The sequence below is a fragment of the Planococcus wigleyi genome (assembly GCF_014836985.1).
GTDB classification, from domain to species: Bacteria; Bacillota; Bacilli; order Bacillales_A; family Planococcaceae; genus Planococcus; species Planococcus notacanthi.
This window is the reverse complement of record NZ_JACSPU010000007.1, coordinates 1-109,837: the sequence shown is the minus strand read 5'-3', so window position 1 is coordinate 109,837 and position 109,837 is coordinate 1. Positions and strand designations below refer to the sequence as shown.

Below are 109,837 nucleotides of genomic sequence, written 5' to 3'. Positions count from 1 at the left end.
GCCGACATATGTAAGTGTGTCATCAATGATCGAGCTGATCGCGGATTGGGTTGCTACTACACCTTCTAAACCTTTTGACGATGTCATTTAAATCGCTCCTTCTTCAGTTTGATTCATCATTCCAAAAAAAAATGCAGAATGATGTCTCATCTGCGTTTATGAACTTCTGTTTTTATTCCCTTACTTAGCCATTATAATCAACTTTGTAGAATTTGTGAATGGAAACGCTTATAGAATTTAAATTTCCTTTCAAAATCCATGGAAATACCCGGTATTATCCAACGATAACCCGGGTATTTTTCATTTTTTTGTGGATTATTCGGTAAATGAATGGCTTATACATTTTCTGAGTGGGGCTGAAAAGCATCGTAAACCCGACTGCATCAGAAATGAAGCCCGGTGTCAGCAACAAAATACCGCCCACCAGAATGAATGCCGCATTCAATAATTGATCCCCAGGAGCTTGAAAACTATTCATGCCATCCTGGATATCCTTTAATGCTTTTAGACCTTGCTTTTTAGCAAGAAAAGCGCCAAGCAAGCCGGTCGCCACAATGATTGCCATTGTTGCAAAGAATCCGAGCTTGCCTCCAGCCCAAATCAGCAAAGCCAATTCCAAAGTCGGTACTATGATCAAGGCCAAGAAAATCCATTTCATCATGTTGACCGGCCTCCTTCTTCTTTACTTTCCTTTGATGCTTTAACGGAGAGCAAAACTCCCTGCTAACTGATTCTCTATTACTTAAAGGACACTCGCGTGGCCATGATAAACTATGCCGGTTTCCGCATCCATTGTAATATCATAGTTGTTCTTAATCAATGAAGTTGCTTCTTTGACACCAACGATTACCGGAATGCCAAGGCTCAAACCGACAACTGCGGCATGGCTCGTCAATCCGCCTTCTTCTGTAATGAGGCCAGCACATTTATTAATAGCCGGCATCATGTCGCGGTCGCTGCCGATCGTAACAATGATTTTGCCTTCTACATCGACTGCCAGCGCTTCTTCTGCGTTTTTGACCACAACAGTTTCACCGAAAGCGACTGTTTTGCCGATTCCCTGTCCTTTTGCAAGGATATCGCCGATTACATGCACTTTCATCAAGTTGGTCGTTCCGGCTTGCCCGACTGGAACGCCCGCCGTAATGACGACAAGATCACCGTGTTTGACATAGCCGTGTTTCAAACTTTCATCCACAGCTTTTTCCAGCAATTCATCCGTCGATTCAACAGACGACCCGACGATTGGCTGAACGCCCCAAACCAATGTTAACTTACGAGCAGGTATATCGGAAGACGTGACAGCAATGATAGGCGCTCCCGGACGGTATTTGGAAATCATTTTAGCAGTTGTTCCGCTTTCCGTCGGTGCAATGATTGCCTGAACTTTCAAGTTCAGTGCAGTGTAGGCAACTGCCTGTCCAATTGCTTCAGTCATATTCGACTCTTTTTCTTTTCTTCTGGTTGAGACAATTTGTTTATAATTCAGTGCCGCTTCCGTTGTTTCTGCGATGCGATGCATTGTTTCAACAGATTCGATTGGATACAGCCCGGCTGCCGTTTCACCTGACAACATAATAGCGTCTGTGCCATCAAAAATTGCATTGGCTACATCACTTGCTTCTGCACGTGTCGGGCGCGGGTTGCGCTGCATGGAATCGAGCATCTGTGTCGCTGTAATGACCGGTTTTCCAGCGCTGTTGCATTTATCGATCAATGACTTCTGAACCAATGGAACTTCTTCAGCTGGAATTTCCACACCAAGATCTCCACGCGCCACCATCAGGCCATCAGATACCATGATGATTTCATCAATGTTGTCGACGCCTTCCTGGTTTTCGATTTTCGGGATGATTTGGATATGAGCTCCGCCATTTTTCTCAAGAAGCCCTCTGATGTCTAAGACAGCCGCAGCGTTTCTGACAAAAGAAGCAGCTACAAAGTCGACTCCTTGTTCAATACCGAATAAAATATCCTGAGCATCTTTCTCAGTGATTCCTGGCAATTGAACTGAAACTCCTGGAACATTGACGCCTTTTTTGGTTTTCAAAGTTCCGGCATTTTCAACTACTGTATGAATAATGCCATTTTCTTTATCAAGGCTCTCCACACGCAGTTCAATCAGTCCATCATCAAGCAAAATGATAGATCCAGCATCTACATCTTCAATCAATTGATCATAAGTAATAGAGAATCTTTCAGGTGTTCCCAATACTTCCGTCATGGAGATTTCGATTTTTTGGCCAGTTACCAATTCGATTGAATCATTCTCCATTTGATGCGTACGGATTTCCGGCCCTTTTGTATCCAGCAGGATGCCGACAATTTTACCGGCTTTATCTGCCGCTTCACGGATCCGTTTGATACGCAATGCATGCTCTTCATGGTTGCCGTGTGAAAAGTTCAAACGGGCGACGTTCATGCCCGCTTCAATTAAACGTTCTAGTAGTTCAGGTGATTCACTTGCGGGTCCGATTGTGCAGACGATTTTCGTTTTTCTCAATAAACTCACTCCATTTACCATATTAAATTGCCAATTCTTTAGATAAGGTATATAAACTCATATCAGCATTATGCTCAGCAGTGAATGCTTCTGTCATATCATAGTCTACCACCTGATGATTTTTCATGCCAATAGCTCGCCCTCCAGCACCGGCAAGCAAAACTTCCACTGCCCGTGCGCCGAACAAACTGCCAAGAACACGGTCTCGGGCAGTCGGAGATCCACCGCGTTGAATATGGCCAAGCACCGAAACGCGTGTTTCAATATCCGCTTTTTCTTTAATGAGCTCAGCCAGTTCGTTGCCGCCCATGACCCCTTCAGCCACAATGATGATGCTATGGCGCTTGCCTCGGTTGCGGCCTTTTTGGAGACGATCGACCATGTCTTCGATATCATAAGTGTCTTCCGGAATGAGGATGGTTTCTGCACCACCGGCCAAACCGGCCCACAATGCCAAATCGCCGGCATCCCGCCCCATCACTTCAACGATGAATGTCCGTTCGTGGCTTGTAGCTGTGTCACGGATTTTATCAATCGCTTCAATGACGGTATTCAATGCCGTATCAAATCCAATGGTGTAGTCGGTTCCTGGGATATCATTGTCGATGGTTCCAGGAACGCCGACGCATGGGAAGCCTCTTTCGGTCAATGCCATTGCTCCGCGGTAAGAACCGTCACCGCCAATGACCACTAATCCTTCAAGACCTTCTTTGCGCATGTTTTCAATTGCTTTTAATTGGCCTTCTTCGGTGCGAAACTCATCGCAGCGTGCGGAATATAACTTTGTTCCGCCACGCTGGATAATGTCTCCCACATCTCCTGCTTCCAGCTTTTTGATGGTGCCTTCGATCAAGCCCTGATATCCGGAATAAACCCCAGCTACTTCAATGCCATGGAAAATCCCTTTACGGACAACTGCCCGAACAGCTGCATTCATGCCCGGCGAATCTCCTCCGCTTGTTAACACTCCAATTTTCTTCATTGTTATACCCCTCCTGCAGTCCATTTACTCTGTTTACCTTACCACGCCAAAGCGTCGCTGTCAGTCCTGAATAGCCTTCCGGCATGTTAAGATTTTGTTGCAAAAGCCAAATCTATTTTGAAAATCGGGTGAGCCGATTTTCCCGAAAACAAAAAGAACCGCCGAAGCGATTCTTCATCATTCACTGAAAACACCGATCGATTTGAACTTCCGGTAGCGCTGGTCAATCAGTTCTTCAGCGGTCATGCCATTCAATTCCGCAAGGGAACGACGGATCGCCTCTGAAATAATCGCTGCTTGCCGCTGCGGGTCATGATGTGCACCACCGCGCACTTCTGGAATCATGTGTTCAATTATCTTCATTTCCAACAAGTCGGGTGCAGTGATTTTCATGGCTTCGGCCGCTGTTTGTGCAAGGGCCGAGTCTTTCCATAAAATCGATGCCGCTCCTTCAGGCGAGATGACTGAGAAGGTCGAGTTTTCCAGCATCAAGATCTGGTTGCCGACGCCTAATGCCAATGCGCCACCGCTTCCGCCTTCACCGATGACAATAGACAGGACAGGAACTTCCAGCCCGGCCATTTCCACGAGGTTGCGCGCAATCGCTTCGCTTTGCCCCCGCTCTTCAGCTGCTTTGCCCGGATAGGCGCCTTTCGTGTCAATCAGGCAAATGATCGGACGCTTAAATTTTTCTGCCTGCTTCATCAGGCGCAAGGCTTTCCGGTAGCCTTCAGGATGCGGCATGCCGAAATTCCGTCTGACGTTCTCTTTCGTATCTTTGCCGCGCTGATGGCCGATAATCGTAACCGGCTGGCCGTGAAAAGAAGCGATTCCACTGACGATCGCTTCATCGTCCCCGTAAAGGCGATCGCCATGCAATTCGATAAAGTCATTAAAAATCAATGGGATATAGTCGAGAGTAGTCGGCCGTTCCGGATGGCGAGCCACTTGGACACGGTCCCAAGGTTTCATGTTTTCGTATATCTCTTCTTCAAGCTTGGAGAACCTGTCTTCCAGAGACTTGATTTCCGAACTCAAATCAACTTCGGCATTCGCTGTATACTCCTTCAGCTCTGAGATTTTTGTTCTCAGCTGAATAAGCGGTTCTTCAAAAGGCATTGTTTTTTTTCCGTTTTTCTTAGCCATTGGTCACGGCTCCTTTCGTGTGGAGACGCACAATCGTCGCCAGCGTATCTTTCATTGACGCCCGGTGAACGACTGCATCCAGTTGTCCGTGGGCCAGTAAAAATTCAGCAGTCTGAAAGTCTTCCGGCAATTTCTCGCGCACGGTCTGTTCAATAACCCGGCGTCCTGCAAAACCGATCAATGCTTTTGGTTCAGCGATATTGATATCCCCCACTGATGCAAAACTTGCGGAAACGCCGCCTGTTGTCGGATGCGTCAGAACTGAGACAAAAAGCAGGCCTTCGTTGCTGTGGCGTTTCAAAGCCACACTGGTTTTTGCCATCTGCATCAACGACAGAACGCCTTCTTGCATACGTGCTCCACCGCTCGCTGTAAAAATGATAAAAGGCAATTTGCGCTCAGTAGCTGCTTCAATGGCACGCGTAATCTTCTCTCCAACAACCGACCCCATAGAACCCATCCGGAAATGGGAATCCATAATCGCTACTACAATCGGATGGCCAAACAGCTGGCCGGTACCAGTCAAGACCGCTTCATTCAAACCGGTTTTTTCACTGTCTGCCTGGACTTTTTCTGTATAGCCAGGAAAGCCGAGTGGGTTTTCCGATTTTAAATGATCGTCCATCGATTCGAAGCTTCCGGCATCCAGCAAACTATTGACACGTTCATAAGCAGTCATCTTAAAATGATGGTCGCATTTTGGACAAACCTTATTATTTTTATCTAAATCCTTCGTCAATGTAATTTCTTTGCAGGAAGGACATTTAGTCATCAAGCCTTCTGGGACATCCTTTGCAGATTTCGTAGGTATGGTCGCCTCTTTGCTGTCTTTATTGCGTTTAAAAATATCACGAATCATTGCCATTGCGTATTCTCTCCTTTTGTAGCCATTCATCCCAGGCCCGAAACTCCCGAACGGCCGTCTCTGCATCTTGCTGCTCAATTGCAGTAAGTATATGGTTCATGTGTTCAATTTCATCAGAAGTGACAGTTCCATCATATGGATTTCCGCTGTATTGCTTTAATAGAAACCAGATTTTCAATGACAATCGATTGCCCGACAGCACCATCAGTTCACGGACAAAGTCTTCTCGCTGAAAGCTGTCGTGTTTAAGGTGCAGCCGAAAACTGTCCCAGACCTTCATTTGGCTGGCTGCTTCATTTTGGCAAATCGTCTGGATCGCAGCCACTTCATGGAGCAAGCGCGTTTCCCAGACATCTTTATGCGACTGATTGTCCTGCAGGACGAACGTCGACAACACCTCAACCAATGTATGGTTGCGATGGTCAGACAGAAATGTACCTTCACCTCTGCGCGTTTCGATCAACCCAAGCAATTCCAAACTGCGCAATGCTTCCCGCAGCGTTGAGCGACCTACTTGCATGGTTTCGGCCAATTCCCTTTCAGATGGAATGCGGTCACCCGGCTTGATTTTTTCCTGCCGGATCATATCACGAATGTCCCTGACTATATCCAAATACCGTTTAGTTTGATTCATGACAGTTCCTCAGTTCCCATTTTTTTGAAAGTGGTCTGACCACTCATATTCTATACCTTACAAAAAAAATATGGCTACGTAAAGAAAAAACTGCTTTTCTTTTAGAAAAGCAGTCAGGTTTCTATATTCTTGCAGATAATCGCTGTTTTATGGTTGCGGTTTTCGACTTGCCCCTGAATTTCGAGGATGGCATGGGACTCAAGAAGAAGGTTGTATTTGGCATATTCTACTGGAAACAATGTGACAGAAGCTGGACCAGTTTCATCCACTAAGGTCACAAATGCCATAGCATCTCCTTTTTTTGTCCGGATCCGTTTAATATCTTCCACCATTCCAAGTACCCTAACCGATTCACGGTCCCGTTTTGTATGAAGTGATTTCAGTTCATTATAGGATTTCTGCCTTTCTTCTTTTTCCCGTTCAACCGGATGCTTAGACAAATAAAAGCCCAGCACTTCTTTTTCGTAATCGAGTTTCAGACTTTCCGGGAGTTCCGTTGCTTTGGTGTATTTCGGTTTCATGAAGCTCGACCCCATATCATCAAATAGGCCGGGGTCTTCATTCGGCTTAACCAGTTCAGCATGTTTGATGGCGCTATCCAGCGATGCCAGCAAAACACTGCGGTCATACCCAAAGTCATCCAAAGCTCCTGCTTTGATCAAGGGTTCAAACGATTTCCTGTTGAAATGCAAGGCTGAAATCCGTTCGGCAATATTGAACAGGCTGCTGAACGGCCCATCTTCTCTTGCGGCTAGCAACGCTTTGATCGTTGTTCCCGGGACTCCTTTTACCGCATTCAACCCAATCCGGATCTTGCCGTCTTCTACAGAAAAGGAATGGCGGCTTTGCTGAACAGAAGGCGGCAGCAATGGAATTTTATTATCTTTGATTTCCTGCAGCAACTGTCTCGTTTTATCCGCATTCCCCGCGCTGTTGCCCAACAACCCGGTATAGAAATGAACCGGATAATGGGTCTTCACATAGCTCAGCTGATAGGAAATGATGCTGTAGGCGACGGCATGGCTTTTTGGAAAACCGTAATCCGCGAAACGGACAATCAAATCGTAGACTTCTGATGCTTCCGCTTCTGTAAAACCTTTCGCTTTGGCTCCACGGGCAAAATGCGCACGTTCTTGGTCTAAAATCTCGCGTTTCTTTTTGCTGACTGCACGCCGCAACAAGTCGGCTTCTCCCAAAGAAAAGCCGGCCATCTTCGCTGCAATGTGCATAATCTGTTCCTGATAAACGATGACGCCATAAGTTTCGCTTAAAATGGGTTCCAGAATCGGGTGGACATATTTCACAGTTTCCTGCTTGTGTTTCCGTCTCGCATATAACGGAATGAATTCCATTGGGCCTGGCCGGAACAAAGCATTTACTGCGACGATGTCACCGAATGCCGTGGGTTTAATTTGACGGAGCGCCCCGCGCATGCCCTCGGATTCCAATTGGAAGACACCGGTTGTATCGCCAGCAGCCAGCAGCTTGAACGTTTCAGCATCCGTCAGCGGAATATTCCGGTAGTCTAGCCGTTTTTTCGTATCCCAATAAATCAAGTTGCGGATTTGTTCCAGGATCGTTAAATTGCGCAGACCCAAAAAGTCCATTTTCAGTAAGCCGATCGCTTCCAGTTCCTGCATAGGCCATTGCGTCAAATAAATGCCTTCATGCCCTTTTTCAATCGGGACATGGTCAACCAGCGGCGATGGACTTAAAATCACTCCTGCTGCATGGGTTGAAGCATGGCGCGGCAGCCCTTCCAATTTCAGTGCTGTCTTGAACCAAGTTTTGCGCTCTTCCCGCTCCATGATCCAGCTCTCCAAAGTCTGCGATTCTTTGAGGGCCAACCGGAGCGTAGTGCCTGGACGATTCGGAATCATTTTCGAAATCGCATCCAGCTCTTCAGCTTCAAAACCGAACACGCGGGCTGTATCACGGGCAACGGCTTTTGCCGATAAGGTGCCGAATGTGATAATTTGGGCGGTTCGGACCGCTCCATATTTTTCCGCTACATATTCCACTACTTCGTGCCGTCTGTGATCCGCAAAATCAATATCGATATCGGGCAGCGTTACGCGTTCTGGATTCAAGAAGCGTTCAAACAGCAAGCCGTGTTCGAGAGGATCCACATCTGTGATTTTCAGTGAATACGCCACAAGCGAACTGGCCGAAGATCCACGCCCAGGGCCTGTCATGATGCCCTGGTCTTTTGCATATTTCATGAAATCCGAAACAATGAGGAAATAATCGATAAATCCCATCGTTCCAATCACAGACAACTCATAATCCAATCGGTCCTGATAGTCCCGTGAATAGCCGGGGACCCGTTCAGCCAATCCCGATTTGCACAACTCTGCAATAAAAGCCGCTTTGTCGGTTTCTTTCGGCAATGGGAAGACTGGCAGCAGTTGGCGGTTCATCGGAATCGTCAACTGGCAGCTTTTCAAGACATCCGCTGTTCGCTGGAACCATTCCGGACGGTCAGCGAACCAGGACTCGAACTCTTGTCGGCTCGGCACATAGGCATTGGTGTGCTCAGGTTTCTTTCTTTCCGGATCTTCCATCTTCAAGCTCTGGCCAATGGCCGATGCCACTTCATAGGCAAATGCATCTTGTTGGTGCAGGTAACGGCTTTCCTGTGAAGCGATAATCGGTAAGCCCATATTTTCGCAGATGCCGACAAATGCAGGTTCATGTTCCGATGTTATTCCGCCTGGCCGTTCAATGCTTCCAAAAGCTGCTGAGCCGAATAAATGCTTAACGTATTCAAATACCAGGCTGCGGTCGGTCAATAACCATTCTGTTTTATTGGGAATAACACAAATCAACCCTTCTCGATAGGCTTTGAGCCATTGCTCAGGGATGGCCTCTTTGTCTCTTGTCGACAAGGCACTGGAGATTTTCAGCAAATTGCCGTAGCCTTTATTCGATTGGGCATATAAAACGACCGGATAGGATTGCTCTTCGTATTCGATAGCCGCCGAAAGGCCGACCACCCCATGGATGCCGGCACGGCGGCATGCTTCCCAAAAAGGAAGAATACCATATAATTTGGTGTTGACGATTGCGGCTGAAGCGGCTCCTTGTTCCTTCAGATACGGGAAAAGTTCGTCAAGGCGTACCGTGCTTTTCAGCAAATCAGCCGATGTGCTTATATGCGGATAAACCATTGACAACCGACTCCCTCCTTAGTTTGCAGCAGCACAGATTTCGGCAAGGCGTGCGATAACCTGGTCAGCTTCCTGCCATGAATAAGCAGTTGCACCGGATGCCAACGGATGTCCTCCGCCTCCGAATTCCTTCGCTAGTGTATTGATGATCGGCCCTTTCGAGCGCAGGCGTACACGGATTTCAGTGTCTTCTTCAATCAAGATGACCCACGCTTTCATGCCTTTTACATTGCCGAGCGATCCGACCAGCAAAGAGGTGTCGGTTGCCGTTACGTCAAATTCCTTGAGAATATCCTTGGTGATTTTAACATGGGCCGCACCGTTTTCATCCATTTTGAAATTCTGGTACATATAGCCCTGCAAATGCAATAATTTGCGGTCCATTTCATACATGCCGTTATGCAATGCGTTGCGGTCAAAATCGTATTTGATAAGTTCGCCTGCAACCGCAAATGTTTTTTGTGTCGTACTTGGGAACAGGAAACGTCCCGTGTCTCCAATAATTCCTGCATACAGCAGACGGGCTGCTTTTGCCGTCATCGTCCAGCCCTCGTGGTCACGGCCATATGTAAATAACTCGTAGATCAATTCAGAAGCGGAACTTGCGGTCGTATCAACGGAAACAATGTCGCCGTAAGCATCATCATTCGGGTGGTGATCGATTTTAATGAGCTTGGCACCCGTCTTGTAGCGCTGATCGTCCACACGCTCCGTATTCGCCGTATCGGTCACGATCACCAATGCGCCTTCAAAATCCTGATCTTCTACCAGATCAGGAAAGTCCAGGAAGTCCATTGTGTAATCATGGGTGCCGGCAGCCAGGATGCGTTTGTCCGGATAATTGTATTCCAAAATATATTTCAGGCCAAGCTGTGACCCATAGGCATCCGGGTCTGGACGCACATGGCGGTGAATGATGATGGTACTGTATTGTTTAATTGTGTCGATGATTTGACTGTTCATTTCCGAGTTCCTCCATTTATAAGGAAATCCATTCGCAATTTTGCTCAATTCTCAGTACAATGAAAATGAGTTTTGGAATTCAGGAGGTCCCTATGTTAATATTCGTTGTTTTAATCATTGTATCATTTGTCGTTTATTTTTATAACAAAACCAAGCAATTCCGCACCCGCTCCGTTTTGCCGATACGCAAAAAATGGTACGCAGCACGCGCATCCATGGCTTTGGGCAGTTTTGTCACTTTATTCGGCATTAATCAGCTATTCGTTTTCCAGAGCACGGTCACCTACATCGTCTCAGCTATTTTCATCGTCCTTGGCTTAGCGCTTGTGTATTACAATTACAAAGCAGCACGCCATTACCAAACATTCCTGGAGGAAGAAGCGGACTTGAACCCGTAAGCCCTTTTTTCTCCTGAAGGATGTTCAGGCAGCAGATGCACTCGATCATCGAGTGTTCCTGCTGCCTTTTTTCATGGATGGAATTCACTTATCTCAACGGTCCAACAATTGGAAAGTCAAAATGGCTTTGCCGACGATTTCATTTTCCAGGGAAACTTCCACTTCTACTTTGGCCGATTTTCGGCTGATGTCGAGAATCTGGGGTTTGACGAATACCAAGGTATCCAATTGGACCGGCTTCAGGAAATAAACAGACATGTTTTCCAACACACTGTCTTTTCGGTTTTTGGTTTTCAGCGCCGCTCCTGCCGCTTCCGTCAAGATCATCGTATAGGCACCATGGGAAATCGAGCCATAAGCATTGGTCATTTGCGGCGTTACCCGGAATTCCAACATCAATTTATCGCCCGTCTGCTGATGCAGCTGGCTTTTGATGATGTCATCGATCGTTTCGCCTTGCTGCGGCTGGCGTTGGGCGGTTTGAATCGCTTTCAGGACATCCTGCCTGCTGATGACCCCTTTTAATTTGCCGTGGTCATCTGCGACCGGCAGTAAATCGATGCCTTCCCAAATCATACGGTGCCCAGCAGCGGCCACACTGGTTTGCATCGAAACTGTGATTGGATCTTTGGTCATCGCTTTTTCAACCAAATCCGTCGGCTGATGGCCGATAACATCTCTTGATGTGATGATTCCCACCAGTTTATTGGAATGATCGACGACCGGAAAACCGCCATGGGTCGTTTCTTCATTCAAATCATGGTAACGGCTGATCGGATCTTTTACATTCAAATGTGCCGTCACTTCCAACGGAATCAAAATATCTTCAATCAATAGAATTTCTTTTTTGATCAATTGATCGTAAATGGCACGGTTGATCATGGTCGCTACAGTAAAGGTATCATAGCTTGTCGAAATGACCGGCAGTTCAAATTCATCCGCCAGTTTTTTCACCCCTTCAGATGCTTCAAACCCGCCTGTCACAAGTACTGCCGCTCCGGCTCGCAATGCATATTCATGTGCTTTGTAACGATTTCCGACAATCAGCAGATTGCCGGCTTCGGTATAGCGCATCATGTCTTCCAGTTGCATAGCCCCAATAACGAATTTATTGAGGGATTTATGCAATCCGGCTCTGCCGCCCAATACTTGGCCATCGACAATATTGACGATTTCAGCATAGGTCAGCCGCTCAATGTTCTCTTTTTTCTTGCGTTCGATGCGAATGGTTCCGACACGTTCAATCGTCGACACCAATCGTTTCGTCTCCGCTTCTTTGATAGCCCGGTAAGCAGTACCTTCACTGACCTGCAGATCTTTCGCAATGCGCCGTACGGAAATTTTCTCCCCAACCGCTAAAGTCTCAATATAATCCAATATCTGTTCATGTTTAGTCGCCATGATTTCACCCATTCTTTCTACGTAGCTGTACATTATAGTGTAGCATAATTAAGAGAAAAGTGGAGACGGGCGTTCTGGTCTGACAGGCGTAAGACGATCTGGCTGAGCGGCGTTTTTCCAGCCGCACGGTCTGAGTGGCTTACGTCCCGAGGGCCAGCCCGTCGCAAATGTACAAATCGAAAAGTGGAGGTGATCATGTTAGCCCTGATCGGCATAAGACAGACCGGCGAAGCGGCGTCTCTTCAGCCGCACAGCTGGGCAGGCTTATGACCAGAAGGGCTGATCGCCGCAACTGGACAATAGAAAAGTGGACGGAGCCAATGCAAGAGAGGACGTAAGAAAAACCGCTCATAAAAACTGAAACCCGAAAAGCCTCCGCTCTTCGGGTTTCTAGATCGCTATAATTCGATGCTGCCACCTGGCTTCAGAATATTCACTTCTGCATCTTTTACCAGTGACTTGAAATGCTCCGGATCTTGTTTGATTGGCGGGAATGTATTGTAATGGATCGGCACCACTACTTTCGGTTTTAACAATTCAACCGCATACGCTGCATCTTCCGGTCCCATAGTGAAAAAATCGCCGATGGGCACAAACGCTACATCAATTTCATTGCGTTCCCCAAGAATTTTCATGTCACCGAAAACTTCGGTATCGCCTGCATGGTAAACTGTCTTGCCTTCAGCCTTAAAGAGGATTCCGGCTGGCATACCGCCGTATACCACTTCGCCTTCTTCAGTAGTATAGGAAGAACTATGAAATGCTTTTGTGAATTTCACTACGCCAAAATCAAATTCATGGGCGCCGCCCAGATTCATTCCAGCAGCATTCACTCCCTGGCTGCCCAAATAATTAGCCAACTCAACTGGCGCCACAACTTGTGCATTATTGCTTTTTGCCAATTCCACAGTATCTCCAACATGGTCGTTATGTGCATGCGTCAATAAAATCGCCGTGGGTTTTTCATCCCCTACTTTCAAGTCTGTCAATTCGTTGCCGTTGATGAACGGGTCGATTAAAATCGTGTGCTCACCCGTTTTGATTTTTACAATGGAATGTCCGTGATATGAGATGTTCATGAAATCCCTCCAAAAAGTTTTTAAATAATGATGGATATAAGAGCTGAACTGGTTCTTTCTGATAAAAGCTGACAAAATGTCTTCATCCTGTTTTCGGGCTGATTGAATGGTGAAGCGCTGGTTAATCCAACTCACATAGCTGTTTTATACCCTGATTTTTGATATGCTACACATATAGAGGAGGAATACATATGACCAAAATCAAGCAATTACAGAATTATTTAAAGGAACAATCAATCGATGCGGCGTTCATCACCGATCCTTACAACGTCTTTTACGTCAGCGGTTTCCAAAGCAACCCGCATGAACGCCTGCTGGGTGTCATGGTCTTCGCTGAAGCTGAGCCGTTTCTGATCTGTCCGAAAATGGAAATGCCCGACGCAAAAAATGCAGGATGGACGGGCGAAATCATCGGGCACGAAGATACACAGAACTCTATGGAAATCCTGTTCAACACCGTCCAATCGCGTGGAGTTGAAGTGAAGGCATTGGCAATCGAAAAAGCGCATATGACGGTTGACCGTTACGATGCCATTCTTTCATTATTCGGCTCACTCCAAATTGTCCAACTGGATGATCAGCTGAATGCTATGCGGGTCATCAAAGACAATGCAGAACTTCAGATTCTGCGTGAAGCGGCAGCCTTGGCTGATTATGCCATCGAAGTTGCGGCCAAAACAATTAAAGAAGGCATCACCGAAGTTGAAGTGATGACTGAAATTGAATTGGCTTTGAAAAAACGCGGCGTAACCCATATGTCTTTCGATACGACCGTGTTGGCTGGAGATAAGGCCGCGTCGCCTCACGGCAAAACCGGTGACCGGAAACTGCAGAATGGTGATTTGGTTTTATTCGACCTTGGCGTTGTCCATAAAGGCTATTGTTCGGACATCACCCGCACATTGGCACTTGGTGAACCAGGCGAAGAGCAGAAAAAAGTATATGAGATTGTCTTGAAAGCTGAAACGGCCGCACTCGAAGCCGTCAAGCCAGGTGTTACCGCAGCTGAACTCGACCAGATTTCACGCAAGGTCATTACGGACGCTGGGTATGGTGATTATTTCACGCACCGCCTGGGACATGGCCTCGGCATTTCGGTGCATGAATTCCCTTCTATCCACGGGGCGAACCCGATGAAGATGGAAAAAGGGATGGTCTTTACCTTGGAACCCGGCATTTACGTTCCGGGCACAGTCGGCGTTCGCATTGAAGATGATGTGGCGGTCACAGAAGACGGCTATGAAGTATTAACGAAATACCCGAAAGAACTTCAGATCATTACAAATTAATTATAAAAAGGGCAACGGATTTCTCCGATGCCCTTTTTTATTGTCCCAATACATCGTCGACTGACTTATATTCCAGCCCCTGATCAGCAGCCACTGCCTGATACGTAACATGGCCTGCTAGTGTATTGACTCCTTTTTTCAAAGCTTCGTTTTCGAGGATTGCCTGTGCAAATCCTTTATTCGCAATCTGCACCGCGTAGGGTACTGTGACGTTCGTCAAACCAATTGTCGAAGTTCTGGGAACAGCACCGGGCATATTCGCGACTGCATAATGAACGACTCCATGTTTCACATAGGTCGGTTCATCGTGGGTCGTGATGCGATCACTGGTTTCAAAAATTCCGCCTTGGTCAATCGCGATATCAACAACCACGGAACCTGGGTTCATGGATTTGATCATGTCTTCTGTCACCAATTTAGGTGCTTTCGCCCCCGGAATCAAAACAGCTCCAATAACCAAATCCGCCTTTTTCACGGATTCTGCAATATTCAGCGGATTGGACATCAAGGTCTGTACATCCTGACCGAACTGGTCATCCAATTGACGCAAGCGATCGGGATTCAAATCCAGGATCGTCACATTCGCCCCCATTCCAACGGCTACTTTTGCAGCGTTGGTTCCCGCTACACCTGCACCGATTATGGCAACATTCCCTCGGCCGACGCCGGGAATACCGCCTAGCAGAATCCCTGCACCGCCGTGTATCTTCTCGAGGAACTGAGCTCCGATCTGCGTGGACATCCGGCCTGCCACTTCACTCATTGGTGTCAGCAACGGCAAGGAATTGTTGGGCAACTGCACCGTTTCGTACGCAATGCCTGTCACTTTAGCTTCCAGCAATGCCTGAGTCAACTCTTTTTCAGGCGCTAGATGCAGATAGGTGAACAGAATCAGTCCTTCCCGGAAATAACGGTACTCTTCCTGGACGGGTTCTTTTACTTTCATGACCATTTCCTGTGCCCAGGCTTCGTCCGCTGTTTCAACAATTTTCGCACCAGCTGCACTGTAATCTTCATCGGTAAAACCGGAACCCAGACCAGCGCCCGACTGAATAAATACATCATGCCCATGAACTTCAAGATTGACTACGCCGGCCGGTGTCATGGCTATTCTGTTTTCATTGTTCTTTACTTCTTTCGGTACACCAATTCGCATTTCGAAACCCTCCATCATTTTAAGTAGTTTAATCCGGTACAATAGATTGTTTATTCTGATATCTACTTTATTCTATCAGACTTCACTTGTTTCCGCTGTCATATCAGCTGCCCTCCTTTCTGATGCTTTTACCAGAAGGACTCATCACCGTCTTTAATTTGACAAATATCAGTAAAATTAACTTCAATTTAGAAGGAACTCTTGCAGTTATAGCGAATGGTATAAGTAGAGACAAAGGAGGAATGTAGGATGACATTAAAGTATAGTCAGATTCTTGTAGCAGTAGACGGGTCAAAAGAAGCGGAATGGGCATTCAAAAAATCGGTCGGCATAGCTGAGCGGAACAATGCCACATTAAATTTGGTGAACGTAATCGACACCCGCTCATTTGCAGCAATTGAAGCATATGACCGCTCCATCGCCGACCGCGCCCAAAAATTCGCCGAAGACCTGCTGGAAGATTATAAGAAAGAAGCTTTAGCAGGCGGGGTTCAAAAAGTGAATATTGTTGTTGATTATGGTTCTCCAAAAACAATGATTTCAAGAGAGTTGGCTCAAAAAGTGGAAGCAGACCTTATCGTCTGTGGTGCTACCGGATTAAATGCAGTTGAACGTTTCTTAATCGGAAGCGTATCTGAACACATTGTCCGTTCTGCAAAATGCGATGTTTTGGTCGTCCGTACAGAAGAAGCCCAAAACGATGCTCCCGATGAATATTATTCAGAAGACAAATCAGGTAAACCTGAAAACTTCTAAAATAACAGACGAAAAAAGCCTCTCACATAATTTTGTGAGAGGCTCTTTCGTTTTATTAAGCTTTTATTTTGATGATTATTTTTCCTCTGGCATGATGAGATTCACTTAACTCATGTGCATCTTGCAAACCTCGTTCAGTAAATTCAAATACTTCACCGATTGTAGGCTTCAATTCGCCAGATACATAAAGGTTTGCTAACTTTTTTAATTGCTCTCCACTCGGTTCCAGCCAAAAGTCACTGGCCTTCACTTCGTGTTGCTCCGCTTTTTCAGCAGAAGGCTGTCCAGCAATGGAGATCAATTTCCCACCTTTTTTCAGGACCTTAAAGCTTTTATCGAGAACTTCGCCGCCCATCGTATCCAATACTGCGTCGAAATCTTCCAGCAGCTCGCTGAAATCTTCTTCACGGTAGTTGATGACCCGATTGGCTCCCAAAGATTTAACCAATTCATCGTTTTTATCGCTGGCCGTTGTCGCCACATAAGCACCGATGCTGTTGGCAATTTGAATGGCCATACTGCCGACACCGCCGGCTCCCGCATGGATCAGCACTTTGTCGCCTTTTTTCACTTCTGCAAAGTCCACAAGACATTGGTAAGCTGTCAATCCCGTCAACGGAATTGCGGCCCCCTCTTCGAATGTCATACTTTCCGGCATATGCGCAAGCAAGTCTTCATCCACAGGCACATATTCTGCATAGGTTCCTTGACGCGTAGTTGCAGGTCTTGCGAAAACACGGTCGCCCACTTTAAAGTGCTTTACGTCTTTGCCAACTTCAGCAATGGTGCCTGCTGCATCCCAACCTAAAATAATTGGAAACTCCCAAGGCAGCATCTCTTTCAAATATCCTTCACGCAATTTCCAGTCAATCGGGTTGATGGAAGTAGCATGGATCTCCACCAGAACCTGATTGTCCGTAATTGCCGGTTTATCCACTTGCTGTTCCTTTAATTGTTCTTTGCCGCCGTAACTGTCAATGACGATTGCTTTCATCTCACATCTCTCCTTCCGTTATTATCAAATATACCCTTATACAGAAAAATTACTCATAAAAAACTTGGTGATATTTGGTGGTAAAGCGTCTTACCAGGTTTCGTGCAGAATGGTATCCCATCCGGATTCAGGGTCACATTCCCGCAGAACATATATCGCTTCAGTTTCGGAAGTCAGAATCAGGATTGATTCGCATTGTCTGATGACAACTTCTTCAGAACTGAACTGATCTTCTCTATTATTTTCTACGGACTCAATTTTGTTGCCATCAAAATGCAGATCATGATAGATGGGATCACCTTCTGTCGTGTAGCTGATCACTCTTACGGCATCTTCTTCTCCATTTTCCGTGTGTTCATAAAACTCATACAGGCGCTCCCCGTTCGTGATTTCGCCTTGAGCATCTTCGATGATATCTCCTTCTTCAAACGATTCCCGGTTGCAGGCAACTGCTGTTGCTGCTATCAACACCAGTAAAGCGATTCGTTTCATCTCTACACCTCCCATTGCAGATTAGACGCATTGCGTATTGAAAAATTACAGGTCTCTTCATTGGCCGGTTTTCTGATACACATTTCTCTGGTAACTACGCAAGCTTTCTGTCAATTGTTTCCTTTAGTGCACAATATGGTATCATTAAAACTGTTCGTTCAAAGAGGTTCGCAAACTCCCTCTCTAAAAAACTAAGGAGTGTTACAGATGAAAAATGAAAAAGCAGTCGTTGTTTTCAGCGGCGGCCAGGACAGCACCACTTGTCTGTTTTGGGCCATCAAGAATTTTAAGGAAGTGGCCACGGTCACATTCGATTATGGCCAGCGCCATTCAGCTGAAATTGAATGTGCACGAAAAATCGCAGAAGAACTCGGCGTCTCTTTCAAAGTATTGGATATGACTTTGATCAATCAATTATCCGCGAATGCATTGACGCGTGATGATATTGAAGTCACCGATGAAGAAGGGCAACTGCCTTCCACTTTTGTGCCAGGCAGAAACCACTTATTCCTGTCGTTTGCAGCGGTTTATGCAGATGCCATCGGTTCACGGCATTTGATCACCGGTGTCAGCCAAACGGATTTCAGCGGCTATCCCGATTGCCGCGATACTTTTATCCGTTCGTTGAATGTCACATTGAATTTGGCCATGGACAAGCAATTCATTATCCACACGCCGTTGATGTGGCTGGATAAGTCCGAAGTCTGGGAGCTCTCCGATACACTTGATGCATTTGAGTTTGTCCAGGAGAAAACACTGACCTGCTATAACGGCATTCCGAGCACCGGCTGCGGAGATTGCCCTGCCTGTCAATTGCGCAACGAAGGGCTCGCCCGTTATCAAACGAAAAAATCGGCAGGTACAATCGTATGATGCAGCAATTTTATCCGACAGCTACGCATAACTTTCAATTCGAACTCAATAAAGACCTGCATTTCTCTGCAGCACATTTTATTCCCAGCGAAGATGCCGGAAAATGCCGGATGATGCACGGCCATACTTACCACCTGAACATTACCATTGCCGGCAATGAGCTTGACGCTACCGGTTTCCTGATTGACTTTAAATTACTGAAAGAATTGATTCATAAAAAATACGACCACAGTGTCTTGAATGATCATCCTGAATTTGCAACTAAATTTCCCACTACTGAATTGCTTGCCCAGCAGGTTTGGCAGTCCATTCAGCATGTGCTGAAAACGAAAAGCAACCGGCCCGACTGCCTGCAGGTCATTGTCCGCGAAACGCCGACAAGCTATGTGGTCTACCGGCCGCGCAAGGAGGACCTGTCATGAGAATTCCCGTCATGGAAATCTTTGGTCCGACTATACAGGGAGAAGGCATGGTCATGGGGCAAAAAACCATGTTCGTGCGCACCGCTGGATGCGACTATTCCTGCTCTTGGTGTGATTCAAAATTCACTTGGGATGGCACAGGCACCAGCACTTCCAAGCAGCCTGGAGAAATTATTGAAGAATTGATCCGCATAGGCGGCAAGGCATTTTCACACGTCACCATTTCCGGAGGCAATCCTGCACTCCACAAGGGCATAGCTGAATTGGTCGATCTTTGCCACCAGCAGGGCTGGAAAGTTGCTGTTGAGACACAGGCCTCTATTTGGCAAGACTGGCTGGCAGCAATCGATGACATCACATTATCACCTAAACCACCCAGCTCAGGCATGTCGACGGATTTTGCCAAATTGGATTTCTTTATCGACAAACTGCAAAACGCCAATGTCAGTTTGAAAGTCGTTGTATTCGACCAGGATGATTTTGCCTATGCAGAAAATCTTCATCAGCGTTATCCAGCTGTTCCGTTCTTTCTTCAGACCGGCAATGAAGACACAGCGACAACGGATGACACGCAGCTGGTCGCCGATTTGCTGCAGCGGTACGAGCAATTGATCGATTACCATGTACGCTCTTCCGTTATGAACGACGTGAAGGTATTGCCTCAATTGCACACGTTGGTTTGGGGCAATAAACGCGGCGTATGACAGTTGGCCGAGTAGAATATCTGTTAGTTTCTTTATAATCGAAAGACCCCGTGCAAACTTTTCGCTAAGTTTGCACGGGGTCTTTTCACGTTACGCTTTTTTGACGAATTCCGATTTCAGCTTCATTGCGCCAAAACCATCAATTTTGCAATCGATGTTATGGTCGCCTTCTACCAAACGGATACTCTTTACTTTAGTGCCAATCTTCAAAGTAGAAGAACTGCCTTTGACTTTCAAATCTTTGATGACAGTAACCGCGTCTCCATCTTTCAGAAGCGTGCCATTGGCATCTTTAACAAGCTGTTCTGCTTCCGCGTTTTCAGCCTCAGCTACAAGGCTCCACTCGTGAGCGCATTCCGGACATACCAGCAAGCGGCCATCTTCATACGTATACTCAGAGTTGCATTCGGGACAATTCGGTAAATTTTCCATTGATTTTTCCTCCAGCTGGTCTTGCAGTATCTCAAGCAACTGGCAGACCGATCATTTTCTCCAGTATACCAGAATCGAATGCTGACCGGTCTGCCTTATTTCACGACGAGAACTGGACAATGCACATGATTTAAGACTTTATGGCTGACGCTCCCTAAAACCATTTCAGAAATCGGATTCAACCCTCTGCTGCCGATGACCACCAAATCAAAATTGCCGTCATTAGCCAGCTCGATGATGACTGGCGCCGGCCGGCCATGCATGATTTCCGTTTTATAATAGATATTTTCATGCTCCAATGATTCTCTGACAGGCTGGATTTTTTTCTTACGCGACAGTTCAAACTCAATCGAACCGCCATCATGCACTTCTTCGTTGCTGTCTTCGTTGAAATCCGAAACATATAACACCGTCACTTCCACACCTTTTATCAGAGATGCCAGTTGTGCGGCTTGTTTGCCAGCCCGCATGGAATTCTCCGAACCGTCTACGGCTAATAAAAAAGATTGATACATTTTATCCACTCCTTCGACTGTTTTTCCGAGGCATGGCGGCAAAATAGTCTGTTACGAGTACTATTCGACTCCCTTTCGAAATTCCCTCTACTGAAATAAAAACAGATGAGCCTAAGCATCACCTGTTCCTGCTTTTCTATTTTATTTAGCTTGCTTGTACGTCAAGGTTTTTCCTGTAAAACCAAACAGCACAGTCAATAATGGAGACAAGAGGCAAAAGAAGGCGAAAGGAAGATAATCAAGCGTCGAAACACCGATGACCCCTGTAATAAAGATTCCACAGACGCTCCAGGGTACGAGTGGATTGACCACGGTCCCTGCATCCTCCATCACTCGGCTAAGGTTTTTCCCCGCCAGCCCTACTTTGTCATAAGGTTCTTTAAATGCTTGCCCAGTTAACAATATCGACAAGTATTGTTCGCCGATCAGCACATTGATGCCGATTGCCGTTAAAGCAGAAGCAGCAATGACAGATGAAACCTTTTTCAGCAAGCTCTCTATAGTTGCCAGCAAACATTGGACAATGCCCAATGTAAACAACAAGCCACCCATGCTGAGTGCGAGCAGCACCAATGCCACAGTGAACATCATACTTTCCATTCCGCCGCGGGACAGCAATGCATCAATTTCTTCAATCCCTGTCGTGGATACGTACCCACTGAACAGTACTGAAAAAATCTCGGATGCCGTCGAACTCTGATGGAGAAAAGAAATGAAGATAGCGGATATCGAGCTCAAAGCCAGCGTCATTAATGCGGGTATTTTCATGAGTGTCGAAATGATCAGTACAGCCAATGGGATAATCGTATACCAGTGAATCATCCCGGTGGTTTTAAGCCCTTCTTTAAAGAGCGTTACGTCTTGCACACTTGCGCCAGCTGTTTCAGGAGAAAGCAACGCAAACAAAATTAATGTAATGCCAAATGCCGGAATAGTTGTCCAGCCCATATTGCGAATATGTTCAAACAGGTCCACTCCAACAATTGTGGAAGCCAGATTCGTCGTATCAGATAACGGTGACATTTTATCTCCAAAAAAGGCACCTGACACAATCGCTCCTGCTGTAATCGCCAATGACAAATCCATTGCTGTCGCCATACCGATAAAAGCAACCCCGATTGTCGCAACGGTCGTCAAGGAACTGCCGATGGACAAGCCGATCAATGAAGTCACAATAAAGACAATGGCGTAGAAGAACGTCATGGAAATCAACGTGAATCCCGTGAAAATCAGTGTCGGAATGGTTCCGCTGATCATCCAGCTGCTGATAAGTATGCCGATAAAGAAAAACAGGAATACGGCACTCATTCCAGCTCCGGCCCCTTCCACCAAGCCTTTTTCCAGCGTCCGGTACGACACTTTCTTCAACAAGCCATAGCCGAACAGCAATAGAATCGACAACAGAATCGGAATATGCGGAACCGATTCAAAGCGGATGATGCTGATGCTGATCAACAGAAAAATAATAACTATCAGTGCAAATGCTTCTGCAAATTTCGGTGTAATCACCGGTTTGATCTGGTACATATTGAACACTCCTTTTTCCTATAAAAAAAAAGAGAAAACCACTCATCCCCATAAAGGGACGAAGGTTTTCTCCGCGTTACCACCCAATTTGATGCTTTGACAGTTCAAAACATCCACTTCTTTTCGAAACGATCCCAACTGATGGTGTATTTCATCCAATTTGCTGCCTGAATTCACACCTGCCATCCAGTCTCTTGCTGCTGCACACAAATTGCCTACTAAATCATCGATCGCTTTATTTATCAATAGTTGATTTTTTAAAAGTATATTGAAATAGATTCTACCAGTTCTCTTCCTCAAGTCAATACTTTTTAGGAAAAATTTGATTTCACTACATGGGTTTTTGCAATCCAATCATAAAGTGACTGTTTGTTTTTCGTGAATATAGCCATGAGAATATACAAAAAAATCAATGCGTAGACCAAGCCGCCCACAACATAATCCATTAACTGAACTGCTCCATCCCCTAAATAAATCATACGGTATGCCATGAAATGGGACAATTCCCAAGGCAAAAATTTTAATGCAGTCCGCAAGACAGCACGGGAAACGGAAATCGCTTGGCGGTTTTCATCAACCACTTGAATATGGATTTTGCGTTTGCCCAATGATTGCCTGCCCAGACGCGAATCCGTAACAACAAAATAAAGCGAAACCGGTAAAGTGACCAATAAGAAACCGGTCAGCTGAGCCTTTCCTGGAGAAGCTTGAAATAATTCCTGAAGAGAGGGAATTAAAAACAGCGAAACAACCATCACCAACAGCAAGTAGCCAAAAATCAATAAATAATCAGCGGCAAAAGCCTGGAACCGCAGCCACAATCCTGCAGGCATCCTATCCCTCCTCTTTTTAGCTATCACGTTACCACAGAGATCGCCCGGCACTTTCCCAATGAGCAGGCTTCGACAAGAGAGGCGGCAAGCAAGTGTCTGCATCTCCCTTTGCCGAATTTACTTGCATTTGCGTCAGAAAAATAGCGCCTGTTAAATCGACTCCGCTTAAGTTGCAATCCCGCAGGTCCGCACCGATAAAATCCGAATTCCTTAAATCGGAATCACTCAAATCGGCACCAATCAAGTATGCACCTCTAAAATTCGCGCCTCTTATATCGCGTCCCTTAAGTTTCTCCCCCATCAAGTTCGCTCCCTGGTAATCCGGGCCTTTTTTCTTCTGCTGTTTTTTGCCTAAACGTCCCGATTCAAGACGGACCTGTTCACTGACTTGCACAAGCAATTCGTTAATGGATCGGCGCATTTTCGGCAGATTTGCAGCCAATAGCTGTTCAGCAGATGCTTGTGTCAATTTATCGGTTTCCCGTCTGCTGTTTTGCAGAGTTTCCTGTAGCTGCCTATCAGTGCAGCGCTCGATTCCCTCGGTGAGGTACAGCAGCATTTCCTGGAGCTGCTGCATAATCGGCAGTACTTGAAACATTTGGGAAGCTGATTTCGGATCGTCTTTCCAACTAATGCCCCCGAATGTCTGCTGCGATACTTTTTGTCCAGCCCCAAGACAATCGAATGTTGTGCAGCCGCTGTAGCCGGAAAGCTTTAAGTTCCGATGGATGGCACAGCGAAAATCATCCTGCAGGTTTTTGCAGGCAATGCCCCTTTCCTTGTCGACCGGAAAGTCGGCTGAAACGGTAAAGGCCAGTGCCACGCAGCATAGCCCAAAACAATTGGCACAGTCCGCCTGAAAAGTGCTGGAGTCAAAGGCAGGTTGCAGATTGGCATGCATATCGGTTTCCTCCTTATATCCGAATATTCAATCAACTATAGTATACACATTCTATACCAAGAATTTAATCTAGAATTTTCCTCATAGAAAAAAGGCAAAGGATAGACTCCCTTGCCTTTCGTCATTTGCCGTTCATTACGTACCCATTTTACGGCGGTTATTGCTGACTTTCTTTGATTGCTGGCTCTTCATTTTCTTGGTTGAAAGTGAAGCGTTGCCGCCAGACTGTTTGCCTGACTCCTGGTTTTTTTTAGCTTCCAATTGGCGTTTTACAGCTTCCTGCAAACTAACTTTTTTCGGCGCTTCGTTTGACTCAGTCATTGCGCATCCCTCTTTTCATTAAAATAGTGCATATGGATGTTTTATAGCTTAAGTATAGCATAAACACGCTTCTCTATTCTTTGTTTTCTTTAAACCAACCTGCAACCTGTGAGAAGAATTTAGACATGGATTCCGGTTTGGACATATTCGGAACGCGTGCCAACAGCACTTCCTTCGGTGCTTTGACGCCTTCTTGCTTTTTCTGCAAAACCAAAATCCCTTTAGCGTGGGCCGAGTTCTTGAACAGGGTTTCCGGCAATTCCATGACAGCCTGGATATGGGCATGTTTTTTCAGGAAACTATGCAATTGGCTCGCCTGCGCTGATTCAAATAAAGCTTTCGGCACGATAAAAAACAGATATCCGCCTTCAGCCGTATGCTTCAATGATTGTTCGATAAAGAGGTGGTGAGCATAGGACATGCCTTCATCCGCCTTCAACTCATAAGTTGCTGCTGTTTCCTCGTCGGGATAATAGCCCACTGGCAGATCTGAAACCACTACGTCCACCGGGTCGATCAATAAAGGCTGCAGCGCATCCTGCAAATAGAAAGTGATGGGCTGTTCAACCAGGTTGCCGGCATTGGAAGCCAGTCGAATCAACAGGTCATCCAGCTCTACACCCGCTCCTGTCATTCGGCCGTCCAAGTAATTCATTACAGTCAGCAGCAGATTGCCAGTGCCGACAGCCGGATCCAAAATAACGGCCTGTTCTTTTTTAACGAATAATTCCACCAGATAGCCGACCAATAACCCAAGTGCGTCCGGAGTCATTTGATGATGCGGCTGAATATGCTCTTTCATGCCTTTAAGTACAGCCAGCTGAAGTGCTTTACGGATGTCTTCCTTGCTGGCTCCCTCCTCGGGCTTGATGATGCCGTCCAGCCAATTTTCAGTAGTGGTCAACAGACTTTCCAAATAAGCATTATCCTGCTCTTTCTGGATAGCCGTTGTGTGATTATCAATAAAATTAAATGTCTTTTCCATCATAGAATTCATGCTTTCGCCGTCCTCAATAAGGAAACCCACTCTCCCGAGTGGGTTTCTAGTATTAGTTTGTTAATTCTTTAACTGCGTTCAACGCTTTTTCGTAATCCGGATGGTCCGTTCCTTCAGGCACATACTCTACATATGCAATTTTGTCGTTTCCATCAATGACAAAAATCGAACGGGCAAGCAATCGCAGCTCCTGCATCGTCACGCCATAAGCTTCACCGAATGACAGGTCACGATGATCGGATAAAGTCGTAATCGCGTCCACTTTATTGATTTCCGTCCAACGCTTTTGCGCAAACGGCAAATCAGCAGAAATCGTCAGAACCTCCACATCGTCACCAAGGGAAGCCGCTTCTTCGCTGAAACGTTTCGTCTGATCTGAGCATACGCCCGTATCCAGTGAAGGCACTACGCTGACCAATCGGATTTTTCCGGCTGTATCCTTAAGCGTCACCGGTTCCAAACCTGTTGACAGGACTGTAAACTCCGGAGCCTGCTCTCCAACTTTCACTTCTTTGTTCGGTAAAGTCACAGGGTTTTTCTTGAATGTAATTTGTACCAATTAAAGCGCCTCACTTTCGTCTTCCATCTATCATACTAAACCGCGCTGGTCTCATGCAACCCAGACCCGTCTGTACGTTTCTTCACTACATTGTTTTTTCTGAAAGATTCTTCGTGGACCACTGTCGTATCTGCGATAAAATCATGAACTCCTTGTTTTAAGGGCGTAAAGCCGACAATCCAGTAAAGCGGCCAGATGGTCACTGAAAGGAAGCGGCCAATCCATTCACGGAACAGCAATGTCGTCCATGACAAGTGATTGGACTTTAAAGATACCACACGGATGCCCATGATCATTTTTCCGACCGTCTGTCTGAAGAATTTGGTCATCAGTACAAAATAGCCATAGAAGACGATGGCTGACATGATGGCAAATGGTGCATACCACGAGGTTTCAGTTGTTTCAAGACCCATTAAAGCAAAGGCGGGTTTGATCAAAATCGATGTAAGGGCTGTAATGATCAGTAAATCAATCAAATATGCCCAAAACCGAACCCAAAACCCCGCAGGTTTCCGTTCGTAAAAAAGAACTTCCTCGTAGCTCGGCGTTTCGGGACGATGCGGCGCGACTTGAACTTCTGTTGCTGTTTCATTCGTTTCGTGGTCTGTCATCATGGTCCCTCCTTATTTATCACCGTATAAATACATCATACGAGGAGAACTATACTCAGTAAGCATTTTCGAAATCATTTGAGTTTCAATATCATTGCCGAAGAAAGAACTCATTTTCATCGACAGGAGCGATTCCCATCCTTGTGAAGCTCCATATTGGAACACCTGGGCATTGCCCAGTTCGAAATCAGCTTTCACTTGTTCGATGACATCTTCTTCAAATCCGAAATCGTCTGCCAGATTTGCTTCAACTGCTTGACGGCCATTCATGATTCGCCCATCAGCAACAGCTTTGACTTGTTCTTCAGTCATGCCTCGGCCTTCTTCAATAACATCCACAAATGACTCGTACGAATCATCCAGCATCGTTTGAAGAAGAGCACGCTCATCTTCTGTCATATCACGCGTCGCACTCATAATATCTTTGTATGGACCTGACTTGATGGTCACAAAGTCAACGCCGTACCGCTCAGCCAATTCACCATAATTGACGCTCTGCATAATGACGCCGATTGAACCCGTCAAAGTTTCTTCGTTCACAAAAATCTTTTCAGCTGGTGCCGCAATATAATAACCGCCTGATGCAGCCATGGCTCCCATTGAGACATAAAAAGGCTTTTGCGTTTCTTCCTGGATTTCAGTGATTTTATCGTAAATCTCTGCAGATTCCACTACGCCTCCACCTGGTGAGTTTACTGTAAGCACCACGGCTTTAACTGTAGAATCCTCTTTCACATTTTCCAATTGTTCCATGAAGGAAGAGTGGTTGTAGCCGGTTGTACCAAATAGAGATGCCGCTTCACCGGTATCCTGGATGGCGCCATCTACATTCAACACGGCGACCCGATTATCGAAATCTCCATCTTCCATGACAACTTCCGAGAGGCTTGATTGTGTAGTCGCCATTAATTCATCGACACTTTCGCCAAATCCGCTTTGAAGAAAAGCGAACGCTGAATTGATGACCAGCGAAATCCCCAATACGGCTGCAGCTACTACTAAAGCGATCCATCGTTTCGTATTCATTTAAGCAATTCCCTCCTTAGTTTCTACTTCTTACTATACGGGAAACACTGGCAAATGTTTCATTGGAAAAGGAATTTTATGCCGAAATTTTGCGATTAGCTTTCCGGATGCCCCGCGCCTCAAGAAATTTCGACGATGTGAAAAGAATCAATGCACTCCAAATCAACGAAAAGGAAATCAAATCTACCGCATCAAACGCTTCGCCATAAATGAATACTCCGATCAACAGCATCAGTGAAGGCGCAATGTACTGCAGGAATCCGATCATGTACAAAGGAATTAACGGAGCACCAATAGCAAAAAGCAATAATGGCAGTGCCGTGACCAATCCGCTGGCAATCAGCAAAACGTCTGTCGTCAATCCGATCTGCAAAAAGGACACACGGTCTATCGACATCAAATAGACATAATAAGCGATGGCAATCGGGAAAACAAACAAGGTTTCAATCGCTAATCCACGAAGCGCATCCAAACGGATCGTTTTCTTGATGAGGCCATAAAAAGCAAAGCTGAAGGCCATTCCCAATGCCAGCCACGGCAAAGAACCGAACGAAAATGTTAAAATCAAAACGCCTGTTGCAGCCAATAGAAAAGCTATTTTAATAGCAGGCGAGAGTTTCTCCTTCAGGAAAAGAGCCCCCAATAGCATGGAAATCAACGGATTAATGTAATAGCCAAGGCTGGTCTCGACAATCCGGTCTTCGGAAACCGCATAGACATACAAAAACCAGTTTGCAGAAATCAGAAAAGAGGCCAACATCAGCAAAAAGAATTTTTTCTTGGAAGCCCACAACATTTTCAAATCAAGCCAAAGCTGTCGGCCGCCATTCAATAGAAGAATAAAACCCAGCGTCAGCAAGAACGACCAAATAATCCGGCCAGCCAGGATTTCATCTGCCGGAACATGATCGATCTGTTTCCAGAATATCGGCATAAATCCCCATAATGTGTAAGTTAAAATAATGACTAAAACGCCTTTTTTAGAATCTGTCATCCTGCATCGCGCACCATTCTGTTTTTTATTTTATATTTCGAAATAATAGTCTCATTATAGGCTGACCGCACACAGAAAGTAAATAAAGACAAACTCCTTGAAATAAGGAATTTGCCTTGTGAAAATGGATATTACATTGTTCGGATACTGCAGTTTGAGCGGTATCGCTGATGTCATTGAAATCAGCCAAAGAAAGTGTGGATCATTATTTCTTTTGGTTTTCCTGCTGGCGCAATTCCACTCGCCGAATTTTGCCGGATGCCGTTTTCGGCAATTCCTGACGAAAATCAATAGCGCGCGGGTATTTATACGGTGCCGTCAATTCTTTGACATAGTCTTGCAGTTCCTTCACTAAGTCGTCGGAAGCTTCGTAATCCGCTACCAATACCACAAATGCTTTAACGATCGTGCCCCTTATTTCATCCGGTGCACCGATGACCGCACATTCCTGTACAGCCGGATGCTGGACCAGCGCATCTTCCACTTCGAACGGCCCAATTGTGTAACCGGACGAAATGATGATGTCGTCTCCCCTTCCTTCAAACCAGAAATAACCATCATCGTCTCTTGACGCTTTGTCTCCTGTGACATAATACTCCCCGCGGAATTGCATGCTGGTGCGCTCCGGATCTTTAAAGTATTCCTTGAACAAAGCAGGTGTGTCCACATGGACCGCGATGTCCCCTACTTCTCCGGTAGCGCATGGCTGGCCGAAATCATCAATGATTTCCACTCGGTTGCCGGGCGTTGGTTTCCCCATTGAGCCGGTACGGGCTTCCATGCCTTTCATCACACCGACAAGCAATGTATTTTCAGTCTGTCCATAGCCGTCCCGCACTTCCAGGTTGAAGTGATTTTTAAAGACATTGATTACTTCTGCATTGAGTGGTTCTCCAGCTGACACGGCACTGTGCAAAGCAGATAAATCATATTTCGCTAAATCTTTTTGTTTCGCCATCAACCGGTATTCTGTCGGTGTGCAGCACAGCACGTTAATTTTGCGCTTCTCCAAAAGCTCTAAATAGACAGCCGGATCGAATTTGCCATTGTAGACAAAACCTGTTGCTCCACTGCCGAGCGTTGCCAGGAACGGGCTCCAAATCCATTTTTGCCAGCCCGGACTCGCTGTAGCCCATACGACATCGCCTTCCTTCGCTCCCAGCCAGTGTTCAGCGGATGTCCGAAGATGGGCATATGCCCAGCCATGGCTGTGGACTGCGCCTTTTGGATTGCCGGTGGTTCCTGATGTATATGACAAAAATGCCATATCGTCTTTCTTTGTCGGTGCTGCTATGTATTCGGCAGAAGCGGTTTCCATTTCATCCAATAAGGATATCCAAGACTGATCAGATTGGCCGATGACAAACTTGACGACATTATCCATTTCCTTGACGCCTTCAAATTGGTCCATGAACGGCTCATAAGCAATGACTGCTTTGGCATCACTGTGGTTCAAACGGTAGGCAATGTCTTTGGCTCTAAGCATTTCCGAGCTTGGAATGACCGCCAATCCGGCTTTCAAAGCACCAATGTATGCAACATAGGCTTCAATCAAACGCGGCACCATCACCAGGACCACATCGCCTTTCACCAATCCCGCTTTTTCAAAACTATTTGCTGCACGGTTGGCGCGCTGCATTAATTCATCATATGTAACTTGCTGTTTCTCGCCTTGGCCATTTTCCCAGAGAATCGCCAATTTCCCGTCTCCTTTGGCGTATCGCTCGATTTCCTCGACCAGGTTATACGATTCCGGTGCTACTAATTCTTCTCGTTTCACAGTGATTCCCCCTTGCAGATAATGTGATTATTATACTCCTATCATTATACAGGAAATTTTTAAGTATTCATATAATTTCATATAGTGGGACTATGAGATGAAACGGATTACTTTTTCGCCTTGAATTTTATTTGTAGATATTGGATTTTTAACGGGTGACAGGTTAAATGCATCTACAAGAACAAATTGAGTTTCTTTCAACGATTTCAGAGCGGCTACAGGCATATGCCCTCTTTCTTCCTGAACTAGTTGGTCCTTTACATGCACTTCCTCCCCCCTTACCTGAATTCGAGCTGTTTCACAAAAGTTCCAGCCAATGAATGGAAGCTTTCCGCACCACGAACAGCTATAGAAAGAGTGCTGCACTTTATCGAAGCAAAGCTTATACACAGTGTCGGACCTTTCGCCCACCGAGCGCAGTGTGCATCTTCAATTTCTGCATAATTCATGTAGGCATGCAGAAACTTCAGGTAGAGAAGCAACTAGTTAAGGCAGCAGCATCACTTACTCCAGTAGACCTCCGAATCGCTCATGCAGAACCGTCAACTCATCCTATCCAATCACAAAACCACATGCGCCCTCTTCAACTCCATGTAAAACAATAAGATTGTTCACAATAAAAAAGAGCCGCCCAAATAGGCAGCTCCGTCTTTATAACAAATCTTCAAATTGATTTACTTTTACGCGCGGAAACTTGATGATTTCCCGCTCCGCCACAGCTTCCTGGATCAATTCATCAAATGAAACGAAGTTTTCATAGTACTCCACTTTTTCAAGCTTTGGTTTGGTTTTTGGATTTGCTGGGGTAAAAATGGTGCAGCAATCTTCAAACGGCCGGATGGAAATATCATAGGTCCCGATTTTCTGGGCCGTCTCGATAATCTCCAATTTATCCGCAGCAATCAACGGACGCAGGACTGGGGTATTCGTTACGGCATTGATGGCCTGCAGGCTTTCCAGCGTCTGGCTGGCCACTTGACCCAAGCTTTCACCGGTGATGATGGCACGGCAATTGGTTTCATTCAAAACCAAATCAGCGACACGCATCATCATGCGTCGTGTAGAAGTCATCGTAATATTATCAGGAACCTGCTTATGCACTTCCTGCTGAAGCTTGGTGAATGGAATGATGTGCAGATTGACGGAAGAGCCGAATTGCGACAGTTTTTCGGCAAGATCAAATACCTTTTCCTTGGCACGGTCGTTGGTGAATGGCGGGCTGAAGAAATGAATCAGCTCCAACCGGACGCCACGCTTCAGCATATGATAACCCGCAACCGGACTGTCCAAACCACCTGACAGCATCAATAATGCCTTGCCGCCTGCACCGACCGGCAAGCCCCCGGCTCCTTGAATGACTTCCGCCATCATATAGACCGCTTCTTCACGTACTTCCACTTTCAGGTCGATTTCCGGATCTTTCATTTGGACTTTTAAATCCGGAAAAGCTCTCAGCACGTGTGAGCTCAGCTCTTTCATAATTTCCGGTTTTTCATGCGGAAACTCCTTGAACGGCCGCTTCACGGATACTTTGAAGCTCTTATCGGTATCCTGGATTTTTGCGACCACAGCTTCCGCTGTCCGCTTCATCGCTTCCAAATCCAATTCACATGCGGTCACAGGGCTGAACGATTGGATGCCGAATACTTGCGGCAAACGTTCAATCACCTGTGCCAATTCCTCTTCATCGTCTGAGGTAATGAACATCCGGTCACGTTCCGCTTTGATGCGGATCTTTTCCAAATCAGAGAAAGTCTGTCTGACGTTGTCGCGCAGCCTTCCAATAAATGAACTCCGGTTTTTGCCTTTGGTTGACAGCTCGCCATAACGGACGAGAATTTGATTGGTTTTCATATAAGGTTAAACTCCTTTAATCATGCGGTATACCCGCTGAAATGCTCTTTTTAGGGAAATGATGTCCTGTTTTTCAGTAAATGCTCCGAAACTGATCCGCATGACACCGTCTTTAAACTCGCGCGGCAGACCGATTGCCTGACTCACGTGGCTGGTGTCCTTGCTTTTAGAAGAACAAGCACTGGAAGTAGAGACGATTACCGACTCTTTTTGCAATCCAGATACCAGTATTTCACCTTTTATTCCTTTGACGGCCACCGCCAGGATATGTGGAGCCGCGCCTTTAGGACTAACGATTTTCACGCCTTTAAATTCCGAGAAAAATTGGCGCAGATCTTGATTCCATTGGTGATGCTGCGGGTTCGGCTGTGCCAGCCTTACTGCTTTCGAAAGCGCAACTGCATTCGGGACAGAAACAGTGCCGCTCCGAATTCCATCTTCCTGTCCGCCGCCGTATTGAATAGCCTGCAGTTCAACACCTGTATAGGCCAATAATCCGCTGCCTTTCAAACCATGAATTTTATGGCCTGATAGGGTCAATAAATCCGGCATCGCTGTCGGGTCCAATGTCAGCTTGCCAATGCTTTGGACAGCATCGACATGAAAGATAATTCGGCGTTCTTTCAGCATACCCGCGATTTCTGCAATAGGGTGGATGGTGCCGATTTCATTATTGACATGCATGAGTGATACTAGAATCGTATCGCTTCGCAAAGAATTCTTCAACTCATCGATATCAATTTCCCCCGCGTAGTTTACAGACAGACGCGTCACTTCAAAACCTTGTTGTTCCAATGCTGCCAGGCTGTTCAAGACCGAAGGATGCTCAGTTTGGGCGGTGACAATATGCCTGCCCCGGTGCTGGTAACTTTTTGCTGTGCCCATCAAAGCCAAATTATTCGATTCTGTTCCGCCAGAAGTGAAGATGACTTTATCCATGTGCAATAGGTCCTTCAATTGCTTACGGGCCGTTTCCAGCAAATCTTCAGCTTGATTGCCAAGTGCATGCAAAGAAGCCGGATTGGCATAAAATTGCTCATTTACTTTTATGAATGCTTCAAGCACTTCTTGTTTCGGCTTAGTTGTTGCGCTATTGTCCAGGTAATTCATTCTGTAACCTCCGAAAAAGAAAACCACCAGCTCAAATCCGCTGGTGGTTTTGCCTTTTGTTTTTTAGATGTTCCAAGCGTCTTCTTTGACCAGTACTTCAATCCGTTTCATTGAACCCGGTTCAAAGTTTTCAACCGCAGTAGCCGCTTCTTCCAATGCTTTCGAATAACGAAGCTGGCGGAATGACTCTTCGGCTTCTCCAAGTTTAGCATCTAATTGCTGATTCGACTTCCGGTAACGGTTGCCATATTGAATAATGCGTTCAATCAACAACACATTTTCTACCATCTCAACGGCTTTATCATGAACGTCATCAATACTTTTTTCTGCCTGCTCCAAATAATTGTCCACAAGCTTCATGTTCAATGGCACTTCACGCAAAGTTTGCATCGCAACAAAAAGATGTTCTTCAGCTTCTTCGAGGCGCACATCCATATCTTCCGGAATTCCAGGGATATTGGCTTTATGCAAGATGCGATCCGTTTCCTGCAATTTGCGTTTCAGCTGCTCCACTTTAGCGTTGGCATTGGTTTCTTCAACACGCAAGTTCTTCAATGCTGTCATGAAATCGTTTTGTGTCGAATCGACAATCGACAGATCTTCACGTATATGCATCAGTTCTTCCTGCAAACTTGAATAAGCGGATTGGTCTTCTTCTAAGCGCGTACGCAATAAGTCGTAGCGTTGCGCCAATTGCTCCATTTTTTCTTTGCATGCTTTTGGAATGGCAGCTTCGCTTTCACTAATCTTGTAGCTATGCTGCACGTAGCGGCTTTCCTCTTCCATTTCCTGTGTATCGCGTGCCACAACTTCCAAATGGCGTTCTGTATCTATTTGGAATTCATCGACATAATGCTTTGCTTCAACTTCTTTTTCCAACAATTCATAGAACGAGTCGATGCGGTCTTTTATTTTTTCTACTGCGATTTTTGTTTGGGCAATTTCCAGCTGGGCGATGTTTTCTTCTAACACTGCCAATTCTTCTTCTATCTCATCGAGTTGAAGCGTGAGCTCCAAGTGGCCAAGATAATACGACTGCTCTTCCATTTCGCTCTTGCCTTGACGCAATTCAGCTATATAAGAAGGGATCTTATTGTGGACATCAGCCAACAATGATGGAATGTCATCTGCCAATAAAAACGCTTCTTCGCCTTCAGTTGATAAACTGATGACAATTTCGCGGGCTTTTAAGTAATTGCCTTCAGTCGTCAATTTTTCGTATTCATCAAACATCGGAATGAATGACTCCAACTTTTTCTCTAGTGGCGCAGCTGCAGCACCATAAGAATGCTGATGAGCCAATAGATTCTTACGGGCGCGGCGGTATTTTTCCTGAATCAGATCAATTTCGTTGCGATTCTTTTCATCGCTGCCGATCAATTCTGCCAGTTCCACCAGGATACCGTTCATATCTTTATCTACATTATCAATTTTGACTTCAGTTTCCTGTTCGATCTTCGTCGCTTTACCGAAACGGAAACGGTTAATGGCTTCCTCAGCGTCATAGAGAGAAGCATCGATTTTAGGAATGTGGACATCCATGATTTCAGTCCACACATTGCGCCAGCGTTCGAACATTTCTTCTGTCTGGCCATTCATGTTCAGCTGTTTCACTTTAGTCAGTTCTTCAAGTATCGGTTTATTTTGTATTTGCAGTTTTAATTGTTCTAAGCGCTCAATTTCAGCCAAATGTTTTTTACGAAACATAAAGCCGATGATTATTATCGCTAATAGAATGATGACCGCAATGATGATATACTCCATCATAAGTCATATAGCCCCCTGTTCCAAAATCACATTACCAGTTATACGTAAATGTATTCATGATTCTTTTATTTTAACATGTATTCTACTCTTTTGTTTGCCAAATTAGAAGAAAAGCGATTATATTTTTTAATACATAGAAAAGAGGCTGCTTTTATGAGACGAGATGGTCACATTCATACGAATTTTTGTCCTCACGGGACTAAAGACGCAACAGAACTATATATTGAAAAAGCAATAAAGTCCGGGTTTACAGATATTTCCTTCACCGAGCATGCACCGCTCCCGGGTAACTTTACAGACCCCACTCCTGATCAGGACAGCGGCATGAGCATGGAGCAGCTCACACCTTATCTCCACGAAATCACCCATTTTAAAAATGTCTATAAAAACGATATCCGCATCCGCGTAGGTTTGGAAGTGGACTTTATCTCAGGATACGAAAAAGAAACCCGCTCTTTCTTGGATGACATCGGACCAGCTCTCGACGATGCCATTCTTTCGGTCCATTTTCTCAAAGCAGATAACCGTTATTTCTGCGCCGATTACAGCAAAGACGTCTTTACTGAATTGGCAGCTGCAAGCGGTTCAGTGGAAGCTGCTTATAAGCTTTATTATGACACAGTGGAAGCATCCATACACGCTGACCTCGGCCAATTCAAACCTAAGCGCATCGGCCATCCGACACTGATCCATAAATTCCAATTGGCGCATGGCGAAAAAGTCGATGATAGCGCACAGATTCACTATATTCTCCAATTAATGAAGAAAGCCGGTCTGGAGCTTGATGTGAATGGTGCAGGATTCTCGAAACTAGACTGTTTGGAACCCTATCCACCACTCTCTTTTATCGGATATGCCAAGTACCTCGGCATCCCCCTGGTTTTTGGATCAGATGCCCACAATGTCAATGGCTTGCATAAGCATTATGATAAAATCTATACTTACTTAAGTTGAACCATTACTTAACAAAATGAAATGGGGTTATCATTTATGTTTACGCAAACCGATTACAGCGGCAGTAGTATAGAACAATATACAATGTTATCAAAGCAATTGGATGCTTTATTGGAAGGCGAAAGCAACAGCATCGCCAACCTGAGCAATGCCTCTGCTTTGCTGAACCAATTTCTTGAACGCATCAACTGGGTAGGATTTTATTTGATGGAAGACGGCGAGCTTGTCCTTGGCCCGTTTCAAGGTCTACCGGCCTGCGTACGGATTCCAGTTGGGAAAGGCGTCTGCGGAACTGCCGTAGCTGACAAAAAAACCATGTTGGTCGAAGATGTCCAAGCATTTCCTGGCCACATCGCCTGTGATGCAGCGTCCCGTTCTGAAATTGTCATTCCACTGATGAAAGAAGATCAGGTGATCGGTGTCCTGGATATCGACAGCCCTGAGCTGAGCCGTTTTACAGAAGACGACCAGAAAGGTTTGGAGCTTTTCGTTGAAGTTTTAGCTAAGCATCTGTAATAGGAAGACCCTGGACTCGATGGTCGAGTCCAGGGTCTTTTTTAGATTTCCTGAAGTTTTGGTTTCACCTGTTCGAACGCATGGTTGAGGTCAGCGACCAAATCATCCGTATGCTCAAGCCCCACTGACAGCCGCAGCAAGGAGTCACTGATGCCCATCGCTTCTCTGTTTTCCTGGGGTACAACGGCATGGGTCATGGTAGCCGGATGCTGGATCAGTGTCTCGGCATCACCCAAGCTGACAGCAATTTTGATGAGGGACAGCGAATCCAGAAATTGTTGTGCCTGTTTTTTGCCGCCTTCAATTTCAAAAGAAATCAATCCGCCGCCCTGCCTCATTTGCTGCTTGGCAATTTCGTACTGTGGATGCTGAACGTCAAATGGATAGTAAATCTTTTTCACCAGTTCCTGCTGCTTTAAAAATTCCAGCACTTTCTGAGCATTTGCGACGTGACGGTCCATCCGTACGTGAAGCGTTTTCAGCCCGCGAAGCAGCAGCCAGGCGTCAAAAGGCGACATGATGCCGCCAATATCCTTCTGCACGGTCATCCGGACATGCTGCATTTCATCTGCATCACGCCCCACCAAAACGCCGCCAACCACATCCCCATGGCCGTTCAAGTATTTGGTGGCACTATGCAAAACAAAATCAGCTCCCATCCGCAGTGGATTCTGCAAATAAGGCGAACTGAATGTGTTGTCTACAACCACACGGAGATTATGCTTTTTCGCCACTGCCATTACGGCTTGCAAGTTGACCAGTTCCATCGTTGGATTGATCGGTGTCTCCACATAGATGCAGACTGTTTCCGGCTTAATCGCTTGCTCCACTTCCTGTTCCGTCGTCATTGACACCAAATCATGCGTAATGCCATATTTCTCTTCCATAATCTCAAGCAATCCGAACGTGCAGCCATAAATCCCTCTCGAGCAAAGCACGTGATCGCCCGCTTTTGTCAAATAGATCAATGTGGCGCTTACTGCGGCCATTCCAGAACCAAAAGCCAACGCCCCTTGGCCCCCTTCAATTTCCGCCATCCGCTCTTCCAATACCCGGACCGTCGGATTGCCGAGACGCGAATATATATTGCCTTCACTGTTTCCGGCAAATCGGTCTTCCCCTTCTTGCGCATTGGCAAAAGAATATGTCGAGGTCTGATAAAGCGGTGTCACCAGACTGTCGTGATGTTCGGAGCTGTTGTATCCTTTGTGGATCACAGCCGTCTCCATGTTCATCTCTTTATTTCTCATAAATACCCACCCCTTAACTAAAATAGAAAGCGCTTACATTCATACTTAATTTCATTCTACCTTGAACAATCAAAAAAAGGAAGCTGTTGCTTTTAAATGTTCTAGAGCTCTCTGTTGACTTAAAGAGCGAAAATCGGTTATACTATGCTTTGTGTAAAATAATCGCAGCAGTTGTATGTGCGTGTTCGTCCATTTTATTCCTCATTGCAGGTGTATCGTGTAACTCTTTGGCTGCTGAGCGAAGGTACAAGAATATAAAATGGCTTGCAGCATGAATGCATCTGGTTTTTATTTTACTCTAAAAACCAAAAACAGAGGAGGAGACTTATATGTCTCGTTATACAGGTCCATCATGGAAACTGTCACGCCGTTTGGGAATTTCTCTTACAGGCACAGGTAAAGAATTAGAAAAACGCCCTTACGCACCAGGTCAACACGGTGCTAACCAACGCAGAAAAGTTTCTGAATACGGTTTGCAACTACAAGAAAAACAAAAACTACGCTTCATGTACGGAGTTAACGAACGTCAGTTCAAAACTTTGTTCAACAAAGCCGGCAAAATGCCTGGTAAGCACGGTGAAAACTTCATGATCCTTCTTGAAGCTCGCCTTGACAACGTAGTTTACCGTTTGGGTCTTGCGCGCACTCGTCGCCAAGCTCGCCAGCTTGTAAACCACGGCCACATCCTTGTTGATGGCAAACGCGTTGACATTCCGTCATTCAGCGTGAAACCAGGACAAACAATTGCTTTCCGCGAAAAATCAAGCAACCTTGATGTAGTAAACGAAGCAATCGAAGTAAGCAACTTCGTTCCTGAATACGTAACTATCGATACTGATAGCAAAACAGGAACATTCGTACGCCTTCCAGAGCGCAGCGAATTGTCTGCTGAAATCAACGAACAATTGATCGTTGAGTACTACTCACGTTAAGGAAAACTTTTTCCTGAGCAGAGTGATGAAAACCCTCAATTCCTTGTTAATTCAAGGATTTGGGGGTTTTTCTTTATGCTGATGAGACCTTTTAAACGCCGTCGTTTGAAATTTTAGGATTCTGCAAACAAACTCCGATTGTCTGCAAACAATTTGTTTATTCTGCAAACAACCATGGCAATTCCGCAAATAACCCCTCCCATTCCGCAAACAAACATCCCGTTTCTGCAAACAATCAGCCAGACCACATAAAAAAATCCCCGAGACCTCTACAGGACACAGGGATTTCGTACTTTATTAAACTAAATGAACTCTATTTTGTTTCAAAGCTTGTGCGAGCGTGTTATAAACTTCAATGTCGATAAATTTAATGCCTAATTGTACAGCAGTTTGTGCGATGACCGGACTAATACCCGACAATGCAACTTGGACGCCGATGATTTCAAGGCCTTTGATCAATTGAAAAACCTGCTGGGCAACCATCGTATCGATGAGCGGCACGCCGGACAAATCGATGAACAGTTTTTCCAAGTTGTGCTTGGAACTTTGCGCCAGTGCTTTTTCAAACATGATTTCTGCACGATGAGGAGTGATTTCACCAATCAATGGCAGCATGCCTGTCTTTTTAGCCAGCAGAATGACGGGGGCACTCATTTCTACAATCATCTGCTGCTGGGAGTTCATCCGCTTTTCAGCAGCTTTCGAATTTTTATCCGTAAATTCCACAATCACTTTACTGATGGTTTGAACGACGGCCGTGGTCCAATCCATCAGTGTTTCGTGGCTGATTTCTTCTTTATGGGCTAAGGCATAAGCACCGATTTCTTCCAGGTATTGTTGCTGAGTACGGAAAAACTCTCCGATGACTTCCACAATCGGCGTATCAAGATGAGCTTCATCTTTGGCGATTGTTTCGATCCAATCCTGAAAATCTGACATAAAATCACGTTCCCCCTGCTGGAACATGGCACAAAAACGAAGATGAAATTCGTGGTTCTGCTCTTTCAGCAAGGTCACTTTATCCGGATCATTTGTCCCGTACACTCCTGCTTTATTTTTATCCAAGGAGTCATACCAGTCTTCTGTCATTTTCCAGGTTCGTGCGCTTAAGTACTCAAACAAGTTTTGGTCTTTCAACATTTACCAGCTATTGCGACGGCTGCATGATTGGATATCCTGCAAATCCGAACAATAGCCTCACCCCACTCTCGCTTATAATTTCAATTCAATAAATCCCAATCAGACGGTCCTTCAATTGTTTACCTTCCTATGCTTACCCAAATAAGCGGAAATTGAATCCTTCTTCACCTGACTGTAAGTCGACAATCAAGTTAATTGGCCAGAATCCATCAGTTGTATCTCTTAACCATCATACTTGGTTTTGCCCATTTCAACAATTCAGAACAAAAAAATTTCGATAGCATGGTAAACTAATAAAAAATGGAGGTGGAGCTGGATGCGAATTATTTCAATTTGCCCGAGCAATACAGAATTATTGGCATTTTTAAATGCGGAACATTTATTGGTCGGCATTGATGATTATTCAGATTGGCCAAAAGAAATTACGGCATTGCCTCGGCTTGGGCCAGATTTATCAATCCGTATGGATGAACTCGAAGCCTTAAAGCCCGACTTGGTTCTGGCTTCGCTGAGCGTGCCCGGAATGGAAAAGAATGTTGACGAACTGGTCCGGCGAAAGATACCGCATCTCGTACTGGATCCTCAAACGCTGGAAGAAATCGGGCAGGACCTGTTAAAAGTGGCCGATGCCTGTGGAATCGATGCCACCACTGTCCACTCTGAATACTTATCGGTTATCGAAGACATCAAAAAACGCGGCGAAAAAGCGACAGCTCGGCCATCCCTCTATTGGGAATGGTGGCCAAAACCCGTTTTCACGCCAGGGAACATCAACTGGCTGAACGAGATCAGCCGCCTAACAGGCGCCCGCAACGTTTTCGATGATATCGATTCAGCCAATGTCCAAACCGATTGGAATGATGTATTCAACCGTCAGCCTGATTATATATTGCTTGCTTGGGTCGGCATCCTGACTGCCAAAGTCAAACCGGAACTCGTCAAAAAACGCCCGGGATGGAATGAAATGAAAGCCATCGACCAAATTCACGTTATGGAAGAAGAACTATATTGCCGCCCTTCTCCTCGATTGATTGAAGGAGCTATCCGCCTGGGGAAACTGATTCATCCCGAAGAGTTTTCCGACATGGAACTCCCCCGCTTCATTAAAGAAAAACAGGTCTAGATGCCAGGTGCAACGTTTTTCCCATCACTCGGCAAACAAAAAAAGCCATCCAACAGGATGGCTTTTTCCAATTTAGAATCATCTTTACAATCCAGCTTGGCCACGGCGGTTGCCGCGCAGCGGGTCATTGTCCAACTCGCTTTGATCGCCTCTTATGGTTGTCGTCTTTTCATTCCCGATCAGCGGATCCCGTTCACCGATAAAAGTGTCACGGTCATTGCGGTCCGGAATCGTACTGTCGTTTTCTTCGACCAGCACCAAAATTTTTCCTTCATTAAAATGCGTTTCGTACATTTCTGCTTCTTCGTCCGGGATTCCAAGTCCGATCAGGGCACCTGCAAGGCCCCCTACACCAGCTCCTGCAGCTGCCCCCGTTAGACCAGCTGCTATCGGCCCGGCTGCTACAATCGGGCCGATCCCCGGAATTGCCAAGGCGCCAATTCCAGCCAATACGCCACCGAGGCCACCAAGAGCTCCACCGGTTATCGCACCGGCCGCCGCGCCTTCCCCAGCATGCGTCCCCGTTTCTTCTGTTATGTTTTCTGTTTCCTTTTTGTCTTTGCTCAATACGGAAATATCTTCACTGCGATAGCCTTGCCGTTGTAAATCTTCAATTGCCCGAATGGCTTCGTTTTCCGTTTCGTATGATCCAACTACTCTTGACATTTCCATCGCCTCCCAGAAGTTTTAGTAAAGTCAATCGCCGTTCATTCCTCATCTTACCCGCTGCATTTCTGTTTAAACGTTCATCCTCCATTTTCCTTTTAAACGGCAAAAGAGCAGCCGAAATTTCTCCGGCTGCCCTTTTATTGTTATTGTTTATTGGAACTGGACCATATGGTATTTCTTTTTGCCCCGGCGGATGATGGCAAATGCATCTTCCAGTCGGTCTTTTTCATCAACTACGTAATCCAGATCGACAACTTTTTCACCGTTTACCGAAATCGCGCCATTCGTAACATCTTCGCGTGCCTGTCTTTTCGATGACGAAATGCCGGCTTCAACGATCAAGTCGACAATGGATTTGCTTTCTTTCGGCATTTCCACTGAGGGTACGTCTTTAAAGGCAGCTTTCATTTCTTCTGCTGACAAGGCCTTCAAGTCTCCGCTGAACAAAGCTTTCGTGATGCGCTGTGCATCAGCAAGGGCTTCCTCACCGTGAATCAGTTTAGTCATTTCTTCCGCCAAAGTTTTTTGTGCTTTACGCAGGTGTGCTTCAGTTTCTACTGTCACTTCCAACGCTTCAATTTCTTCGCGGCTGATGAACGTGAAAATCTTCAAGTATTTGATGACATCCGCATCTGCTGCGTTGATCCAGAACTGGTAAAACTCATAAGGCGTCGTCTTTTTCGGATCTAACCAGACAGCGCCGCCGGCTGATTTACCGAATTTGGTGCCATCTGCTTTTGTTACCAGCGGAATGGTGATGCCAAATGCTTTTGCTTCTTCGTCATGTGTTTTGCGGATCATTTCAAGGCCGGAAGTAATGTTCCCCCACTGGTCGGATCCACCGATTTGGATGCGGCAATTGTGTTCGTTGTATAAATGGTTAAAGTCGATTGCCTGTATTAACGTGTAAGAGAACTCCGTAAAGGAAATGCCCGTTTCCAAGCGGGATGCGACAGAATCTTTAGCGAGCATGTAATTGACCGAAATCAACTTTCCGTAATCACGCAGGAATTCGATGACACTCATCTTGCCGACCCAGTCCCGGTTATTGACCATTTTCGCCCCGTTCTCGGATTGGAAATCAAAAATCTGTTCCATCTGTACTTTAATGCCTTCCACGTTGCGGTCGATCTGTTCAGTTGTCTGCAGCTGACGCTCTTCATTCCGCCCTGAAGGGTCTCCAATCATTCCTGTCGCTCCGCCAACCAATAAGATCGGCTGATGGCCATGCATTTGAAAACGGCGCAGCGTCAATAAGGGAACAATGTGCCCGATATGCATGCTGTCTGCCGTCGGATCGACTCCACAGTACAAGGAAATTTTCTGTTCATCCAATAATTTTTCCATACCTTCTTCATCGGTCTGCTGGTACAGCAAACCACGCCATTGTAAGTCTTGAATCAATTCGTTCGCCATTGTAATTCCTCCTCAAAATTTTAAAGCGATGAGAACCGTAAAAACCACATAAAAAAGCCCCTGCATGATCGATTCATGCAGGGACGCAATTGCGCGGTACCACCCAGCTTGGAGAAAAGATTCTCCCTCTCATCATGTGCCGAACGGGGCACTTCCGTAAACTCCAGGCCTGTAATTCGAATCATATGTTTTGACCGGTTCGCACCATCCACCGGCTCTCTAGACAAAATCACATGCTCTACTTCGGACCCTTCAACGTTTAAAATATCAAATATACTAGTAGTTTACTTTATTATATGGCATTGTCAATAAGTTTAGGTGCAATTATGAGAATATGATATAATATAATGGATTTTAGGAGGGCGATAATGTGCGTGATAAAATAAAATATTGGACGAAAAAAGCCGAGGAAACAACCGATAGATGGGCTTCAACCAAATGGTTTAAGCGACTGAGCATTACGTCAGGAGTCATATGGAACCTGGCATTGATTCTGGCGATTGTCCTGGTTACAGGCGGAGTCTTCGCAGCGTCAGTTGGAGCCGGCTATTTTGCTTCGCTGGTGGATGAAGAGAAACTGCGGACCCCGGATGAAATGCGTGGCGAAATCTACAGTTTTGAAGAAACATCAGAACTGTATTTCGACAATGATGTATACCTTGGAAAGCTGCAGACAGATTTGGAGCGTGAAGTTACGACATTGGATAAAGTGTCAACCTACGCCAAAGATGCCGTTCTCGCTACTGAAGATGAATACTTTCTCGAGCATGAAGGAATCGTGCCAAAAGCGATTCTCCGAGGCCTGTTCCAGGATGTATCAAATTCAGACAGCCAGACAGGCGGTTCAACGCTGACACAGCAGTTGATCAAAAATCAGATTTTGACCAATGAAGTTTCCTATGAGCGAAAAGCGAAAGAAATCCTTTTGGCTATGCGCCTGGAAAAATTCATGACAAAAAACGAGATTATGGAAGCCTACTTGAATATCATTCCTTATGGCCGAATTTCTTCTGGTGCCCATATTGCCGGTATTGAAACGGCAGCAAAAGGGATATTCAATGTGCCGGCGAGTGATCTGAACCTTCCACAAGCGGCATTCATTGCCGGCATTCCAAAAGCCCCGTATAGTTATACTCCGTATATTGAAGGCGGGGATTTAAAAGATGAAGTTGGATTACAGCCCGGTCTTGACCGGATGAAAACGGTGCTTTATAGAATGAAAGAGACTGAATACATTACCCAGCAGGAATACGATGAAGCCATCGCTTACGATATCGTATCCGATTTCCGCCAGAACGAATCGCGATCTTATTCCGAGTTCCCCTTCGTTACAGTGGAAATTGAAAAACGGGCTTCCCGCATTCTTATGGATGTTTTAGCTGAAAAAGACGGCATTGATCCTGCCACACTTACAGAAAACGATAAGCTTTACGAAGAGTATGCAATTCTTGCAGACCGGGCAGTCCGTTCAAACGGCTACCGGATTCATTCGACCATCGACAAAGATCTTTATCTGGCACAGGAAGAAGCTCAAAAGTCGTATCCATCATATGGCACGACCGTTGGTGGCAAAGGAACAAACGATGAAGGAGAAGTTGTTGATAAACAATTCCCAGTTCAAGTCGGCAGCATCATGATTGAAAATGCCACTGGACGCATCCTTAGCTTTGTTGGGGGGCGTGACCATGATGTCGAAAACCTGAATCACGCCACATCAGCGTACCGATCAATGGGGTCTACCGTAAAACCTCTATTGGTTTACGGCCCTGCTATCGAATTGGGACAGATTGGTGCCGGCTCACCGTTGGTCGATGTGAAATTCGAACATATGGACGGCAGTACAATGTGGAGACCTGCAAACTTTATTGCTACAAGTGAACAGGGGATTATGCCGGCACGCGATGCATTGGCGCAATCCCAAAACTTACCCACTCTTCGTTTATTTGCTCAAATTCAACAGCAAATGCCGATCCAGTACATGATGAACGCTGGATTTACGCGTGTTGAAAAAGCGGAAAACGATAACTACTCTTCTGCCCTTGGCGGAGGAATTGAAGCATCTGTAGAAGAAATCACCAATGGATATGCAATGGTCGGAAACAATGGCCAATATGTTCAAACGACGATGATCGACAAAATCGAAGACGCTGAAGGCAATGTCATCTACGAACATAAAGTGGAGCCGGCAGAAGTATTCACGCCTCCAACTGCTTACGTGTTGACGGATATGTTGCGCGATGTCTTCAAGACCGATCGCGGAACAGCGAAACGGGCAAATGGTTTATTGAAATTCAATGCCGATTTCGCTGGTAAAACAGGAACAACCCAGAGCACAAAAGACGTGTGGTTGGTCGGCTATAACCCGAATATAACCATGGGCGTCTGGCTCGGCTATGATTCTGAAAAATTCACTTTGTCACAGTTTGAAAACCGCGATTTGCCGGCTTCTCTGCGTGTCAATCAATTGTGGGCGCGTTTGATGAATGCCAGTTATGATGTCAAGCCAGAACTGGTCGGTACAGCCGAGAAGTTCAAACAGCCCGAAGGCGTCGTGACGAAGTCATTCTGCGGAATCTCCGGACTTGCTCCAGGCGGCGCCTGCCAAGAAGCGGGACTTGTCCGTTCTGATTTATTCAATGCCAAAGCAATGGTTCCAACAGAAAAAGACGATAGCTTAACCAGTGGTTCATTTACTTCGATCAATGGAAAACGCTATGCTGCCTTATCAAGCACGCCAAGTGAATTTGTTTCTGGCGGAGGCATCGGCGTGTCGCAGAAATACATCGACCGCATGATGGCACCGTTCGGCGGAGACGCCAGCAAGCTGTTCCCTGGCAATTCGAAGTTTTCTTCTGTTGTTTCAGGCGCTGCATTCAAAGCTGACGGCGCAGCTCCTGCAGGCGTCAAAGCGGCCATCAATGGCAATACGATTACTTGGACCGATTCTCCTTCCAATGACGTGGTAGGATATCGTGTCTACAAAGGCGGTTCCCGTGTGGCCTCAATTTCTGAAGCGAAAGGAAATTCCTATTCTGCTTCAGGAGCCGGAAGTTATACAGTAGTGGCCGTAGATATTACAGGCAAGCAATCGGCAGCTTCAAGCAGTGTCAGCATAGCGGCACCGAAGCCGAAACCTGAACCGAAGCCAGAACCGAAACCAACACCGCCGCCGGAAGAAAAAGAACCGGAAGCGGAAGAAGAAGCACCTGCTGAAGAGGAAGTTGAAACACCTCCTGCTGAAGAAGAGGAAGAAGCTCCTCCGGAAGAAGAACCTGAAGAGCCTGTTGAAGAAGAGCCTGCTCCAGACGAACCGGAAGAACCCGAAGAGCCCGCTGAAGACGACGCGGCTTAACAAAAATAAACCCCGATTCGCCTGAGTAGCGAATCGGGGTTTTATTTCTTAAAAAAGAAGCCGTTCACGTGAACGGCTTCTTTTTCTGTGCATTAATCTTCCATTGTAGATAAATCGCCTGTCGGCAAATCCAGCTCCCAAGCTTTCAAGACACGGCGCATAATCTTACCGCTTCGCGTTTTTGGAAGTTTATCCTTAAACTCGATTTCACGTGGCGCTGCATGCGCAGCCAAGCCTTTTTTGACGAATTGGCGGATATCCTCTATTAATTCTTCCGATGGTTCATAACCGTCAACCAGAGCGACAAACGCCTTGATAATTTCACCACGTACCGGATCTGGTTTGCCGATTACACCGGCTTCGGCAATTGCTGGATGTTCCAACAGTTTGCTTTCCACTTCAAACGGGCCGACGCGTTCACCTGAAGTCATGATGACATCATCCACTCGTCCCTGGAACCAGAAATAGCCTTCTTCGTCCATATAAGCCGAATCTCCTGAAACATACCATTTGTCTTTCAGGAAATAGGATTCGTATTTCGCTGGGTTGTTCCAAATTTGGCGCATCATAGCCGGCCAGCCTTTTTCAATGGCCAGGTTGCCCATTTGATTCGGCGGCAGTTCATTCCCCTGGTCATCTACAATCGCAACTTTGAGGCCTGGCACCGGTTTGCCCATCGACCCCGGCTTGATAGCCATAGATGGATAGTTACAGATGGTCTGCGCACCCGTTTCCGTCATCCACCATGTATCGTGGATACGTTTATCGAATACTTGAGCTCCCCATCTCACTACTTCAGGGTTTAATGGTTCGCCCACCGATAATACATGGCGCAGTGTCGATAAATCATACTCTTTCACTAAAGCGTCCCCCGCTCCCATCAGCATACGGAAGGCAGTCGGCGCGCTATACCAGATGGTTACGCCAAAATCCTCAATCGCTTTGTACCAGCCATCCGGCGAGAAACGTCCCCCTAAAATGACTGTCGTAACACCGTTGAGCCAAGGTGAAAACACCCCATATGCCGTTCCTGTCACCCAGCCTGGATCCGCTGTACACCAATAGATATCGGTTTCAGTGAAATCCAAGACCCATTTGCCGGTCTGGTATTGCTGCACCATTGCATACTGGGCATGCAAAACACCTTTCGGCTTGCCTGTGGAACCCGATGTATAATGAAGAACCAAACCATCTTCTTTGTCCAGCCACTCAATTTCAAATTTATCGGAACTGGTTGGCAAGTGCTTCAGTACATCGATGTGCCCCTCGTGTTCAGCGACGTCTTCTCCCACCAGGAAAACCGTCTCCAATTTCGGCAAACGGTCATACGGTACACGGCTCAACAGCTCCGGTGTCGTAATGATCGATTTGGCATCACTGTCATCCAACCGGTCATAAATCGCACCTTCCATAAATGCTTCAAATAACGGTCCGACAATCAGACCCATTTTCAACGCGCCAAACATCAGAAAATACAATTCTGGAGAACGTGGCATGAAAATAAAGATCCGATCCCCTTTTTCCAATGTTGAATTTTCCTTCAATAAATTGGCCGCACGGTTTGTCATGCGCTTCATCTGATAGAATGTATACGACTCATTTCTATTCTGATCCTTGTAGTACAGAGCCACTTTGTTTTTTCGGTCGGAATCGGCATGGCGATCAATCGCTTCATGAGCCATATTTACTTTTCCGCTTTCATACCAACTGAATTCCTTCTCGACTTCAGTCCAATCGAAATTCTCAGCTATCTCTTCATAGTTATGTAATTGATGCACCCCTGCTCTTGCTGGTAACGCTTCCACTTTCATCCTGATCACCCTTTCAGATTGATTACCTTATATTCTACAACATTGTCACAATTGAATGCTAATTATTTTAACTTTTTAGAAAATATAGCTTATTTCGCCAGCTTTTTTCCATATCTTCCATCAGTTCATGTATAATGTAGCTATTGTATCCTACAGGCGGTGAAAAGATGGAACATAAAAAAACGTATAACTCCACGGAGCTGGAAACCAAACATGGTCTTTTGACCATCGAAGGCCCTCTTCCTGGAAAAGAATTAAATGAACTCGAGTTTCATGAAGACCTGGTCGCTTTCAGGCCACCTGCCCAACAGCATAAGGCCATTGTAGAAATTGCTGACTTGCCGGAAGGCCGAATTCTTATTGCCCGCGAAAACAATACCATTGTCGGTTATGTCACATTCCTTTATCCTGATCCTTTGGAACGATGGTCCGAAGGAAAAATGGACAACCTGATCGAGCTCGGTGCAATTGAAGTCATCCCCAAATACCGGGGCAGCGGCGTCGGAAAATCATTATTGAAAATCTCGATGATGGATGACGCTTTTGAAGATTTCATTGTCATTACCACTGAGTATTACTGGCATTGGGATTTGAAAGGAACCGGCTTAAATGTCTGGGAATACCGCAAAATCATGGAGAAAATGATGCAAGCCGGCGGGTTGGAATATTATGCCACGGATGATCCTGAAATCAGCTCACATCCGGCCAATTGCTTGATGGCAAAAATCGGCAGCCGTGTCGACAATGAATCGATCCAAAAATTCGATCAGCTGCGGTTTATGAATCGTTATATGTACTGATTTATTACTGAAGGGGTGTTCATATGCTAGTGGAAGAAATTATGAAAACCGATGTTTTTACATTGAGTTCTGATCAAACGGTCCAGGACGTCATGGACTTATTTAAGGAAAAACGCATTCGGCATGCACCGATTGTCGATGACGGAAAAGTGGTCGGGATCGTAACCGATCGGGATCTTAAAGATGCTGTCCCATCCAGATTCACCGTAGCTCCTAAAGGTGAACCCTATAAAAAGAAAGTGGCAGAAATCATGACGCCCAATCCCGTCACTGCCCACCCGCTCGACTTTGTCGAAGAAGTGGCGATGATTTTCTATGAATATAAAATCGGCTGTATCCCTGTTGTCAGTAACGATGAGCTGGTCGGTTTTCTGACAGAGACGGATCTTCTCTATACCTTCATCGAGCTCACAGGTGCCCATCAGCCGGGCTCTCAAATTGAGGTCCGTGTGGAAAACCGTTCCGGAATCCTGTATGAGGTGTCTAAAGTTTTCCATGAGCAGAACGTTAATGTACTGAGTGTACTCGTTTACCCCGACAGAGAAAACAACAGCAACAAAATTCTTGTTTTCCGCGTTCAGACGATGAATCCACTCGCCATCATCAACGACCTGAAAAAAGAAGGATTCGATGTCCTATGGCCAAACATGCCGCAAGTGAACGAATGAAACATGCTGTATTCATCTTTTCAGAAGATCAATTGGGGTATAAATTTTCTGAAACACATCCATTCAACCAGAAAAGACTCGTTTTGACGATTGATTTATTAAAAAAAATGAATGCGCTTCCAGATGAATTGGTTGTCCCTGCACGCATCGCCACTGACGAAGAACTGCTGCTTGCCCACGATGAGCGGTATATCGACATCGTCAAGAAAGCAAGCCGTGGAGAAATCACGCCAGAAGCCGGCGAAAGCTACGGCATCGGCACGGAAGATACACCGATATTCGAAAACATGCATGAAGCCAGTGCCCGTCTGGTCGGTGGAACCTTAACGGCTGTCGATTACGTCATGGAAGGAAAAGCGCAGCATGCGTTGAACTTAGGCGGCGGGCTTCACCATGGCTTCAGAGGCAAAGCTTCCGGGTTTTGCATCTATAACGACAGCTCAGTTGCCATCAACTACTTGAAAAGCAAGTACAATGCGCGCGTCATGTATATTGATACCGATGCCCATCACGGCGATGGCGTTCAATGGAGTTTTTATGACGATCCCGATGTTTGTACGGTTTCCATCCATGAAACTGGCCGCTACCTCTTTCCAGGAACCGGAAACATCAATGAACGCGGCAGTGGCCAAGGATATGGAACTTCTTTCAATTTTCCGATCGATGCATTCACCGAAGATGAATCTTTTCTCGAAATTTACCGTACGTCCATGAAAGAAATCATTGAATTCTTTAAGCCAGATGTCATTTTGACACAGAATGGAGCAGACGCCCATTATTTGGACCCTCTGACGCATTTATACGGTACTATGAATATTTACAAGGAAATACCCAAGATTGCTCATGAACTCGCTCATGAGTACTGTGATGGCCGCTGGATAGCTGTTGGCGGCGGTGGATATGATATTTGGCGCGTAGTTCCGAGAGCTTGGTCGTTAATTTGGATGGAAATGAACAATTTTTCCATTCCAACAGGCAAGTTGCCGGTTTCTTGGATGGAGAAATGGCAGCCGGAATCCCCTGTGAAATTGATTGACACTTGGGAAGATCCTCCGAATATGTATAAAGCCATTCCACGGAAAGCCGAAATCACTGACAAGAATCAGCAAATGTTGAATAAAGCACTGTATATGATCCGCAATAAATAAGGGTGATCATAGCAAAAAAGAGCCGCCGGAGAAATTCCGTCGACTCTTTTTTTGTTCATGCGATAAGAAAGCCTGTCTGGATTTGCAATCCGGACAGGCTTTTCTAAATTCTACTTGATCACTCTTATTGCATCTATAGCGGTTATTCTTGCTTCGTCGATTGTCTTTCTTCGATGCGGTATGGAAGAATGACCTGCTTTTCTTCAATTTCCTCATCGTTCATATACTTCGTCAGCAAACGCATTGAAACTGCTCCAATATCATAGAGCGGGAAAGCGACAGATGTCAGTGTCGGACGAGCCATGCGCGCCAGCTTTGAATTTTCATAGCTGATGACTTCTGCATCTTCCGGTATTGTTTTCCCTAGCTCTCCCAATCCATGGAGAACACCGATCGACATTTCGTCATTGCTGACAAAATAAGCAGTAGGCTCAAAAGCAGCCAACGTTTTTGCTGCTTCGATGCCTTCATCATAAGTGTTGTTGCATTCCACAACCAAGTTCTCATCAAACTCAATGCCTGCGTCTGCCAATGCTTCTCGATAAGCTTTCAACTTATAGGCTTTATTGATTCTTGAAGTGAACGGTCCCGATACAAAAGCAATTTTTTTATGGCCATTGTCGATAAATTTCTTGACCACTTCATAGGCAGCACCATAATAATCGATATTAACCGAAGCAATTGCTGCCGATTCATCTATCGAACCTGCCAAAACGATTGGCGTTGGAGAACGTTGCATTTCATAAAGAAGTTCAGATGAGATTACATCGCTCATAAAGACGATGCCATCCACTTGTTTACCCAGCATGGTTTCCAATAACTGAAGTTCCTTATTTTCGTTCTGATCTGAATTGGATAAAATGATGTTGTAACGGTACATCGTAGCGATATCTTCAATTCCACGGGCTAATTCAGCATACATGCTATTGGAAATATCGGGTATGATGACGCCGACCGTCGTTGTTTTTTTGCTTGCAAGTCCACGAGCAACAGCATTTGGACGATAGCCCAATTCTTCTATTACTTTCAATACTTTCTTTCTTGTGGCAGGTTTTACGTTTTGATTGGCATTTACTACACGTGACACAGTAGCCATGGAAACGTTTGCCTCACGTGCCACATCGTATATCGTAACGGTCATTGTGCGCCCTCCTTTTCCAGTCTTTCTCTAATCATACGACAAATTCTTCAACAATATCAACTAAAAAAAGAAAAGCCGGAGTTTATCCGACTTTTCAGTGTCACACTTTCATTTCATATTGTTTCATGAACTTCATCAACGCATCGTAGTACTCATCGAATTGACCCAAATCCATTTGTTGTTGAGCATCTGATAAGGCTACTGCCGGATCCGGATGAACTTCAGCCATAACGCCATCTGCTCCAATTGCGATTGCAGCTTTAGCTGCTGGCAACAATAAGTCACGGCGGCCGGTTGAATGCGTTACGTCAACAAATACCGGAAGGTGCGTTTCTTGTTTCAAGATTGGCACTGCTGAAATATCCAAGGTGTTGCGTGTCGCTTTTTCATATGTGCGGATACCGCGTTCGCATAAAATGATGTTTTCATTTCCTGAAGCGATGATGTATTCAGCCGCATTGATGAATTCTTCGATAGTCGCTGACATTCCGCGTTTCAGTAGAACCGGTTTGTTGATCGACCCGACAGCTTTCAGCAATTCGAAGTTCTGCATATTGCGGGCGCCGACTTGAACTACGTCTACGTAGTCAAGAGCAGCTTCTAAATGGGAAGGTGTGACGATTTCAGATACAACAGCCAAGTTATACTGATCGGCTGCATTTTTCAGCATCTTCAATCCTTCTAAACCAAGACCCTGGAAATCGTAAGGCGATGTACGCGGCTTGTAAGCTCCACCGCGGATCATCTTCAATCCTTTAGCTCCGATGGCTTCAGCAACTTTCGATACTTGATCCTGAGATTCAACTGCACATGGGCCAAAGATGAAAGAAGGCTCACCAGCACCGACTTGTTCGCCGTTGATTGTAATAACAGTATCTTCAGCTTTCTTTTTGCGTGAAACGAGCAATGCTTTGCGTGTATCTTCTTCTTGCATGTTTAAGGCAGATTTGAAGATTTCCTTAAAAATATGATCAACGGTCTTCTGTTCTAATGGACCGTCATTATTATCTTTCAGCAAGTTCAACATGTGGCGTTCCCGCAACGGATCGTAGCGGTCAACTCCTTGTTTTTCTTTCAATTTTCCGATGTCTTGAATTACGGAAGCTCTCTCGTTGATCAGAGACAGAATTTGCAGGTTGACTGCATCCACTTTTTCTCTTAGCTGTTCTAAATCTAAATTACTCATTCTATAACTTCCCCTTTCGCGAATAACCTTTATCAGGTGACTCATATTAACATGATAGGACTATTATAAGCAAACTATTCGGTAAAGTCACGAAATTTATTTTAGCGATTCAACGCGCTAAAGTATTTCGAACATGAAAAAGCCGAAGCACCAAGGCTTCGGCTAATTTCTAAGCAATAAATTCTTGCATAGATTCTCTTTTAATATTGTTGTGGGAAGCGTGCCAATCAACTTTTTGACTCGTAAAATGGAACAATTGTGGCGACTCATGCTTAACTCCCGTTATCTCTTCAATCGCTTGAGAGAATTCCCGGTCTTCTTGCACCACTAGATACAAAAAGACTTGGTGCGGGTGTAATGAGCAATATTCGTTATACTCATTCCACGCTTTAGCAGATACCGGGCATGTACTGCTATGTTTAAAAAGCCAGTAATGCTGGTTATTCCCCACAGCTTGCTTTAAACTGTCCAGACTGTTTACATGCATTAAGTTTTCCATCTAAACCGCTCCCAGATTAATTCTTTTTATTGTAGGTGTTGCTCGATGAATTATTGGATGATTTGTTGTTGCTGTTGTTGCTGTTGTTGCTGTTAGAGTTTGTTGATTTATTCGTGTTGCTGGTATTTGACGATTTATTGCTGTTGTTGTTGCTGCTGGTCGTATTTGGACCTGCGCTTGAATTCGCAGTGTTGCTGTTTGTGCTGCTGCCAGTGTTGCCGGCTATTGACGACGAACTTGAACCCGATTTTTTTTCTTCTTTCACTTCTTCAACTGCTTCTTTTAAAGCGTTAGCAGTAGAAGTGAACGCATCGGATCCTTTTTTGTCCGCTGACTGGCTTGCACTGTTTTGGACAGTCGAATGGATGTTGATGGACTCTTCGCCTTCAGATGAAGCTGTGCCATCGTCCATTGGTGACGTTCCGCCTTTCATGTTTTTCACTTTATCAACAACTTTAGTTGATTGTTCTTTTAATTGTTGAGCAAAACCAGCAGAATCATCGTTAGAATCCGATTGCTGAGCTGCTTTTTCTTTCAATGTAGTGGCTTGATTTTTTAAATCAGCCTGGAATTCTTTGCCCGATTTTGGAGCTAGGAATAGAGCAGCTGCAGCTCCGACGATTCCGCCGACTAAAATACCGACTAGGAAACTCGAGCCTCCGCCTGATTCTTCATAATCATATAAGTCGTCATAACGGTTAGAAGCGCCGTACGACTGCGGCACATAATCACTTTGCTGATAGTTGCGGCCGCTGTTCTGGTTGTATTGACCGCCTTGAGTGTAGTAATCCTTGTTATACTGTGAATCGTTATAGTTGTTAGATTGGGTAAAATTATCTTTGTTTTTGCTCATTGATATTCCCTCCAATTAGTATTAGTGGTAAAAGCAGTTTTAGTATTGTTCGTTATGCGGTAATTTTTTTTGGCCTGGTACTGGTTCATAAGTAGAGTTTGCACGAGCTTCATAAATTTTACGCTCATTCCATTTGTCGCGGATGCCCATAAAGACATTGCCCCATTGGACAACTTGTGCGATCTTGTCTTCGTTCTGTTCTACTTGCACACCAACGCGTGACGTGATGTGGCGGACAGTAGAGTTCAAATCAGTAACAGAGTTGCCGACGCCTTTAACTGCATCAACTACACCATTCAATTTTTCTGATTTTACTTGAATGTCTTCAGCTAGTTCATTTGTCTTATGCAGCAGATTGGTTGTTTCCAACGTTACCCCCTGCAATTGATTTTCAAGACCAGCTACGGTGCCTGAAACTTCTTTTAAAGTGTTTTTCAGCGAATTTAATGTCATTGCCAACGCTACGCATAGAATTAAGAATCCAACAGCGGCGACGATCGCGGCAATGTAAAGCAAGATTTGCCAATCCATCCTGTTTCCTCCTTTTAACGAATTTATGTTATATCCCTTTTCTACCCTTGATAAGTTTGGGTTAAACACGGACTCTATTATTATTCGACAAAAACACTTGTATTCCTGCATAAAAAAAACAGTTTAACCCGAAAGTTAAACCGTTTCTCCTGTATTCAATACATTTTCAAAAGCTTCCTGGAATTTGGTGACATCTCCAGCGCCCATAAACAAATAGACAGCATTGCTATGCTCTGTTAACGACGCAACTTCATCCAGTTGCAGCAGGCGGCTGCCTTCAATCTTTTCAGCCAAATCCTGAATCTTCAATGTGCCCGCTTTTTCCCGGGCAGAACCGAAAATATCACATAGATATACATGATCTGCTTCAAGCAGACAATCCGCAAATTCCTGCAGGAAAGTCTGAGTCCGTGTGAATGTATGCGGCTGGAATATCGCGATAAGCTCACGCTCCGGATATTTTTGGCGAGCTGATTGCAAGGTCGCACGAATTTCTGTTGGATGATGAGCGTAATCATCTATTAAAATCCGATCACCGATTGCCGTTTGTGTAAAACGCCGCTTAACGCCTTCAAAATCTTCAAATTGCTGCTGAATGATATCAGCTGGAATATTTTCATAATGGCAAAGCGAAATAACTGCCAATGCATTCAAAATAGCATGGTCCCCGAACATTGGTATTGTGAACGTATGATAAAACTCATTGCGGATGACTACATCAAAAGTTGTTCCGGCAGTGGTTTTTTCCACATTTCTAGCCTGGAAATCATTTTCTTCACCAAATCCGTAATAGACCACTGGAACCGGTGCTTGAATACGCTGTAAGTATTCATCGTCCCCACATGCAATAATGCATTTCTTCACTTGCTGAGCCATCTCTTCAAAAGCCTTGAAGACGTCATCTACGCCAGTGAAGTAATCCGGGTGATCATAATCGATATTCGTCATGATTGCGTAATCAGGGTGGTAAGCAAGAAAATGCCGACGATATTCGCAAGCTTCCGCCACGAAGAAATGAGAGTTTTCTTGGCCAACCCCTGTTCCGTCACCAATTAAATAAGATACAGGTTTGTAACCAGCTAAAACATGAGCCATTAAACCTGTCGTCGAAGTTTTTCCATGGGCTCCTGTAATGGCCACTGAAACGTATTGCTTCATCAAGTCGCCTAAAAACTGGTGATAGCGAATGATGGTCGCCCCTAATTCCCGCGCTTTAACCAGTTCAGGATGGTCATCCCCAAAGGCATTGCCTGCAATGATTGTCATGTTTTTTTCTATATTGCTTGCATCAAACGGCAAAATGGTGATGCCTCTTTCACGAAGGCGGTCTTCCGTGAAGAAATGCTGTTCGATATCAGAGCCTTGAACTTTTTCGCCCATATCATGCATGATTTGTGCAAGCGGACTCATACCGGAACCTTTGATACCGGTAAAATGTAAAACTGTCATAAATGAACCTCCTGTGGAAGTTGAAAATTAGTCTATAGAAATGCATTGCATCGTCTATAGCTGATGATGATTAGTGAGTATTTAATTGATAGGAATTGCATCATTTTTTTGATCACATGCCTTTAAATCTTCCTACTGCGACCTGTCAGCTTCCTCTGCGCAATAAGCGAAGTCCGACTTTCCATGATAGCATCATAAACACAATATAGTATTATACCACAAATTTGCTATCTCACGAAATGAGCCAGTATTCTTACTATTACACCAATTGACAAAGCAGGAGACAGTCTATTGGCTATTGCCTGCCTGCTTCGCCAATCCGGCTATTTTATGAATGAAAAACTTCTTCGATATCAGATTCAGTGATCAGAACCGATCGGGCTTTGCTGCCGTTCTGTTCGGAAATAAAGCCGTGTTGTTCTATCAAATCCATTAATCTTGCTGCACGGTTATAACCGATATGGAACTTTCGTTGAAGAAGTGAAGTAGAAGCACTGCCCTGTATCATGATAAAACGGCATGCTTCTTCAAATAAATCATCCTGTTCAGCAGGAGACTCACTCCGCTTGATCAGTTCCTCTTCTTTGAAGAAGTATTCAGGTTTGCCTTGCAGCCGGACATGTTCAATGACTTTCTCAATCTCATCATCCGTAACAAATGTGCCCTGCAGGCGGCTTGGAGCGGACATTCCATTTCCTAGATACAACATGTCCCCTCTTCCGAGAAGGCGTTCTGCCCCTTGGGAATCAAGGATAGTTCTGCTGTCGACTTGTGAAGAAACCGAAAATGCAATGCGCGTCGGGATATTGGATTTAATCAAGCCCGTAATGACATCGACAGACGGCCGTTGCGTTGCGATCACCAAATGAATGCCACAGGCTCTTGCTTTCTGTGCAATCCGGCAAATCGAATCTTCAACATCCGAAGGAGACATCATCATTAGATCAGCCAACTCATCAATAACGATGAGAATATAAGGAAGATGTTGTGCATAATCTCCTTTTTCTTTCACCATTTTATTGTAGCGGCTGATGTCGCGCACTCCGCTGTGTGCGAAGAGTTGATAACGGCGTTCCATTTCTTCAACGGCCCATTTAAGTGATGCCGTTGCAGCTTTGACATCCGTAATGACCGGGCTGACAAGATGCGGGATGTGGTTATACGGTGCCAGCTCAACCATTTTCGGATCAATCAGCAGCAGTTTCAAGTCTCTTGGCGACGACTTATACAGCAAACTGACCAATAGTGAATTAATGCAGACGGATTTACCAGATCCTGTTGCTCCGGCAATCAAACCATGCGGCATTTTGCGCAGATCCAATGTCACCGGCTTCCCTGTTAAATCCAATCCTAGTGCAGCTTCCAGTGGCGAATCCGATTCTTCGAATACCGCACTGCCGATTATTTCGGAAATGCGCACTGCACGGCTTGTCCGGTTCGGTATTTCGATGCCGATCGAACTCTTGCCTGGAATCGGAGCCTGGATTCGGATATCCCGTGCAGCCAGCGCCAGTTTTAAATCATCCGCTAAATTACGGATTTTGCTGACTTTCACTCCTTTGGCCACCTTCAGCTCAAATTGCGTGACAGCCGGCCCTTGGACAGTACTTAATATTTCAGCTTTGATCTGAAAATGCGATAACGCTTCGATCAAGCGCTCGCCTTGCTCTTCCATCCACTCTTCGTCTTTCCGGTCGTTTTCAGGTGCCAGTAAATATTCGGGTAAAGGAAATTCATAGGCTTTTGACTCGGCTTCAGATACGGAGTTCAATGCATGGGAAGGCTGTTCAGCTAAATCTGCCGTTTTTTTTTCCGGTGATACGGCAGATCCCCCTGTTGTTTCCTCTACAGGTGCAGCAGGAGATGACAATTTTGTTTTATTTTTTAGCAGGTCTTTGTCCGATTTAAGCATCAAAACATTAAAAGGCACTGTTTTTTCACGCTTAGGCGCTGGCACGGATTTCGGTTCCGGTACCTGATCTGTTTCCGGCTCTGCCATTGCTTCTGCTACATGTTCTGTAGTCGCTGCTGGTTCTATTGCAGGTTCCGGTACTTGTTCTGCCACTGTTTCCGGTACTTGCTCAGCTTCTGGTCCCGTTACATGTTCAGGCTGCAATTCCGTTTCTGGCTTGGGCTGTGTTTCCAGCTCCTGCTCTGCTTCAACTGCATCGGCTGATTCAGTTGTTAACGGGTCGTTATGTATTAAGGTTTCAGTGGTTTCGGCCTCCGTCTCTACGTTTGAAGGAGCTTGAGAAGTTTCGTGCACCACAGGTTCTGGATGTTCTGCTGTTTCACGAGCTGTTGTCTGCACCGGCTCGTTCTCGAAAATCGGTGCAATCTCATGCTCAACTACAGGTCTTGGCTTATGCCAACCAGCTCTTGCTCTTGCCTGAATCGCTTCATCATGCAATTCACGGTTATATTTATTTTCTCTTTCTTCTGTCATCTTTTGTGTGGGTGCAGGGCGTGACGTATTATAGCCGTAAACCGATGAAACTGAACGGCTAGGTTCGAAACGGCGCGCAGTATTAACAGGCAGTTCGGTCGCTTTGCGTTTTGGTGCAGGGCGTACCGGGGCCTCTTTTGGTCCCATAATTGGTTTTTCTGTTGGAACGACCGATTCTTTTCGCAAAATCTCTCTTTCACGCTCATCGAAAATAGGCATTTTCGGGCGGATTTCTGTCCGTTTTACATCACGGATAAAATCGTCTTTTTCTTCATCTGGAATAAGCGGGAAACGAAAAGGCGCTTTTTCTTTTTTGGCAGTCGGGGCCGGTTCATAGAGAACCTCTTCTTCCGTTTCCTCAACATCATCTGCATCTGTGAACATGCGGTTCCATACGTTTTTAATCCAGCTCATTTCGCGTCACGCCTTTACTTGGAAAGCTGAACCGACTTCTGCATCTTCAGGCAGCACAAGAATGCCTTTTTCCTGAGGTGCATCCGGCAAAGCCAATTCTTTTGCTGAACAGATCATTCCGGACGATGCCACTCCCCGAAGTTCCGCATCACGGATGACCATACCTGAAGGCATGACAGCTCCTACTTTTGCCACAACCACTTTTTGGCCCTGTTCAACGTTCGGTGCACCACAGACGATCTGCAATTGCTCGCCGCCGACAGAAACCTGGCAGACATTCAATTTATCGGCATTTGGATGCTTTTCTTTTGATTCCACAAAACCGACAACAAATTTTGGTGAGAAATCCACTTCCAGTGTGAAATCGATTTCGTTTTTCGAAAGAGCATTTTGTAAAGAAGTAACAAGTGCTTCAGTCACTTCCACTTGCTTTCCTTCCGGAAGTTCTGCATAGCTCGAAGCATTGAACAAATTGAATCCGGCAATTTCACCGGCTTCGTCTTTGATCAATGTGACATCGCCATTTTGTTCAGGAAAAATTTTTTCTGGGGTTTCTGTTTGCAGTTGAACCAGCAAAACATCGCCAATTCCCTGTTTATTGTAGAATGCATTCATTTTTTATCGTTCTCCTCATTCGGTTTATTTTTGGCCATGATGAAAATCGGCTCTAATTCTTCATTTTCATAAATGAACGACAAGGAAGTGATCGGCACTTTGCCATTGGTAAAGAAATGCATGGCCATCTGTGCGAGCACGTCGTATCCCGTTTCATTTCGGATATCTCCAATGATCAATACATCTTGATGAGGTACGGACACCGTCATATCTCCCGTTGTTTTTGCCTTCATTTCTTTCAAGAAAGATTCGTTTAAAATGCGGGAAGCATCGTAACCATCATTTTCATTCAGGAAATAAAAGACATTTCCCGCTACATGATCTTCTTTGACAGCGGTCTTCAACTTTCTCACCTGAAACTTCGCGATTTCCTTTATCTGCTCTTCTGTCAGACTTAATGAATTTAACACATTTTCGTCAATTAAGCGATAGGTAGTGCCAGCATCCAAAGCGAAATAAATACGTGTTTCTGCTGTATGTTCTGCTGTAATGAACTTATGGCCTTCATTGGATTCAGTTGGAAACGAAGTAGAACGGATTACAGGGAAAATATGCTCAGTCGATTTCATTTCTCCCTTAGCTTCCCTTTCCATAGCATCAAAAGTTTCGGTGATGGTATAAACGATTTCCTGGATCGCTGCATCCCCTTTTGCTTCAAAACGATTGATCACCTGTGGCATAGAGATGTTCATGCCTTTTCCGAGTTCTTTGTGGTTGATATGCGTAATGTCCTTTTCACGGTCAAAGCGCCATTCCAATTGGCGGCTTGGCATCCGTTCTCTAAGTATATTAAAAAGTTCAGTTGATTTCATCGTTGTTTTGACCTCTCTTTCATAAATAAACGGTTCAGCCCAGTCAAGGCGAACCGTCTTTTTATCATTTTGGCAAATTCGAAATAAACCCTTCGATTTCTGCTTGTGTTTTACGGTCTTTGCTGACGAAACGCCCTGTTTCCCGGCCATTTGAATAAGCAAGGAAGCTCGGGATGCCAAAGATATCCTGTTCGATGCACAGATCGATAAATTGATCCCGGTCTACTGAAATAAAGGTATAATCCGGAAACGTCTTTTCGATATCCGGCATAATGGGATCGATCACGCGGCAATCCGGGCACCAGCCTGCTGTGAACATAAAAACAGCTGGCGTCCCTTTCGTCAGGTCATGAAATTCTTCGGTCGATTGTAAGTTTCTCATTTGCGTATTCTCCTATTCATCGGTATTGATTGAACGAACAGTTTCCATCATCCACTCCATTTTCTGAGGGACGTCGTCTTTGCCCGTCATAGTCGTCATTTTTGCACCACCGGAACTGACCACCAGCTCCAGCTGATCTTCGGCTATTTCTTTAACGGTTACAAAGCCGAAACGGCCGTGTTGCCGAAATGTCTCATCTGCTATCCAGATCTGTTCGGGATCTGCTTTTTGCAAGTCGTAGAAAAAAGTGCTTGCGCCTTTTTCATTCGGGTTGATGAATAAAATAAATGAATCATTGCCTTTTGTAATCATGCTGTTATAGTCATCCGACGGTTCTTCAATGTCGTAGCCTTTAGGCAGGTACAAATCCATTTTGCCCACCTTTTCATTGGCTTTTTCTGGCTCTCCCTGAAACGCTTCGCGCGCATTGGCTATTCCTTGGGTAATCTGTTCTTCCGGTGTCGCCATGCACCCAGCCAGTATGACGGACAACAGCAAGACAAGAACCAATCCATTTCGAGGCACGTCCATTCCCCCTTACGTTACTGCTACTTATTTTAAAGGTGTTTACAGACACATGCAACTTAATCGCTGTCCAGCTGGTATTGCCCAATCAGCAACTTGACCACATGGCTAAACATTTCTCCTCGATTGACTGCACCGTCAGTCAAAATTCCGATAGCGCCTTTATGATGGCGGATTCCAATTTCATTGGCATAGTCATCCATGACCGGTCCCAGCTCCGCACCTGAATACAATTTGTCTGCAATCGCTTTCGGCAAAGGAATCTGGGCACCGGCTGCTGTGTACATCCGGCCATCCTTTGTGGTTAAAGCACCCCAATTGCATAAATACAGAATGCCTTCCATTTCATAGACGCCGCCTTCAAGTCCAATGGCGAAATCGAAATCTCCCAATGCGTTTGCGGCACGATTCTTTGCACCCTGACGCGTTTCCTCTTGGGAAAAAGGCTGTTCCGAAACTCCAGAAGCGGCTTCAACTGCTGACAAGTCAACAGTCCACTCAAGATTTGCCAGGATGCTTGAGACCGCATTTATTTTCGCCGGGTTTTTTGAGGCGATAACTGCACGAATTTTCTTCATCTTCACTATTCCTTTCCAAAAAAAAGAGCCCGCAGGCACTTTTTTAGACGTTTTGTTTAATGGTTTCAAGCGTCGAACGATCTGTCGCTTTGACAAGTTTCGTCAAGAGTTCTTTCGCCGCAGCATAGTCGTCCGTGTGGATGATAGACGACGAGGTATGGATATAGCGTGAGCAGATCCCAATCACAGAACTTGGAATCCCTTCGTTGGCTGTGTGCACACGACCTGCATCCGTTCCACCTTGTGAAACAAAATACTGATATGGGATGTTATGCGTTTCGGCAGTATCCAAGATAAATTCACGCATGCCGCGATGCGTTACCATGCTCTTGTCTAAAATGCGCAACAACGTCCCTTTGCCAAGCTGGCCAAATTCATTTTTATCGCCTGTCGCATCATTCGCCGGGCTGGCGTCCAATGCGAAGAACAAATCCGGCTTGATCATCGCTGCCGCTGTCTGCGCTCCCCGCAAACCGACTTCTTCCATCACTGTCGCTCCGGAGAATAATTGGTTCGGCAGTTTTTCGTCCTTCAGTTCTTTCAGTAATTCGATGGCCAATCCGCAACCATAGCGGTTATCCCAGGCTTTTGCCATAATCTTTTTGTCATTGGCCATTGGCGTGAAGGGGCTGAACGGGACGATCTGCTGGCCTGGACGTACGCCGAGAGCCAACGCATCGTCTTTGTCATCTGCGCCGATGTCGATTAACATGTTCTTGATTTCCATTGGTTTGCTGCGCAATTCATCACTCAATAAATGCGGAGGAATCGAACCGATAACTCCAGGAATCACCCGATTTCCAGCTACTATGTCTACACGGGTAGCCAGCATTACCTGGTTCCACCAACCACCTAAAGGCTGGAAGCGAATCATGCCGTTTTCTGTAATTTGCGTCACCATGAATCCTACTTCGTCCATATGTCCAGCCACCATGATCCGTGGTCCATCTTCTTGGCCATCTTTGACACCAAAAATACTCCCTAGATTATCTTGGAGCAATCGATCTGAAACTTTTTCCAGTTCCTGGCGCATAAACTTCCGGACAGCATGTTCATTGCCCGGGGCGCCCGGCAGTTCCGTTAAGGTTTTAAACATTTCACGAGTTTCAGCATTCATATCAAAATTCCTCCTAATAACTTACCTTCATTAAGTTTAGAGCTTTTTTCAGACGATTTCCAGCTATATAATTCGTTTTTCGAAAGATTAATGACTTTTAAGCTATCATTTCGCCCTTCAAAATATTTATGGTACAATTTATTCAGTAAGCAGAGGAGGGATTTTTAGTGAAAAATCGTGATTTATTGATTGGATTTGCTACAGGTGTAGCAGCAGCATATTTAGTAAAAGAAGTGGTTGATCGCACACAAAAACTTTATCCGGCGGACAACGTCTTGAAGGAAGTCAAGTCTGCGTTTAAAGAAGAAGGCCCGATCGACGGTTCATGGATCTTCATGAAAACCGAGCCTTATAAACAGCATGCACTTACGACGGAAGTCTATAAAGGCGGCATCACGCGCCATAAAGAAGACGAACTTCAGCAATTCGAGTTTTTGGCGGATGCCTACACAGGCGCAGTAATTGAAGTCAAACAAGTATAATAAAAAAGGAGCCTAATCGGCTCCTTTTTCATATCACTTTTTCTTTTCGCTCAAGCGATTCGACGATTTCTTTGCCGTCCACGCTCCATTTCAGGATGCGGTAATAGGCATCGTGGTAAAAACTGAAGTAATAGCCATTTTCCAACGCTTCTTTCATCAGCTTTTCTTTCGCGTAAATCGAATCCATCGGATAATCATCAAACGCCAGTACCCATAGCGGGTTTTGATGCGCATGAGTCGGCATGATGTCCGCCATATGGAGGATCGTTTCATCCCCGCTTTGCATCTTGATGACGCTGTGGCCATCCGAATGGCCTCCTGTATGGATCAGCGTAATGGCATCAAACAAAGTTTTCTCACCTTCGAAAGTCTCCACTTGACCGGTTATCGGCTCCCAGTTTTCTTTCCAGTAGGTGTTGCGCGAGCGGATATTCGGATGCTGCATTTCATTCCATTCTGTTGCTGAAACATGGATGGTTGCATTCGGGAATGCCGAAACCAGCTCTTCTCCCTGCCATTTCGTCAACCCCGCTGCATGGTCACCATGAAGATGAGTCATGAGGATTGTATCGATATCTTCAGGCGTCAGCCCAAGCTCCGCCAAGTCCTCTTCCACACGCGACTCTTGGGAAACCCCTAAATTACGCAGTTGGCGTTCAGTCAATTTGCCGGTACCGAGGCCGCTGTCGATCAAGATATTGTGGCCTTCGTATTGGACTAAGATTGGATGTGTCGGCAATTCAATCTGGTTTTTTTCATTGACCGGATACCGCTTTGACCAAATCACTTTCGGCACTACCCCAAACATCGTGCCGCCATCCAAATACGTCGTTCCCCCATCAAGCCAAGTTAAAGCCATGTTGTGAAATTGAAATTTCTGCATTCCCTTTTCCCCCTTGTCGTGATCAGCTAATTGAAAACTGTGCTTCCATCCGGTAAATCGGCTGGCCTTTTTTCGAGAATTTTTCTTCGTACTCCGTCATGATGTTCCACTCGGGTTCATTGTCATGAAGATCCAATGAGACCTCTTTTAATAACATACCATATTCAGAAATGCTCGTAAGCGAATATTCGAAAAGTTTCCGGTTATCGGTTTTAAAATGGATTTCTCCTTGTTCAGGAAGCACTGCTTCGTAAAGCTTCAAAAAAGATTCATGGGTCAGACGGCGTTTGGCATGCCGTTTTTTCGGCCATGGATCAGAAAAGTTCAAGTACAGTCTATCCACTTCACCTTTTTCAAAATAATCAGCGATGTCTTTTGCATTCACTTTCAATAAACGCAGATTAGGAATTTCTTCCTCATTTTCCAAAATAGTCTCGAGAGCCGTGACGATGACACTATCGAACAACTCGATGCCGATATAATTAATCTGCGGATTAGCTATAGCCATTCCGATGATGAAGCGTCCTTTTCCAGTTCCAGCTTCGATATGAAGCGGATTTTCATTACCGAAAACTTCCTGCCATTTTCCTTTTTTCTGCTCTGGATCGGGAATAACGATTTCTGGATGGGTGTCGATCAAATCGGCTGCCCATGGTTTAAAACGTGATCTCATGTTTCATCCTCTTTCTTTTCCAATATTTATTGAGTTCCATTTTTTGTGGCTGACTGCATAAACGACCATTTCGTTTGGAGAACTTATACCGGCATCGTCACCATCCACATGGCGGCAAACCGGTTTATCCGTCGAGAGCCGGAATTCCCGGCTGCTCATTTGGCTGACCTCTTTGAAACGTGTATGTGCTCCGCTGAATACCGTACCAAAAACCAGCAGGAGTTTCAAACGCGAAATGTGATGGACGACCGTCAGCTCAAGCAATCCGTCATCTGTTTTTGAGGACGGTGATATTTTCATGCCTCCGCCAAAGTACGGCTGATTGCTGACCGTCGCCAGCCAGACATCTTCGTAGACTGTTAAATCTCCATCCGTCTCCACTGATAAAGTAAATTTCTCAAACGTCAAAAAAGTCCTGATGACGTACAAAAAATAAACCAGCTTTCCAAGGCCAAGCTGATTGAGCTTTTGCTTAATGGCTGAAAGGTTCACAGCGATGGTGATTTGCGCATCAAAACCGATTCCAGTACTGCTGACGAACTGGGATTCGGCCCTATCTGTAAACTCACCAAGATCTTCCCGCCGAAAAAAAGGCCGTTCAAGAAATCGCTCGATAGCCTGTGCATCCTTAAAACTTCCATATGCTCTGGCAAAGTCGTTGCCAGAACCAGCCGCTACAGAGCCGACAATGATTCCTTTTGCACCGGCAGCTCCAACTATAATTTCTCTGAGCGTGCCGTCTCCGCCAAAACCAATCAATAAGACATTTTGCTGGTGCCGGTAGCCGGCTGCTAGTTCAACTGCATGCCCGGGAAATTGCGTAACAATATGCTCATAAGGAAACCGGATGGTCTTTTCAAATCGGTGCCATTTTTTCAGTGCTCTGCCATTTCCCGCGAGGGGATTGATGATAAATACTGTTTTCATATACACTCGCCTTTAGACATATTAGGAACTAAATCCCGAGAGGGTAGTTAGCGATTTTCTGGTACCGTGTTTTTTCTTTTGGCGCTATTCGGAATAGCGAGAACTCCGCCACCTCAAATTCCAACAGGCTGACTGACAAATGAAGATCCACCGGTTCCCCGCCAGCCCACTTATTCGCCAACGTAATGTGCGGCACAAATCTTTTCTGATCGGTTCCGAGCTGCAATGGCTCCAACAATTCTGCAATAGCACGCTGCAGCTTTTCCAGTTCAGCACTTTTTTTCAGTGCGGCATAAATTACCCTGGGTGTTTCGGGATTGCCGAAAGTCTGGATGCCCTCAATCATTAACCGGAACGACGATCCTTGTATTCCGGCTAACTGCTCTGCAACCTGCTTGATTTTATCTTCTTTGTCTTCGCCGATAAAGAGGAGCGTAATATGCATATCTTCTGGAGGCGTCTGTCTTTTATGGGTAGTCAGCTGCCAACTGTCACGATCTTTGCCTAATGTCTCCGCGATATCGGGCGGAATTTTTATTCCGATAAAATAATGTGGTTTCATTGTCATCACCTGGCTTCAGTTTACCATGCAAACAGACGCAAAAAAATAGTGATCGGCTAGAGCCAATCACTTTTCTTTTAAAATGCCATTATTATAATTTGATTCCCACTTGAATACGTGCTTCAAATGCTTTCTGAAGCTTACGCGTCAATTCTCCCGGCGTTCCATCGCCGATCTGCTGATCACCAATCTTGACGATTGGCATCACTTCAGTGGTCGTCGATGACATGAAGAATTCATCCATTTTGAGTGCTTGCGTTTTTGTAAATGCCGTTTCCTCTACAGGAATTTCCAGCTCTTTGCACAACTCGAGAATTACTCTTCTTGTAATACCGTTCAATATGAGGTTATTGGCAGGATGTGTATAAAGAGTCCCATTTTTAAATCCATACATATTTGATGAACAGCCTTCCGTCACCGTTTCACCGCGGTGCAGAATGGCCTCAAAAAATCCTTCTTCGTAGGCTTCTTGTTTTGCCAACACATTGCCCAGCAAGTTTAGGCTCTTAATGTCACACCGCAACCAACGGATATCCTCGATGAATTTAGCTGTTACTCCTGATTCCAGACTCGCTACCGGACGTTCAACGGTCTTTGTATTGCCAGTTATGACCGGTGTAGCACCCGTCGGGAACTGGTGCTGACGTTCTGCAGCTCCGCGCGTGATCTGGACATATACCTGGCCATTATCAATATTGTTCATTTCAACAAAATCGTACATCATTTTATGAAATACATCTTTTGTGTAAGGAATGACGATTTTGATCTTATCGGCGCTTTCATAAAAACGATCAATATGTTCTTTCGCTGTAAACAGGTTTCCGTCATATACACGGATCACTTCATAAATTCCGTCTCCAAATTGATAGCCGCGGTCTTCCTTTGAAATCACCAAATCTTCTTCGCGAATAAACTCTCCATTATGCAAAATCAAATCCATATCCATTCCCTCTTCCCTCATTTTTTACATGCTAATTGATAAATTGCTTCCGCATAAATCGCAGTCGCTTTTATTAAATTGTCGATATCGACAAATTCATCCGCTTGATGGGCAAGGTCCGGTTCTCCCGGGAACAACATGCCGAATGCTACACCTTTATCCAGGACACGCGCATAAGTGCCGCCGCCAATGGCAATTAATTCGGCGGTTTCGCCGGTCTCTTTTTCATACGCGTTTTGCAGCGTCTTAATGAATGGATCGTTTTCGTCCACATAATGAGGTGGAGAATTGGACACCACTTCCAGCACAAAGTCCTTTAACTCATAGGCAGCCATCTTTTCTTCAAATGGGTAACTGACAGAGTAGCGCATGCTGACATTGATCGTCGCCGTTTTCGATTTTTCAAAACGGATGATGCCCGCATTGAATGTTGTGTCACCGGATTGCTCATCCGAAAAATCAAGGCCCAGCTTGCGCCCTCGTGAATCCTGATAAAATGTGTCTGCAACAAAAGCCACGAATTTCTGGCCATCGCCTTCCAACCGATCCTTTAAAAACAAAGCAAGCAGGATTCCGGCATTGATGCCATCCTCCGGCTCCATGGCATGCGCTGATGTGCCTTTCACGGTCAATTCGGTTGAGCCGTTATGCTGTTCCACCACACCTGTCACTTGATGCTTGGCACAAAACGCCCTAAACTCCTCTTGCCATTCAGCCAATTGCCCGTTTAAAATAGCGGTTGCCTTGTCCGGCACCATATTTGTCCGATGTCCGGCAATGAACGATTCCAGAATCGCGTCTTCGTGCATCGAAAATGTGGAGAAGACCAAGCTGGCAATACCTTTTTCCGCATTGATGATCGGAAAATCCGCATCGGGTGCAAAAGCCATAGCTGGCATTTCCTCTGTTTCGAAATAACGTTCGACACACCGGAATCCACTCTCTTCATCCGTTCCGATGATCAAGCGAATGCGCTTATTGAATTCCACGCCGGCATCTTTCAGCATATTCAACGCAGTCCAAGCGGCGATTGTCGGCCCTTTGTCATCGATGGCTCCCCGGCCATAAAGCCGACCATCATGGATTTCTCCGCCGAACGGATCTTTGGTCCATCCTTCGCCTGCCGGAACCACATCCACATGCCCTAAAATCCCAAGCAATTCTTCTCCTTGGCCAATTTCAAGATGCCCTGCCATGTCGGCCACATTTTTTACTGAATAGCCATGTTGTCTACCTTTTTCCAAAAACCAGTCCAAAGCCTGCTTAACATCTTTTCCAAAAGGAGCTGTTGGCGTTGTTTCGTCACTTAGTACACTGGGAATCGCCACGAGCTCCTGCAATTCACTCAGCATGGTATCTTTTCTTTTTTTAGCTTCTAGCAGCCAATCCATGTTTCACACTCCTTTTTGTTATGGCTATTGTACACCTTTTTTCACTTAATTAAAGAATTTGTATGGAATTTGCACAAAAAATTCTGTCTTTCCAATGTTATATTTGTGTAAAAATAAAGGAAAATCCTAGAATTCGAAATGTTTTTCCGCTATAATCAAATTGTCAGATTAGTTAGATTGACACATCTTTTTAGGAAAAGGGGCTGTCTTTGGCATCTATCTTAAACCTGCTGTATAAACCTCAGGATATCGTCCGCTAGTCTTTGCCAATGGGAAAAAAGATGAAGGAGTGGTTCTATCATTATGAAACCTACGACCGACCGCATGCTCATTCGAATTAAAGATATGTATAAGTACATTCTCGAAAACGGGACTGTAACGACGCAAGATCTTGTCGACGAATTCGGCATCACTCCTCGCACCATTCAAAGAGATTTGAATGTGTTAGCCTTTAACGACTTGGTGACAAGCCCAACTCGAGGCAAATGGACAACGACGCAACGGAAAGTGAAGATGACGTCCTGAAAAGATTTCCTAAACAAAGAAAATGACCGCAGCTATGCGGTCATTTTCTTTGTTTTAAACTGTTTACTTCCTCTTCCGTCAAATGGCGGTATTCACCGAGCCCGAGCTCCGGGTCCAAAGTTAACGGTCCCATCGACAGACGCTTCAAGTAAACTACCCGTTTACCGACACTTTCGAACATCCGCTTGACCTGATGAAACTTGCCTTCAGTAATGGTCAATTCAATTTTAGAAAGAGGTCCGCTTTCAAGGATGTTCAGGCTGGCAGGCTTTGTCACATACCCATCATCCAACGCTACACCTTTCTTGAATGCTTCTTTATCCGCTTCCGTAACCAACCCTTCAATCAATGCATAATAGGTTTTATCCACATGCTTTTTAGGCGACAGCAGTTCATGCGCCAATTTGCCGTCATTGGTCAACAACAGAAATCCTTCGGTGTCCTTGTCCAGCCGCCCGACCGGAAACGGTTCGAAATGCTGCTCTTCTTCATCCAGTAAATCAATGACCGTTTGGTCGTACTTGTCTTCTGTCGCCGATATGACATCCTGCGGCTTGTTCATCAACAAATAGATGAATTCCGTATAGGCGACTGCATCTCCGCCAACCAGCACTTGGTCGGCATGTTCATCCACATGAACTTTCGGATCGCGGACAATTTCGCCGTTTACTTCCACTGCTTTTGTTTTAAGCAGGACTTTGACTTCTTTTCTTGAGCCGAAGCCCATGTTTGAAAGAAATTTATCTATACGCATAGTGTCACTCCTAAAAACCGAGCTTCCGGGAAATTTTCGTTATTTTCGAGCCCAACAGTTTTTGTGCCAAACCGGTCTTCAGGCCAAGATAGCCGTATACGACTGCCCCGACTCCACCAATTAGGATGATCCGTATCATAGATAAGAATTTATTGTCCATTCCCAAGAATAGATCCAGCCCTGACATTGCCAGATAAACCGCTCCGGCCATGATCAAGTTCAAAATAACGATCAGGATGACACGTCTTCCCACCATCTGCGAACGATAGTTCATGGTTTTGACGATGACCAGCATATTCATGCCGATAGCAACTAGATAACCGATGATGGTTGCTGCAATCGCGCCGTCCGTTTCAAAACGCTCGATCAGCGGTGTATTCAGGATTGCTTTCAACAGCAAACCGGTAGACAAGTTGATGATGATCCATTTTTGTTTGTTGATTCCTTGCAGAATTGACGCCGTTACCGGGAAAGCTGAAAACAGAATCGCTACCGGCAAGTAATGCGCCAAAATTTCCGAACCAACATCGCTGACTTCATAAAAGACATGATACAGTTCGTCTGACAACATCGTCATCCCGATTACGGCAGGCAATGTCAGGAACAGCAAGACCTGTATGGACTGATCCAAAGTCCGTGATACCTGAAGATGCTCATTGCGGGTGAAATGCTTGGTGATCAACGGAATCAAGGCCATGGAAAACCCTGTGGCCAGCATGACTGGAATCATAACGAGCTTATGCGCCGTCAAGTTCAAAATTCCAAGCAAATCGATTTCAGAGACATTGCCTCCCGAACTCATGGCCCGGTTAAATGTCATCAGATCGACAAATTGAAACAAAGGATTGGCGATGCCAAGGAAAATGACCGGAATCGCATAAATTACAATTTCCTTGTACATATCACGCAGTTTAACATCGTAAGACTCAACTGAATTGGCCAGCAGACGGTTGTATTCCGGTTTTTTCTTTTTCCAGAAATAACCCAACGTGACAATTCCGCCAAGTGCTCCGACAGCTGCAGATAATACAGCAAATTGAATCGCTGTTTTTGGAGTGCCATCGAAAATATAGATAACGGCAAAAGCGCCGCCCAGCAAGAAAATAATGCGGACAATCTGTTCAACCAACTGGGATACTGCGGTTGGCATCATGTAGTTATAGCCCTGGAAAAACCCTCTCCAAAGACTCATAAATGGAACAACGATCAATGCAAAGCTGACCCAGCGAATCGCTTCGGTGACATCCCCAACTGAATAAATCAGTTCGTCTTCAGAAATTGTAATGCGGGCAAGCGGTTCCGCAAACAAATAAAGCAAGAGGAAAGAAATAAAGCCAGTGACCATCATCGTCAGCAACCCGGACTTCAATAATCTCCTCCCTGTCTCGTAATCTCCAAGGGAATTGTATTTGGCTGTGAATTTCGAGAAAGCGATCGGGGCGCCTGAAATGGCCAGCGCCAGCATCAGGTTATACGGTATGTATGCGTATTGATAAAGACCGATATTGTCTTCTCCCACCATGCTGTAAAACGGGATGATATAAATAACGCCCAGGATTTTCGACAAAAATAAACCCAAAGTTAAGATGGCTGTACCTTTAATTAATGATGACATTTTGCACTTCCTGACTTGTTCATGATAAAAGCAATCTACACGATAGTTTACACCTATAAAAGAAATTACTCAACGAGTTTCGCATCATCGTGTATACTGAGAGAAAAACGAAAGCGAGTTCTTATTTTATGTATGACGTTATAATCATCGGTGGGGGTCCCTCCGGTTTAATGGCTTCAATTGCCGCAGCTTCTAGAAACCAAAAGGTTTTATTGATCGAAAAAGGAAAAAAGTTAGGAAAAAAATTAATTATTTCGGGCGGCGGCCGCTGCAACGTGACCAACCGCTTGCCTCTTGACGAAATTGTGAAACATATTCCAGGAAATGGACGCTTTCTCCACAGTCCGTTTTCCGTCTTCAATAACGAAGACATCATCTCCTTCTTTGAAGGACTTGGCGTCGCTTTAAAAGAAGAAGACCACGGCCGGATGTTCCCGGTCTCCAACCGGGCACAGGACGTGGCAGATGCCATGTTCAAGGAAATGGACCGGCTGAATGTCACCGTGCTCCTCGATTCACCAGTCAAGAAATTATTGATGACTGACGAAAAAGTAACCGGCGTCCGCCTTCATACCGGCGAAGAGTATACGGCCAAAGCCATCGTCGTGGCGGTCGGCGGCAAAGCCGTGCCGCAAACCGGTTCTACTGGAGACGGGTACCCATGGGCCGAAAAAGCCGGGCATACCGTCACCGACCTTTATCCGACCGAGGTTCCTTTGCTGTCGAAAGAACCGTTTATTGTCAGCAAGGAACTTCAAGGCCTCGCACTGCGTGATGCTGCCGTAACCGTTTTGAACAAAAAAGGCAAAGTCCTCGTGACCCATCAGATGGATATGCTGTTTACCCATTTCGGATTGAGCGGACCTGCCGTTTTGCGCTGCAGCCAGTATGTCGTCAAGGAAATGAAGAAAAACGGCGGCCAGCCTGTGGAAATGCGCATCAATTCTATGCCCGATGAAAATGCAGAGTCCGCATTTCAGCTGCTCTTTAAGATGATGAAAGAAGATCCCAAAAAATCGGTTAAAAACGTCTGGAAGAGCCTTGCACAGGAGCGGTGGCTGCTGTTCCTTCTTGCGCGTGCAGATATCGATCCCCAATTGACCGGCGCGGAACTTGCCAGCGAAAAAGTGCGTGCATTCGCTCAGCAATTGACTGCTTTCAGCATGTTTGTAAATGGCACTCAGCCGATTGAGAAAGCCTTTGTCACCGGAGGCGGCGTATCCATCAAGGAAATCGAACCGAAAACGATGGCGTCCAAAAAGAAACCAGGCTTGTATTTCTGCGGTGAAATTTTGGATATCCACGGCTATACCGGCGGCTACAACATTACCTCTGCGCTCGTGACGGGCAATGTAGCCGGCCAAAGTGCAGCGCGTTTTGTGCAGGAAAGCCAGGTAGAAAGCGGGGCTTGAAATTAATGGACAGCTTTACCGAATACACGTTGCTGTTAGTCTATTTTCTGCCATTGCTTATTATTTTCGGCGCTTTGCTGATCGGGCGCGCTTTTGATAAGAATAAGAAAAAGTGAACGAGTCCATAGTTTTGCTGCAAAGATAAGGACCAAAACGATACTTTTCTATCTAAACAATAGAGAGGCAGACCGGATTTTTCCGGCCTGCCTCTCTTTTTTGCTATTGCACTGTGCCTATCCGAGAACTTCTATCTTTTCAAGTACCCGGAAGACTCCGCTTTTCTTCTGTCCAGACTCCGTCTCCCAGCCCCTCGGATCTTAAGTCTGCCTGGCTGTGCGGCAAAAAGCGCCGCTTCGCCAGTCCGCCTTAAGTCTTTCGGGGCTACCGGAAGACTCCGCTTTTCTTCATTACCCTACTACGATGTTAACCAATTTCCCTGGAATGACGATAACTTTTCGTACTTGTTTGCCTTCGGCTGCTTTTTGGACATGTTCGTCCGCCAGTGCTGCCGTCTCCAGTTCTTCTTTTGTGCTGTCTTTGGCAATTGTCAACTTGGTTTTTACTTTGCCGTTGACTTGTACCACGACTTCAACTTCATCATCGACCATTTTCGACTCGTCGTAGTGCGGCCAATTTTCGTAAGCCACAGAACCCTCGTGCCCCAATTTCTCCCACAGTTCTTCTGCTACGTGAGGTGCAATCGGCGACAACAGTTTGACAAAGCCTTCCACGTACTCTTTTGGAATGGAATCCACTTTATAACCTTCATTGACGAAGACCATCATTTGTGAAATCGCTGTGTTGAAACGCAGGCCTTCAAAGTCGTCTGTTACTTTTTTGACGGTCTGGTGATAAACCTTGTCCAGCTTGCCGTCGTTCGCATCGGTTACTTTAGCACTCAATTGCTCTTCGTCCATCAACAGGCGCCATACGCGGTCCAGGAACCTGCGGGAACCGTCCAAACCGTTCGTTGACCAGGCAATCGAAGCTTCTAGTGGACCCATGAACATTTCGTACATGCGCAATGTATCTGCACCATGGCTTTCGATAATCTGATCCGGATTGACGACATTGCCTTTTGATTTCGACATTTTCTCATTGCCTTCCCCAAGAATCATCCCTTGGTTGAACAGCTTCTGGAATGGCTCTTTCGTCGAGACCACACCGATGTCATAAAGTACTTTATGCCAGAAACGGGCATACAATAAATGAAGCACAGCGTGTTCAGCTCCACCGATATAAACATCAACCGGCAACCAGCGTTTCAGAAGTTCCGGATCTGCCAGCATTTCATCATTGGTCGGATCGATAAAGCGCAAGTAATACCAGCAGCTGCCCGCCCATTGTGGCATCGTATTTGTTTCACGGCGCCCTTTCATGCCAGTTTCAGGATGAACGATATTGACCCATTCATCGATATTGGCAAGAGGTGATTCGCCAGTGCCGCTCGGCTTGATATCTGTTGTTACCGGAAGCATCAATGGCAAGTCTTTTTCTTCAACCGGTGTCATTGTGCCATCTTCCCAGTGGATAATCGGAATCGGCTCGCCCCAATAACGCTGTCTGCTGAATAGCCAATCACGCAGACGGTAAGTGATTTTCTTTTCACCGACTTGTTTTTCGACCAACCAGTTGATGGCTTTTTCAATTGCTTCTTTTTTATTAAGGCCATTCAAGAAATCAGAATTGATCAATTTACCGTCGCCGGCATACGCTTCTTCATCGATGTTACCGCCTGAAACGACTTCCACAATCGGCAAATCGAATTGCTTAGCAAATTCATAATCGCGCTCATCATGAGCAGGTACCGCCATAATAGCGCCTGTCCCATAAGTCGCCAATACATAATCGGCAATCCAGATCGGCATTTTTTCGCCGCTGACCGGATTGGTTGCATAAGCACCCGTGAAGACGCCTGATTTATCTTTAGCCAAATCGGTGCGCTCCAAGTCACTTTTCGTCTTGACGTCATCGATGTATTTTTCGACAGCCTGTTGTTGGCCGGCAGTTGTAATGGCTGCCACCAATTTATGTTCAGGAGCCAGTACCGCATAAGTCGCGCCGAAAATCGTATCCGGGCGTGTTGTGAAAGCACGGAAAGAATGTTCGGTGTCTGCCACCTGGAATTCCAGTTCCGCCCCTTCAGATTTGCCGATCCAGTTGCGCTGCATATCTTTCAGGCTTTCAGGCCAGTCCAAATCATCCAGATCTTCAAGCAAACGATCTGCATATTCCGTAATGCGCAACACCCATTGGCGCATCGGACGGCGTTCGACGGGATGGCCGCCACGCTCTGATTTGCCGTCGATAACTTCTTCGTTGGCCAAAACCGTGCCAAGTGCCGGGCACCAGTTAACTGCCACTTCGTCTACATAAGCAAGGCCTTTATTATACAATTGGATGAAAATCCATTGTGTCCATTTATAGTAGGAAGGATCCGTCGTATTGATTTCACGGTCCCAATCATAGGAAAATCCAAGTTCCTGAATCTGGCGCTTGAAAGTTGCGATGTTTTTCGCTGTGAATTCGGCCGGATCGTTGCCAGTATCGAGTGCATACTGTTCTGCTGGAAGACCGAATGCATCCCATCCCATAGGATGAAGAACGTTATAGCCCTGCATGCGTTTGACGCGGCTCAAAATATCCGTCGCCGTGTACCCCTCTGGATGGCCAACATGAAGTCCAGCACCTGATGGATATGGGAACATATCCAATGCGTAAAATTTCGGTTTCGATGGGTCATCCACCATCTTGAATGTTTTGTTGTCTTGCCAATATTTCTGCCATTTCTTTTCTACTATCTTATGCTTGAATGTCATTTTCCTGTTCCTCCTCAAAAATAAAAACTCCCGTCCCTCATAAATAAGGGACGGGAGTTTTCCCGCGGTACCACCCAAATTAGCGAACGCTCGCTCAACTTGACTCCTTAACGCGGAAAACGGTGTATCTTACTTGGTTTCACATACACTGACTCCAAGGTGAGTTCGATTGCGCATTTCACCGGCTTGCACCATCCGCCGGCTCTCTGTGGAAAACACACAATGTACTGGTCCTCTTCGCTGTCATTGGCTATTGTCTTCATTTTAGACGAACGGCCGTTTTTTGGCAATAGCCTATGAGACTTTAACGTTATCGGTGTTCAGCGGTGCATCTGTAGAGTCGATGATATCCTGGACCGAAAAGCCCTCAAATACCTCAGACAGGACCAGTCCAGCGTCCGTCACTTCGATAACTGCACGTTCTGTAATGATTTTGTCGACCACGGCTTTGCCGGTCAACGGCAAATCGCATTGCTTTTTGATTTTGGCAGAGCCATCTTTTGACACGTGGTCCATGATGACGATGACTTTTTTGGCGCCATGGACAAGATCCATTGCACCGCCCATGCCTTTGATCATTTTGCCGGGAATCATCCAGTTGGCCAAGTCGCCGTTTTCAGCTACTTCCATGCCGCCGAGAATCGCCACATCAATATGTCCGCCACGGATCATCGCAAAGGATTCCGCACTTGTAAAGAATGCGGATCCAGGTATTGTGGTCACTGTTTCTTTTCCGGCGTTGATCAAATCAGGGTCGACCTGATCTTCGGTCGGATAAGGTCCGATCCCCAGAAGTCCGTTTTCAGACTGAAGCACCACGCTTTTGTTTTCGGAAATGAAATTGGCCACCAACGTGGGCATACCGATTCCCAGGTTGACGTAATCACCGTCTTTAATTTCTTTTTCGGCCCGTTTTGCAATTCGTTCTCTGACTGCTTGTTTATCCACGTTTTTCCCCACCCTTCCCTAAACAGTGCGTGTTGTTAAGCGCTCAATGCGTTTTTCCTGGTCCGCCTGCAGCAAACCTTGGACATAGATGCTCGGGGTTTGCACATGGTTCGGATCAATTTCTCCGATTTCCACGATTTCTTCGACTTCCGCGATGGTTATTTTCCCAGCGGCTGCAGCGAGCGGGTTAAAGTTCTGTGCTGTCTTGTTGTACACCAGGTTCCCCATTTTATCGGCACGGTGAGCCCGAACCAATGAAAAGTCAGCCCTCAAAGCATGTTCGAGCACATATTCCTTACCGCCAAACTCGCGGATTTCCTTGCCGTCCGCAACCGTTGTCCCGACGCCAGCCGGTGTAAAGAATGCGGGAATGCCTGCTCCGCCTGCCCTCATTTTCTCAGCAAGCGTTCCTTGCGGCGTTAACTCCACTTCAATTTCACCAGACAATACTTGCCGCTCGAATTCTTTGTTTTCCCCTACATACGAACCGATCATTTTTTTGATCTGCTTGTTTTTCAATAATAATCCAAGACCCCACTCATCCACTCCGCAATTATTGGAAATGACGGTCAGATTAGTTACCCCTTTATCAACAAGAGCCAGTATGAGCTGTTCAGGTATTCCCACTAAGCCAAAGCCCCCTACCATAATTGTGGCTCCGTCCTGAATCTGTTCAATGGCTTCTTTCGCAGAACTGTAAATCGGTTTCATCCCATCGTGCCCCCTTTGCCAATAAACTGAATATTATTAATTAAAACGCTTTCATTCTAATTTAAACAAACTATTGCTGGAAACGCAATATGAACAAAGTTAGCCAACCTCCGTTGCTGGTGATTGTTTGCCATTTCCAAGGCATGCTACAATATCAGGTAGAGGAGTTGTTTAGAGTGAACACAGAATTTCCTTTTTCATCTGATGGAAAACGCTACTATACATGGAACCGCCACCTGCGCGACCATTTTGGCTTTAAAGTTATGAAAATCGCCTTGGATGCAGGCTTTGATTGTCCGAACCGTGACGGCACAGTGGCCCACGGCGGCTGCACATTCTGCAGTGTGGCAGGATCCGGTGATTTCGCGGGTGACCGTGTAGATCCCATCCCTGTGCAGTTCGACAAAATCAAAGCAAAAATGCACCGCAAATGGAAAGACGCTAAATACATGGCTTATTTTCAGGCCTATACCAATACACATGCTCCTTTGCCTGTCATCAAAGAAAAATTTGAAGCAGCACTGGAACAGGAGAATGTCATCGGCTTAAGCATCGCAACACGCCCCGATTGCCTGCCGGACGATGTGGTCGATTATTTGGCTGAGTTGAATGGCCGTACCTACTTGTGGGTGGAACTCGGGCTTCAGACCGTACACGAAAGGACAGCCTTATTGGTCAACCGTGCACATGATTTCGAGGCTTATGTTGAAGGTGTTACGAAACTGCGCAAACGAGGCATTCGCGTTTGCACCCATATCATCAATGGCTTGCCACTGGAAGACCGCGATATGATGATGGAGACTGCCCGTGAAGTTGCCAAGCTTGATGTACAAGGCATCAAAATTCACTTGCTTCATTTATTGAAAGGGACACCGATGGTAAAGCAATACGAAAAAGGCATGGTCGAGTTCTTGGAAAAACAGGAATACATCAATTTGGTCGCTGATCAGCTGGAAGTGCTGCCGCCTGAGATGGTCGTTCAGCGCATCACCGGGGACGGCCCCATTGACTTGATGATCGGACCGATGTGGAGTGCAAACAAATGGGAAGTGCTGAATGGCATTGATGGAGAATTAGAACGGCGCGGAAGCTGGCAAGGGAAATTGGCCGAGGGAAGTGTGGCGTTATGACGTTGGAACGTGTGTTGCCTTTTACAAAATCCTTGCTTGAAGAAGCTGTCTCTCCCGGAGACTGTGTCATAGACGGCACGGCAGGCAATGGGCATGATACCCTTTTTCTTGCCGAGTTGACCGGACCTTCCGGTAAAGTCTTCGCGTTTGATATCCAACAAGAAGCAATCAAAGCGACAAGCGAGAAAGTTCGCGGCTACCAGCATGTAGAGCTTGTTCATGACAGCCATGCAAAAATCCAAGAGTATGTTAAAGAATCGGTATCCGCAGCTGTTTTTAACTTAGGGTATTTGCCGAAAGGCGACCATAGCATCATCACGAAAGCCCAAAGCACATTGACTGCCCTCCAGCAATGTTTGGATTTGCTGAAGGCAAATGGTTTATTGTTGGTTGTTGTATACAGCGGACACGAAGGCGGCAGCGACGAACGCGATGCCGTGATGGAATTCGTTTCAACTTTGCCGCAAAAGTCTTTCGATGTGTTGAAATATGAATTCATCAATCAAAAGCATTCTCCTCCTTTCCTATTGGCGGTCGAGAAAAAGAAACATAAAAATTAGAAGATGCCGAAAAGGACATTTGTTCTTTTCGGCATCTTCTAGTTTAACGTCGAATTCTCATCTAAACCTGTTTAAAAACCATTTTCATAACTCGTCAATTCAGAGGCCGCCAATCTGGCATAGGCCTCAGATTCTATTGCGGCTTCCACCGACTCATTCACCAATGCAACCCACGATTGTTTCGTCTCCAATGCTTCCAGGAATGCGGAGGCTGCTTCCATCCGATAAAGTATTGCTCCTTCAAGGTATAATTTATAGTCATGCAAATGCTGAGCATATTCCGTGGAATTCTTAAATTCCATATAGCTGATTTGATTCAATAAGGTTTCATACTTCCGTTGGATGCTGCTCAGGTGTTCAGATAAAACTCCTTCCTCAAAATCCTCAGATCCTGCAAGGATTTTTCCCCAATGCTTTTGCCAGATTGTATTGAATTTCTCGTTCACATCGTTGATTTCCAACCACGCATAGTCGTGTGAATAATTTTGTTTTTCCAAAACTGCATGAGTCATATGCGGTTCTTTAAAATCATCCGACGGTACACGAATTTCAGCAGCTTCTTTCACTTCCAGAAGGACCATTTCCCATTGCTCTTCCTGTAAACGACCCAAAAAATATTGAAAAACTTCAGCATCTGAAACTTCTGTAGTTTGCAATCCAATCTCCATCCCACTGACAGCATCTTCTTCTACCGGCCCTATTGCTTGAGTAATTTCCTGCTCATCCCTTCCCTTCTCCAGCTCCTTTTTTTCTTCCGCAGAAGGAAAAGGCGAAGTCTGTTCGTCAACTTCAACACAGCCGCTCAAAAGGATAAATGCCATCAAAAAATTACCCGCCAAAAAGACAGGGCCGTCATGGCTTTGTCTGATCATGAAACAAACCTTCCTCCATAGGTTGTTATTGATACTGTTCCACAAACTGATCAGCGCAAAATAATTCAAGGGCTAAAGGAGTTCCTACATCTGTTCTCCGGCTTAACTTACCCAGTATGTATGAATCTTTTTATTACAAATATCATTTTTTTAACAAATTAAAACACATTACATTAATACCATCTTTTCCCTGTTTTCAAACCTTGGTGATAAAGTTTCTTAGATCTGCCGCTGGAACAAAATAGTAAGCTGCATGATTCCGAAAAACGGGATCATACAGCTTACTGTTTTATAAATCGGCTTATTCCATCTTATTGGTTCAATTAATTTTTATTCGACAACTTACGCTCACTTGATTCGAAAAATCAATTAACTCAGTTTTTCACTAGATCTTCAGAAGGTTTTTTGATAGCAAAAGCTTCTTTGAAGTTTACTTTCTCTCCTTCTTTTAGACGCTTCTTGTATTCAGCTGTTGCTGTAAAAAGAACATCCGTTGAAGAGTTAAGCGATGTTTCAAAAGAATCCTGCAATACACCAATGACAAACCCAACGCCAACTACTTGCATCGCTACATCTGCAGGGATTCCAAACAAGCCGCAAGCCAAAGGAATAAGCAATAGGGAACCGCCAGCCACACCAGAAGCACCACATGCACATACAGCTGCTAAGACGCTAAGAATAATCGCCGTTGGAATATCGACTTGTATGCCGAGCGTATGGACTGCAGCAAGTGTCAATACAGAAATTGTAACAGCTGCACCGGCCATATTAACCGTTGCTCCTAGAGGAATTGAAACAGAATAAGTGTCTTTATCCAACCCCAGCTTTTCACATAAAGTCATATTTACTGGAATATTCGCTGCAGAACTACGTGTAAAGAATGCCGTAATACCACTTTCTCGTAAACATTTAAATACAAGTGGATATGGGTTCTGGCGTATGTTTATAAATACGATTAGCGGATTAACTACAAGAGCCACAAACAGCATACAGCCGATTAACAGTGCAAGGAGCTTTCCATAGCTCAGCAATGACTCAAGTCCATTTGTCGTAATCGACTCAATCACTAAGCCCATGATGCCGAGTGGCGCTAACTTGATTATCCAGCCAACCATCTTGATAATTGCATCAGAAAAATTGGTAATAAGTAATTTCGTAGAATCTGGTGCTGTTCTCAATGCGACTCCAAGAACAATCGCCCAAGCTAAAATGCCGATGTAGTTTGCATTGTATAGGGCACTGACTGGATTATCGACGACATTCAACAATAAAGTTTTAATTACTTCAATTGCATTCCCCGGAGCCGCTAAATCTTCTGCTCCCTGAGTAAGTGCAATACTTACAGGAAAAATGAAACTGGCGATCACAGCTATCAATCCTGCAAAAAACGTACCTAACAGGTAAAGGAAGATGATAGATTTCATATTTGTCTGTTGGCCACTTCTATGCTGAGCGATTGACGCCATGACAAGAAACAAGACCAGTATAGGAGCAACTGCTTTTAATGCGCCTACAAATAGCGTGCCAAAAATAGTTAAGGATTTGGCTGCGTCAGGAATCAAAACAGCTAAAACCACCCCAAAAATCAACCCAATTAATATTTGTTTCACTAAGCTTATCTGATTCCACATTTTGAACACTTTCATACATTATTCCCCCTGTTAATTTCCATTAAAACTGCAACATAATCCATCCTTACGATCCATCTTGTGTAGTACGCAACCTCCTATATTACTGCAAACTGTTCAAGCTAATCCTATTCTATACAAAGTAAAGCACGAATTAAACAAATTTTTTATAAAATCAATAATTTGTACAATAATTTTTAGCAATTTGTCTGCCGTCACTTTCTATCAGGAAAGACAAAAGCTATCTTTTTGTTGCAAATGCAACAAAAAGGTGATATAGTCAATTCCTAAAACACTTACTAGCCAGCTAGTTAAATGAGGAGGTTGTTATGAAAGAGATTCTACGCGAAATCGGCATGATCGCCAGAGCCTTGGATTCCATCAGCAATATCGAATTCAAAGAGTTCGATTTGACCAAAGGACAGTATTTGTATGTCGTGCGCATTTGTGAAAATCCTGGAATTATCCAAGCCCAATTATTGGAGATGATCAAAGTTGATAAGTCAACTGCAGCCCGTGCCCTCCAAAAACTTGAGACAAGTGGTTTTATCGAAAAGAAAGACGATCCGCACAATAAAAAAAACAAAAACCTCCTTCCCACAGCGAAAGCACAAGCCGTCTACCCATTCATCAAAAAGGAAAATGCCCATTCTGACCAAGTGGCATTGCGCGGTTTCTCTGAAGAAGAAGCAGAAACTGCTTTTGGTCTTCTGCAGCGCATCCGAAAAAATGTCGAAAAGGACTGGGAATCCGTTAAAAAAGGTACCAAGCGAAACTATTGACCAATCAAAGGAGTGGCAATCCATATGACCACAAAGTTAACAGAATGTACGTTGGATGACCTGCACGAACTTCAAACCATCAGTATTGTTACATTTACCGAGACGTTCAAGGACCAAAATTCACCTGAACATCTCAAGGCTTATTTAGACGAAGCCTATGACTTGGATAAACTGAAAAAGGAATTAAAAAATCCTTCTTCCCGCTTCTATTTCATTTATGTGGATCAACAAGTGGCAGGCTACCTGAAACTCAATACAGATGCTGCACAGACAGAACCAATGGGGGCTGACTCATTGGAAGTCGAGCGGATTTATGTAAAGAAAGCCTTTCAAAGATATGGATTAGGGAAACAGCTGTTGAACAAAGCCTTCGAAATGGCAGTTGAACAAAACAAAAAAAGGATTTGGCTCGGTGTTTGGGAAGAAAATGCAAACGCCATTGCGTTTTATCGAAAAAAAGGATTTGTGCAAACAGGAACCCATTCTTTCTATATGGGCGATGACGAACAAGTCGATTTGATCATGGTTAAAACACTCCACTAATTCATATCAGAAAGGCGGAACTCGATGTATATTCCAAAGTATTTTAAAGTCACTGATTTTGAGGAAATCCGGGAATTTGTTCAACAAAATTCCTTCGGAACGCTTGTTACGATGAAAAAAGGCAAACCCATTGCGAGCCACCTGCCTTTGCAGTTGGTAAAAGAAAATGAGGAATACCATGTAACCGGACATATGGCTTATGGCAACCCTCAGTGGCGGACATTTGATGCGGTCGAAGATGTTCTGGTCATGTTCCAAGGACCCCACACCTACATATCCTCTTCCTGGTATGAGCAGGAAAATGTCCCGACCTGGAATTATCAGGCTGTCCACATTTATGGAACTGCGCAAATCTTAACCGAAGAAGAATTGAAACAGGATCTGACTCGTTTAATGGAAAAGTATGAAAGCCACCGTGCCAATCCAGTTCTTTGGGATACCCTCTCCCGTGAGCTATTGGAGAGAGAATTGAAAGGCATCGTTGGATTCAAGATCCCTGTAAGAGAAGTTCAAGCCGCCTATAAAATGAGCCAGAACCGAAACAAAACCGATTACCAAAACATCATTAGCCGCCTGCAGGAAGAAAAAGATCCGAATGCACAAAAAATAGCTGATACGATGAGTGAAAAGCAAATTGACTGATTGTCATCACCAATTAATTGAAGGATTGCGTTGAAGCATGTACAATACGGATTAACTGCATATCTGAAATGTTTTCTAGGGTTCCGCAGCAAACAAGCTGGTCTGGTCCGAGAGAAAACTCACAGCTCTGCTGTGTCACGGAAGGACAAAAGCCTGGGAGAAACTGTTTTTACAGTTCTCCCAGGCTTTTTTATTTCTGTAATTATTAAAAGGAGGATTTTAGAATGAATTCAAATTGGTTAAAAGTCATACTAGCTGCAGTTTTTGAAGTGGTATGGGTTATCGGTTTAAAGCATGCAGACGGTTTTTGGGATTGGGCAGTCACGGTCATCGCGATTGTCATCAGTTTTACCGTCATGATCATGGCAGGAAGAAAGTTACCGGTGGGGACCGTCTATGCAGTCTTCGTCGGTTTAGGAACAGCGGGGACGATGCTTTCCGAAATCATTTTTTTCAATGAACCGTTCAATGCTCCAAAACTATTACTGGTCGGAGTTTTGCTGGCAGGCGTCATCGGGCTGAAACTGGTCACGCCAGACCCTGTTTCTGAAGGAGGAGAAGCGTAATGGCATGGACAGCATTGGTTTTGGCGGGGATATTCGAAATGATGGGGGTTGCGATGATAAATAAATTGCACCAGGACCGCAATTTGCAGTCTCTAGTATTGTTGATTGCCGGTTTTGGGGCGAGCTTTGTATTTTTGTCTTATGCAATGGAAACCCTGGCCATGGGAACTGCATATGCCATTTGGACAGGAATCGGCGCTTCAGGCGGAGCCATTCTCGGCATGCTATTTTACAATGAATCCGCAGATTGGAAGCGAATTTTCTTTATTGCGATGGTTTTAGGGGCGGCAGTAGGCTTGAAATTGGTTTCTTGAAATTGGTCTCCGGCAACTTAATTGAATAGACAGGAAATTGAAAAGCGAAGAAACTAAAACTACGTTTCTTCGCTTTTTTATGCTGCATGTACAAGCTTTCTCCTTTGCCTGGAAAGCGTTTTAAGAATCTGTTTCACTTTATTTCCAATACCAGTTTCCCTAAATAATGTTGCTGTAAAGCCACGTGAGCAGCAGAAGCTTGTTCTAAAGGAAAAACTTTGTCCACATGCGCTTTTACATTTCCACTCTTCACATAATGAACAAACCTGCTGATTATATCCGCATCAGGCTCTCCATTAAAAGCAATGACCTTAAAGTCTTCACTTGTCGGCAATGGAAAGACCCCGTTCGGATACGCTACCCGGCCTTCTTTTTTCACGGATTGCATGACCGTTTTCGCCGTTTCCCCTCCCGCAGTCAATAAAGCAGCATCAAATCCTTCGGGTTCTGCTGTTATTGCTGCGGCCAACAAGTCCTCATTATAGCCATCGGCGACATTCTCTATGCCCAGGTTGCGGACCATCCCGACTCCGTCTGCTCCGGAGGCAACGGCAAAAACCCGGGCGCCGATTTTTCTGGCGAGCTGGACCGCTATATGGCCGACTCCTCCACTGGCACCCAAAATGACGATGGATTCACCTTTTTGCAGCTGAAGGATATCTTCCAACCCACGCAATGCCGTTATCCCCACTCCTAAAATCCCGCCCGCTTCTTGGGCATTTAGAGACGCTGGAACAAGTGTTGCATATTTCTGGTCGACAGCTGCAAACTCTACATAGAAGCCGCCTTGCGGATTCAAAAAACCTGCGGCCATCACCTTATCCCCTATTTTAAAGCCCTTTACATTTTCACCTTTTGAAATAATGGTTCCAGAACCTTCAGAGCCCAGCACATAAGGAAACTCCACTTCCATCTTCAGCATCTCCGCATAACCGCCTTGCCGTTCAAAAGCATCCCATTGTCCTACTCCTGCAAATTCCAGTTCTATCAGTATTTCATCCTTGTCGACATCCGGTACCAGAATGAACTCCGTGGCCAATTGTTCTTCATTTCCGAACGCATGCAAGACAGCAGCTTTCATGAAACCAGCAGGAGCAGTTGAATTGCTGTCCATCTTACTTCCTCCTTTCATGTGTTTAATGCTTAATTCGAGTTAAGCACATCAGAATCGCTATTTCCAATAAGGCAAATTGAAGCTACACACTTAGTTATTGGCAATGATAAATTCTAGTTTTTCTGGCTGCTGGAAGTCCTCATTCACTTTGATTACCATGTCTAAATAAAAACTGAACGGGTAGTAGGATAAGGACATCAATTTAAAGGAGGAGGATTTGAATGAAAATCCAAGCAGCTGTAACACATGGTTTAGGAGAAGATTTTAAATTTGAAGAAGTGGAATTGGGCGAACCGAAGATGAATGAGGTATTGGTCAAAATTGTAGCATCGGGAGTTTGTCACACAGACGCCGTGGCACGAGATTTAGGATTATCCCCATTTCCTGCTGTTCTTGGGCATGAAGGCTCGGGAGTTGTTGAAAAAGTGGGTGCTGCAGTGACAACGATTAAGGCTGGCGACCACGTGGTGCTGTCTTTCGCTTATTGTGGCCACTGTGAAAATTGCCTGACTGGACACCCGACGGTTTGCCTGAACTTCAACGAATTGAACTTTGGCGGCAAAATGCAGGACGGCACAAATCGAATCCATCACCACGACCACGCCGTGTCGACGTTTTTCGGCCAATCGTCTTTTGGAACTTTTGCGGTTGCTCATGAACGCAATGTCGTCAAAGTCGATCCAGGAGTCGATTTGGCGCTCCTCGGCCCACTCGGCTGTGGCATTCAGACTGGCGCTGGCACAGTATTGAACCGGTTCAAGCCTGAGTTCGGTTCTTCCATCGCCATATACGGCAGTGGTGCCGTTGGATTGAGTGCTGTCATGGCGGCAAAAATCGCCGGCTGCCTTAACATCATTGCGGTTGATATCCACGACAACCGCCTGGCGCTGGCCAAAGAACTTGGTGCGTCACATACTTTAAATGGACAAAATGTCGATGTTGTACAAGAAATCAAAAAAATCACCAATGGCGGTACTCATTATGCCGTTGAAACGACAGGAGTGCCGCCTGTCGTTAAACAAGCCATCCATGCTCTCCGGCCACTCGGTTCATGCGCCATCGTCGGCGTGACACCTGAAATCACCTTCGATGTCCACAATGACATCATGGCAGAAGGCAAAACGGTAATGGGTGTGATTGAAGGCGACTCCATTCCGCAAGTGTTCATTCCGCAATTGGTGGACTATTATAAGCGAGGTCTGTTCCCGTTCGATAAACTGATTAAAGTATATGATTTCGAACAAATCAACGAAGCATTCGAAGACTCCAAAAAAGGAACCACCATCAAGCCGATTGTACGAATCGATCAATAGTTCATTCTTTTGCATAAAAGATTGAACAGATTGTTGAGCAGCATTTCTTAAAAAGTTGTTTTGTCAAAAAACGCCGATAGGAAATCTCCTATCGGCGTTTCTGCATTTCTTCCGCAATCAATCGGAAGGTTTTAAGTTTGTCATTAAAGTCGTAAGCCGAGGAAACCAGCATCACTTCATCCGCTCTATATTCGGATGCCATAATTTCTAATTTGTCCACAACCTGCTCCGGTGTACCGACGACCATTCGGCGGCGGTTTTCAGCGACCAATAGTTTTTCGAATTTGGAATAGGGATACGCGCTGGCCTTTTCAGGAGGCGGTGTGCCTTTTGAAGGAATTCCCTGCGCTCCCATGCACAGTGAAAGATCCATCGATGAAGCCACCCACTCCGCCTGTTCGGACGTTTCCTGACAGACGACAAATATCGCAAAGCCTACCCGGGGTTTGCTTTCTTTATGAGACTTAAACTGTTTCCGGTATTCTTTTGCAAACTCCTCTCCGCCTTCGCCATTGATGAAATGTGCGAACATATAAGGCAACCCTTTTGCCGCTGCCAGCTGTGCCGAGTTTTCACTTGACCCCAATATCCAGATCGGCGGGCTATGCTTCGTCACCGGTGTCGCTTTCATTCCGTAATACGGATGTTCTTCGGGAATCGAATCCGTCAAGTACATGCGCAGCTCATCGATTTGTTTAGGGAATTGGCTGGTGTCCCGTTTTTTGCCTTCGTTCAATGCATAGGAAGCACGCGGCATGCCTCCAGGTGCACGGCCGACTCCGGCATCGATTCTGTCTGGATACAACGCTTCCAGCAGCTTAAAGTTTTCAGCAATTTTAAAAGGGGCATAATGCGGCAGCATGACACCACCCGATCCCAACCGAATAGTGTTGGTCACCGCTCCGAGATGGGCGATCAGCACTTCTGGCGAAGAGCCGGCCAGGGTCGTCGCATCGTGATGCTCAGATACCCAAAAGCGGGTATACCCCCATTGCTCAGCTTTTTGTGCAAGAACCGCTGTCTGTTTCAAGGCTTCCTGCGGCGAACTGCCTTCTGAAATCGGGGATTGGTCCAGTATGCTATAGCTTAATGCCATTGTAATCTCTCCTCTGTGCCATTTATTCTCGTTCACTCTTCAACCAAGTAACCGACCGACCGCAGCACTGTATAGATAAATGCTTGCGCCGCTTGAAAAACTTCTTCTTTCTCCGGTTCCTGAAAAATGTCGTGATAGCAGAATTTCCATTCCTTATAACTAAACTCGGTAAGCTGCTGCTTCAGCAGCCATTGCCGGGACGCATCTATTTCCGTAATCATATCCCGCTCCGCTGTATGCAGATATGTCGGAATCCGAGGATACAAGTCGACAGCAGCTGCGGTTTCTTTCATATAGCTCTGCAACTCCTTATACCATCCAGAGGTGATGACTGAATGGTACAGTTTGTTTTCAGTTTCCTGATCTAAGGAAAATTGGTCTCTGGTCAAATGGCGGAGTTCAATGCCATGATCCATTTTCCTGCGGCCAGTCAACTGCGAAACTCCCGGAAATGCATTAGGTGCTTTCGGAGGCAATTTTTTTAACTGCAGCCACGGAGACGTGAAAATGGCACCGGCCACATTGAACTTTCGGTTTGCCAGCACATTCATCGCAATGGTGGCACCTAAACCATGCGCTATGACAAAAACCGGCAAATCATTTTCCGATGAGAGCTTCAGCATTTCACTTACTGCCTGCTCGTAGTCATCGAACGATTCACGGTGTACGTGATCGGCACCAGCATTCCTGCCATGGCCCGGCAAATCTCCTGTATAAACATGGAATCCAGCCGATCGCCATTTCTCGATTTGCCATGCATAACGCAGATGCTGCTCATACGCGCTATGGATCAATACCACAACCGCTTTTGCTGTGCCTTCCGCCTGCCATTTCCACATATTCCGACTTCCTTTCTCCACCAATAATTCTTACTGCTGTATTTCCTATTTGACGTTTTGATTTGATTTGTTACGATTATAGAATATCTTATCTTTTTTAAAGGAGCTTTGCCATGATTTATCCATATAAAGACAAATTCCCCCAAATCGATCCATCGGTTTTCATCGCTGACTATACGACCATCTCCGGTGATGTGACGATTGGCGCCCATTCATCGGTTTGGTTCAACACGGTTATCCGCGGCGATGTCTCACCAACCATTATCGGCAATAAAGTCAATATCCAGGATCTTTGCATGCTTCATCAAAGCCCTGGCAAAACCTTGCTTTTGGAAGATGAAGTGACTATTGGCCATCAAGTGACTTTGCATAGCTGCATCATCCGCAAAGGGGCGCTGGTAGGCATGGGGTCCGTCATTCTAGACGGAGCGGAAATCGGAGAAGGTGCATTTGTCGGAGCGGGCAGCTTGGTTCCTCCTGGAAAAGTCATTCCACCCGGCATGCTTGCGCTCGGCCGTCCCGCAAAAGTGGTCCGTGAACTGCGCGAAGACGACAAGACCGACATGGAACGGATTGTCCGTGAATATGCGGAAAAAGGGGCTTATTACAAGTCTCTTCAAAAAGACTAACAAAAAAAGGATGACCAGGCATCGCTGCCTGGTCATCCTTTTCTAACGCATGTTTAAATACCAGCTTCTACGCCAGCTTGTTCTTTAAGAATTGCTGCTTTGTCAGTACGTTCCCAAGGAAGATCAACATCCGTACGGCCAAAGTGTCCGTAGGCCGCTGTCTGCTTGTAGATCGGGCGGCGCAGATCCAACATTTTGATGATGCCGGCAGGACGCAAATCAAAGTTCGCACGTACCAAATCGTCCAATTTGTCTTCATCCACTTTGCCGGTGCCGAATGTATCGAAAGCGATGGACACAGGATGTGCTACACCGATTGCATACGCCAACTGCACTTCGCATTTGTCTGCAAGGCCTGCAGCAACGATGTTTTTCGCTACATAACGGGCTGCATAAGCTGCTGAACGGTCAACTTTTGTTGCATCTTTACCAGAGAAAGCTCCGCCGCCGTGGCGAGCATAGCCACCATAAGTATCCACGATGATTTTGCGGCCAGTCAAGCCCGCATCTCCTTGAGGTCCGCCAATTACGAAACGCCCAGTTGGATTGATAAAGTATTTGGTGTCTTCATCGATCCATTTTGCCGGAACGACTTCTTTGATGACGTATTCTTTGATATTGCGTTGGATTTGCTCCAGCGTTACTTCTGGGTGGTGCTGAGTAGAAATAACAATCGTGTCTACACGAAGCGGTTGATTGTTTTCATCGTATTCAACTGTCACCTGCGTTTTGCCATCCGGACGCAAATACGGAAGAATTTCTTCCTTGCGTACTTCAGCCAAGCGGCGCGCCAATTTATGCGCCAATGAAATCGGCAATGGCATTAATTCTTCTGTTTCGTTGTTGGCATATCCGAACATCAACCCTTGGTCGCCTGCTCCAATATCGTCCATTTCTTTATCTGTCATTTGGCCTTCACGTGATTCAAGTGCCACGTTTACTCCAGCAGCGATATCCGGTGATTGCTCATCGATTGCTGTAAGGACTGCACTTGTTTCTGAATCGAAACCATATTTAGCACGTGTGTATCCAATTTCTCTCACCGTTTGTCTAACGACTTTTGGAATGTCCACATAAGTGGAAGTAGTGATTTCTCCAGCTACCAAAACCAGTCCTGTTGTTACAGTCGTTTCACACGCAACACGTGCGTTTGGATCCTCGGCTAAGATTGCATCCAAAATAGCATCTGAGATTTGGTCACAGATTTTATCCGGATGTCCTTCTGTTACTGATTCTGAAGTAAATAATCGACGGTTTTTCAAAAAATGTTCCTCCTTATATCCTGCGAGATTGCTCTCGAAATTGATACGGTACTCGTTTCCCATGTCAAGTCCGTTCCGGAATTTCCGGATTGAACTTCAAGCCGTCTGTGGCCTTTCACACGAGGATTAAGGGCATTCCATAAAAAAATCCCTTCACTCATTCGTCATGAGGAAAGGAGAATCATCATAAGCACCTTTCACTCTTATCATCCAAGGCCTGTAAGCCTTGTTTCAGGTTTGGCACCATCACTGCAGTTGCAGCAGGTTGCCGGGTTTCATAGGGCCTGTCCCCTCCACCAGCTCGGAATAAGAGTATCCGTTCAATTTTTCATCATACGGAAATAGTTCGGGGATGTCAACGATTTCGGCGAATAAAATGCTCAAATTTTATTGCTGAATGTTCTCATCCTACGCAGTGAACATTCGTGAAGTTCTTTTCCTATCGGCCAGGAAACTGCAATAATTTCTCATTGGGATTATGTGATTTCATTCAGCTCCTGTTATGATGGGAGTTAGCCCCATCTTTAAAACAATATGACCTTCGAATTTCCCAAGGAGCAACGGCCTCCGTCCTTCCCAATCCCCTAATATAGAACCTTATTTCAATATTTTTTCAATTCTGCAGCGAATTAGTATAGACTAATGAACCTAATGTGTTATACTAATGAACGAATATACATCCTCCCCATCGCCATGGGAATAACAGAAAAGGAAGGTACATATATATGACTTCAGTGAACTTTGCAAACGATTTGAAGGATCTTTTGACTGGCCCAAATGTACATGTTCAATTATCAGTGCCACAATTAGTGGAAGCAGCAACATCTCGCGGAGAAGCGGTTTTGACACGGGAAGGCGCTGTTAAAGCGGAGACTGGGAAATACACAGGCCGCTCGCCGAAAGACAAATACATGGTCGAAGAAGAAAGTTCTAAAAACAAAGTCGACTGGGGCAATGTGAACCGTCCGATTTCCAGCGAAGTGTTCGAAAACCTGTACGCTAAAGTGCTCAAACACCTAAAAGAAAAAGATGCGCTTTACGTATTCAAAGGATTCGCCGGAGCTGACCACGAATCCCGTGTACCGATCCAAACTATTAATGAGTACGCGTGGCATAATCTGTTTGCCCACCAATTGTTCATCCGTCCGACGGCTGAAGAATTGAAAACGCATGAAGCTGAATTCACTGTAGTCTATGCTCCTACATTCATGGCAGACCCTGCAGTTGATGGGACCGCTTCAGAAACATTCATCATCGTATCGATGGAACAACGCATCATTTTGATCGGGGGTACTGAATACGCCGGCGAAATGAAGAAGTCCATCTTCTCAATCATGAACTACTTATTGCCTGAAAAAGGCATTCTTCCTATGCACTGTTCAGCGAACGTTGGCCAAGACGGCGATGTGACTTTGTTCTTCGGCTTGTCCGGTACAGGCAAAACGACTTTGTCAGCTGATGGAGACCGTAAATTGGTCGGTGATGACGAGCATGGCTGGTCCGATAATGGCGTCTTCAATATCGAAGGCGGCTGCTATGCCAAAACCATCAACTTGTCACGCGAAAACGAACCACAAATCTACGACGCCATCCGTTTTGGTTCTGTCCTTGAAAACGTGGTAGTGGATCCGGATACACGCATCCCTGACTACAACGATGGTTCATTGACTGAAAATACACGTGCTGCTTACCCAATGCAGGCAATCGATAATATCGTAGACCCTTCAATTGCTGGACATCCGAAAACGATCGTCTTCTTGACAGCAGATGCATTCGGCGTCTTGCCTCCAATCAGCAAGTTGACGAAAGAACAGGCGATGTACCATTTCCTAAGCGGCTATACATCAAAATTGGCTGGTACAGAACGCGGCATTACATCTCCTGAAGCAACATTCTCTACTTGCTTCGGTTCACCATTCCTTCCGTTGCACGCAACGGTCTATGCAGAAATGCTCGGCAATAAAATCGATGAGCACGGCGTTCAAGTCTTCCTTGTCAACACAGGTTGGACTGGCGGCGTCTACGGAGTCGGCAGCCGCATGAAGCTTTCTTACACGCGTACAATGGTTCGCGCTGCCATCAAAGGCGAGTTGAACAACGTACCGACTGAAAAAGAAGCGATCTTCGGCCTCGAGATTCCTGTAGAAGTACCAGGAGTGCCAACAGAAGTATTGAACCCACGCAATGCATGGGCAGACAAAGAAGCTTATGACCAGAAAGCAACGGAATTGGCACAGAAATTCCAAGAGAACTTCCAAAAGTTCGGTACTGTCGCACCGGAAATTACTACACTCGGCGGACCACTTCAAAAATAAGCATATGTTAAAAAACCGTTCGGAGAAATCCGAACGGTTTTTTTGTTTGGATTCAGTTAAATCATTTTTTTTCTTGTTCACCCATCCACTTGCAGACTGCTTGTACTGTTTGGCGATTTGCTGCCGGCGGAAAAAAATGTGTGTAATCCGGAAAATACCAGGTTTCGTGCGTCTGCCCATTCAGCTTTAATGCTTCTTCCAACAGAAAAGCTTGAGCCGGATAGACGTTTTCATCCTTCAGGCCATGAATGATCAGAAAAGGGGCTGCACTTTCCTCGATCCGCAACAAGGGATTGCGTTCTTCGTATTCAGCCAATGCTGTGTTGGGCGTCCCGCCATAGAGCCGTTTCATCATGCGCCGCATGTCCGGCCGCTCTTTATATGTCAGTACTGTATCTGTTACACCCGCCCACGTAACGACAGATGCAATATCCGGGCGAAGGATTGCCGTCCATAAAGCCATGATGCCGCCTCTTGAAAACGCCAGCAGATGCACGTTTTCGTTGCTGTAGTGCTTCAGGACATCGACTGCATGGACCGCATCCCACCGGTCTGCCCCCGCAAATTCATCACGGCCTTCACCACCCCGGTTGCCTCTGTAATAAGGCGCAAACACGACAAAGCCCTGTGCCGCAAATTGGGCGATGCGAGCAGGGCGCACCATTCCGATCGACTGGATGCCACCCCTTAAATACAAAATGCCGCTATAGTTTCCGGGCTCCTTAGGCTCTGCCAGCATGCCTTTTACCCTTAATCCTTCCGACCAATAAATAATTTCCATCAAACGGACATGAGGATTCGGTGATGGATAAGGTTTCTTTTTATCAATCATTCCATTTTCCAAGTTGCTTCACCTTCTCTATTATTGTCTTCATTCCTTCGTCTTTCATCAAAAAACTGTAGCTGTCGTCCAACTCCAAATTTCCTGATAACACGATTCCTTGCGTTTCAAGAAACGGGATCCGATCAATTTTTCCGATTTCCCCTGTAAAGACCGTTTTGCAAAAAGGAATTTCCGAAAAAACCACGTATTCTGCAAACCATTCTAGGTCCTTCAGATGAGCGCCCGTTTCTTCATAAACTTCCCTCATCGCCGCCTCCTGTAAACTTTCACCCGCTTCTACTTTGCCTCCGGGAAATTCCAGTCCGCGCTCATTATGCCGTGTCAATAGCCATTGCCCTTTGTAACGGCTAATCACCAACACATGTCTGCTCTCAATTGAGAAGCTGTTTTCTTCGAATGATAATTGACATAAATAACCGTTTAAATCTGTATACTGCATTTTTTCACCCCGATGCCATAGGAAAAGCGTACACTAGAATTCAGTGTACGCTTGTATAGTTCTATTTTACTTCTTTTCACCCAGGAATGCTGATAACATCCAAGAATGTTTTTCGAGGTTCTGGTGAATAGCATTCAGCATATCTTCTGTCATGTCGTCGCCGTCTTCAGCCGCCAATTCCATGCCTTTTTTCAAAGATTTCATGATTTTGTCGTAGTCACTGACAACGGTATCAACCATTTCTTCGGCTGTTTCTTTTTTGTTTGCTTCTTCAATAACGGACAGCTCAAGCTGCTCTTTCATTGTAGCGACCGGTTTTCCGCCCAATGCCAACAAGCGCTCAGCGATTTCATCCATATGAAGGGTTGCTTCGTTATACAATTCTTCAAATTTTACATGTAGAGTAAAGAACGAAGGCCCTTTCACGTACCAATGAAAATTATGTAATTTTGTATAAGCTACAGACCATGTAGCCACCTGTACGTTTAATTCGTGGTTTAATTCGTTTGACATTTCCAATCACACTCCAGTTAGTTTGATAAGTTCTTATACTTTATTTATACCTCTTATGCCCCTACAATAAACATATAAAGAACTTACCCGAAAAGAGCTGAACAATCATGAAGACGGTTTTACTGAAGATTTTCCGCTTCTACCAGCGGTTCATCTCGCCATTGTCTCCACCAAGCTGCCGTTTCTATCCGACCTGTTCCCATTATGGCATCGAAGCGGTCGAGAAGCACGGCGCATTGAAAGGCGGATATTTGGCAGCAAAACGCATTTTGAGCTGTCACCCTTTCCATAAAGGCGGGATTGATTTTGTCCCGGAAGAATGGCCACCAAAAAAATAATTGGTGGTTTTTCTTGTGTTTTTAAAGAGCTTCCTGTAATATTCAAATAGTCATTAAAACGTAATCGTTACATTTTGGAGGTTGAATATGAAAAAGATTCTATTATTGGTACCCTTGATTTTGTTATTGGCAGCTTGTGGAAAGACAAGTGAAGAAGCACAAAGCGTGGATGGAGATCCGGAAAAACTGCAGGTGTACACAACAGTTTATCCCCTGACTTATTTCACTGAGCGCATTGCTGGAGATTTGGTCGATGTCCGATCAATCTATCCGGCAGGTTCAAATGAACATACTTTTGAACCTACACAGCAAGAGATGATCAAGTTGGCAGATGCTGATTTGATGTTTTCAATCGGTCTGGGGCTGGAAGGATTTATCGACAGCGCCAAACAAACTTTACAGAATGAAAACGTCGAATTCATTGCCACAGCCGATCAGATTTCAGATGAAGACCTGGAAGCAGCTCTTGGCCATAAAGAAGAGGAACACGAAGAAGAGCATGATGAAGCACATGCCGAAGAAGCGGAAAGCCACGATGGCCATGATCACGGTTCTACTGACCCACATGTCTGGATGTCTCCGATGCTTAGCGAGAAACTGGCGGAATCCATCAAGGTTTCGTTGACACAGGCTGATCCGGAAAATGCAGAAGTTTACGAAAGCAATTATACGGAACTGGTTGCGGAGTTAGAGACTTTGGATCGATCCTTCGAAGCTTTGTCTGAACGTGTCAGCAAAGATACTTTCTTCGTCTCTCACGCGGCTTTCAGCTACCTTTCTGAACCTTATGGCTTTGAACAAGTTGCGATTGCAGGATTGAACAGCCAGGATGAACCATCGCAAAAAGAGTTGACCAAAATCGTCGATTTGGCGAAAGAAAAAGACGTTCAGAACATTGTCTTCGAACAAAATGTTTCTTCCAATTTGACGGAAGTCATTCAAAACGAAGTAGGTGCAGAAGCGATTCAAATGCATAATCTCGGTGTATTGACACAGGAGGATATCGACAACGAAGAAACTTACTTCACCTTAATGGAAAAAAATCTGCAGGTACTGGAAACAATTCTGAAATAAAAAAGGTACACCAATCCATTAAAAAGCACGGCAGCTGAAATTTCGCTGCCGTGCTTTTTGATGGGAAAGAAAAGGTATGCTACTTTCCAGAAGTCAGCTTAATCAACCGCTTTGTCAGAAATTGCCGCCATTCATCTGCAAGTTCTTCCGCTTCAAGCACTTTGACGATGCCATCAACATCTTTCGGGCGATGGAAATTGATTTCATTGGCATAGAGAACCGATACTTGTTGAGGATCTTTCGATACTAAACGGATGGTTGAATCGGCTCTGATTGTCCCTTCTTCCAGGACTCGGCATAAATATCCTGTATAGCCTGTCTTAACCATGTCTTTCAGCAGCGGCTTCATATCGAGCCGCTTGTCGATTGTATGGCAAGGAACTCTACCCTGCGTCACTTGAATAATGGCTTCTCCCACCTGAAAAATATCGCCAATGCAGACATCCTGCTCCAGCATATTCGTTACTGTCAGGTTTTCTCCAAAAGCAGCGTGGGGCAATTGTGTGCCGAAATGGCCATTCCAGTAATCATAATGTTCATAAGGATAAATGCAGACAGCGCGATCCGGTCCCCCATGGTGCTTCAGGTCCGCCACGCCATCTCCCTCGAAACCATCTTTGGTTAAATATACTTCTTCCACCTGTTTTTTTCGTATAGCCGTTTCCATAGTTTTGCCGTCTCCATAGACCATCTTTTCCGGCATGCCGACAGCAAGATTTTTTATGGCTGCTCTCTCCGAATTTGTCACATTCACCCCACCTTTTGTTTATACTAATGATTCTCATTTTCTTCCATTGTACGACGGCTTGTCAATCCTCCAAAATCTCTTTCAAAAACTTTTCCCGATGGTCCAGAAAATATTTAGTGATTCGGTAATGGTCTGTCATTTCATAATCGATTTCTTCAATGGAGCCGCCATCAAAGCTCAAGATTTTGGCATCCGGATAGCCAAGAAGAATAGGCGAATGGGTCGCGATGATGAACTGGCAATTTTCCTCATCAATCAAATCCTTCAATATTCGCAGAAACGTCAATTGCCGCTGCGGCGATAATGCTGCCTCGGGCTCGTCCAGCAAATACAGGGCACGGCCGTTAAAACGGTTCAAGAACAAAGACAGGAATGATTCACCGTGTGATTGTTCGTGCAAGGAACGGCCTCCATACGATTGGAAACCATCCCCGTCGATTTCTTCAAGATGTGTGGCAAAGTTGTAAAACGATTCCGCACGCATAAAGAACCCATTCGTGACTTTCGGCATCCAGGAAAGCCGGATATAGTCGCCCAATGCCGATTCAGCGGCATGGACTTCATAGGTATTATTGCGGCCTCCTCCAGCTGTATTAAAACCACATTTATCCGCTATGGCCTCGAGCAATGTAGACTTGCCCGAGCCATTCTCCCCTACAAAAAAAGTAATTGGATTGCTCAAATCCAGTTGATCCATAGTGCCGATCGAAGGAACAGTAAAAGGATACTGTCCATAATCGTCGATTTCTTCTTTCAATAAACTGATTCGATTCAAAAACATGGATGCACCTCCCTGGCTTCTTCCCTCAGATCTTTAAAAGAATGATCACAACCGCTAATTATTCATTACTGTTAATTTTTATTCATTGTCTCATATTATTTCCCAACTGCAAACAAAAATTCCACCTGATAAAAAAGGTCTGAACCATAATTGATTCAGACCACTGTATAACCGATTCCCGGTTGATCGCTCAAAACGATTTCGCCATTTTCTACTATGATTTCAGGCTCGATGATATCTTTCTCCCAGAAATGTCCGGAAGCTGAAAAATCACCAGGGTAGATGATTCCCGGCAACGATGCCAAAGCCAGATTATGGGCTTTGGAAACGCCGAATTCAATCATTCCCCCGACCCAGGTACCGATGGAATGGGTCCGGCACAGTTCGATCACTTTTAATGTTTCTGTCCATCCCCCAAGCCGGCTCATTTTCAAGACGATAATGTCGCCGGCTTCCCGGTCAATCATTTCCTGCATATCTTCCACAGAGGCAATGCTTTCATCCAAACAGATCTTCGTGTCCAGCTCTTTTTTCGCCTGTGCATGCAACTCCCATTGCCGTTCGCCAAAAGGCTGTTCAATCAGCGTAAAGCCGATATCGTCGAATGTTTTCAATCGTTCAACACTGTGTGTCTGGAAACTGCCATTGGCATCTGCAAAAAACAGGAGTTCCGGGTAAGCGGCAACAATCGTTTTCATTAAAGTACGATCTGTTTCAGGGTGTATCTTTATTTTTATTCGCCGGTAACCGGAGTTCACAGCTTGTGCCACCTGCTCTGCTATTTTTGAAGGGTCCGCAGCTACAACCACGCCTGCTGGAATCGATTGCCGGGAACCTCCCAGAAACTTCCACAATGGTTGTTGGTCCACTTTGGCGAACAAATCCCATACCGCCATTTCAACCGCCGCTTTAGCCATCCGGTTGCCTTTGAGCGTTTTGAACAACTCCCAAACTTCGCTCGGATGGCCGATGGTTTTACCGGCAAGAAGCGGCAGCAACGAATGCTCCAATACAAAACGGCAGCCTGTAATCGTCTCTTCTGTATACCAGGGCGTTTCGAAAGCCACGCATTCCCCGTAGCCGACATGCCCTTTATCACCGGTCACCGACACAATGATCACTTCACGCTCTTCCACTTGCTGCAGCACCGTTTTAAACGGTTTCCGCAGCGGTTGCCGCACCGTTTCCAACTGGATGTCCCGGATGGTTACAGCCATGTTCTCAACTCTCTTCTCAACAGCTTGTTGGAGGCATTACGGGGCAGCTCCTCAACAAACAGCAGCTGCTTTGGCACTTTATAAGAAGCGATCTGCTCGCGGCAATACACTAACAACTCATCCGCCGTCGCTTCTTTGTTCAACACCACGAACGCTACGGGAACTTCTCCCCATTTATCACTCGGCCCACCGCATACACCGGCTTCACGGACAGCGGGATGGGCCAGCAACACTTTTTCAATTTCAGCGGGATAGACATTTTCCCCACCTGAAACAATCAGGTCTGAACGGCGATCCACCACAAATAAAAACCCTTCATTATCTAAATAACCGATATCTCCGGTATGGAGCCAGCCGTCTTCCTGAACTTTCCGTTCAGCAAATTTGCCGATGTATCCAGGCGTGACTTGAGGACCGTGAATAAGGATTTCGCCTTTTTCTCCCGGTTCCTCTGTGCCATCAATTTTCACTTGATATAAAAACAGCGGTTTGCCGGAAGAGCCAATTTTTTGTTCGGCATCCGCTGATTGCAAAGTGGTGGTCTGAGAAGAGGTTTCCGTCATGCCGTATGTCTGCAGCACTGGAATTCCACATTTTTCTGCGCGATTGATGTAGGCGACCGGAATCGGTCCTCCTCCTGCAAGAATCGCTTTGAAACGGGGAGAAGCCGGCATTGCGGCTTCTTCCACATTTGCCAGAATACGCTCCAGCATCACCCCGACCATGGACATATACGTCACCGTGCCGTTGCAGATTTCCTCTGCACTGCGCTGGGCATCGAATTTTTCATACAACCGCACTCCCATACCGTAGATTAGCGATCTCATGAGAATCGAAAAACCGCTGATGTGGAACAGCGGGACTGAACAAAGCCAGACATCTTCAGGGGCAATTCCTATATTAAGCGCTGATGAAACTGCACTGGAGAAATGATTCTCGGCTGTCTGACGGACTCCTTTCGGGTTCCCAGTAGTACCCGAGGTATACATGATCGAAATGGTGCGGTCCTGTTGCCATTGTTTTTGCGGTTCGAATGCTGCCGGTTCCGTTTCATCCAATTGGCTGAACAAAATCACATTGGCTGCGTCTATTTTCTCCTTCAGGACATCAACCACCAATACATAATTTACCTGGGCATCTTCAATTTGATAGGCCAGTTCAGCTTTCGCCAAACGCTCATTCAACATGACCATCTCACAGCCTAAATGAAGGCAGCCGTACATGACAAAAACAAAATCAGGATTGGACTTGGCAAGGATGGCTACACGCGAATCGGCTTTAACGCCAAGTGCTGACAATTTGCCGGCATAAACAAGCGCCAGATCATTGATTTCTGAAAATGTCCATTGCCGCTCTTCGAATGACAAGGCCATACGGTCTCCACTCAAATAACTCCGCTGGCTCAACCAGTTCGGATACGTCATTTTAAAAAATCCTTTCTTCAAAAAAAGCTGTCCCCTGAGAGGACAGCTTTCAATTATTCGGTGATCAAGGGAAACGTGGGAATTGGCCAAAGTCCGGTTTGCGTTTTTCTTTGAACGCATCGCGGCCTTCTTTTGCTTCATCCGTTGTGTAGTACAACAATGTCGCGTCTCCAGCCATCTGCTGCAATCCGGCAAGGCCATCTGTATCTGCATTCATTGCCGCTTTAACGAAACGAAGAGCAGTTGGGCTCATTTCAAGCATTTCCTGGCACCATTGAACGGTCTCGTCTTCCAGCTGGTCCAGAGGAACCACTGTGTTGACTAAGCCCATATCCAATGCTTCCTGCGCATCGTATTGACGGCATAGGTACCAGATTTCACGTGCTTTCTTGTGTCCGATGATGCGTGCCAAGTAACCCGAACCATAGCCGGCATCAAATGAACCAACGCGCGGGCCAGTTTGGCCGAAACGTGCGTTATCAGCTGCGATCGTCAAGTCACATACTACGTGAAGGACATGTCCGCCGCCGATTGCATATCCTGCAACCATTGCGATGACCGGTTTTGGAATAACACGGATCAAACGCTGAAGGTCCAAGACGTTCAAACGCGGAATTTCATCTTCCCCTACATAGCCGCCATGTCCGCGTACGGATTGGTCTCCGCCTGAACAGAAAGCTTTTTCGCCTTCTCCTGTCAAAATGATGACGCCGACATCTGAATTATCGCGTGCACGTGAAAATGCATCGATCAATTCGTGAACCGTTTTTGGACGGAATGCATTGCGCACTTCCGGACGGTTGATGGTAATTTTAGCAATACCATTAAAAATTTCATACTTGATATCTTCATATGTACGTTCTGTAATCCACTCGCGTGTCATGATTTTCCTCCTTGATAGTTCAAACTTGAATACTCCCTTACTATTGTAGCAAATTCAGCAGGTTTTTCCACATGTATTGCATGCCCGCCTTCAATAGTTTTATGAACAGCATCCGGCAGCAGCTCAGCCATCTCTTCGGCGATTGCTCTAAACTTCCTATCCAACTGCCCTGTCACCAATAATACCGGTATTTCTAAGTTCTTCAGCCGCTCCCAGTAAGATTCCTGCGCACCTGTGCCCATCCCTTTCAAACTGTTTGCAAGGCCAATGGGATTCTGTGCCAACCTTTCTTCCCGGATAGCTTGTTTCACCGGCTCAGAGAGGGATTTCTGGCTGTTGAACAACGGAATGTTTTCCCAACGGTCAACAAAATTCGTTATTCCACCGGCAGCAATCCGCTGCGCCAGTCCTTCATCACGGGTCTGGCGTTTTTGCTGTTCTTCATCAGTCCGAAGCCCGGGAGACGCACTTTCCAACACCAATCCTTTAAGGCGTTCCGGAAAATTGCAGGCATAAGCAAGTGCGGTGCGTCCGCCCATCGAATAGCCGATAAGCGTCAATCCTTCCAAACCCAATTGGGCGAACAACACATCCAGGTCTTTCACCTGCCGTTGCATTCGATAATGCTCGATCTCTTCCGGACAATCCGTTTCGCCGTGGCCAATCAAGTCGATCAGAACGATTTTCACATCGTTCCATCCTTCAATGACAGGCTGCCAGCTTTTTGTGCTGCCGGTAAAACCATGCAAAAAGACAATCGTTTCCTGTTGGTCGGCATTGATTACCTCCACATGGTAGCTTACTCCATTAACGTCCAGTTTCATTGTGTTGCCAGCTCCTCATTAAAGCGGCTCCATAATTTGCGGTGCGTCACAACATTGTGCTGTCGGTCCGTAAACACTTCAATGATTTTTACGGCTTTATTTTTCGGCTGGTCCAATGCTTCCGCCAATTGCTCAGCCGTTTCCACCGCTGCATACTGTGCATCGTACATTTTCGCAGCATCACCAAAAGTCAGTCCTGTCGGCGTTCCGAACAAATCCTCAAAATGACGTTCTTCCTGAGACTGAGGCAAATAGGAGAAGATGCCCCCACCATCGTTGTTCATGATGACAATAGTCAGATCCGTTTTCTGCATTTTGGACGCAATCAGCCCATTCATATCATGCAGAAATGATAAATCACCGATAAACAGATAAGCCGGCCGCTGTTTCGCAGCCTGAACCCCGAATGCAGTTGAGACCACGCCGTCAATGCCGTTTGCTCCCCGGTTTGCATACACCATGACATCCCGCTCTGTCGCTTTAAAAAACGTATCGACGTCACGGATGGGCATGCTGCTGCCGACAATCAGATCGCAAGCTTCCAATCTGTCAAAAAATACTTTGGCCAAGACACCTTCGTCCAATTCTTCCTGGCAGTGGCGCTCGACAACTTCCCAGTAAAGGGCGGATGCTGCTGTCCATTTTTCACGGTAAGAGTTGGCATTTCCAGTGTCCATAGGCATTTTCCATAAACTATTCGCCGATGCCTGGATATGGTGCGTCACCACGGATTGGGCATCCCGCAACATGGGGCTTTCGTCAAAGACAATGTACTTTTCCGGTTTTGCTGCAGCTAAGAACAAAGTCAATGGCTTTGAAACCGGCTGCGGTCCGACGCGGATGACCACTTCAGGCACCACGTCTTCTTTAAATGCTTCACTTTTCAATAAAGCGTCGTAAGAATCGATAATAAAGTGTCTTGCTTCCGCAGGCACATTGCCCCGCAGATTCGACAGCGGATCCGCCAATACCGGCCAACCGAGATTTTGAATAAAGCCCCAGAATTCCTCCGGCATCGGTGCAGTCATTTCGCCGACAATCAGCAAGCCTTTTTCTTTTTTCACAAGGTCCTGCAGAAATGCCTGGCTATCAGCACTCAATGACATCTCACCGCCAAAATGAGCAATTTCACCAAGGCTTTCATACGCCTGTTCGAAATCAATACGCAATGGTTCGCGGAAAGGCACATTGATATGTACCGGGCCTTTTGGTTCGCTGCTGGCATTTCGGACAGAACGATGCAGATGGCGGGATAGGAACGCCAATTGATTTTCCGTTTCCGGCAATGGCAGATCCGTCGCCCATTTCACATGTGAGCCAAATAAATTAATTTGATTGATTGCTTGAGGAGCCCCTACTTCCCGCAGTTCATGCGGACGATCTGCCGTTACGACAATCAATGGAACCCGTGCATAATAGGCTTCGACGATTGCAGGAAAATAATTTGCTGCCGCCGTTCCGGATGTACATAACAACATCACCGGTTTGCCGGAAGCCTTCGCCATGCCCAGTGCAAAATAAGCTGCTGAACGTTCATCAATCTGCCGATAGACTGTCATCCCTTCCTGCTTCATACAGGCATAGGCAAGCGGCGTTGAACGGGATCCCGGACTGATAACCGCGTCCGTCACTCCCTGCTCGACCAGCGAATGGGTAAATGCGGATACGTACTCTGTTAATGCTTCACGACTCGTCACTCAATTGACCTCCCAATGCCCGAAGCATCGGTCTGAATTTAACCCATGTCTCGTCATACTCTGATTGCGGTGTAGAATCGGCTACAATTCCGCCTCCCGCATATAAATAAGCCTCTTTTCCATCCAATAAAGCCGAACGGATGGCAACAGCGAATTCACCGTCTCCTTTAGCGTCAATCCAGCCGACGGGCGCTGCATAATAGCCGCGGTTCAATGCCTCATACTCCCGGATCATCTCCATAGCTTCCAGTTTAGGCTCTCCACCAAGTGCTGGCGTCGGGTGGAGGGCTTCCACCAAATCAAACAAAGTAGCACCTGGATTTAAATTACCTTCCACCGGTGTAAATAAGTGCTGGATATCCCTGATCTTCATCAATTTCGGCAGTTTAGGGACACTTGCCTGACTGCAATAAGCTTCAAAAACCTCAGAAATCATATTGACCACGTATTGGTGTTCTCCACGGTTTTTGGGATCTGCCAGCAAAGCATTTCCCAGTTCCGTATCTTTCTCGACAGTTTTCCCGCGAGGCGTAGAGCCCGCCAAACAAGTGGAAAGTGCTTTTTTGTCTTCCACTTTCACTAGCCGTTCCGGTGTGGCCCCAAAGAAAAACTGCTCTTCTGCTTCAAGCCCGAAGAGGAAACTTTCGGGTTGTTCGTTGGATACCTGGTACAAGGCAGCCGTCGGCGAAAGTTTTTCATCGAACTCTAGCTTCAACGCACGTGCGATAACGACTTTCTCCACCTCTTCAGCTTTGATGGTGTCGGTGACTTGTTGAATGGAATGCAGGTATTCCTCTTTTCTCAATTCCAGATGGCCAATTGCCTGTGGCTTATCGTATTTGTCCACTTCGGATACTTGAGCTGCATGAATCAACTTGTCGCGCTCTTTGCGCAATGCCTCAAATTCGGCAAAGCTCTCATGTTGTTCAGTGATCAGATGAATGCTGACGTAAGCCTGCTCGCCTTTTAAAATAAGCTGGAAAGTCGGCACAGCGAAATAAGCTTGCGGGAAATTTGTCCATTCACTTTCCTTATCGTTTAACGGATCAAATGAAAATCCTCCAAACAGCACTGGCTGTACAGCATGCTCTTCATTGACGATTTGCCGGCATAAGCTCTTCCAATCAACTTTGATATTCTGAAACCGGCCTTGTGCCGCATCTGATGTCAAAACGTGGGCATGCCCGAGTCCAACAAGCGTAAAGGTCTTTTCACGATTTTGCCAATACATGCGCTTTCCTGCATGGCCGTCTCTGCCCGCTTCAAAAAAAGCTAACGCGGACATGCGGGTTACTTCGATTGTTTCCGTATAAAAGCGGTAGCCTTCGTAACGGCTTTCCGCAAATTGCTGGGTCGATGAATACGATTCTGAATTCACCTGATTACCTCCGTTTTAAACAATAGTTTAGTTTATTTCATTCAGTATTCTACTTTTTAATCTCTATCCTCTATCATACTCTTTTCTGCTAAAATCAGCACATCATATGCTGTATTTGCCTCTATTTTGAAGTACAATGAAGAGTGGAAAGAATTAAAGGAGAGATATACATGACACATTCACTACAGGCAGACAGCGGATGGCGCGTCTGGTGGCAGTTAACCCGTCCCCATACCTTAACCGCTTCCTTCGCTCCCGTTTTTCTGGGAACGATGATTGCTTTGCATTATTCTACGATCAACTGGACTTTATTTTTAGCTATGCTGATCGCAAGTTTATTGATTCAGGCAGCTACGAATATGTTCAATGAGTATTACGATTTCGCCCGTGGCTTAGATAACGAGAAATCTGTCGGCATCGGCGGCGCAATCGTACGGAACGGCGTCAAACCCAAAACCGTTCTGATGTTGGCATTGTTGCTTTACGTGATAGCCGGTGCAATCGGAATCTATATTTGTTCACAGACTACTTGGTGGCTATTAGTCGTAGGCGGAGTGGCAATGATGATCGGCTACCTTTATACAGGCGGACCTTATCCGATTGCCTATACCCCTTTCGGAGAACTCTTTTCCGGAGTCGTCATGGGCTACTTGATCGTCATCATCGCCTTCTATATTCAAACAGGCACCGTGACTCTGGAAGCATCTTTGCTTGCTGTTCCGAGTACTTTGTTGGTGGCAGCTATCATGATGTCCAATAATATCCGTGACATTGTGGGAGATGAAGAAAGCGGCCGTAAGACGCTGGCGATTTTAGTTAGAAGACCGGCAGCAGTCAATATTCTGATGTTTTTCTTTATTATTGCTTATGCATGGATTGTCATCCTAGTTATTTCAGGGACATTGACACCCTGGGCTTTACTGGTTTTTCTGAGCGTCCTCAAACCGGTTAAAGTTGTGCAGATCTTTAAACGCTATACGGAACCGTTACAAGTAATGCCGGCTATGAAGGATACAGGTAAAACAAATACATTTTTCGCATTTTTGCTGGGCATCGGTTTATTGATTGACTACCTACTATAATAGAAGGCTCAAAAGGGATTTCTTCGGAGATCCCTTTTTGTGTTTAAATTACACTTTGAAAAATCGATAGCCATACGATATAGTAGATAGATAATTCAGGAGATTCTAGTTTGGAGGGGAAGAAGCTGAAACCTGTCATTATCGGCATTTGCGCCGCATTTTTCTTCGCCTTTACGTTTGTATTGAACGCTATCATGGAAGCCGGCGGAGGCAGCTGGATTTGGAGTGCTTCTCTCCGCTTTATTTTTATGGTTCCTTTTTTGTTGGTTATTGTTCTTATGCGAGGCAATTTGAAACAATTGCTGCTGGAAATGAACAAAAATAAAAGAGCATGGGCGCTCTGGAGTTTTGTCGGATTTGGGTTGTTCTATGCCCCACTGTGTTTTGCCGCTGCCTATTCGCCGGGATGGTTAATAGCCGGTACATGGCAAATCACCATAATAGCAGGTACGCTGCTGGCTCCACTTTTTCTAATTACTCTACATACAAATAAAGGGCCCCTTCAAGTCAGGGGCCAAATCCCCATTAAGGGATTGCTGGTATCACTTATCATCGTGGCCGGTGTCAGCCTGATGCAGTTGGAACACATAGCTTCTGTTTCCTCAGCTTCAATATGGTTCGGTTTTCTTCCAGTTATACTCGCTGCCTTTGCCTATCCATTAGGAAATAGAAAGATGATGGAAGTGTGCGATGGCAGACTGGACGCTTATCAAAGAGTACTGGGAATGGCATTAGCGAGCCTTCCTTTTTGGTTCTTGCTGTCACTCTATGGCCTGTTTACAGTTGGTGGACCGACGGGATCGCAAAGCATCCAAACGCTGGTCGTGGCAATCAGTTCAGGAGTCATTGCCACCGTACTGTTTTTTAAAGCAACGGATCTGGTCAGAGGGAATATGCAAAAGTTGGCCGCAGTGGAAGCTACCCAATCTATGGAAGTTGTATTTGCCTTAATAGGGGAAATCCTTTTCTTGTCAATTGCATGGCCTTCTGCATTATCCTGGTGCGGCATCGTACTCGTCATGCTTGGGATGACGGTCCACAGCTACATTTCTGGACAAAAGAAAAAAAGTGTCATGCAACTGAATGCATGACACTTTTTATGATGACCCCTACGGGATTCGAACCCGTGTTACCGCCGTGAAAGGGCGGTGTCTTAACCGCTTGACCAAGGGGCCATATACTGGCGGAGAAGGAGGGATTTGAACCCTCGCGCCGGTTGCCCGACCTACACCCTTAGCAGGGGCGCCTCTTCAGCCACTTGAGTACTTCCCCAGTATGGCTCCGAAGGTAGGACTCGAACCTACGACCATCGCATTAACAGTGCGGTGCTCTACCACTGAGCTACTTCGGAATGGTGGGCCTAAATGGACTCGAACCATCGACCTCACGCTTATCAGGCGTGCGCTCTAACCAGCTGAGCTATAGGCCCATATGTATATAAAATGGAGCGGGTGAAGGGAATCGAACCCTCATCATCAGCTTGGAAGGCTGAGGTTTTACCACTAAACTACACCCGCAAAAAAATGGTGGGTCAGGACGGAATCGAACCGCCGACACTTAGAGCTTCAATCTAATGCTCTACCGACTGAGCTACTGACCCACAAATTCAGATAAAAATGGCGGTCCCGACCGGGATCGAACCGGCGATCTCCTGCGTGACAGGCAGGCATGTTAACCGCTACACCACGGGACCATTTGGTTGCGGGGGCAGGATTTGAACCTGCGACCTCCGGGTTATGAGCCCGACGAGCTACCGAACTGCTCTACCCCGCGATAATAAAATAAGTACTTATTTTCAAACAAAAACTTAAAAATAAATTGTCCACACATTTTAAAAATATGGAGGAGGAAGAGGGATTCGAACCCCCGCGGGATTTGACTCCCCTGTCGGTTTTCAAGACCGATCCCTTCAGCCAAACTTGGGTATTCCTCCGTGATAATAAATGGTGGACCTTGCAGGACTCGAACCTGCGACCGGACGGTTATGAGCCGTCTGCTCTAACCAACTGAGCTAAAGGTCCTAAAAAAGTGGCGGCAGAGGGGATCGAACCCCCGACCTTACGGGTATGAACCGTACGCTCTAGCCAGCTGAGCTACGCCGCCAGGATCTTTATTGTTATAGTTGGTGGAGCCTAGCGGGATCGAACCGCTGACCTCCTGCGTGCAAGGCAGGCGCTCTCCCAGCTGAGCTAAGGCCCCATTGTTTGGTCGGGAAGACAGGATTCGAACCTGCGACCCCTTGGTCCCAAACCAAGTGCTCTACCAAGCTGAGCTACTTCCCGAACTTGAGTTGCTGAGTGTAAAAATATGGCGCGCCCGAGAGGACTCGAACCTCTAACCGCTTGATTCGTAGTCAAGTACTCTATCCAATTGAGCTACGGGCGCCTATGGAGTTGTGCTCCGGTTTTTGCAAAAAAATGGTGCCGAGGACCGGAATCGAACCGGTACGGTAGTCACCTACCGCAGGATTTTAAGTCCTGTGCGTCTGCCAGTTCCGCCACCCCGGCTAAGGGTCGGCATTATGTGCAAAAAAATGGAGCGGAAGACGAGGTTCGAACTCGCGACCTCCACCTTGGCAAGGTGGCGTTCTACCACTGAACTACTTCCGCAAAAATGGTGCGGGTGAAGGGAGTCGAACCCCCACGCCCGAAGGCGCTAGATCCTAAGTCTAGTGCGTCTGCCAGTTCCGCCACACCCGCGTGGCAATAATGAAATTAAAATGGTGAGCCATGAAGGATTCGAACCTTCGACCCTCTGATTAAAAGTCAGATGCTCTACCAGCTGAGCTAATGGCTCATGTACATGAGTGGTGCCGGAGAAAGGACTTGAACCCTCAACCTACTGATTACAAGTCAGTTGCTCTACCAGTTGAGCTACTCCGGCGAAAGAGAAAAATGGTGGAGGATGACGGGATCGAACCGCCGACCCTCTGCTTGTAAGGCAGATGCTCTCCCAGCTGAGCTAATC

At 45.7% G+C, this 109,837-nt stretch carries 106 protein-coding genes, 19 tRNA genes, 3 riboswitches and 2 other annotated features; of the genes, 31 read left to right on the top strand and 94 right to left on the bottom strand.

Annotated elements, in window-relative coordinates:
- Positions 1 to 274: 274 nt before the first annotated feature.
- The 8 genes from H9630_RS17375 to H9630_RS17340 all read right to left on the bottom strand — a co-directional run bounded on the left by H9630_RS17375 (position 275) and on the right by H9630_RS17340 (position 10,263).
- Positions 275 to 661, bottom strand: coding sequence for an FxsA family protein (locus tag H9630_RS17375; protein WP_191716749.1), 387 nt, complete (start codon positions 659 to 661; stop codon positions 275 to 277).
- Between the two features lie 81 nt (positions 662 to 742).
- A complete protein-coding gene (pyk, locus tag H9630_RS17370; RefSeq protein ID WP_191716748.1) occupies positions 743 to 2,503 on the bottom strand; it encodes a pyruvate kinase in 1,761 nt (586 codons plus the stop codon).
- Between the two features lie 22 nt (positions 2,504 to 2,525).
- A complete protein-coding gene (gene pfkA / locus H9630_RS17365; RefSeq protein ID WP_191716747.1) occupies positions 2,526 to 3,485 on the bottom strand; it encodes a 6-phosphofructokinase in 960 nt (319 codons plus the stop codon).
- A gap of 177 nt (positions 3,486 to 3,662) precedes the next feature.
- The gene (accA, locus tag H9630_RS17360; RefSeq protein ID WP_191716746.1) at positions 3,663 to 4,631 is read right to left on the bottom strand and encodes an acetyl-CoA carboxylase carboxyl transferase subunit alpha; all 969 of its coding nucleotides are present in this window, start codon (positions 4,629 to 4,631) and stop codon (positions 3,663 to 3,665) included.
- Entirely contained in the window at positions 4,624 to 5,496 is an 873-nt protein-coding gene (accD, locus tag H9630_RS17355; RefSeq protein ID WP_191716745.1) for an acetyl-CoA carboxylase, carboxyltransferase subunit beta, read from the bottom strand. Before accD ends, accA begins: the two co-directional genes overlap by 8 nt.
- On the bottom strand, positions 5,480 to 6,130 hold the full coding sequence (locus tag H9630_RS17350) for a FadR/GntR family transcriptional regulator (protein ID WP_191716744.1): 651 nt from the start codon (positions 6,128 to 6,130) through the stop codon (positions 5,480 to 5,482). Before H9630_RS17350 ends, accD begins: the two co-directional genes overlap by 17 nt.
- Positions 6,131 to 6,243: 113 nt before the next feature.
- On the bottom strand, positions 6,244 to 9,300 hold the full coding sequence (dnaE, locus tag H9630_RS17345; protein ID WP_225218638.1) for a DNA polymerase III subunit alpha: 3,057 nt from the start codon (positions 9,298 to 9,300) through the stop codon (positions 6,244 to 6,246).
- An 18-nt stretch (positions 9,301 to 9,318) separates the two neighbouring features.
- Complete coding sequence (locus tag H9630_RS17340) at positions 9,319 to 10,263, bottom strand: DHH family phosphoesterase (protein WP_191716742.1); 945 nt, start codon at positions 10,261 to 10,263, stop codon at positions 9,319 to 9,321.
- A gap of 92 nt (positions 10,264 to 10,355) precedes the next feature.
- Here H9630_RS17340 and H9630_RS17335 point away from each other — a divergent pair, with 92 nt between their 5' ends.
- Positions 10,356 to 10,661, top strand: coding sequence for a YtpI family protein (locus tag H9630_RS17335; RefSeq protein ID WP_191716741.1), 306 nt, complete (start codon positions 10,356 to 10,358; stop codon positions 10,659 to 10,661).
- A 93-nt stretch (positions 10,662 to 10,754) separates the two neighbouring features.
- Here H9630_RS17335 and H9630_RS17330 read toward each other — a convergent pair whose 3' ends face one another.
- Together H9630_RS17330 and H9630_RS17325 are read right to left on the bottom strand one after the other, a co-directional pair.
- The gene (locus H9630_RS17330; protein WP_191716740.1) at positions 10,755 to 12,062 is read right to left on the bottom strand and encodes a DRTGG domain-containing protein; all 1,308 of its coding nucleotides are present in this window, start codon (positions 12,060 to 12,062) and stop codon (positions 10,755 to 10,757) included.
- A 398-nt stretch (positions 12,063 to 12,460) separates the two neighbouring features.
- Positions 12,461 to 13,141, bottom strand: coding sequence for a metal-dependent hydrolase (locus H9630_RS17325; protein ID WP_191716739.1), 681 nt, complete (start codon positions 13,139 to 13,141; stop codon positions 12,461 to 12,463).
- Between the two features lie 191 nt (positions 13,142 to 13,332).
- Between H9630_RS17325 and H9630_RS17320 the strand changes: the two genes are divergently transcribed.
- Positions 13,333 to 14,430: a M24 family metallopeptidase gene (locus tag H9630_RS17320; RefSeq protein WP_191716738.1), complete on the top strand. Its 1,098-nt coding sequence runs from the start codon at positions 13,333 to 13,335 to the stop codon at positions 14,428 to 14,430.
- Positions 14,431 to 14,467: 37 nt separating this feature from the next.
- Here H9630_RS17320 and ald read toward each other — a convergent pair whose 3' ends face one another.
- The gene (gene ald, locus H9630_RS17315; protein ID WP_191716737.1) at positions 14,468 to 15,586 is read right to left on the bottom strand and encodes an alanine dehydrogenase; all 1,119 of its coding nucleotides are present in this window, start codon (positions 15,584 to 15,586) and stop codon (positions 14,468 to 14,470) included.
- Positions 15,587 to 15,835: 249 nt separating this feature from the next.
- On the opposite strand from ald, the gene H9630_RS17310 reads away from it, so the two are divergent.
- Positions 15,836 to 16,342 carry a universal stress protein gene (locus H9630_RS17310; RefSeq protein ID WP_191716736.1) on the top strand — a complete coding sequence of 169 codons (507 nt, stop codon included), beginning with the start codon at positions 15,836 to 15,838 and terminating at the stop codon, positions 16,340 to 16,342.
- Positions 16,343 to 16,397: 55 nt separating this feature from the next.
- On the opposite strand, the gene H9630_RS17305 is transcribed toward H9630_RS17310, so the two are convergent.
- Both H9630_RS17305 and H9630_RS17300 read right to left on the bottom strand, forming a co-directional pair.
- Positions 16,398 to 17,336: an NADP-dependent oxidoreductase gene (locus tag H9630_RS17305; protein WP_191716735.1), complete on the bottom strand. Its 939-nt coding sequence runs from the start codon at positions 17,334 to 17,336 to the stop codon at positions 16,398 to 16,400.
- 90 nt (positions 17,337 to 17,426) lie between these two features.
- Positions 17,427 to 17,828, bottom strand: a complete 402-nt coding sequence (locus tag H9630_RS17300) for a DUF4362 domain-containing protein (protein ID WP_191716734.1) — start codon at positions 17,826 to 17,828, stop codon at positions 17,427 to 17,429.
- Positions 17,829 to 17,985: 157 nt separating this feature from the next.
- Positions 17,986 to 18,029, top strand: a riboswitch (PreQ1 riboswitch).
- A 6-nt stretch (positions 18,030 to 18,035) separates the two neighbouring features.
- On the opposite strand from H9630_RS17300, the gene queC reads away from it, so the two are divergent.
- The 3 genes from queC to queE are packed head-to-tail and all read left to right on the top strand — an operon-like array spanning position 18,036 to position 19,827.
- Positions 18,036 to 18,701: a 7-cyano-7-deazaguanine synthase QueC gene (queC, locus tag H9630_RS17295; protein WP_191716733.1), complete on the top strand. Its 666-nt coding sequence runs from the start codon at positions 18,036 to 18,038 to the stop codon at positions 18,699 to 18,701.
- A complete protein-coding gene (queD, locus tag H9630_RS17290) occupies positions 18,698 to 19,123 on the top strand; it encodes a 6-carboxytetrahydropterin synthase QueD (protein ID WP_191716732.1) in 426 nt (141 codons plus the stop codon). The genes queC and queD overlap by 4 nt, the downstream gene beginning before the upstream one ends.
- Positions 19,120 to 19,827: a 7-carboxy-7-deazaguanine synthase QueE gene (queE, locus tag H9630_RS17285; protein ID WP_191716731.1), complete on the top strand. Its 708-nt coding sequence runs from the start codon at positions 19,120 to 19,122 to the stop codon at positions 19,825 to 19,827. Before queD ends, queE begins: the two co-directional genes overlap by 4 nt.
- Before the next feature lie 90 nt (positions 19,828 to 19,917).
- Here the strand turns inward: queE and H9630_RS17280 are convergent, their stop codons facing one another.
- From H9630_RS17280 to ezrA, 16 genes are all read right to left on the bottom strand, one after another.
- Entirely contained in the window at positions 19,918 to 20,259 is a 342-nt protein-coding gene (locus tag H9630_RS17280) for a zinc ribbon domain-containing protein YjdM (protein ID WP_191716730.1), read from the bottom strand.
- Between the two features lie 95 nt (positions 20,260 to 20,354).
- Positions 20,355 to 20,774, bottom strand: coding sequence for a universal stress protein (locus H9630_RS17275; RefSeq protein WP_191716729.1), 420 nt, complete (start codon positions 20,772 to 20,774; stop codon positions 20,355 to 20,357).
- A gap of 141 nt (positions 20,775 to 20,915) precedes the next feature.
- A complete protein-coding gene (gene nhaC / locus H9630_RS17270) occupies positions 20,916 to 22,301 on the bottom strand; it encodes a Na+/H+ antiporter NhaC (protein ID WP_191716728.1) in 1,386 nt (461 codons plus the stop codon).
- Between the two features lie 311 nt (positions 22,302 to 22,612).
- On the bottom strand, positions 22,613 to 23,134 hold the full coding sequence (locus H9630_RS17265) for an RDD family protein (protein WP_191716727.1): 522 nt from the start codon (positions 23,132 to 23,134) through the stop codon (positions 22,613 to 22,615).
- Between the two features lie 28 nt (positions 23,135 to 23,162).
- Entirely contained in the window at positions 23,163 to 24,035 is an 873-nt protein-coding gene (locus tag H9630_RS17260) for a pentapeptide repeat-containing protein (RefSeq protein ID WP_191716726.1), read from the bottom strand.
- Between the two features lie 135 nt (positions 24,036 to 24,170).
- Entirely contained in the window at positions 24,171 to 24,356 is a 186-nt protein-coding gene (locus H9630_RS17255; RefSeq protein ID WP_191716725.1) for a hypothetical protein, read from the bottom strand.
- Between the two features lie 73 nt (positions 24,357 to 24,429).
- Entirely contained in the window at positions 24,430 to 25,353 is a 924-nt protein-coding gene (locus H9630_RS17250; RefSeq protein ID WP_191716724.1) for a class I SAM-dependent methyltransferase, read from the bottom strand.
- A gap of 52 nt (positions 25,354 to 25,405) precedes the next feature.
- Positions 25,406 to 25,912 carry a thiol peroxidase gene (gene tpx, locus H9630_RS17245; protein ID WP_191716723.1) on the bottom strand — a complete coding sequence of 169 codons (507 nt, stop codon included), beginning with the start codon at positions 25,910 to 25,912 and terminating at the stop codon, positions 25,406 to 25,408.
- A gap of 35 nt (positions 25,913 to 25,947) precedes the next feature.
- Positions 25,948 to 26,523, bottom strand: a complete 576-nt coding sequence (locus H9630_RS17240) for an RDD family protein (protein ID WP_191716757.1) — start codon at positions 26,521 to 26,523, stop codon at positions 25,948 to 25,950.
- A 12-nt stretch (positions 26,524 to 26,535) separates the two neighbouring features.
- Positions 26,536 to 27,549, bottom strand: coding sequence for a signal peptide peptidase SppA (gene sppA, locus H9630_RS17235; RefSeq protein WP_191716722.1), 1,014 nt, complete (start codon positions 27,547 to 27,549; stop codon positions 26,536 to 26,538).
- Positions 27,550 to 27,625: 76 nt separating this feature from the next.
- Positions 27,626 to 28,543, bottom strand: coding sequence for an EamA family transporter RarD (rarD, locus tag H9630_RS17230; protein WP_191716721.1), 918 nt, complete (start codon positions 28,541 to 28,543; stop codon positions 27,626 to 27,628).
- 205 nt (positions 28,544 to 28,748) lie between these two features.
- A complete protein-coding gene (mbcS, locus tag H9630_RS17225; protein WP_191716720.1) occupies positions 28,749 to 30,323 on the bottom strand; it encodes an acyl-CoA synthetase MbcS in 1,575 nt (524 codons plus the stop codon).
- Between the two features lie 90 nt (positions 30,324 to 30,413).
- Positions 30,414 to 30,590 carry a hypothetical protein gene (locus tag H9630_RS17220; RefSeq protein ID WP_191716719.1) on the bottom strand — a complete coding sequence of 59 codons (177 nt, stop codon included), beginning with the start codon at positions 30,588 to 30,590 and terminating at the stop codon, positions 30,414 to 30,416.
- Between the two features lie 384 nt (positions 30,591 to 30,974).
- A complete protein-coding gene (gene thiI / locus H9630_RS17215) occupies positions 30,975 to 32,177 on the bottom strand; it encodes a tRNA uracil 4-sulfurtransferase ThiI (protein ID WP_191716718.1) in 1,203 nt (400 codons plus the stop codon).
- Positions 32,178 to 32,183: 6 nt separating this feature from the next.
- Positions 32,184 to 33,287 (bottom strand): cysteine desulfurase family protein, encoded by a 1,104-nt coding sequence (locus H9630_RS17210; RefSeq protein ID WP_191716717.1) that lies wholly within the window; start codon positions 33,285 to 33,287, stop codon positions 32,184 to 32,186.
- Positions 33,288 to 33,350: 63 nt separating this feature from the next.
- Positions 33,351 to 35,054, bottom strand: coding sequence for a septation ring formation regulator EzrA (gene ezrA / locus H9630_RS17205; protein ID WP_191716716.1), 1,704 nt, complete (start codon positions 35,052 to 35,054; stop codon positions 33,351 to 33,353).
- A 153-nt stretch (positions 35,055 to 35,207) separates the two neighbouring features.
- Between ezrA and hisJ the strand changes: the two genes are divergently transcribed.
- Both hisJ and H9630_RS17195 read left to right on the top strand, forming a co-directional pair.
- Complete coding sequence (gene hisJ, locus H9630_RS17200) at positions 35,208 to 36,008, top strand: histidinol-phosphatase HisJ (RefSeq protein WP_191716715.1); 801 nt, start codon at positions 35,208 to 35,210, stop codon at positions 36,006 to 36,008.
- A gap of 36 nt (positions 36,009 to 36,044) precedes the next feature.
- A complete protein-coding gene (locus tag H9630_RS17195) occupies positions 36,045 to 36,524 on the top strand; it encodes a GAF domain-containing protein (RefSeq protein ID WP_191716714.1) in 480 nt (159 codons plus the stop codon).
- Between the two features lie 41 nt (positions 36,525 to 36,565).
- Here H9630_RS17195 and megL read toward each other — a convergent pair whose 3' ends face one another.
- The gene (gene megL / locus H9630_RS17190) at positions 36,566 to 37,774 is read right to left on the bottom strand and encodes a methionine gamma-lyase (protein WP_191716713.1); all 1,209 of its coding nucleotides are present in this window, start codon (positions 37,772 to 37,774) and stop codon (positions 36,566 to 36,568) included.
- 329 nt (positions 37,775 to 38,103) lie between these two features.
- Here megL and rpsD point away from each other — a divergent pair, with 329 nt between their 5' ends.
- Positions 38,104 to 38,706, top strand: a complete 603-nt coding sequence (rpsD, locus tag H9630_RS17185; protein WP_191716712.1) for a 30S ribosomal protein S4 — start codon at positions 38,104 to 38,106, stop codon at positions 38,704 to 38,706.
- Between the two features lie 297 nt (positions 38,707 to 39,003).
- On the opposite strand, the gene H9630_RS17180 is transcribed toward rpsD, so the two are convergent.
- Positions 39,004 to 39,846 carry an STAS domain-containing protein gene (locus tag H9630_RS17180; RefSeq protein WP_191716711.1) on the bottom strand — a complete coding sequence of 281 codons (843 nt, stop codon included), beginning with the start codon at positions 39,844 to 39,846 and terminating at the stop codon, positions 39,004 to 39,006.
- Between the two features lie 316 nt (positions 39,847 to 40,162).
- Here H9630_RS17180 and H9630_RS17175 point away from each other — a divergent pair, with 316 nt between their 5' ends.
- On the top strand, positions 40,163 to 40,969 hold the full coding sequence (locus tag H9630_RS17175) for a cobalamin-binding protein (protein WP_191716710.1): 807 nt from the start codon (positions 40,163 to 40,165) through the stop codon (positions 40,967 to 40,969).
- A gap of 84 nt (positions 40,970 to 41,053) precedes the next feature.
- Here the strand turns inward: H9630_RS17175 and H9630_RS17170 are convergent, their stop codons facing one another.
- Positions 41,054 to 41,641 (bottom strand): general stress protein, encoded by a 588-nt coding sequence (locus H9630_RS17170; RefSeq protein ID WP_191716709.1) that lies wholly within the window; start codon positions 41,639 to 41,641, stop codon positions 41,054 to 41,056.
- Positions 41,642 to 41,788: 147 nt separating this feature from the next.
- A complete protein-coding gene (tyrS, locus tag H9630_RS17165; protein ID WP_191716708.1) occupies positions 41,789 to 43,054 on the bottom strand; it encodes a tyrosine--tRNA ligase in 1,266 nt (421 codons plus the stop codon).
- Between the two features lie 76 nt (positions 43,055 to 43,130).
- Positions 43,131 to 43,319: a binding site (T-box leader), on the bottom strand.
- A 105-nt stretch (positions 43,320 to 43,424) separates the two neighbouring features.
- Between tyrS and H9630_RS17160 the strand changes: the two genes are divergently transcribed.
- Positions 43,425 to 46,406 (top strand): transglycosylase domain-containing protein, encoded by a 2,982-nt coding sequence (locus H9630_RS17160; RefSeq protein ID WP_191716707.1) that lies wholly within the window; start codon positions 43,425 to 43,427, stop codon positions 46,404 to 46,406.
- Positions 46,407 to 46,498: 92 nt separating this feature from the next.
- On the opposite strand, the gene acsA is transcribed toward H9630_RS17160, so the two are convergent.
- Entirely contained in the window at positions 46,499 to 48,217 is a 1,719-nt protein-coding gene (acsA, locus tag H9630_RS17155) for an acetate--CoA ligase (RefSeq protein ID WP_191716706.1), read from the bottom strand.
- 167 nt (positions 48,218 to 48,384) lie between these two features.
- Here acsA and H9630_RS17150 point away from each other — a divergent pair, with 167 nt between their 5' ends.
- Genes H9630_RS17150 through H9630_RS17140 form a run of 3 tightly spaced genes read left to right on the top strand, consistent with a single transcriptional unit; the run spans position 48,385 to position 50,833 of the window.
- The gene (locus H9630_RS17150) at positions 48,385 to 49,017 is read left to right on the top strand and encodes a GNAT family N-acetyltransferase (RefSeq protein WP_191716705.1); all 633 of its coding nucleotides are present in this window, start codon (positions 48,385 to 48,387) and stop codon (positions 49,015 to 49,017) included.
- Positions 49,018 to 49,040: 23 nt separating this feature from the next.
- Positions 49,041 to 49,685: an acetoin utilization AcuB family protein gene (locus H9630_RS17145; RefSeq protein ID WP_191716704.1), complete on the top strand. Its 645-nt coding sequence runs from the start codon at positions 49,041 to 49,043 to the stop codon at positions 49,683 to 49,685.
- A complete protein-coding gene (locus tag H9630_RS17140; protein WP_191716756.1) occupies positions 49,682 to 50,833 on the top strand; it encodes an acetoin utilization protein AcuC in 1,152 nt (383 codons plus the stop codon). Before H9630_RS17145 ends, H9630_RS17140 begins: the two co-directional genes overlap by 4 nt.
- A 142-nt stretch (positions 50,834 to 50,975) precedes the next feature.
- On the opposite strand, the gene ccpA is transcribed toward H9630_RS17140, so the two are convergent.
- The 13 genes from ccpA to H9630_RS17075 all read right to left on the bottom strand — a co-directional run bounded on the left by ccpA (position 50,976) and on the right by H9630_RS17075 (position 63,381).
- Positions 50,976 to 51,974 (bottom strand): catabolite control protein A, encoded by a 999-nt coding sequence (gene ccpA / locus H9630_RS17135; RefSeq protein ID WP_191716703.1) that lies wholly within the window; start codon positions 51,972 to 51,974, stop codon positions 50,976 to 50,978.
- 100 nt (positions 51,975 to 52,074) lie between these two features.
- Positions 52,075 to 53,160, bottom strand: coding sequence for a bifunctional 3-deoxy-7-phosphoheptulonate synthase/chorismate mutase (locus H9630_RS17130; RefSeq protein ID WP_191716702.1), 1,086 nt, complete (start codon positions 53,158 to 53,160; stop codon positions 52,075 to 52,077).
- Positions 53,161 to 53,329: 169 nt separating this feature from the next.
- The gene (gene ytxJ / locus H9630_RS17125) at positions 53,330 to 53,659 is read right to left on the bottom strand and encodes a bacillithiol system redox-active protein YtxJ (protein WP_191716701.1); all 330 of its coding nucleotides are present in this window, start codon (positions 53,657 to 53,659) and stop codon (positions 53,330 to 53,332) included.
- A gap of 16 nt (positions 53,660 to 53,675) precedes the next feature.
- A complete protein-coding gene (locus H9630_RS17120; RefSeq protein WP_191716700.1) occupies positions 53,676 to 54,512 on the bottom strand; it encodes a YtxH domain-containing protein in 837 nt (278 codons plus the stop codon).
- 39 nt (positions 54,513 to 54,551) lie between these two features.
- The gene (locus tag H9630_RS17115) at positions 54,552 to 55,043 is read right to left on the bottom strand and encodes a DUF948 domain-containing protein (RefSeq protein WP_191716699.1); all 492 of its coding nucleotides are present in this window, start codon (positions 55,041 to 55,043) and stop codon (positions 54,552 to 54,554) included.
- A gap of 135 nt (positions 55,044 to 55,178) precedes the next feature.
- The gene (gene murC / locus H9630_RS17110) at positions 55,179 to 56,492 is read right to left on the bottom strand and encodes a UDP-N-acetylmuramate--L-alanine ligase (RefSeq protein ID WP_191716698.1); all 1,314 of its coding nucleotides are present in this window, start codon (positions 56,490 to 56,492) and stop codon (positions 55,179 to 55,181) included.
- Between the two features lie 328 nt (positions 56,493 to 56,820).
- Positions 56,821 to 59,352 carry a DNA translocase FtsK gene (locus H9630_RS17105; RefSeq protein ID WP_191716697.1) on the bottom strand — a complete coding sequence of 844 codons (2,532 nt, stop codon included), beginning with the start codon at positions 59,350 to 59,352 and terminating at the stop codon, positions 56,821 to 56,823.
- A 6-nt stretch (positions 59,353 to 59,358) separates the two neighbouring features.
- Positions 59,359 to 59,967 carry a YtpR family tRNA-binding protein gene (gene ytpR, locus H9630_RS17100; protein WP_191716696.1) on the bottom strand — a complete coding sequence of 203 codons (609 nt, stop codon included), beginning with the start codon at positions 59,965 to 59,967 and terminating at the stop codon, positions 59,359 to 59,361.
- The gene (locus H9630_RS17095; protein WP_191716695.1) at positions 59,964 to 60,779 is read right to left on the bottom strand and encodes a DUF1444 family protein; all 816 of its coding nucleotides are present in this window, start codon (positions 60,777 to 60,779) and stop codon (positions 59,964 to 59,966) included. The genes ytpR and H9630_RS17095 overlap by 4 nt, the downstream gene beginning before the upstream one ends.
- Positions 60,780 to 60,843: 64 nt before the next feature.
- Entirely contained in the window at positions 60,844 to 61,161 is a 318-nt protein-coding gene (locus H9630_RS17090; protein WP_191716694.1) for a thioredoxin family protein, read from the bottom strand.
- Between the two features lie 12 nt (positions 61,162 to 61,173).
- A complete protein-coding gene (locus H9630_RS17085) occupies positions 61,174 to 61,692 on the bottom strand; it encodes a hypothetical protein (protein WP_225218633.1) in 519 nt (172 codons plus the stop codon).
- Between the two features lie 53 nt (positions 61,693 to 61,745).
- A complete protein-coding gene (locus H9630_RS17080) occupies positions 61,746 to 62,264 on the bottom strand; it encodes a DUF84 family protein (protein ID WP_191716692.1) in 519 nt (172 codons plus the stop codon).
- Between the two features lie 43 nt (positions 62,265 to 62,307).
- Entirely contained in the window at positions 62,308 to 63,381 is a 1,074-nt protein-coding gene (locus H9630_RS17075) for a M42 family metallopeptidase (protein ID WP_191716691.1), read from the bottom strand.
- A 167-nt stretch (positions 63,382 to 63,548) separates the two neighbouring features.
- Here H9630_RS17075 and H9630_RS17070 point away from each other — a divergent pair, with 167 nt between their 5' ends.
- Entirely contained in the window at positions 63,549 to 63,863 is a 315-nt protein-coding gene (locus H9630_RS17070) for a PepSY domain-containing protein (protein WP_191716690.1), read from the top strand.
- A 28-nt stretch (positions 63,864 to 63,891) separates the two neighbouring features.
- Here H9630_RS17070 and H9630_RS17065 read toward each other — a convergent pair whose 3' ends face one another.
- From H9630_RS17065 to pepV, 6 genes are all read right to left on the bottom strand, one after another.
- Positions 63,892 to 64,746 carry a YtnP family quorum-quenching lactonase gene (locus tag H9630_RS17065; RefSeq protein WP_191716689.1) on the bottom strand — a complete coding sequence of 285 codons (855 nt, stop codon included), beginning with the start codon at positions 64,744 to 64,746 and terminating at the stop codon, positions 63,892 to 63,894.
- Positions 64,747 to 64,768: 22 nt separating this feature from the next.
- On the bottom strand, positions 64,769 to 65,419 hold the full coding sequence (gene trmB, locus H9630_RS17060; protein ID WP_191716688.1) for a tRNA (guanosine(46)-N7)-methyltransferase TrmB: 651 nt from the start codon (positions 65,417 to 65,419) through the stop codon (positions 64,769 to 64,771).
- A 3-nt stretch (positions 65,420 to 65,422) separates the two neighbouring features.
- Positions 65,423 to 66,346, bottom strand: a complete 924-nt coding sequence (locus H9630_RS17055; protein WP_191716687.1) for a diacylglycerol/lipid kinase family protein — start codon at positions 66,344 to 66,346, stop codon at positions 65,423 to 65,425.
- 28 nt (positions 66,347 to 66,374) lie between these two features.
- Positions 66,375 to 66,908 carry an RNA 2',3'-cyclic phosphodiesterase gene (gene thpR / locus H9630_RS17050; protein WP_191716686.1) on the bottom strand — a complete coding sequence of 178 codons (534 nt, stop codon included), beginning with the start codon at positions 66,906 to 66,908 and terminating at the stop codon, positions 66,375 to 66,377.
- 91 nt (positions 66,909 to 66,999) lie between these two features.
- Entirely contained in the window at positions 67,000 to 67,848 is an 849-nt protein-coding gene (gene dat, locus H9630_RS17045; protein ID WP_191716685.1) for a D-amino-acid transaminase, read from the bottom strand.
- Between the two features lie 17 nt (positions 67,849 to 67,865).
- Entirely contained in the window at positions 67,866 to 69,239 is a 1,374-nt protein-coding gene (gene pepV, locus H9630_RS17040) for a dipeptidase PepV (protein WP_191716684.1), read from the bottom strand.
- A gap of 303 nt (positions 69,240 to 69,542) precedes the next feature.
- Between pepV and H9630_RS17035 the strand changes: the two genes are divergently transcribed.
- Positions 69,543 to 69,764 carry a DeoR family transcriptional regulator gene (locus tag H9630_RS17035; RefSeq protein WP_142829443.1) on the top strand — a complete coding sequence of 74 codons (222 nt, stop codon included), beginning with the start codon at positions 69,543 to 69,545 and terminating at the stop codon, positions 69,762 to 69,764.
- A gap of 40 nt (positions 69,765 to 69,804) precedes the next feature.
- On the opposite strand, the gene H9630_RS17030 is transcribed toward H9630_RS17035, so the two are convergent.
- Both H9630_RS17030 and H9630_RS17025 read right to left on the bottom strand, forming a co-directional pair.
- A complete protein-coding gene (locus H9630_RS17030) occupies positions 69,805 to 70,518 on the bottom strand; it encodes a pseudouridine synthase (RefSeq protein WP_191716683.1) in 714 nt (237 codons plus the stop codon).
- A gap of 10 nt (positions 70,519 to 70,528) precedes the next feature.
- Positions 70,529 to 72,133, bottom strand: a complete 1,605-nt coding sequence (locus tag H9630_RS17025) for a putative polysaccharide biosynthesis protein (protein ID WP_191716682.1) — start codon at positions 72,131 to 72,133, stop codon at positions 70,529 to 70,531.
- A 128-nt stretch (positions 72,134 to 72,261) separates the two neighbouring features.
- Here H9630_RS17025 and H9630_RS17020 point away from each other — a divergent pair, with 128 nt between their 5' ends.
- Complete coding sequence (locus H9630_RS17020) at positions 72,262 to 73,545, top strand: BaiN/RdsA family NAD(P)/FAD-dependent oxidoreductase (protein WP_191716681.1); 1,284 nt, start codon at positions 72,262 to 72,264, stop codon at positions 73,543 to 73,545.
- Between the two features lie 407 nt (positions 73,546 to 73,952).
- Here H9630_RS17020 and leuS read toward each other — a convergent pair whose 3' ends face one another.
- The 3 genes from leuS to H9630_RS17005 form a co-directional block, all read right to left on the bottom strand.
- Positions 73,953 to 76,364 (bottom strand): leucine--tRNA ligase, encoded by a 2,412-nt coding sequence (gene leuS, locus H9630_RS17015; protein WP_191716680.1) that lies wholly within the window; start codon positions 76,362 to 76,364, stop codon positions 73,953 to 73,955.
- A 43-nt stretch (positions 76,365 to 76,407) separates the two neighbouring features.
- Positions 76,408 to 76,614, bottom strand: a binding site (T-box leader).
- Positions 76,615 to 76,658: 44 nt separating this feature from the next.
- Complete coding sequence (locus H9630_RS17010; protein ID WP_191716679.1) at positions 76,659 to 77,312, bottom strand: 3-oxoacid CoA-transferase subunit B; 654 nt, start codon at positions 77,310 to 77,312, stop codon at positions 76,659 to 76,661.
- An 18-nt stretch (positions 77,313 to 77,330) separates the two neighbouring features.
- Entirely contained in the window at positions 77,331 to 78,023 is a 693-nt protein-coding gene (locus tag H9630_RS17005) for a CoA transferase subunit A (RefSeq protein ID WP_191716678.1), read from the bottom strand.
- Positions 78,024 to 78,166: 143 nt separating this feature from the next.
- Between H9630_RS17005 and H9630_RS17000 the strand changes: the two genes are divergently transcribed.
- Both H9630_RS17000 and H9630_RS16995 read left to right on the top strand, forming a co-directional pair.
- Positions 78,167 to 79,153 carry a TIGR01212 family radical SAM protein gene (locus H9630_RS17000; RefSeq protein WP_191716755.1) on the top strand — a complete coding sequence of 329 codons (987 nt, stop codon included), beginning with the start codon at positions 78,167 to 78,169 and terminating at the stop codon, positions 79,151 to 79,153.
- Positions 79,150 to 79,713 (top strand): tRNA (mnm(5)s(2)U34)-methyltransferase, encoded by a 564-nt coding sequence (locus H9630_RS16995; RefSeq protein WP_191716677.1) that lies wholly within the window; start codon positions 79,150 to 79,152, stop codon positions 79,711 to 79,713. The genes H9630_RS17000 and H9630_RS16995 overlap by 4 nt, the downstream gene beginning before the upstream one ends.
- 71 nt (positions 79,714 to 79,784) lie before the next feature.
- Here H9630_RS16995 and H9630_RS16990 read toward each other — a convergent pair whose 3' ends face one another.
- Complete coding sequence (locus H9630_RS16990; protein WP_191716676.1) at positions 79,785 to 80,585, bottom strand: hypothetical protein; 801 nt, start codon at positions 80,583 to 80,585, stop codon at positions 79,785 to 79,787.
- Positions 80,586 to 80,959: 374 nt separating this feature from the next.
- Positions 80,960 to 82,231 (bottom strand): serine/threonine transporter SstT, encoded by a 1,272-nt coding sequence (sstT, locus tag H9630_RS16985; RefSeq protein ID WP_191716675.1) that lies wholly within the window; start codon positions 82,229 to 82,231, stop codon positions 80,960 to 80,962.
- Between the two features lie 311 nt (positions 82,232 to 82,542).
- On the opposite strand from sstT, the gene H9630_RS16980 reads away from it, so the two are divergent.
- The 5 genes from H9630_RS16980 (at position 82,543) to H9630_RS16960 (ending at position 85,060) form a co-directional block, all read left to right on the top strand.
- Positions 82,543 to 82,995 (top strand): MarR family winged helix-turn-helix transcriptional regulator, encoded by a 453-nt coding sequence (locus tag H9630_RS16980; RefSeq protein ID WP_191716674.1) that lies wholly within the window; start codon positions 82,543 to 82,545, stop codon positions 82,993 to 82,995.
- 24 nt (positions 82,996 to 83,019) lie between these two features.
- Entirely contained in the window at positions 83,020 to 83,538 is a 519-nt protein-coding gene (locus H9630_RS16975; protein WP_191716673.1) for a GNAT family N-acetyltransferase, read from the top strand.
- A gap of 24 nt (positions 83,539 to 83,562) precedes the next feature.
- Positions 83,563 to 84,180 (top strand): FMN-binding negative transcriptional regulator, encoded by a 618-nt coding sequence (locus tag H9630_RS16970; protein WP_191716672.1) that lies wholly within the window; start codon positions 83,563 to 83,565, stop codon positions 84,178 to 84,180.
- A gap of 64 nt (positions 84,181 to 84,244) precedes the next feature.
- Positions 84,245 to 84,342: riboswitch (guanidine-I (ykkC/yxkD leader) on the top strand.
- Positions 84,343 to 84,404: 62 nt separating this feature from the next.
- Positions 84,405 to 84,746 (top strand): DMT family transporter, encoded by a 342-nt coding sequence (locus tag H9630_RS16965; protein WP_191716671.1) that lies wholly within the window; start codon positions 84,405 to 84,407, stop codon positions 84,744 to 84,746.
- Complete coding sequence (locus H9630_RS16960; protein ID WP_191716670.1) at positions 84,746 to 85,060, top strand: DMT family transporter; 315 nt, start codon at positions 84,746 to 84,748, stop codon at positions 85,058 to 85,060. The genes H9630_RS16965 and H9630_RS16960 overlap by 1 nt, the downstream gene beginning before the upstream one ends.
- 133 nt (positions 85,061 to 85,193) lie before the next feature.
- Here the strand turns inward: H9630_RS16960 and H9630_RS16955 are convergent, their stop codons facing one another.
- Positions 85,194 to 86,174 carry a quinone oxidoreductase family protein gene (locus H9630_RS16955; protein ID WP_225218632.1) on the bottom strand — a complete coding sequence of 327 codons (981 nt, stop codon included), beginning with the start codon at positions 86,172 to 86,174 and terminating at the stop codon, positions 85,194 to 85,196.
- A 221-nt stretch (positions 86,175 to 86,395) separates the two neighbouring features.
- Here H9630_RS16955 and H9630_RS16950 point away from each other — a divergent pair, with 221 nt between their 5' ends.
- Complete coding sequence (locus tag H9630_RS16950; RefSeq protein WP_191716669.1) at positions 86,396 to 87,487, top strand: NAD(P)-dependent alcohol dehydrogenase; 1,092 nt, start codon at positions 86,396 to 86,398, stop codon at positions 87,485 to 87,487.
- Positions 87,488 to 87,575: 88 nt separating this feature from the next.
- On the opposite strand, the gene H9630_RS16945 is transcribed toward H9630_RS16950, so the two are convergent.
- Both H9630_RS16945 and H9630_RS16940 read right to left on the bottom strand, forming a co-directional pair.
- Complete coding sequence (locus H9630_RS16945; protein ID WP_191716668.1) at positions 87,576 to 88,583, bottom strand: LLM class flavin-dependent oxidoreductase; 1,008 nt, start codon at positions 88,581 to 88,583, stop codon at positions 87,576 to 87,578.
- Positions 88,584 to 88,615: 32 nt separating this feature from the next.
- Complete coding sequence (locus tag H9630_RS16940) at positions 88,616 to 89,422, bottom strand: alpha/beta hydrolase (RefSeq protein WP_191716667.1); 807 nt, start codon at positions 89,420 to 89,422, stop codon at positions 88,616 to 88,618.
- Positions 89,423 to 89,535: 113 nt separating this feature from the next.
- Between H9630_RS16940 and H9630_RS16935 the strand changes: the two genes are divergently transcribed.
- Entirely contained in the window at positions 89,536 to 90,051 is a 516-nt protein-coding gene (locus H9630_RS16935) for a gamma carbonic anhydrase (RefSeq protein ID WP_191716666.1), read from the top strand.
- Between the two features lie 53 nt (positions 90,052 to 90,104).
- Here the strand turns inward: H9630_RS16935 and metK are convergent, their stop codons facing one another.
- Positions 90,105 to 91,313 carry a methionine adenosyltransferase gene (gene metK / locus H9630_RS16930; RefSeq protein ID WP_191716665.1) on the bottom strand — a complete coding sequence of 403 codons (1,209 nt, stop codon included), beginning with the start codon at positions 91,311 to 91,313 and terminating at the stop codon, positions 90,105 to 90,107.
- A gap of 200 nt (positions 91,314 to 91,513) precedes the next feature.
- Positions 91,514 to 91,626: riboswitch (SAM riboswitch) on the bottom strand.
- A 412-nt stretch (positions 91,627 to 92,038) separates the two neighbouring features.
- On the opposite strand from metK, the gene pckA reads away from it, so the two are divergent.
- Positions 92,039 to 93,628 carry a phosphoenolpyruvate carboxykinase (ATP) gene (gene pckA, locus H9630_RS16925; protein ID WP_191716664.1) on the top strand — a complete coding sequence of 530 codons (1,590 nt, stop codon included), beginning with the start codon at positions 92,039 to 92,041 and terminating at the stop codon, positions 93,626 to 93,628.
- A 61-nt stretch (positions 93,629 to 93,689) separates the two neighbouring features.
- Here pckA and H9630_RS16920 read toward each other — a convergent pair whose 3' ends face one another.
- The 3 genes from H9630_RS16920 to H9630_RS16910 form a co-directional block, all read right to left on the bottom strand.
- The gene (locus H9630_RS16920) at positions 93,690 to 94,472 is read right to left on the bottom strand and encodes an alpha/beta hydrolase family protein (protein WP_225218631.1); all 783 of its coding nucleotides are present in this window, start codon (positions 94,470 to 94,472) and stop codon (positions 93,690 to 93,692) included.
- Positions 94,453 to 94,911 carry an RNA deprotection pyrophosphohydrolase gene (gene ytkD, locus H9630_RS16915; RefSeq protein ID WP_191716663.1) on the bottom strand — a complete coding sequence of 153 codons (459 nt, stop codon included), beginning with the start codon at positions 94,909 to 94,911 and terminating at the stop codon, positions 94,453 to 94,455. The genes H9630_RS16920 and ytkD overlap by 20 nt, the downstream gene beginning before the upstream one ends.
- Positions 94,912 to 94,977: 66 nt before the next feature.
- Positions 94,978 to 95,424, bottom strand: a complete 447-nt coding sequence (locus H9630_RS16910) for a Dps family protein (RefSeq protein WP_191716662.1) — start codon at positions 95,422 to 95,424, stop codon at positions 94,978 to 94,980.
- A gap of 107 nt (positions 95,425 to 95,531) precedes the next feature.
- Here H9630_RS16910 and yidD point away from each other — a divergent pair, with 107 nt between their 5' ends.
- Both yidD and H9630_RS16900 read left to right on the top strand, forming a co-directional pair.
- Positions 95,532 to 95,762 (top strand): membrane protein insertion efficiency factor YidD, encoded by a 231-nt coding sequence (gene yidD, locus H9630_RS16905; RefSeq protein ID WP_191716661.1) that lies wholly within the window; start codon positions 95,532 to 95,534, stop codon positions 95,760 to 95,762.
- A gap of 87 nt (positions 95,763 to 95,849) precedes the next feature.
- The gene (locus tag H9630_RS16900; protein WP_191716660.1) at positions 95,850 to 96,836 is read left to right on the top strand and encodes a metal ABC transporter solute-binding protein, Zn/Mn family; all 987 of its coding nucleotides are present in this window, start codon (positions 95,850 to 95,852) and stop codon (positions 96,834 to 96,836) included.
- Positions 96,837 to 96,915: 79 nt separating this feature from the next.
- On the opposite strand, the gene H9630_RS16895 is transcribed toward H9630_RS16900, so the two are convergent.
- The 8 genes from H9630_RS16895 to H9630_RS16860 all read right to left on the bottom strand — a co-directional run bounded on the left by H9630_RS16895 (position 96,916) and on the right by H9630_RS16860 (position 105,788).
- Complete coding sequence (locus H9630_RS16895; RefSeq protein WP_191716752.1) at positions 96,916 to 97,539, bottom strand: MOSC domain-containing protein; 624 nt, start codon at positions 97,537 to 97,539, stop codon at positions 96,916 to 96,918.
- Between the two features lie 106 nt (positions 97,540 to 97,645).
- On the bottom strand, positions 97,646 to 98,365 hold the full coding sequence (locus tag H9630_RS16890; protein WP_191716659.1) for an AAA family ATPase: 720 nt from the start codon (positions 98,363 to 98,365) through the stop codon (positions 97,646 to 97,648).
- Positions 98,366 to 98,520: 155 nt separating this feature from the next.
- Entirely contained in the window at positions 98,521 to 99,582 is a 1,062-nt protein-coding gene (gene menC, locus H9630_RS16885; RefSeq protein ID WP_191716658.1) for an o-succinylbenzoate synthase, read from the bottom strand.
- On the bottom strand, positions 99,573 to 101,006 hold the full coding sequence (locus H9630_RS16880) for an o-succinylbenzoate--CoA ligase (RefSeq protein WP_191716751.1): 1,434 nt from the start codon (positions 101,004 to 101,006) through the stop codon (positions 99,573 to 99,575). The genes menC and H9630_RS16880 overlap by 10 nt, the downstream gene beginning before the upstream one ends.
- 64 nt (positions 101,007 to 101,070) lie before the next feature.
- Entirely contained in the window at positions 101,071 to 101,889 is an 819-nt protein-coding gene (menB, locus tag H9630_RS16875) for a 1,4-dihydroxy-2-naphthoyl-CoA synthase (RefSeq protein WP_191716657.1), read from the bottom strand.
- Complete coding sequence (menH, locus tag H9630_RS16870) at positions 101,886 to 102,713, bottom strand: 2-succinyl-6-hydroxy-2,4-cyclohexadiene-1-carboxylate synthase (RefSeq protein ID WP_191716656.1); 828 nt, start codon at positions 102,711 to 102,713, stop codon at positions 101,886 to 101,888. The genes menB and menH overlap by 4 nt, the downstream gene beginning before the upstream one ends.
- Entirely contained in the window at positions 102,710 to 104,410 is a 1,701-nt protein-coding gene (gene menD / locus H9630_RS16865) for a 2-succinyl-5-enolpyruvyl-6-hydroxy-3-cyclohexene-1-carboxylic-acid synthase (RefSeq protein ID WP_191716655.1), read from the bottom strand. Before menD ends, menH begins: the two co-directional genes overlap by 4 nt.
- Positions 104,397 to 105,788, bottom strand: a complete 1,392-nt coding sequence (locus tag H9630_RS16860; RefSeq protein ID WP_191716654.1) for an isochorismate synthase — start codon at positions 105,786 to 105,788, stop codon at positions 104,397 to 104,399. Before H9630_RS16860 ends, menD begins: the two co-directional genes overlap by 14 nt.
- Before the next feature lie 170 nt (positions 105,789 to 105,958).
- Between H9630_RS16860 and H9630_RS16855 the strand changes: the two genes are divergently transcribed.
- Together H9630_RS16855 and H9630_RS16850 are read left to right on the top strand one after the other, a co-directional pair.
- Positions 105,959 to 106,870, top strand: a complete 912-nt coding sequence (locus tag H9630_RS16855) for a 1,4-dihydroxy-2-naphthoate polyprenyltransferase (protein ID WP_191716653.1) — start codon at positions 105,959 to 105,961, stop codon at positions 106,868 to 106,870.
- 125 nt (positions 106,871 to 106,995) lie between these two features.
- Complete coding sequence (locus H9630_RS16850; RefSeq protein WP_191716750.1) at positions 106,996 to 107,961, top strand: DMT family transporter; 966 nt, start codon at positions 106,996 to 106,998, stop codon at positions 107,959 to 107,961.
- A 12-nt stretch (positions 107,962 to 107,973) separates the two neighbouring features.
- On the opposite strand, the gene H9630_RS16845 is transcribed toward H9630_RS16850, so the two are convergent.
- From H9630_RS16845 to H9630_RS16755, 19 genes are all read right to left on the bottom strand, one after another.
- Positions 107,974 to 108,045, bottom strand: a tRNA-Glu gene (locus tag H9630_RS16845).
- A gap of 6 nt (positions 108,046 to 108,051) precedes the next feature.
- Positions 108,052 to 108,142, bottom strand: a tRNA-Ser gene (locus H9630_RS16840).
- A 4-nt stretch (positions 108,143 to 108,146) separates the two neighbouring features.
- Positions 108,147 to 108,221 (bottom strand) — tRNA-Asn (locus H9630_RS16835).
- A gap of 1 nt (position 108,222) precedes the next feature.
- Positions 108,223 to 108,299 (bottom strand) — tRNA-Ile (locus tag H9630_RS16830).
- A 14-nt stretch (positions 108,300 to 108,313) separates the two neighbouring features.
- Positions 108,314 to 108,387, bottom strand: a tRNA-Gly gene (locus tag H9630_RS16825).
- Between the two features lie 7 nt (positions 108,388 to 108,394).
- A tRNA-Phe gene (locus H9630_RS16820) sits at positions 108,395 to 108,470 on the bottom strand.
- Positions 108,471 to 108,487: 17 nt separating this feature from the next.
- A tRNA-Asp gene (locus H9630_RS16815) sits at positions 108,488 to 108,563 on the bottom strand.
- 3 nt (positions 108,564 to 108,566) lie between these two features.
- A tRNA-Met gene (locus tag H9630_RS16810) sits at positions 108,567 to 108,643 on the bottom strand.
- 67 nt (positions 108,644 to 108,710) lie between these two features.
- Positions 108,711 to 108,803: transfer RNA gene (locus H9630_RS16805), tRNA-Ser, on the bottom strand.
- Positions 108,804 to 108,814: 11 nt separating this feature from the next.
- Positions 108,815 to 108,891 (bottom strand) — tRNA-Ile (locus H9630_RS16800).
- An 8-nt stretch (positions 108,892 to 108,899) separates the two neighbouring features.
- Positions 108,900 to 108,973, bottom strand: a tRNA-Met gene (locus H9630_RS16795).
- Between the two features lie 20 nt (positions 108,974 to 108,993).
- A tRNA-Ala gene (locus tag H9630_RS16790) sits at positions 108,994 to 109,069 on the bottom strand.
- Positions 109,070 to 109,075: 6 nt separating this feature from the next.
- Positions 109,076 to 109,152 (bottom strand) — tRNA-Pro (locus H9630_RS16785).
- Between the two features lie 26 nt (positions 109,153 to 109,178).
- Positions 109,179 to 109,255 (bottom strand) — tRNA-Arg (locus H9630_RS16780).
- Between the two features lie 33 nt (positions 109,256 to 109,288).
- Positions 109,289 to 109,377 (bottom strand) — tRNA-Leu (locus H9630_RS16775).
- A 27-nt stretch (positions 109,378 to 109,404) separates the two neighbouring features.
- Positions 109,405 to 109,479: transfer RNA gene (locus tag H9630_RS16770), tRNA-Gly, on the bottom strand.
- A gap of 5 nt (positions 109,480 to 109,484) precedes the next feature.
- A tRNA-Leu gene (locus tag H9630_RS16765) sits at positions 109,485 to 109,569 on the bottom strand.
- Positions 109,570 to 109,590: 21 nt separating this feature from the next.
- Positions 109,591 to 109,666, bottom strand: a tRNA-Lys gene (locus tag H9630_RS16760).
- Between the two features lie 11 nt (positions 109,667 to 109,677).
- Positions 109,678 to 109,753 (bottom strand) — tRNA-Thr (locus H9630_RS16755).
- Positions 109,754 to 109,837 lie beyond the last annotated feature (84 nt).

Excerpts from the sequence above, each read along its gene's own strand:
- H9630_RS17170 (WP_191716709.1), bottom strand. The coding sequence starts at position 41,641 with ATGGAAATGTCAAGAGTAGTTGGATCATACGAAACGGAAAACGAAGCC.
- H9630_RS17030 (WP_191716683.1), bottom strand. The coding sequence starts at position 70,518 with ATGCGTATAGATAAATTTCTTTCAAACATGGGCTTCGGCTCAAGAAAA.
- H9630_RS17310 (WP_191716736.1), top strand. The coding sequence starts at position 15,836 with ATGACATTAAAGTATAGTCAGATTCTTGTAGCAGTAGACGGGTCAAAA.
- H9630_RS16970 (WP_191716672.1), top strand. The coding sequence starts at position 83,563 with ATGTATATTCCAAAGTATTTTAAAGTCACTGATTTTGAGGAAATCCGG.
- H9630_RS16880 (WP_191716751.1), bottom strand. The coding sequence starts at position 101,006 with ATGACGTATCCGAACTGGTTGAGCCAGCGGAGTTATTTGAGTGGAGAC.
- H9630_RS17305 (WP_191716735.1), bottom strand. The coding sequence starts at position 17,336 with ATGAAAGCAATCGTCATTGACAGTTACGGCGGCAAAGAACAATTAAAG.
- H9630_RS16945 (WP_191716668.1), bottom strand. The coding sequence starts at position 88,583 with ATGGCATTAAGCTATAGCATACTGGACCAATCCCCGATTTCAGAAGGC.
- H9630_RS17080 (WP_191716692.1), bottom strand. The coding sequence starts at position 62,264 with ATGAAGAAAATTCGTGCAGTTATCGCCTCAAAAAACCCGGCGAAAATA.
- H9630_RS17145 (WP_191716704.1), top strand. The coding sequence starts at position 49,041 with ATGCTAGTGGAAGAAATTATGAAAACCGATGTTTTTACATTGAGTTCT.
- menC (WP_191716658.1), bottom strand. The coding sequence starts at position 99,582 with ATGGCTGTAACCATCCGGGACATCCAGTTGGAAACGGTGCGGCAACCG.
- thiI (WP_191716718.1), bottom strand. The coding sequence starts at position 32,177 with ATGAAAACCAATCAAATTCTCGTCCGTTATGGCGAGCTGTCAACCAAA.
- H9630_RS16965 (WP_191716671.1), top strand. The coding sequence starts at position 84,405 with ATGAATTCAAATTGGTTAAAAGTCATACTAGCTGCAGTTTTTGAAGTG.
- H9630_RS16975 (WP_191716673.1), top strand. The coding sequence starts at position 83,020 with ATGACCACAAAGTTAACAGAATGTACGTTGGATGACCTGCACGAACTT.
- queE (WP_191716731.1), top strand. The coding sequence starts at position 19,120 with ATGAGAATTCCCGTCATGGAAATCTTTGGTCCGACTATACAGGGAGAA.
- rpsD (WP_191716712.1), top strand. The coding sequence starts at position 38,104 with ATGTCTCGTTATACAGGTCCATCATGGAAACTGTCACGCCGTTTGGGA.
- H9630_RS17130 (WP_191716702.1), bottom strand. The coding sequence starts at position 53,160 with ATGAGTAATTTAGATTTAGAACAGCTAAGAGAAAAAGTGGATGCAGTC.
- sppA (WP_191716722.1), bottom strand. The coding sequence starts at position 27,549 with ATGAATACGAAACGATGGATCGCTTTAGTAGTAGCTGCAGCCGTATTG.
- nhaC (WP_191716728.1), bottom strand. The coding sequence starts at position 22,301 with ATGTACCAGATCAAACCGGTGATTACACCGAAATTTGCAGAAGCATTT.
- ccpA (WP_191716703.1), bottom strand. The coding sequence starts at position 51,974 with ATGACCGTTACGATATACGATGTGGCACGTGAGGCAAACGTTTCCATG.
- H9630_RS17085 (WP_225218633.1), bottom strand. The coding sequence starts at position 61,692 with ATGGACGTGCCTCGAAATGGATTGGTTCTTGTCTTGCTGTTGTCCGTC.
- H9630_RS16890 (WP_191716659.1), bottom strand. The coding sequence starts at position 98,365 with ATGTTTTTGAATCGAATCAGTTTATTGAAAGAAGAAATCGACGATTAT.
- H9630_RS17335 (WP_191716741.1), top strand. The coding sequence starts at position 10,356 with ATGTTAATATTCGTTGTTTTAATCATTGTATCATTTGTCGTTTATTTT.
- H9630_RS17180 (WP_191716711.1), bottom strand. The coding sequence starts at position 39,846 with ATGTTGAAAGACCAAAACTTGTTTGAGTACTTAAGCGCACGAACCTGG.
- H9630_RS17195 (WP_191716714.1), top strand. The coding sequence starts at position 36,045 with ATGTTTACGCAAACCGATTACAGCGGCAGTAGTATAGAACAATATACA.
- queD (WP_191716732.1), top strand. The coding sequence starts at position 18,698 with ATGATGCAGCAATTTTATCCGACAGCTACGCATAACTTTCAATTCGAA.
- H9630_RS16900 (WP_191716660.1), top strand. The coding sequence starts at position 95,850 with ATGAAAAAGATTCTATTATTGGTACCCTTGATTTTGTTATTGGCAGCT.
- megL (WP_191716713.1), bottom strand. The coding sequence starts at position 37,774 with ATGAGAAATAAAGAGATGAACATGGAGACGGCTGTGATCCACAAAGGA.
- H9630_RS16950 (WP_191716669.1), top strand. The coding sequence starts at position 86,396 with ATGAAAATCCAAGCAGCTGTAACACATGGTTTAGGAGAAGATTTTAAA.
- thpR (WP_191716686.1), bottom strand. The coding sequence starts at position 66,908 with ATGAAACCACATTATTTTATCGGAATAAAAATTCCGCCCGATATCGCG.
- acsA (WP_191716706.1), bottom strand. The coding sequence starts at position 48,217 with ATGAAAGTGGAAGCGTTACCAGCAAGAGCAGGGGTGCATCAATTACAT.
- H9630_RS17150 (WP_191716705.1), top strand. The coding sequence starts at position 48,385 with ATGGAACATAAAAAAACGTATAACTCCACGGAGCTGGAAACCAAACAT.
- ytpR (WP_191716696.1), bottom strand. The coding sequence starts at position 59,967 with ATGAATGCATTCTACAATAAACAGGGAATTGGCGATGTTTTGCTGGTT.
- murC (WP_191716698.1), bottom strand. The coding sequence starts at position 56,492 with ATGACAGTTTTACATTTTACCGGTATCAAAGGTTCCGGTATGAGTCCG.
- H9630_RS17095 (WP_191716695.1), bottom strand. The coding sequence starts at position 60,779 with ATGAAATCAACTGAACTTTTTAATATACTTAGAGAACGGATGCCAAGC.
- dnaE (WP_225218638.1), bottom strand. The coding sequence starts at position 9,300 with ATGGTTTATCCGCATATAAGCACATCGGCTGATTTGCTGAAAAGCACG.
- H9630_RS17330 (WP_191716740.1), bottom strand. The coding sequence starts at position 12,062 with ATGGCGACTAAACATGAACAGATATTGGATTATATTGAGACTTTAGCG.
- accA (WP_191716746.1), bottom strand. The coding sequence starts at position 4,631 with ATGGCTAAGAAAAACGGAAAAAAAACAATGCCTTTTGAAGAACCGCTT.
- H9630_RS17175 (WP_191716710.1), top strand. The coding sequence starts at position 40,163 with ATGCGAATTATTTCAATTTGCCCGAGCAATACAGAATTATTGGCATTT.
- H9630_RS16940 (WP_191716667.1), bottom strand. The coding sequence starts at position 89,422 with ATGTGGAAATGGCAGGCGGAAGGCACAGCAAAAGCGGTTGTGGTATTG.
- ald (WP_191716737.1), bottom strand. The coding sequence starts at position 15,586 with ATGCGAATTGGTGTACCGAAAGAAGTAAAGAACAATGAAAACAGAATA.
- H9630_RS17105 (WP_191716697.1), bottom strand. The coding sequence starts at position 59,352 with ATGAGCTGGATTAAAAACGTATGGAACCGCATGTTCACAGATGCAGAT.
- dat (WP_191716685.1), bottom strand. The coding sequence starts at position 67,848 with ATGGATTTGATTTTGCATAATGGAGAGTTTATTCGCGAAGAAGATTTG.
- rarD (WP_191716721.1), bottom strand. The coding sequence starts at position 28,543 with ATGACAGATTCTAAAAAAGGCGTTTTAGTCATTATTTTAACTTACACA.
- H9630_RS17275 (WP_191716729.1), bottom strand. The coding sequence starts at position 20,774 with ATGTATCAATCTTTTTTATTAGCCGTAGACGGTTCGGAGAATTCCATG.
- menB (WP_191716657.1), bottom strand. The coding sequence starts at position 101,889 with ATGACACGCGAGTGGATTACAGAACGTACATATGAAGATATCAAGTAT.
- ytxJ (WP_191716701.1), bottom strand. The coding sequence starts at position 53,659 with ATGGAAAACTTAATGCATGTAAACAGTCTGGACAGTTTAAAGCAAGCT.
- H9630_RS17055 (WP_191716687.1), bottom strand. The coding sequence starts at position 66,346 with ATGAAAACAGTATTTATCATCAATCCCCTCGCGGGAAATGGCAGAGCA.
- pepV (WP_191716684.1), bottom strand. The coding sequence starts at position 69,239 with ATGGATTGGCTGCTAGAAGCTAAAAAAAGAAAAGATACCATGCTGAGT.
- H9630_RS16990 (WP_191716676.1), bottom strand. The coding sequence starts at position 80,585 with ATGATCAGACAAAGCCATGACGGCCCTGTCTTTTTGGCGGGTAATTTT.
- H9630_RS17300 (WP_191716734.1), bottom strand. The coding sequence starts at position 17,828 with ATGAAACGAATCGCTTTACTGGTGTTGATAGCAGCAACAGCAGTTGCC.
- queC (WP_191716733.1), top strand. The coding sequence starts at position 18,036 with ATGAAAAATGAAAAAGCAGTCGTTGTTTTCAGCGGCGGCCAGGACAGC.
- H9630_RS16935 (WP_191716666.1), top strand. The coding sequence starts at position 89,536 with ATGATTTATCCATATAAAGACAAATTCCCCCAAATCGATCCATCGGTT.
- H9630_RS17325 (WP_191716739.1), bottom strand. The coding sequence starts at position 13,141 with ATGAACATCTCATATCACGGACATTCCATTGTAAAAATCAAAACGGGT.
- menH (WP_191716656.1), bottom strand. The coding sequence starts at position 102,713 with ATGAAACTGGACGTTAATGGAGTAAGCTACCATGTGGAGGTAATCAAT.
- ezrA (WP_191716716.1), bottom strand. The coding sequence starts at position 35,054 with ATGATGGAGTATATCATCATTGCGGTCATCATTCTATTAGCGATAATA.
- H9630_RS16995 (WP_191716677.1), top strand. The coding sequence starts at position 79,150 with ATGACGTTGGAACGTGTGTTGCCTTTTACAAAATCCTTGCTTGAAGAA.
- H9630_RS17255 (WP_191716725.1), bottom strand. The coding sequence starts at position 24,356 with ATGACTGAGTCAAACGAAGCGCCGAAAAAAGTTAGTTTGCAGGAAGCT.
- tyrS (WP_191716708.1), bottom strand. The coding sequence starts at position 43,054 with ATGGCGAACGAATTGATTCAAGACTTACAATGGCGTGGTTTGCTGTAC.
- pckA (WP_191716664.1), top strand. The coding sequence starts at position 92,039 with ATGACTTCAGTGAACTTTGCAAACGATTTGAAGGATCTTTTGACTGGC.
- H9630_RS16960 (WP_191716670.1), top strand. The coding sequence starts at position 84,746 with ATGGCATGGACAGCATTGGTTTTGGCGGGGATATTCGAAATGATGGGG.
- H9630_RS17020 (WP_191716681.1), top strand. The coding sequence starts at position 72,262 with ATGTATGACGTTATAATCATCGGTGGGGGTCCCTCCGGTTTAATGGCT.
- H9630_RS17210 (WP_191716717.1), bottom strand. The coding sequence starts at position 33,287 with ATGAATTACCTGGACAATAGCGCAACAACTAAGCCGAAACAAGAAGTG.
- H9630_RS17035 (WP_142829443.1), top strand. The coding sequence starts at position 69,543 with ATGAAACCTACGACCGACCGCATGCTCATTCGAATTAAAGATATGTAT.
- H9630_RS16955 (WP_225218632.1), bottom strand. The coding sequence starts at position 86,174 with ATGGACAGCAATTCAACTGCTCCTGCTGGTTTCATGAAAGCTGCTGTC.
- pfkA (WP_191716747.1), bottom strand. The coding sequence starts at position 3,485 with ATGAAGAAAATTGGAGTGTTAACAAGCGGAGGAGATTCGCCGGGCATG.
- H9630_RS17090 (WP_191716694.1), bottom strand. The coding sequence starts at position 61,161 with ATGAGAAACTTACAATCGACCGAAGAATTTCATGACCTGACGAAAGGG.
- H9630_RS17000 (WP_191716755.1), top strand. The coding sequence starts at position 78,167 with ATGCTACAATATCAGGTAGAGGAGTTGTTTAGAGTGAACACAGAATTT.
- H9630_RS17320 (WP_191716738.1), top strand. The coding sequence starts at position 13,333 with ATGACCAAAATCAAGCAATTACAGAATTATTTAAAGGAACAATCAATC.
- H9630_RS17120 (WP_191716700.1), bottom strand. The coding sequence starts at position 54,512 with ATGAGCAAAAACAAAGATAATTTTACCCAATCTAACAACTATAACGAT.
- yidD (WP_191716661.1), top strand. The coding sequence starts at position 95,532 with ATGAAGACGGTTTTACTGAAGATTTTCCGCTTCTACCAGCGGTTCATC.
- H9630_RS17265 (WP_191716727.1), bottom strand. The coding sequence starts at position 23,134 with ATGCCTGCAGGATTGTGGCTGCGGTTCCAGGCTTTTGCCGCTGATTAT.
- H9630_RS17075 (WP_191716691.1), bottom strand. The coding sequence starts at position 63,381 with ATGAATGCTGAAACTCGTGAAATGTTTAAAACCTTAACGGAACTGCCG.
- H9630_RS16895 (WP_191716752.1), bottom strand. The coding sequence starts at position 97,539 with ATGCCGGAAAAGATGGTCTATGGAGACGGCAAAACTATGGAAACGGCT.
- hisJ (WP_191716715.1), top strand. The coding sequence starts at position 35,208 with ATGAGACGAGATGGTCACATTCATACGAATTTTTGTCCTCACGGGACT.
- ytkD (WP_191716663.1), bottom strand. The coding sequence starts at position 94,911 with ATGCAGTATACAGATTTAAACGGTTATTTATGTCAATTATCATTCGAA.
- H9630_RS16980 (WP_191716674.1), top strand. The coding sequence starts at position 82,543 with ATGAAAGAGATTCTACGCGAAATCGGCATGATCGCCAGAGCCTTGGAT.
- sstT (WP_191716675.1), bottom strand. The coding sequence starts at position 82,231 with ATGAAAGTGTTCAAAATGTGGAATCAGATAAGCTTAGTGAAACAAATA.
- trmB (WP_191716688.1), bottom strand. The coding sequence starts at position 65,419 with ATGAGATCACGTTTTAAACCATGGGCAGCCGATTTGATCGACACCCAT.
- H9630_RS17065 (WP_191716689.1), bottom strand. The coding sequence starts at position 64,746 with ATGCAGAAATTTCAATTTCACAACATGGCTTTAACTTGGCTTGATGGG.
- H9630_RS17025 (WP_191716682.1), bottom strand. The coding sequence starts at position 72,133 with ATGTCATCATTAATTAAAGGTACAGCCATCTTAACTTTGGGTTTATTT.
- H9630_RS16855 (WP_191716653.1), top strand. The coding sequence starts at position 105,959 with ATGACACATTCACTACAGGCAGACAGCGGATGGCGCGTCTGGTGGCAG.
- H9630_RS16910 (WP_191716662.1), bottom strand. The coding sequence starts at position 95,424 with ATGTCAAACGAATTAAACCACGAATTAAACGTACAGGTGGCTACATGG.
- H9630_RS17115 (WP_191716699.1), bottom strand. The coding sequence starts at position 55,043 with ATGGATTGGCAAATCTTGCTTTACATTGCCGCGATCGTCGCCGCTGTT.
- H9630_RS17280 (WP_191716730.1), bottom strand. The coding sequence starts at position 20,259 with ATGGAAAATTTACCGAATTGTCCCGAATGCAACTCTGAGTATACGTAT.
- leuS (WP_191716680.1), bottom strand. The coding sequence starts at position 76,364 with ATGACATTCAAGCATAAGATAGTAGAAAAGAAATGGCAGAAATATTGG.
- H9630_RS17350 (WP_191716744.1), bottom strand. The coding sequence starts at position 6,130 with ATGAATCAAACTAAACGGTATTTGGATATAGTCAGGGACATTCGTGAT.
- H9630_RS17340 (WP_191716742.1), bottom strand. The coding sequence starts at position 10,263 with ATGAACAGTCAAATCATCGACACAATTAAACAATACAGTACCATCATC.
- H9630_RS17375 (WP_191716749.1), bottom strand. The coding sequence starts at position 661 with ATGATGAAATGGATTTTCTTGGCCTTGATCATAGTACCGACTTTGGAA.
- H9630_RS17260 (WP_191716726.1), bottom strand. The coding sequence starts at position 24,035 with ATGCATGCCAATCTGCAACCTGCCTTTGACTCCAGCACTTTTCAGGCG.
- H9630_RS17240 (WP_191716757.1), bottom strand. The coding sequence starts at position 26,523 with ATGACAGACCACGAAACGAATGAAACAGCAACAGAAGTTCAAGTCGCG.
- H9630_RS17250 (WP_191716724.1), bottom strand. The coding sequence starts at position 25,353 with ATGAATTCTATGATGGAAAAGACATTTAATTTTATTGATAATCACACA.
- H9630_RS17140 (WP_191716756.1), top strand. The coding sequence starts at position 49,682 with ATGAAACATGCTGTATTCATCTTTTCAGAAGATCAATTGGGGTATAAA.
- accD (WP_191716745.1), bottom strand. The coding sequence starts at position 5,496 with ATGGCAATGATTCGTGATATTTTTAAACGCAATAAAGACAGCAAAGAG.
- H9630_RS17005 (WP_191716678.1), bottom strand. The coding sequence starts at position 78,023 with ATGAAACCGATTTACAGTTCTGCGAAAGAAGCCATTGAACAGATTCAG.